The following is a 115,343-nucleotide window of genomic DNA, read 5'->3' as shown; positions in this document are numbered from 1 at the left end:
CTTGGTGATCACACCACGCAAGAAAGTACTTAAACATAGCCTTGTATCGGTTCAAAGTGGCTTGGTTTTGATTAAGTTAGGCAAACAAGAGTATGCCGTTGAACCAGGACAAAGCGTCTGGATTCCATACGACTGCCTAACGTCACTGACCTACTTTCCAAACACTCAGGTTAACCGCGTCGATTTTTCTGTTCGTTTGACGGATTCATTCCCAAGACAAGCGGGTTACATTACGCAAACTAACCTCTCTTCGGCGCTACTAGAAAAGTTAGAACAAACCAAAGCTCGCGCTTCCAATGCCAATAATACGGAACAAGCGTTTAAAGATATGCTTTCTGTATTGAAGCAAGAAGTGTTGTCGTTTAAACCACTACTTTGCGAAAGTGCTCTTTCTCAGCGATTCAATCAATGGAACATTGATGATTCAAACCTGCCACAAGAGCACACTCTGGTGATGGTGATGCGAGAAGCGAAGAAACGCATGCAGTCAGGCCAGAAACGTTCACTTGTGATTGATGACCTGTTCTCAGGTAAAGAAGAAGAGTTCGAACAACTGTGTATGCTTGTTTTTGGTGAAGATCTATAGCTTGGCAGTAAGTGAGTGTTTGTATTTAAACTAGCAAGCCAGATACTAAAAAGCCGCAAAAACTGAGTTTTTGCGGCTTTTTTAATTCTTACTGTTTAGACGTAGTTAGCAATCTATCTGTGTATCTGCCTGTCTAAAATGGCAATTCAACTTGCATCATTAGGTCGGCGTCACGTGAGTCATGCCAACGGTAATCAAATCGCATGCGCGGTTGCCCTTCTACTTTATCACCAAAGCCAATGCTCAATTGAAGGCCATGATTCATCAACCACTCTTCTGTCGACATATCATACTGCTCATCTTCAAGGTCTTCTGGAAACCACATACCCAAACCAACATAGTTTGACTCAATGCTTTGTGTCAGCAATGGCGAGTCTTTACTTTGAAGTACCCAGTCAGACCAATAGTCTGGTGTGCTCTCGGCCTCGTCTTCACTCATACCAGTGATTTCCAGCATGCGCTCACCAAAAGACTCAATGCTCGTAGAAAGATCTAGACAGTTGTCATCTTCATCAGAAGTCAGCATGATTGAATCTAAGCTAAAAAAGTCACATTCAGCATACGCAGGCATACTGCATGCTGCCATGATCAACGTCGCTGGTATCGCGCTCTTTAGCATAGTCCTCTGACCTCTTGATTAGTGAACTTACATTATCTGATACAGTCCACTATCTTGCAACATCTTTGTAACTGACTTTGTACTCAGTTTTGCCACATCGCTTCCACTTATCAGTGCATTACGTATGTCTGTGCTGCGAATTTTCACTTTTTCAGGGCAAGCCATTACAGACCACTGCTCGGTAATCTCATCTGATTTATAGAAAGATGAGAACTTAAAGAAGTTATCTGGGCCAATAACAAACGTCAGTTCAGCGTCACGATGTAACTTTTGAAGTTCACTGAGCACCGCATAAGTCGTCACGCTTTCACCTGGGGTAAATAGGCTCTTTTCGATCAAAGAAAGCTCCACTTGCTCCAGTGAAAGATCGCTAATAAATGCGTTAACTAACTGACATCTCGTATCAAAGTCTAGCATCTCTTTTCCCCAAGCATGGGCAATACTTGGAACGAGTAGAATTTTGTCAAAGTGAGCCAACGAATCAATCACACTTTTGTGCCCTAAGCTCGGTGGATTAAACGCACTACCGAAAATGGCTATTTTTTCCATTATTAATTACTGCCTTCTCTTTCTAAGCTTGTGCAAAGAGGTTTTTAAATCGGATGATTTAGGTATGATAACACTAGATTTTTAATTTGCTTGCAGGAAAGGAATACGAATGGAACAGTTAATTCGTGACGAAATGCGCGTACTACCTTCAATTGACCCTCACTTCGAAGTGACTCGTCGTGTGGACTTTATCAAAACGAAACTTCAGCAGTCAGGCTGCAAGTCTCTGATCCTTGGTATCAGTGGCGGTGTGGATTCGACAACTTGTGGCCGCTTAGCACAAATGGCCGTTGATAGCCTAAATGAAAGCGCTGGTAGCAACGACTACCAATTCATCGCGGTTCGCCTGCCTTACGGTGAACAAAAAGATGAAGACGAAGCGCAACTTGCTCTGTCTTTCATTCAGCCTTCTCAATCTGTTTCTGTAAACATTAAAGCGGGTGTTGATGGGCTTCACGCTGCATCTCACGTTGCTCTAGAAGGCACTGGCCTACTACCAACAGATTCAGCAAAAATCGATTTTGTGAAAGGTAATGTGAAAGCTCGCGCTCGCATGATCGCACAATACGAAATTGCAGGTTACGTTGGCGGCCTTGTAATCGGTACTGACCACTCAGCGGAAAACATTACTGGCTTCTACACCAAACACGGTGACGGTGCATGTGATTTAGCGCCTTTATTTGGCCTGAACAAGCGTCAAGTTCGTGAACTAGCAGCAACACTGGGCGCTCCAGAGCTACTGGTTAAAAAAGTGCCAACCGCTGATCTAGAAGAGCTTGATCCACAAAAAGCTGATGAAGCAGCATTGAACCTTTCTTACGACCAAATCGATGATTTCCTTGAAGGCAAAGAAGTCCCTCAAGACGTGTCTGACCGCTTAGTGGGCATCTACAAAGCAACACAACACAAGCGTCAACCAATCCCAACGATCTACGATTAATTATCTGAATTAGTCTCAGGATCAAAAAGGCCGGATGTTCATTTAACGAACTTCCGGCCTTTTTTATTTCGTGCTTTTCCTTATGACCTACGCGTCGTTAATCCACTACTTCGATATCAGTTTGCGGAACACTGCAACACGCCAGTATCTGACCCATATTACGTTCATGCTCTTGCAATGCTGGTACATCCGGTTGATGAACTTGTCCTGACTCAAGGGTCACTTTACAAGCGCCACAGAAACCAGCACGGCAGCTTGAAGCAATAGACACACCGGCCGACTCAGCTTGCTCTAGCAGGGTTGATTGGTTATTACCTTCAAACAGGTAGCCATTGACACTTAGCTGCAGCTGCTTCACCGCCTCTTCGGTAGACTGAGCAACACCAAACGCTTCTTGATGATAATGCTGAGGATTAAGCCCCATTTGAATCAGCAATTTCTTGGCATTATCCATAAAGCCGTCAGGGCCACACACGAATGCTTGGCGTTTATGAAGCGCTTCAATTTTAGCGACATGAGACACGCTCAAACGACCTGATAGACCATCCCACTTTTTCGTTGGCTGGCTTAACGAATAAATCACGCGCAACCCAGAATGTTCGTGAGCGATCTTATCAATCTCTGCTTGATAAGGGATATCTTCTTCACTGCTGCATTGGTGATAGAACACCACATCATCAATTTGATCATGGTCTGCTAAGTAACGAAGCATCGACAGCATTGGCGTGATGCCGCTACCTGCAGATAAAAGTAGTAAAGGGTGCGTTGGATTTTGTTCTAGATAAAAAGCACCGTCTGGGTTTTGAGCAACAAGAGTGTCACCTACTTGGAAATGGTCATTGAGCCAGTTTGAAATTTGACCATCGTCCACTCGCTTTACAGAAATCGCCAAACGGCCTGCGCGTGATGGGCTAGAAGATAACGTGTAACGACGAGAAACCTTCTCGCCATCAATCACCATCTCAATCGGTAGATGCTGCCCAGGCTGGTAACTTGGTAGTGAGTGGTTCTCTTTCGCTGGTTCTAGCCAAAACGTTGTAAAGTCGCGAGCGATCTCTTCACGTTCAACACAGGTTAAGTGCAGCGACTCCACCCATGTGTCTTCATAATGCTCTTTCTCTTTGGTTTCAAGTACCTCAACCACATCACCCGCTTTCACCAGACCTTCATTTTTCGCCACTAGATTCTGACCAAAGAAAACGCCACCGCGTTCATTAGCTCTGAACGTAGAGAAGGTATTGAGCGGCTCTTTTGTTGATCTAAATTCGCCACTCTCAACATCGACTGTCGTCAGGATACAGCGCTCACAAGGCTTCACCGCTTCGAATTCAACCTCACCAATTCGGATACGCTTCCAGCCGTCTTCGGCAAAGGCTTCTGTATTTGAAACAACAAAGTTAGTGCGGAACTGATCCATTGAATGAACTTCAGGGCTGCGGCGATTAAGCTCATCTAGAGAGGCTTGGCTGATCACCAACATTGGATAGCCGTCAGCGAAACTGACATTCTGACCAAGTTTTTCTCGAACACGATTGGATTGCTCACCACAGAACAACAGTTCTACGCGAACACCAAGCACATCGCTGAACCAATCATCCGCCTCGTCGTTGGTGGTATACGCAGTGAAGCTGTCTTTCCACACCGTTGCAGGCGCTTCTTGCATCTTGAAGTTTGCATATTTCAGACGCAGTGGCTCTTTACCTTCATAAGTAAAAATCAAACCGTCTGGCTGCAAACTTGAAGAGACCTTAACCATCTTCGGGTACTTGCGCGCTGTAACCATTGAGCCGTCAGCCAATGCCAGCATGAAACGTCTGTCGAAGGTAAGGCCCTGTTTTTCGACCCAAGCAGAAGAGAGTGCAATCCCGCCCACTGATTTAACCGGAAACACGTTGATTTGAGATAAGGAAGGAGCTTGCTCTGAAGCCTTTCGATCTATAGGTGACTGCGACATAACGATTCCAATGTTTTGTTGTTTGTCCCAATGCTAACAAATGGTTATAAATAGATAAACTGGCAGCCATTAAACACTTGATACTAAGTCAATATAGGTAAACTGTTAAAGTCACAATATGCTCTAGCAAATCTACAACCCTAGAAACTAATGAGCCCCTCAGTTACCCAACAGCATCTATGTTTTCTGATTTTTAAAACCAACAAAATTCAACTGCAATGCTCAGTGCTCTACTGTTCAATAAACATAATGACCTCAGCACTATATTTACGGAAATGAGCAATATGCTATATGTTTTTTAGACAACTGATTCAGTGAGCCAGGCTTTCCTAAATGGTAACCTTGAAAATAAGCTATGCCCTGTGATTTTGCGAAACGTAGATCTTCATGGTTTTCTATACCTTCTGATAACAATTCAATCTGATACTTTCGAGCTAAAAATCTCAGACGCTCCCAAAAGGTAGAATTATCGCTCCGATTTCTCATCAACGACCGGTCTACTTTCACGATGTTCGGTTTAACTACCTTAATCAGAGCTTCGCCAATGTTATAACCACTGCCATAATCGTCTATCGCAATTTTAATCCCAAGGCCACGACATACTCCGAACTGGGATATCATCCTTTTTTCGTCGATCCCAACGGGGTATTGTTCATTCTCAGTAAGCTCAATCCATAAGGTTATACCTAACTTGTTGCATGCTTGCCAAATTGGGTAAATATCACGTAGAAAAGTGAAACTTAAAACGTGACCAGGCGATATATTAATAGTCAGAAAATCAATCATTTTCTTCTGAGACAATAGTTCTTCAGACACTCTTAACAAGAATTTTTGAGTAAACCATGCAATCTTCTCAGAGTCTAATAGACAGCGGATTGACGATTCAACGTCATGCCCTTTTTCCCAACGTAATAAAACCTCAGCACCGACAGTTCCATTTCCATTAGTTATCGGTTGAAAAACAGGATAAAACAATCCCTGATTTACATCATCAATAAGTGCTTCGGCTTGCAAATTTTCAGACAACATACTCGTATTCATAAACAAACTTCTCCTTGTGATTGATCGATACTACAGATCAATAGTTAGCAAGATTTAGCATGAACAAATCATATGTTGCTTTACATGCCTACTTCTTAACCGTGTAGAGCAAGCTGCATAAGCAGTTAAACGAACTCCTGTGCAGGTACACGATACCGTTTAAAACAAGTAGAGCTCCTTTTTAGAACTGTGAACTATTGGTTCCCTTGAGTCAGATACTTTTAGATATGTTAGGCTTTGTTGCGTAATTCAATGGAACTAAATCAAGAGCCTACGATCTGATCAGCTACGTTCACTCCTTCTCGTAGCTCTATGCCTAAACCTCGTTACAAAACAACCAACTGGAAGAAATACAACCAATCACTTATTAACCGTGGCTCTCTGACCTTTTGGATTGATGAAGAGGCAATAAACGGGTGGGCGCAAAGCAAACAGAGTAAGCGCGGGAGGCCACGTCGGTTCAGCGATTTAGCTATCACGACAGCGCTCATGGTGAAACGAGTTTTTTCTATGCCACTGAGAGCTCTGCAAGGGTTTATCGACTCAATATTTAGGCTTGCCCATGTTCCATTAAGTTGTCCGCATTACACCTGCATCAGTCGTAGAGCAAAGCAAGTTGAGGTCTCATTTAAGACTAAAGCGAGAGGAGCAATACAGCACCTGGCCATTGATGCAACTGGCCTAAAGGTTTATGGCGAAGGTGAATGGAAAGTCAAAAAACACGGGACAGATGGCAAGCGTAGAGTTTGGCGAAAGCTGCATATTGCCGTTGATACAAGCACTCATGAAATTATCGCAGCCGAGCTAAGTTTATCGACGGTTACAGATGGAGAAGTCCTCCCGAACTTACTGAAACAAACACGCCGAAGTATCCTTGAGGTGTCTGGTGATGGAGCTTACGACACGAGATTGTGTCATGCTGCTATTAAGATTAAGGGAGCCATTGCGCTTATTCCCCCAAGAGAAGGGGCAGCCTTCTGGGAGCGTGGTCATCCTCGAAACCTCGCCGTGGGTTGCCAGAAGTTATACGGCTCAAATAAGTATTGGAAAGAGCGGTATGGGTACCACAGACGTTCACTATCAGAAACAGCGATGTATCGAGTAAAACAGTTACTAGGAGGACGATTGAGCTTAAGACATTACAATGCGCAGGTGGGTGAGACTTACGCGATGATAAAAGCGTTGAACAAGCTTACTGGGTTAGGTATGCCTGAAACTTGTCGTATTGACTAAGAAACACACGAAATGGGGTAGCTCTATCTATAAATTTAATTACGCAACAAAGCCGATATGTTACTAAAAAGACGCCACAATCCATCTTGAACAACTATACTTTAATGAAATCAAATTGCACATACACATAGGGATAGTGAATGTTTGGTGATTATTTAAAGGAATTGAGAGTCTCACTTGGTCTTACTCAGAGTGAACTTGCTGTTAGGTTAAACCTTGCAGATGAAGAGTTTCGCTCTGTAGATGTGGTAACGCTAAGCCGCTGGGAAAGAGGAAAAACGAAGCCAACGCTTGCCAAGTGCCTTAGAATCTTGCGTTGTTTACAGATAGACTTGAGCAGCTTCTATGACTTAATACCAAATCCAAACGAAACAAAGCTACTAGACGAGTTTGAACAACTTCGTTTTAATAACAGGGTAATGAAGATTTCATCATTAAGTTATGAAAAGCCACAGGAGCCACAATCAGCTTTAATTACTGAGATGCCACTTCTTTTGAAAGATGATGACAAGATACTATGTAGCCTTAAAACCTTTTACGAAACAGCAATCTATACACCGAAGGGTTTTTTCGACATTAATCTATATGACTACCAACAAAACAAACGAGCTATTTTAAAAAAATTTGTAACAGAAAGCGGGCAGTTGGTAGGTCACTCACTTAGTTTTATATTCGAAAGTGACTATTTTGACAAAGTTACTCATTCAAAAATCATTGATATCGACCTGACAAAATCTGTCAGTTATAAAAATTCGACTAAGTTATCGGTTTGTAATTATAATCGTTACTCTTCTGATATCGAGGTATTTCGATGTATGTTAGTTTCTCAATATATTAACCTAATTCACTATTCAAATGTTCAACGTTATTATTTCTTTAATGTATGGCCTGAAAGCGGACAATTTTTAGAGCGACTTGGATTTGATAAGGTAGCATTTGATATAGAATCTGACACAGAAGGTTTTAAATTAGGCAATCGATCATTTGAACATTGCTTATATGAAATTGATACTGCGACACTTCTTTCTCAACCCGAAATAATAACCCTTATAAAAACAACACAGTGGAATAATAAAAACTTCATAAAAGACAATTAGGCACATCCTGATAATCAACACTTTAAAATGCCTACCATCTTAAATTTCTACACATAATAATATTTCGCCTTATGCAAAAGACTGGAGAAAGCTACTGTGTTTGGCGAATACTTAAAAAAATATCGAATTGCAAATGAACTAACACAAAGTCAAGCCGCTACAAAACTCAACTTACTTGGAGGAGATTTATCGAACATTGATACAGTTACACTTAGTCGATGGGAAAGGGGAACAACTAAACCAACTCTTAGCCGTAGTATTCGTGTTTTACGTGAATTTACCAACGATCTCGAGCCTTACCTATCTGAAGTTAGTCATCTTCAACATCAAGACCTTAATTCTAAAAATAGAGTTGATCAGTTCAATACTCTGATGGAAGAGAAATATCATAGTTTGAATAACTTGATCGCCAGAGCAAATTATCACTCAACATCGATGATCGAACACAATCCTGTTTGTGAATGTCCGATTGGAAATTCTAGTGATAGTGAGATTGTAAATTCTGTGCTTCTTTTTCATGAGCAAACCTCTGATGAATATATGAAGCATGGGCTCAATAAAATCGACCTTTTAAACTATTGTAATGAAAAACGTTTCATTGCCTATAAATATGTTGACAGTATCACTGGAGAACTGTTGGGACATAACTTAGGAGCCATATTTACTCTCGAAGGTATGAACTCCGAAATTGAAATTCTTGGTCAAAAGTCGATTGATGAAATAGATTTAAGAAAAACCGTTCCTAATCATCAACGTCGAAAATTAGCCTATTTTGCTGTCAGTCAGCATTCACTGTACGAGCGACCGTTTCGACTGCAACTAAATAGAGAATTCAGGTTTCTAGCAAAGCACGCCAACATTACCGACTACTACGCAACAGTTGCTATAAACAGCTCAGCAGAAGTACTCGAAAAAATGGGGTTTTCTGTTGTTTCGTACGAGAAAAAATCAACAAGCGGTGTGATTAAAGTTGGCAAACATCATTACTCCAAAGCTTTAATGCACATAAAAACAAGCCAGTTATTTGCTCAACCCGAATTCTTGAACTTACTTACAGGCTGTCAAACCTGCTCAAACCCATGCTCAATTAGCTCTCAGTGTTGCTAAGCGGTCTCTTTCAGCGCACATTAACAGGAGTACCAATCCATCGAAGGTTAATTCTGATGGATGAACTCCTGCTTTTTTCAGCCTTTCAAAACACAACTCTACAGTTCTAACATTCGTATTCGAGATTATCGAACCAATATACTTCATCATCTGCTCACTTAACTTATCGGTATAGCTACATACTAAGTTAATCAATAATTAGGTGGTAAAGCACACGGTCAAAAATTTAAAGCCACAATGCCATGTTCATCAGATTACATGTCCACCTCACGAACAATTACATCATCTACTTCATTGTTTAGTAATGTTACATAACTGCTCTGAGTCATGCCTCTTACAGCTTTCGTGTTTTGCATGCCATCCACATTCGTTAGACTCTTGTCAGAATAAATTGCTCGTATATCTCCACCGACTCGGCCTGAAAATGTAACATCATCGGTACTAATAGAAGCATTCGCTGAGGTTGCAAAAAATAAAAATGAACATAAAACGACCGAAATATTAACAAACGACTTCATAAACACCTCAAATGTAATTGGTTACATATGAGAGTTTAGCTTATTCGCAGGAAAAAAGAAGTCTAATGCCTAGTTGACCCGATGAATGACAACATTAAAATTCATTCCCGATACAAATACACCATGAAAGCAGTATTAGGCAGCGGTGTAGGCATGGTTAAACCTGTGTCGCAAAGGTGCTGAATAAGGAAATAATGAGCTATAAAGATAAGAAAAGAGATGCATTGATAAGGGAATACGAATAAAAAATTATTGATGTGATTTCTTACCATTTCGTTGTACAGCAAACTTTTGCACGTTCCTCTCAGGACGGTAGTCGGTGTACCATAATGCGACTGGCTAGATTCCAGAACTCAATACCCAACCAAACGATACACACCCTATTGCAATAATGACTAAGTTATCACTCTCTAGCCTATTAGGGGGACAAAAATAACGAACACCAATAAAAATCTTCAATATATTTTCGCACAAACATAAAAACGACGAAGATATCGCCGCCGGACTAGAAGATATTATGTAGAGACATGCGGTGTGGTTGAAGAAGTAATTCAAAAAATTTAGCGCATCGAGCTAAACAGCATATTGGAGATGAGAAAAAGTTAGTTAAGAGCTGATGATGTGGAGTTCTATTTTCTAATGGGGTATAAAGCAAAACCGCCTTTTACAAAGCGGCTTTACTGACTAAGATATCAAATCAAGTGTTCTATTCTAGGACCTGACCGGGATGGATTAAGTCCGGATTTTCAATATCATTATTCTCAATGATATCTTCTAAATCAAAGCCGAACTTTCTACGCAGCTCATATAACCAATCCCCCTCTTGCACGACATAAGGCAATGTCGGCTTAACAGCAACTTCAGATATACTGTTAGACATAGTATCGGTGTCACAGTCCATATCCGTTGGGTTAGATGTACAATCAGGAGCTTTTGTAATCTCAAGCGAAGAAGGGCGAGGTTCAACTTGGTCAGGCTCAATCTTACGCTTGCTGTCATTGAAATAATAAGATAATCCAACCACTGCTTCTCGTTGGTTTTGCCCGAAATCATCGTTCAACGTTTGATTTAGTGCGATGGTCGCACCGAAAAACTCATTCAAAGCATACTCGGCAACGTACTCTATTGTTGGATACTTGTCTTCAAGACCAATGCCTATCTTTAAATCCAGTGAGTCTCCTTCATGCACGCTATACAATAGAGAAAGATCTGGAATATATTTAGACTTGTTGTCCAACTGATAATACTTGGCCCCAAGGTTTAATTGAACTCTGTTATATTGATAAAACAGATGGAGCGATTGAGAGTTGTCATACATATCTCCATCAAAATTATAACCATAGTTTGCTCCAACACCTACACGGTGTGAGTCAGATTCTGCAGCAACAACAGAACCACAACCAATGATCAATACAACAAAACTGAAAGTGAAAAATAAGTGGCTCACAGATTTACCTCATAAACTACATTAAACGACCCTTGATAATTTCCCGAGCTAACAGAATTTCCATCAATATCAAAACTAATGTCGTATGCTACGTCGACTCGATTACTCCCATCCCCATCTACTGTCACCACTTCTGAATCAGGGAATGAAGCGGTGTTTAATACTCCGTCTTGAACAATCACTTTATCTGCACTAGCACATCCGATCGCACAAGTGATGGTATAGGGTATTTCTTCTAATGAGTTTTCCGTATTGGTTAACTCATAGTCACCGGAATTAGGGCTAAACGTCATGATCACGCCTTCTGGTAAAGTACCAAACAAACTAACATCATATCTCGTCGTACCAGAGATCCGCTTGGTTACAGTGTCGTAATTAGGGTCAATGATACCGCTACCGAACACAGTCAAAGACTCAAGAATCGCTGCTTGATAATCAATAGTAATGAGCAGTGTCTCAGGGATCCTGGTATAGGTCATCGTTCCCGTTTGACTTGTAAAAAAGTACGTTGGAGAAAGATTGATTGAAGCCGTATAAGTTCCCGTACCGACGGGAGCTGCAAAGATGTCGCTGCTAATATCGGGCAATGAGAAAGCTGGTCGAAGGAACTTGAATGGTTCTACTCGGCTTGCCGATACATAACCGGTTCGCGACACACACAGAGTAGACTCTTGTATTACTTTGGCTGAAGTACCGCTGGTGCTTGAGCTGGCGCATTCGTTAGCAACCCCCGCTCCCACATTTGAACCATGATCCTTCGGTGTAAAATAGTTAGCCGAGCTGCCTAAGTTGTATTCAACCCCTAAGACTTCCAAGCTAGTAGTAAAGCTTTCGCCTGACGTATGATTCACGAAGGTAACCGCATTTACAGATTGGTTATCCATACTTGCAGGGTACCATTCCGCTGTCGTTTGCTCCTGGGCAATCGTCCAAGCAGACGGCGATATGGCTCCACTACCAAAATAACTATTCATTGCAGCGTTATTCCAAACGACAGGCCCATTAGCCGTAATGTTTCCGTAGACTTCAGCGGCATAGCTGGATCCAACTGAATTGAACAGTAAAGCAATAAATAGCAGACTATTTCTTGTTAATCGTAATTTTTTTGTTGTAACTGTAATCATGGGTAGCAACCTTTACGGATAACGAATCGACATCTTTTAGGCCTTCAGCTAACTTAATTGTTTTCTTTCGGCCTGCTAATATTGTGTTAGTTTGTTTGCATTTATTGTTTACTATTCCAGGTTTACAATTATCAAACTGCATGTAGAAAAAAGTGTTACCTTTATTTTCTACATAAACTTCATCACCATTATATTCAATTTTGTATTGAACATTTGCAATCTCAGCTGGAACAATATAATACGGTGCATATCCATAATTTATTCCGACTCTGCTTTTATTTTTTTCGTCGTCTAATACGCTAGGCATGAAAGTCACTTGATAGACTTTATCTTTTTCTAAATTATCGCAGTTAACCTGACACAGATTCTTCACTGATACCCGGCGGCGCTCTCCCGGGTTGAGGATCAACTTACTTGGAAGTAAGGCCAGATCCCATAAAGGTAAGTTATCTTTGGTAAGTTCGATTTTTTCTAATTCACCTCTCGTAACTTTTATTTGGCTTACACTACCTTTTATATACTCTGGTTCTCCTTTGGAACTAGTCAGAGTAAATACACCATTTCCGTCACCACCTGCGATCAATAGCATTTTGTCTATGCTAAATGCGTGACTCAAGGAACTCGTAATTAGTAACATTGAGGCTAATATTGCACGTTTCATAATATTCTCTAGATTAGTTAGATGCATATGGTGTGAGTTCCATATGGACAGCATAATTAATAAGCTCGTTGACAAACACTTTATTTGCCGTCGTTAGTAAATCAGTCGACTTTGCGAAGATATATGAATATTCGCCTAAACGTTTGTTGATGATTGCAACACCTGATTCGCTAAGTTTGTTCTGATAATTCAAAACAACATTACTGTCCTTGTATTGCCCTAAATAATAGTAATAGATACCATCAACTAGCGCGATCTGATAACCTTCAGAGTTTTCTTCAAATGTAGGCATGCAAAAGTTATTACCTAAGTTTAAGTTATTAACTGATGATAATTCAGGGATCACACACTGGTTAGTTTTAGATATAATCTTGTACGGTAGCTTATTCTTAACCTTAAACTGGTAAACACCCTCTACAAGCCTATCTGTCGAAACACAACCGTCTCCTATACACTCCACACCATCAATTGGACTTCCGTTTATATCACTGAAAGTCGAGATAAATGACTTAAGTTCCGAAAGTGATGTGTCTAAACGAATAGTCGTTCCAGGGTAACTCGTTGCTGAGATATATGACTCTCCATTGTTATAAAAGTCAGAAGCTTCAGTATCCAGTTCAAATTCATACTCTTTGTACTCTTTTAATGGATAAACATTTAATGCATCTTCACTGACATATACATTACCCTGTTTCCCATTTTGCTCTGAATTTACAACCGCTAAGAACTTACCGTCAGAAGATAAATTCCCTGTATCATTGTTTGCAATAAAGTAACTCGACGACTTTTCACTCGTAAATTCAATCCCCTCTGACGTAATGATATTACTTGTTCCAATGTAAGCAGATATATTAGCGCTACTATTAGAATTCACATAGACATAAGAGTTGGTATCCATATGCTTATTTTTATAATTTGCAGAAATTGACAAGTCTGCATTATTAGAGTCTTCTTCGCTATCTTGATAATAAAGACCAGCTGAACTTGATACGTTTAGGTTATCTCTATTTACAATACTGCTTGATACTATATCTCTATGTGACAACGTCGAGTTTCCTCTTTCATCAAACCGTGCTTGCGTGCTATGCATATAGTTATTGCTAAGCCCTAAGGGAATCGTCACCGAAGCCATAACACCATAATTAATATCACTAGATTCACTCGCTGATAACTCTAGACTCAACTTAGAGTCAAGTGGTAATGACGAAATCTGAACACCACTTCTTGCAGACCAACTTTCAGAATCGTTGGTGTACCCATTAGTTAAGTCTTTATGTTGATTTCGAGTCAATATACCCGATATATACGACGAAACATTTCTCGATAGATATCTGCTATAGTTCATCGATAGTGACATGTAGCTTGAGTTTCCAAATAGCAAGCGAGATAAGCTCACATCAGAAAGATTACCACCTTCGCTCTCAAAGTTTGTATATGACAAACTCAAATCGTATAGCCCAAAATCCACATTATAAAAGCTAGAACCATCATCAAATAACCCTGTTACCGCTGATAACCTAGATACTTCACCTAATAATAAGTTGCCACCAACATAATTATAGTTGTCGGTAGAAGTAACAAACATTCCCCCACCCAGCGCAAGAAAGTCCGTAACCTGATAATTCAACTTCCCGTTAGTAAAAATAGGACTTTCATAATTATCATAAGCAAAGCTAATCGAATTATTATCAAAGCTCTCTTCTAAACCTGTATTAGTTAATTCCCTTGATAAGAAACCCGCAGTAATATGATAATCAACTTGACCAGAAGCTAGCGCAGACGATGCTGTATTTACAATCAATCTATCTTCGTTATAAAACTCCTCACTGCCATCAAATATTCTAATTGTTGCGGTGTACGTCCCAACAGGTAACTCGTTGTAGTCGAAATAGTCTTGACCAGCATTGACATTACGACTCAGCAATACACGCCCCCGATCATCATTGATTTCTAATCGCCCGGCTCGAGGAACATTTAGGTAGACGCGCCTTGAGTTGGCTGTTGACTTTTTAACAAGCTCTCTCGTTGAACCAACCGACAGCATATAACCAGAAGTTTTGCTGTTATTCTCTAAAAACTGAGTACTATTCCAAGCACGTTCTTGATATTTGTAGCCTACAGAAAAGCGAGTATTGCCTTGAGCATAATTGTAGGACGAATCATCAGAACTGAATCCGTTGACATCGCTATAGTTCAGGTCATTGTGTATATAGCCATACTTACCAAAGCCTATATAGTTTTCATGTTGATAAGAGTATGCTGATGTATGATCCGTTGTATCGCTATAAGAACCTGAGAGGTTAAGGCCATGTGACATGATCACTGCATTATGATCAGTAGTTGTTTTCACAAACTCTTGCTCTAATTCTTCACGCTGCTCTTCTAGGTATTGAGAGTTGACATGAGCAATCAATGAGTGACTATCTGGCACGTAAACAAAATCGTAGAGCTCGGGAAGCAAACCACATTCACTTCTATAACCAACACACCGCTTACTAGATTGAACGCCCGTCACTAAAGATTCAGCGATGGCTTGGCTAACGGCTTCATCAATTCCGAATATCACCTGAAGTTTTTCTACTACTTGTGCTTGTTGAGATGTTTGAATTCTTATCTCATCACCGGCAACCAAGGCTATTAAGTTAAATGATTTATTTTTATCTGCTGACAAGACCAGTTTTAATGTTAATTGCTGCTCCTCAAATAAGTCTTCAAAACCGTCAGGAATATTCGCACTTGCCTTGGCACTATACATTACAACAGACACGAATATAATTAGGCTGTTTAGACCTAACCAAATTCTAAAAAACATCATAATTGTAACTCCACATTAAATGTGATGTTGCCATTACAACTCAATGGCTCATCACTCGGTATTTCTTGGTTTGTGACTAGAGAAAACTCGTTGCTTGCCCTCTCAAATCCAGTGATATCTTCAGTATCAAATGAAAAATTGGGTAAATTATTAACATCAGGGTAATGGACATGGTCGATATAAAGATCGATAAAATCATTTATAATGACAGTCCCATTTTCGTTGGTTTCACAAGATGAGCTAAAATCTGAAACGTTGTAACTGTATTCAAATAAGTCACCAGAGTTAGTTGAAATAGTTGTCGTAACATAGGATAAAAAAAAACCATCATAGAATGATTTAGACTCATCATCATATTGCAATACAATATATTCTTTGGATAACCTAACATTGATTGAGTAATCATATAAATTGGCTCTATTGATCTGTGTACTTACAGGGAATAAATAGCTTTCTGAACCAGAACTGCTACAACTAAAAAAATTCAACAAGCATAATAAGAAACAATTTATATTTATATTCATGGGATAGATTCTCTCAAAAAAATAAGGCACTTAATTGATATAAGTGCCTTATAAATAAATATGTAATTCTTAAGGCATGGTGGCAATCATATCGACGTTCACGATAACTTCTGTACCAGTGATATCATCAGGCACGCTGTGCGCGGTTTGGTTTGCAACATACAACTGAATATCCTCACCCGCAGAAAGTTGTGTCGCAGCCAGAATATCGGCGTTGGTCAGTTCAGTTGTCGTTTTCATATCACCTACAACAATATTCGGTTGAACTTCAGCCATAGCTGCTGGAAGTACAGTCACTTGAGATACTGTCCAGTTTGCTGGCACTTTTGCACCAAGAACCGCACCTGTGTAATCGTGAGCTTCTAGAACAACCGGCTTGGTCGTTTCAAATGTACCGTCTGAGTTTACCTGCAAAGTGCCTACGTATGATGCAGAGTCGGTATTACCACCTGCGCCTGTTACTAGAATGTCACCATTTGGAACAAAACCAGGGACGAAACCACTAAATACCGCCGAACCGGTTGAAGTATCACCTGAAGCTGCAAATGTTGGTGTTGCCGCGATTGCTGACAGTAGCGTAATTAGTGTTAGATTTTTCACTATGTTTTCCTTTTATATATTTATGTAAATACTTCGTTGGCTTCATGCCAAGGAAAGAGTGCTATGATATCCACCTCATAGCATTTGGGGTTAGCAGGTTAATTTTATTTTGTAATCGATATGCCTAGTGGATAATTGACCATACAAAACAATAATCAGAACCAATGCTTTAATTTATTTGGATTAGAAAAATAACGAGTATTTCATTCCTAATTACTAGGGCGTGTTGATCTTTCGAGCTGATTTTTGCAGCGAGTTGCTGGGTATTTATACAAGGCAGAGGCGTCGATGTGTAGCTAGCCTACATGAGAAGCCGATAACGTAGTAGAAATGGCCAGCAAACGCTGCCCGAAGGGTTCGGCTAAAAGCGTTTTACTCTTTGTTGAGGGGGATTTACTTAGAGTGCTAGGCTACTTCCCCCTCGCCGCGATTAAAACGCTTTTATCTCGAACAAAATTTAACCACGAAAGGTCAACACGCCCTAATTTTTAAATTTCAAACGCATAAAAAAACCACCTATATAAATAGGTGGCTTTCCAAATTGATATTCTATTGAATTACGATTCTAGTTTTTGCTGAATGATGAAAACCTTGCTGAACTTACAACAGCATTCGTACCGTCGGTGTCGTTCCCGCTATAGCCTCCAAACCCAATCCAGTAAGAAGAATTTTCATCAATATTTTCCCATGGCATTGGCAAAGTGATAACCGAAGTCGAAGGTTTCTCCCCAATCAGACCATTACTAGTATATACAGAGAAGTTACCATCGCGGCTTTCGAACCACAGTTTGCGTTCTCCCGATAAGTCCGCGTTATACACGGCGATGCTGTTTCCATAACCATCAAAAATTTCAACTCTTGCATTCCATACATTTATGACGATAGAAAATACTTTTGTCGAATTAGGCGCTCCAGGCTGCGTGTGACTTGATCCCCATGATGCCTGTGGAACGTCCCCTCTAACCTGTTGAACATAGAATGAGTATTTCCCTGAGACGATGGTATTAGTTGGTGACTCAACAATAAACTCCCCTATAAACTCTGAACCTTGATACGCCTGGGCAGAATAAAGATTGGTACATTGGACTTGGTTAAACATAACCGGAAGTCCCGCCGCGGTGTGCGGACGTAATGCACTTTGAACATTAGGTTGATGTTTGAGAGCCAATCGAGACCAATTCGAAGGCGTCGCAACATCGAGGGTACCTCTTTCTGGCTCTACAACGCCATAAGCAAGTTCATTGTGAATACTGCTACGAACAAAGCTATTTTCCATCGAGTAATCAAAGTAGGTAACATCAAAATCACCGGATATATCAGACGTAATCACATCTTCTAATACGTCCCCCTTTGTTTCGATCTCTACCTTTACGTTTACCTTTTGAAACGGTGCTAGGTTGCCATCTGGGTCATAAGTGCTTGCACTTAAAATGTAACTCCCATCTACTTGACGGTCAGAAATAACAAGATCCCTGACTGCAAAGTTTTTTACCGCTTCAAAGTCAAGTAATACACACGTTACTAGTCGCCCTTCAAACGGTTCATCTGTTTGCGCTACGTTATCGTTGTTAATAAATAAATTGAATGTCTTCGCTTGATTTTGCGCCACTTTGTCTGCTAACCAAAAATCTTCCTCGGTTGGCCAGCCATGTGATTGATAAGGCTTTCCTACGGTGGAGTACAATGTTCTTAGTTCACGTTCTATAGGTAGCCTTCCACCTATATCTAGACAACGTTGGTAAGCCTCACCATATGTCATTGATATATAACTTTCACCTTTTGGTGATTTTATACCGTTCCCTACGAGTTCCTCATGAAAAGAAACACCTTCTAGCTCAGCAAATGCGAGGGATATAGGTGCAGTAAAGGTAATTGGAGCACTGATATGTGGATCCGTGATAGTTATATCGTCCCAACTTTGAAGAACACTAATATCAGTCTCGACGTTAACTTTGATCGTTGATGATGCATAGCCACCATTTTTGTCCGTCACGGTATAACTTAGGTAGTGGTCACCAAACTGACTGGTTTCAAACGTGAATGAGTTCGAGTCAAAGTTAGATGTAAGCCCCGGCTGAATGATATTCGTCGAGTTGTAACCAAACACATCAATTAGCTGCAGAACGTCCCCATCTGGGTCGCTTATCACACTCGATAAATCGATGATTGTCGGCGTGTTCACTCTAACTAAACTCGGATGCTCGTATTGGTCGGCAACTGGATGGCTGTTTAAGTCCACCGAGACACCAATATCAATGATTCCACCCGCCACACTGCTTGAGTCGTTACTTAAGTAGCTATAGTTAATACGCTCTACGCCAACAAAACTATTACCAGGGGTATAAGTGATCGTGTTATTCGCACTATCAAATGTTGCGCTTGAGCCTGTAATCCCTTGGTCGGGTAACGTCACAGAGTCCAATGTAAAATCGGCCGTATCGATCTCTCCACCCACCTTAGCGAGCTCATACGTAACATTGATAGGTTTACTTGTGTTCACTTGAGTTTGGCTGTGAATTGGAATCAATTGTTCAGTCGTATTACCCACCAATGCACGAGTAGTAGCCGAAGATAATCCATCATTGGTTGACGAATAACGTGTCGCGTTAACCAAGCTTGTTTTCTGGGCAACCTCTCCCCCTCCCACCGAGAAATGATAATCACACGCTTTAGCGCTATCTGCAGTTATACTAAATCCATGACTATCCTGCGACACGACGGTACACTCGGGGTTTTGCGATAACGGCGTCACGCCCATTAGTGCAGTAGCACTACCATCAGAAGCCTCCATATTTTCAGAAAGATCGATGTACAATGACTGCTGGCTTATTCCAGATTCCACCATTTTATCTTGCACGTAGTAGATAACACTACCGTTATTGGGACCGGAAGCCGCTCCAGAATTAGATTCACCACCATTACACCCAGATAGTGTTGTTAATAAAATAATTGATAATAAACTTCTATTCAGCATAACTACGCTCTAAATTGCGATTAGCCTTCTATCATTGGAAAGGCTAAAATTGAAATCTCTAAGTCTTTATATAAAAAGTAATTAGGTTATTTAACTGGCTTGTCCGCGTTATAATTCCGCACGAAAGCTGGCTTCATTAATATAGGTTTCGGCCGCATAATATGAACGTCCGCCAAAACCTATCCAATATTCAGAATTTGGGTCGATCAATCCCCAATCCATTTCAAAATCAAATAGTGATGTTTCAGGTTTTTCTGATACTAATGAGGTATAAAGCTTGAATCGATTTTTTTTCACTTCAAACCAAACATATCGATTTCCCTGTAGATTAATATCGGATACCGTATATTTAGGCGTATTGCTATCAATAAATATACTCAGTTTTTTCTCATATATATCGATAACCACTTCAAAGTTTTTACTGGCTGGGCCACCCGGCCTCCAGATCTCTTGTCCCCAAGTACTAGTCGGCGTATCGCCCACTTGTTGAAGATAAAATGAGTATTTGCCGTCTCCGACACCAACATTTTGGTAGCTGTAATAACGACCGATTAATGTTGACCCGGTATAAGACTGAACGTTGTAAACTGACGTGATTTTTTTACCCTCAAACGTCACGGGCAAACCGAAATTGGCGTCTACAGCAGGTATGCCGCTTCCTTCCGTAATCCTCCGGTTCCATGAACCCGCATCTTTTACACTCAATACAGCAGCTTCACTATCGATACTAATAAGTTGCTCTTTGACAATGTCGTAGACGGACACCACACCAACGTTGTTTTCGAAAGAGAGGTCCGTATAGTCAGCATCAACCCAACCAAACTCATCGGTATCGTAGTACTCTTGCTTGAAGTATCCATTCTTCTCGATGCCCGCAGTCACATAAACATTTTTGGCGTAGTGCGCGGGCTGAAGATCAGGTGTCAGTACTTGAAATCGGTATCGAGTTTTACCGTCTACCACTTGTCGGCTAGTTTCGTCGATGGAATATCGACGCACCTCTGGAGAGTCGTATAGCATACACGTGACCAAATTAGGGTTTGGCCTCAACTCTTGAGATACAGTCACTACATTTGTGGGTGAAATATCAATAGACCAGCCTTGGTCAGCCCCTATGAGGTTTATTCCTTGATCTGTTCTTGAACCAACCCAGTAGCTACCATCCGTTGGCCAATTATTGGATCGAAAAAGCTGAATTGACTGCTCAAGCTCCCCTTGAGTTGGTAGACGCCCACCCATTGATTTACAGACTTCCATTGCCTCATCGAACGAATGAAGGGTTATTTCACTATACGCAGGGCTGTGTACTCCATCTCCAATATGCGTGTCAGAATATGGCAATCTAACGTAGTCAGCTTCGGCTTTAGACATAGGCGCCGTAATGGTTACATCAGTAGTATTAGCGGTGTCGTTGTACGTTATATCTTGCCAATCTCTTACCATTGAAGGCTGAGGTTCAATTGTGACACTGACGACTGCGGAGCTGTAACCACCTTTGCCGTCTGATACAACATAGGTGACATAATGCACACCTGACACCGTTGAACTGAACTCTAATGTCGAGTCGCTTGTGACTGAGACAGTAGCGTCATAACTGATCACATCTTGCAGAGTCACAGCATCTCCATCGGCATCCGAGACAAAACTTGATACATCGATAGCTATTAAAGCTCCGTTCTCTACGAGAGTAGAACCCGTTACTGAGTCTTGAAATTGGAAATTACTGCTCGTTGGTGCATTGTTACTGCTGGTTGAAACAGAGACATCAATGTCACCGGTTAGAATGTTGGTGCCATCGCTGTAGCTGTAAGAAATACGTTCTACACCTAAAAAGCCTGCGCCCGGTGTATAAGTGATCTTATTTGTTGACGGGGAAGCAACCGCGCTTGACCCTGAATCAGCGCCATAAGGCATAGTGACGTCGCTAGACAAGGTATAAACGCCTGTGTCGATGGCACCACCATTTGAAACATCAATGGGAATTGCGATGCCTTCTGAAGTTACGGAAGACAGCGGTGCTAGTATTGTGACAGTTTCACCGACAGCGGCTCTAGCCGTAGCCGTTGACGTTGACGTTGAAGCACTCTCTTCAGTCTCGGCCATAGCCATTGGCGTAATGCTTCTAGTACTCTTTGCCCCCACACTATAGCGATATTCACAGACATTCGCTGAAGTCGCATCTATAGTGAAACCTTTATCGTCTACGGAAATTGGAGCACAAAATCTATCGGAGCTCATTGAAGCAACATGAATAACTGAAACTTCGCTACCATCATTAGAACTTATATTGTTCGAAAGGTCTAAATAGAACGTTTCAGATAAAGGTCCTGTACGTATCGCATCAACTGCTTGATATAACGTTTCGGTATTTGGTGAGGCTGGATCAACCTCTTGATTGCTAGGTGTGTTATTACCTTCCGCTCCACATCCGTATAGCACGCTAACGAAAAGAAATAACAATATGTTATTTGTAGTATGTTTTTTCATGTTTAATATTAGCTTCTGATGAGTACGCCGTTAACATACCGAAATACATAACAACAAAGTTAGCATCAACTGATCACGCAAAGCCCACCATGCCTAGTTGAATCATGCAAAGGAATTATATATTCACCATTAAACACTTGATACTAAGCGAATATCTTGAGATGTTTAAACGACTATCTTCTATACATTAAGACAGCAATGCATTAACACTCTCCAGACCTTCTATACTGTGAATACAGTTAGTGCATTGAACTTTCATTGAATAAAAAGGATTTATCATGAACAAACTCGTCATTATCATTTTATGTGTACTGCTTCCTCCTTTGGGTGTGTTTTTCGCACGAGGTGCAGGCAAAGACCTTTTGATCAACATCATCCTCACTTTCTTCTTCTGGGTCCCGGGCATGATCCACGGGTTGTGGGTAGCGACTCGATAATCCATCTTCAAAAATAAATACCGAATAAAATACGAAGAAAAACAAGCTCCTAACCCTGAAGAGTTAAAAATAGGATGAAATGAAAGTGCTTTTCCACTATCATCCTGTCGCCTAAACGTAAGCGATTGCTTTCACAGATTTCGCCGAGTTTAGGCTCCAACTACATAACACTTCAAATGGTGGGAGCCTTCAATGACACAACTTACGATTACTCGTCCTGACGACTGGCACGTTCATCTACGCGATGGAGAAGTATTAAAAGATACAGTCCGCGATATCAGCCGCTACAATGGTCGAGCGTTAATCATGCCAAACACCATCCCACCGGTAACCGATACCGAAATGGCTCTTGCTTACCGTGAACGCATCATGGCAGAGCAGCCAAGTGAACAGTTCCAGCCTCTAATGGCACTTTACCTAACAGACAACACAACACCTGACGAAATTCGCAAAGCGAAAGAATCTGGCGCTGTTGTAGCGGCGAAGCTATACCCTGCTGGCGCGACGACAAACTCGGATTCAGGCGTAACTTCAGCTCAAAAGATTTACCACGTGTTAGAAGCGATGCAAGAAGTGGGTATGTTGCTGCTTGTACACGGTGAAGTAACGGCTCACGATGTTGATATCTTTGACCGTGAAAAAGAGTTCCTAGACACGGTTCTAGCACCGATTGTTAACGACTTCCCTAACCTCAAGATCGTTCTAGAGCACATCACGACTGCAGATGCAGCGACTTTCGTTAAGAACGCTAACGAGAACGTAGCGGCAACCATCACAGCTCACCACTTGCTTTATAACCGCAACCACATGTTGGTTGGCGGCATTAAGCCACATTTCTACTGCCTACCTATCCTTAAGCGCAACACACACCAGTTAGCACTTATCGAAGCGGCAACAAGCGGTAGCAAGAAGTTCTTCTTGGGTACAGACTCTGCGCCACACGCAAAAGGTGCTAAAGAGTCAGCATGTGGTTGTGCAGGTTCTTACACAGCACACGCTGCGGTTGAACTGTACGCTGAAGTATTCGATTTAGAAGGCAAGATTGAGAACCTAGAAGCGTTCGCGAGCCACAATGGTCCGGATTTCTACGGCATGCCACGTAATGCAGACACCATCACTCTTGTTAAAGAAGAATGGAATGTTGCTGAAACGATGCCTTTCGGTTCAGACATCGTTGTACCAATCCGTGGCGGCGAGACGATTGCTTGGTCTGTAAAATAAGCGCTTGGGCTGTTAAATAAACGCCCTCCATTTAACGAAAAGGGTCACCATAATAATTATGGTGACCCTTTTTTGTTTCGATGAAAGACTGTCTTATTATAAATAATAATGAACGATTACTTACCGCGTATTTTTCCAATCGCAGTCCAAACAGCAACGACAATCAAGCCAGCTAAAACCCCAATCACACCGTTTAATAGCGTCGGTACCACCGCTGTCGCAATCGTATGTCCACTAAAATCCATAATAATCGGTTCAATTAAATGGTGAATCGCAGGAACGTTGTGCACCACAATACCGCCACCAACCAAGAACATCGCAGCTGTACCGACCACAGCAAGCATCTTCATCAGCTTTGGTGCAAAGGCGACTAACCCATTACCCAAACGGGTTTTAATGCCACTACCATTCGATGTTCGCTGCAGATAGAAGCCTAAATCATCCAACTTAACGATCCCTGCTACTAAGCCATAAACACCAATCGTCATCACAACCGCAGTCAAACTCACGACAAGAATCTGAGTGACGATACTTGTACCCGTCACGGTACCCAGAGCTATCACGATGATTTCCGCAGATAATATGAAATCGGTACGAATCGCGCCTGCGACCTTCCTCTTCTCATATTCCTCTATGGATTCACCAGTACTTGTGTCCTCTCCCTTTTCAGCCTCTTGATGAGCATGAGGAACGAGCTTCTCTAAGATTTTCTCTGCCCCTTCAAAACAAAGAAACAGACCACCAATCAAAAGCAAAGGCATGATCAGCCAAGGAATAAAGGCACTGATCAATAATGCGGCTGGCACGAAAATCAGCTTGTTTTTAAATGAGCCTTTTGCAACCGCCCAAACCACTGGGATTTCTCGTTCAGCAGAAACACCGGATACCTGCTGAGCGTTCAGCGCTAAATCATCCCCCAACACACCAGCGGTTTTTTTAGCTGCCACCTTAGACATCAGTGCGACATCATCCAACACGGTTGCAATGTCATCCAGTAGCGTTAATAAGCTTGCTCCAGCCATTTTATGGTCTCTTTTAAGGGATTAAACAATTGGTAAAATGTAACACCATCAATTCACTCATCAAAGTTATGAGTCTGTAAAAAATAAAGTCACAAGTTGTGTTTTCTATTGCTGTCTCTGTTAGACAGGACTAGTCTGTCCTCATCTTTCGCGAACATAAAAGAAGAAGTATAGATGAAAAGTGAATACTCCTACCCAATTGGTAAGCCAGGACAAAAGTGGCAACAAGCAGAACGTGAAGCATGGTTTGCTCAAAGAACAGTTAAGCGTGAATACCAACAAGAAGTTGTGCCAAAGATTAAAGCACTTGCAGACCGTTTTGATATCGAACAATACGGTGCACTGAGCTACGACGAAGCTCGCTTCCCACTTTTCGCAATTAAGAGCAAAAACTGGGATGAGTCAAAGCCAACCATTCTTGTTACAGGTGGCGTTCACGGTTACGAAACCAGTGGTGTACATGGCGCTATCAAATTCGCAGCGACCCAAGCAGAGAAATACGCAGCACACTTCAACATTGTAGTAGCACCTTGTGTAAGCCCTTGGGGTTACGAGGTGATCAACCGTTGGAACCCAAATGCTGTTGATCCAAACCGCTCTTTCTACGACGGTACGCCAGCAGAAGAGTCAGCGAACCTACGTGCGTTAGTCGCTTCTTTACCAGAAGTGTTGGTTCACGTTGATCTACATGAAACGACAGACTCTGATGAAACAGAATTCCGCCCGGCACTTGCTGCTCGTGATGGCATTGAGTACATCGAAGGTATGATTCCAGACGGTTTCTACACGGTTGGCGATACAGAAAACCCTCAGCCAGAATTCCAAGCGGCTGTCATTGCTTCAGTTGAAAAAGTAACCCACATTGCCCCAGCAGATGCAGACGGTAAGATCATCGGCTCAGAGGTGACACAGCACGGTGTTATTAACTACCCAATGAAAGCGCTAGGCCTGTGTGGCGGCGTAACTAACTGCAAGTACGGGACAACGACAGAAGTTTACCCAGACAGCGACAAGGTAACGGATGAAGAGTGTAACGATGCGCAAGTCGCAGCTGTCGTTGGTGCTCTAGATTACGTGATTCAACACGAGCTAAATGTGTAAGCTAATAGCTAGTAGCTAGTACACTAGAGCTAAGCCCTAAAACTAAAAAGAGCCACAAGTGACGATTCGCTTGTGGCTCTTTTTTTGTCTCTTTCTCTTACCTGTCATTTCTTCTCAGGCATAAAAAAGCTCCCTTACACACGATGCAAGAGAGCTTTGAAATAACGCTTCCTCTGGAATAAGTCGTTAATTACCTAAAGACTTACTCAGCGGCTTAGTGACTTTATTTTGCTGTTTCACTAACGCTTGTTTGTCCTTTATCTACTTCAGTCAGTAGACCTTTCAACAAGCTGAAACAACCAATCAGAAGAATGATCGTAAACGGCAGTGCAGCAATGATCGTGATCGATTGCAGAGCTTGGATAGATTGAGTACCACCAATCCACAACATCACCATCGCGATTGCACCTGAGATAACCGCCCAAACCACTTTCTGTTTCACTGGCACTTCAAGCTTACCACCCGCCGTCATGCCATCGATAACGATAGAGCCTGAGTCTAGCGTTGTAACGAAGAACACAATGATCAGTGCGACTGCGAGAACTGACAGAATGCTACCGAACGAGTATGCATCTAGCATGTAGAACAAGCTTAGAGATACGTCTGTAATGCCTTGGTCGAGGCCAAGTTGTCCCACATGGTTAATTACTTGCTCAATAGCCACGCCACCGAAGATCGACATCCAAGCCGACGTTACCAATGTTGGGATAATCAATACGCAAAGTAGGAACTCACGAACCGTTCGGCCCTTAGAAATACGCGCTACGAACATACCGAAGAATGGTGCATACGCAACCCACCATGCCCAGTAGAACACAGTCCAGCCATGCAGCCATGTTGTGTCTTCACGACCCGAACTTTGGCTTAAAGCTACGATGTTTTTCACATAGCCCGTTGCCGCAGTCGCCACAGAATCAAGCACTGTCGTAAAGTTCAATACAGCGATAAGACCAAGGAATACGAACGCAATAACCATGTTCAGGTTACTTAGGAACTTAACGCCACCGTCCATACCACGAAGAACAGAGATGATCGCTAAACCCATAATCAGAACAATAATAGATTGCTGAAGGAAGATGTTGTTTTCCCAGCCGAACACGTGGCTGATACCACTTGCTGCTTGTGTGCCACCTAGGCCTAATGAAGTCGCAAGGCCAAACAGAGTAACCAGTACGGTTAGTACGTCGATCACATCACCTGTTTTACCCCAAACTCGTTCACCCAGTATTGGGTAAAACACAGAACGCATTGATAATGGTAAGCCTTTGTTGTAAACAAAGTACGCCAAGCAAAGCGCCGTCATGCCATAGATAGCCCACGCATGAAAGCCCCAGTGGAATACGGTTGCACCTAGTGCCAGTTCACGGCCTGCTTCTGTAAAAGGTTCCGCATCTAATGGTGTGCCGAACCAGTTAGTGAAGAATGCGGTTGGCTCAGCAACACCCCAGAAAATAAGCCCGATACCCATACCGGCTGCGAATAACATCGCAATCCAAGATGACATCGAATAGTCCGCCGTCGCGTCTTCACCACCTAGGCGAATCTTACCCAACGGAGAAAATGCTAGAACAACAGCAAACGCTAGCATGATGTTAGCTCCCCACATAAACAGGAAGTCAAACTTTGATAAAACAGCACCCTTAATAGAATCAATAGCAGCTTTAGCGTCTGCTGGAGGAAGAGCAAGAAGAGTGATGATGAAGAGAAGAGATAAGCCTACTGAGGCTATGAAGACGGTGTTGTGGACATCCATGCCCCATTTACTGACGTTATCTTGACCAACTTGATAGTCAGTAGAATCGATACTGTATTTTTTTGATTTAAAACTCATAAATTATGATGTTCACATATCCGAATCAACGAATATAAGGACGCTCTCCATATCCAATTACTACTTGATTGGCTCGCCGCACCACCTAAATAAAAGGCGATAAAAATCACAATGGTTGGTGATAAATGGACTTACTGGCTCAATCCCAAGGCGCGCATTATAGCACAGGTCGAAGCATTTTGACTGAGTTTTAGCTCAATAGTTACCCAAACCACCGTTGATAGTGATAGTTAACCCAATAAAAACAGAATAAAATAAACAGATAAAAACCTTAAAATACAATACATTAAATTAAAATGACGCACCGTAAAATCTCATACAAACTTTTTACAGATAATATTAACAACAGCCTGATTTATTTATAGCTCTAATAAAAAAGCCCCGCTATAGGGGCGGGGAAATTACCAAAGGTAAAAGAGAAATCAGTATTCAAATGTCAGTGCTATGTCTTGCTACGCTTCTCGCCACAGAACTGCACATTTCAAAGGCAGTACATTAAATCGCGAAGCAAAAGCCTAGGTTGTAATCTTCGCCATTCTTTTCAGTGAACTCTTTATCTTCACTCGATGCGCTTGGTCGGCCGCTCTCATCACCCTTCACTAAGCTAACCCAGTGGCGAATACCAGAAGAGAGGTTCGCCTCAGTTTGGCCAAACATGGTGCATGTCTCTAATTGAATGTCTTCGATGTTCACCAACTCTAAATTACCAGTTCCTTTGCGAGCACCTATCGTCACTTCAACATGAGTTCCGCTCTCGTCTCGGAATAGAATTGACGATGGTTTAGATTTATCACCCGCATAAGCGACAAAGTGCTTCGCTCTTTTCAGGCCGGTGTGCTCGCCGTTTTCGAAGTAAACCTGAACATGTCGATAATCAATCTCGTAGCTCACTGCGTCTTCGTGTGAACCAGCCTCAAGAGGAAATAGAGTATCAAGCAACTGTTTCGCCATTTTTTGTTTTTCGAGCTGCTTGTCTGCTTTCACCATTTCTACGGCAAAGACAGCTTCAGCAATAAATGTTGAATGGTTTCTGTGAAGTTCTGTTCTGTCTAGTGTCAGCATATTCATAGTCTTTCCCTCTTACGGCTTTGAATTTCATGTAGGTCAAAAATCCTGATTGACCCTTTTCAAAATTGTTCTTTACTGTGTTGCTTCCATGTATTTCATACTACTTGTATTTTAGAAACAATTTCACAACAAAAATTTCACAGTGTTAATTTTACTAAATTGCTTTTTTACACAAACCGGCATTTTGAGCCCCCAGCCCTTTATCTAACTGGGTTGAGGGCTCAGTAGAAACACTTTTACGTGTTGTTTGAATTTGTGTAATAACCAACACCAACCAGCTTATTGTCGATCACTCGATAGTAAGTGTGCTTGGTTTCCACTTTGCTCGACAGCGGGTTTAACCATTGATAGGTATAAACGCCTCGGCCATTTTCTTTCGCTAGGTTTAACATCTCAGTGAGAATTGGCTTATCGTCAGGGCTTAGGATTTCGTTGTGCGAACGCCCAACAAGCTCAGGGGATACACCGTGCGCGAGCAGCTTTCCAGAGCTCATATCCATCACGAACACATACAAGTCCCCCTCAACAAAGCTGCCTTCGGTATCATTGAACTCGGCGAGACTGTCCTGCTCTGATTCCACTATCGCGGCCATCGCTCTCGCCAATAATCGCTTAGCTTCTGTTGCACTAGAGCGTTCTGGGTAATACCCCACGGCAACAATCACATCGCCCACTCGTTCAAAGAAGGTGGTCTTAGGCTCCCCCATACGGTCAGTCGGATTTGTCCAATGGTACTGAACTTCGCCAAAACCGTTATGCACAGCCTTAGTGATCATTTCTCGGAAAAAAGAATTGCCATAAACATCTTGAGTGTCCAAAACGCTATCGCCCACCAACACCATTGAAGAACCGCCACTGGCAAGGAATTGGCCATCAATACCAAGAGCAAACACATAAAGCTCACCGTCTGTATATTCAGGGTCGCTCATGAAGTCACTCACACTCTCATCGCCATCCTTTTGCACATGTATCACCGCCTTCGCAAGCAGGGTTTTGGCTCTTCTTTCCGCGTCACTGACAACATGTGGTTCTGAAATGTCGAGCACATTGACTAGCTCGTTTTCTTTCACTGTTTCTGAATGTTCGGCACGCAACCCAATGCCATTGATCACTGCAAATACGGCACAACCAATAAGGATAATTCTTGATATATTCATAGTGATCTCTCCTAATAGCCCACTAAGGACGGTAGCCAAAGCGTTATTTGCGGGAAGAAAGCGATAACGAACACGCCAATAACGGATGCAAGCACAAAGGGATGGATCTTAGCGGTGATCTGTTCGACCGTGGCTCCGCCTATCCCCGAGGCAACAAAGATATTTTCACCGAGCGGCGGCGTAGCAAATCCTATCGATAACGTACACACCACCACGATTCCTACGTGCGTTGGATCCGCGCCGAGCATGTACATGATTGGCAACAAGACCGGCACGATGATCATGATCGCGGCCAAGGTTTCCATGAACATGCCAACGAAAAGCAGTAACACAATAGTCAATGCCCACACCATGTACATGTTGTCAGTGAACCCTAACAGTGACTCCGCCACCACAACCGGAATTTTTTGTTCGATTAACAAGCGACCAAAAACCGTTGCCGCGAATAGAATCAGCAACACACGTCCGGTGATCCATGTCGTTGTCGACAATGATTTAATCGTGCTTTTGAACGATAACTCTCGGTGAATAAACACCCCGACAAACAGTGAATAGAAGATAGCCACAACCGCTGACTCTGTTGGTGTGAACATACCGCTATAGATACCTCCGAGAATCAGAAATGGAGCCAGTATCGACCATATACCACGGCGTAAAGCGTGTCTTACTTCGCCAAATGACCAATTCTCAGACAGCCCTTTATAGCCTTCTCGCTTGGCAATGAAGTAGTTAGTGACAACGAGTGTAGATGCCATGATGAAGCCAGGAACAACGCCTGCAACAAACAATTTAGGAATAGATAAAGAAGCAAATTGCCCGTGTTGAGCGATGGCTTCAGGCGGTGCCATTAATCCCATTGCTGAGATGCCGAAAATAACTAACGGGATCGATGGCGGAATAATGATCCCCAAGCCCCCTGATGCTGCCGTTACTGCCGATGCGTAACTCTTATCGTAATCTCGCTTAACCATTGCAGGCACCATTAGCATGCCTACCGCGGCGGTGGTTGCAGGGCCTGAACCTGAGATAGCACCAAAAAACAAACACGCCATCACGGTTGCAGCGCCAAGGCCGCCCGTCACGGGTCCGGCTAAGCTCTCTGCAATATCCACCAGGCGTTTGGAGATACCTGCCGCCTCCATTAATGCGCCAGCAAGAACAAAGGCCGGCAGCGCCATTAACGGGAAGTTACCCACCGAAGTAAACGCGATTTGTACTAAAGCGATGGGATTTTTGTCGAGCAACATATAGGCCGCCATTGAAGCGCCGGCCAGTGATACTGTGATTGGTGCACCCAGAATTAACAGGGTTAAGAAGCCACCAAATAAAATTAGAGTTAAATAGGATTCCATTATTACATCTCTCTATTACGGCTATTCTCTGTGACGACTACTGTGATGATTTTTGTGCCGTCATTTTGCGCAGTTCTTTGACTTCAGGATCTTCGTTCTTAGCGCCCTTAAATAAGCGCTCGTAGTTGTTCCAGATAATGCGCAGCATCATTAGAGAAAATGCGATCGGCAAAATCATATAGAAGTATTTCATTGGGATGCCTGTCGTCTGAGACTTCCAGAACAAATTCATTTTGTTGAACACGAAATCGTAGCTGAGATAAACAAAGTAGCCGTTAAACAGCAGCCATAAGAAGTCAGCGATGGTTTCACAGACGGTCTGAACAATCGGGGGGAAGAACTTGAAGTGAAAACTGACTCGGTTATGGGCTGACATTTTTGCCGCAACAACCGCCCCTAAATAGGCAAACCAAACAAACATGTAAGTAGCGACTTCATCACCCCAAGGTATGGAGTAATCGAAAAGCTGACGAGTAAGGATTTGTGTGAACAGCAATAGGACAAAGCTTGCTAGCAACAGACAACATGTATATTCCTCAATGTTGTTAAGGTGCTTTTTTATTGTTTTAGCGACTGACATATAACCTCCAATGTTGATTTCCACATGACAACCAGTCGCTCGCGGTACTAAAAAGATCAGGTACTGGACAGATCAACGAGTAAAGCCATGTAAATGCCCTATCTAACCGTTCTATCGCGAGGTGATTAAGTCGCGAAGAACAGCAGATAGGGCGAATCTAATCGTTACTTTCTACCTAGTAACTCAAGAACGTCGTCTAGCTTGTCTTTACCTCCAATGCTTGAATAGAACTTAGGCCAAACTGACTTAGTCACCTTGCTGATCCACTCTTGCTCATTGTCTGCTGGGTCAGTGAATACCATGCCTTTTGCTTGTAGTTCTTCACGGATCTTGTTTTCAGTATTTTCTAAGTAAGTGAAGCTGTGCTCTGTCGCTTCCTGACCTGCTTCAAGAATGATCTTTTGCATTTCAGGCGTCTGTTGTTGGAAGACAGTTTCACTGACGATTAGCGGTTCAAGTGAGAAGATGTAACGCAGATTTGTTACGTACTTTTGTACTTCATTGAACTTCATCGCATGAACAGTGATGTATGGGTTGTCTTGACCATCAACCACGCCTTGTTGTAGGCCAGTAAAGGTCTCAGACCATGCCATTGGTGTTGGGTTTACGCCCCATGCTTGGTACGAAGCAATCATAATTTCGTTACGCGGAACACGAATCACTAGTCCTTTTAGATCCGCTGGTGAAGCCACTGATTTTTTAGAGTTTGTCAGAACCCTAAAGCCAGAATAAGCCCAACCTACTATACGAACGCCTGCATCACGAATGGTGTTATCGACAAGATCTTGGCCCACTTGGCCTTGAGTTAGTAGCACCGCTTCTTCTGCACTTTGAATGACGTAAGGCATGGTCAATAGACCAACCGTTGGGGAGAAAGGTGTTACGTTATTGATCGCCAATACAGAGAAGTCGAGTAAGCCGATTGCCGCGTCGTTGACGGTGTCTTGCTCATTACCCAATTGACCATTCGGGAATAGGTCGATTTTGACTTTGCCGTCTGTTTTTTGCTCCATCAATTCAGAAAATGATGTCGCTAATTCCCATTGAGTACCACCAGCAGCATCGCCGATAGCCATTTTAAAATTTGCTGCTGCCGCGGCATGAGATAGCATCGCTGTTGCTACAATTGTGACGCCAGCAATAATTTTATTTTTAATAAATTTCATAGTCTTAACCTTTCATATCATACAGACTTCCTGCCTGTACTTTGCTCACAAGGTGACCTGGTACAACTTTCCTGGTCGTAGTTCTATTTCCCTATTTTGGAAACAATGTTCGAGTAATTAAAGCACTTCATCCTTTAACGAATACCACTGATAAAGGAACTGTTGCCCTACTCTTCGAAATGGTGCAAACATCTCAGATTCCACCACTTCCCTCACGTTGGGGAACGGAAGTTTTGATTCAAATATTGGCAAGTCAAGATTATGACCTTCACCTGCGATCCACTGAGCGAGGCGCTTGCCTGCTTGAGCGGAGTACATCACACCATTGCCGCCATACCCTAGTGCGTAGAATATGGATTGCTTTGGATTCGGCTGATAGATTCTTGGCATCATGTCGTGGCTAACATCCACCCACCCCCACCATGAATAATCGATTTTGATCTGATCGAGAGAAGGGAATTTTCGGGTTAAATCCGCTCTCAACATGTCTTCGTATTTCTTTTCAGGTGCATTCTTGCCACTGATGGCACTGCGTGTACCGATCTGCACTCGGTTATCGGGTAACAAACGGTAGTAATGACGCAAAATTCTGGTGTCAGTAATCACCTGATTGGTTTTGAAGTTACACGCGGCGATTTCGTCTTGAGTTAACGGACGTGTCACCATCGAGTTAGAAAGTACGGGTAATAGGCGATTCTTAAGCTCTGAATGCAAACTTTGGCTGGTATACCCACCAGTACAAACACCGACAGAACGAGCCTTAACCACACCACCTGGTGTTTTTAGGTAATGCACACCATTACGTGTTTCCCAACCCATCACAGGGCTTGCTGGGTGAACTTTTACACCGAGTGCTCTCGCCTTTCTTAGATAACCAAACGCCAGTTTCCCTGCATGGATGCCAATACCTTCTGGCTCATGCATTGCGCCTGCCGCTTCTTGATCACCAACGTAATCACGTTTTACGGTTTCCGCATCTAAGATCTGCGCATCGTAATCGAACGTGTCACGCAGCAACTTGGCTTCTTTCTCTAGGGTTGCCATCACTTTTGGACGGTGAGCGACGTATAAGTGGCCGCCCGGTTGTGGGTCACAATCAATGTCTTTGATTAGAGACTTAAACGTGTTCATGCCATCGATGCATTCGCGGTGCATTTTTAGCGCGGTTTCCAGTCCCCAGCGTTCAATCCACTGGGAACGCTTCAAACGTCCTGACGCACACTGTGCCTGACCACCATTTCGGGTGCTGCAGCCCCAACTCAAACGGTTGGCTTCAATCACTGTCGCTTTAATACCGTACATTTCAGCAAGGTGTATCGCAGTGCTTAGGCCTGTGTAGCCTGAACCGATAATAGCCACATCGACATCCATGTCTGACGTGATTGGGCCATCATCTTCAGGTGGTACGCCTGCGGTATCTACCCAATAAGTCGGGGCGTATTCCTTACCGTGACCTGGGCTCTTGTCTTTAAGTGGATCGTATTTTGGATCGTATTTATCTTTTGCTTGGGTGCTTTCTTTTGCTTGGGTGCTTGTCACCTTTGGCGGCACATCGGCTGCCGGTTGTTCCATTACTAAACTCATAATTCGACTCTCCTAGTCATAACACGTGGACTGATTTTGGTTTCGTGTCTAGCTCTTGGGAGTGTTGTTAGGAGTCAAAAGAGGTCGTGTTTTACGGAAGGCATTTTTTACGCTGATTTTTCCATCTTTCAGGGTAAACACATCAACCATACGAGCTTCGATGACGGTGCCATCAGGGTTAGTCGCAGAGAACGTTGATTCGCTTACCGCGCGGTCGCCACACACAAAGTGGACCGGGTCGCTCCAAGCCGCATCTGGAAAGTTCTGCCAAACCAATTCAAAGCTATTGCGAACGGCGTCGTACCCTTCGATAGTGTTTCCAAGTTCGCCTTCTCCTGCCACGGTGTGGAAGACACAGTCTTCGGTCATAAACGACATTAGCGCTTCAATATCATGGTTATTCCATGCATCACTAAAAGACTGTAAAAAGGCGGTGTCGACTTGGTTTTCCAGCACGAATGTCGCTGCATTGGTTTGCATATTCATATTCCAGAATCCTTTATGTTTTCGTTATTGGTTTAAATTTCAGTAGCTTTGCGCCACTTTTTTATTAGAGTGTTTAAACTAGATCTGTGAAAATTTAACAACTTGATAACAAGATTCGCCACTCTAACTTCGAGTTACTTTATAAACAATCTTTAAGCTCACAGATTTCATCTTTTTATAAATTAATTGGTGTTCTAATTTTATTTATCTCGTCATCACTAGATTTATATGAGCTCTAAATAAAATCAGTAGAAATATTAGACTTTAGTCGAAATCAAAATCTTGATGATACTTTCGGCCATACTGCTCAAGCTGGCGATCATGAGTATTAACTTGTAATTCGATATTACCCTCACCTTTATTCATTGCTTGATTGCTATCTACATGGGCTTCATTTTTCAAATCAGCCTGTTTCTCTTCAATATATTCTGTCGGTTCATTTAAAACATTCATGGAGATTAATTCCTTTATCAGGTTTACTTTCGCTGACGGAAGAATATGAACGGATACTAGACCGTTTGAATATTCTTTCTCATCGTACAAAGGGTGAATGGAATACCACTTGTCCTTTCGTTGCTCTTGCTGATCACAATCAGCCACATTGAATATCTGAGTTCTATTCAGGTCACATGGTGAGTTAAAAACACTAACCTTATGATAATCAATAGCTTTAATAATATTGAGACAGTCTTTGCTTTGGCTATAACACACAGACCACAACGCATTGACCAGGTTATCTGTCCACTCAAGTAAACGGGTTGGAAACCCCTGTTTCTTGGCTAAACACATCAATAACCAATCATTTATCTCGTGTGCATTCAACGAATGCCCGCCATAAACTCTCACGGTCGAAAGAAGCTCTTGTTCGACACGGCGAATATTCTTTCGATTTGAGCGACCTAAGCTTGGCATCAGGTTATTATTTTCATAATCACACACGTTATAAATCAAACCACGATGCTCACTACACTCTGTAATAAGTGAATCGATTATTTTATACAGCTCTTCGAGTGAGCTTATATAATGTTTATTTTTCACAACATGCATACTACGATTCACTTAATTTAAATCCGGTAAAATCCAAATATCAACAACCCTATCAATCGATGATAAAAATCAACCAATAATAACGATTGACCAATAGTCAACGAGTGTCGTTATTTTATTTTTTCTAAAATGATAATAAGTATATATATTCATAAACAAGTATCAGTATTAGAACCATTCACTAAGTAGCTATGAGTTAATGGTCGATTAATAATAACGAGTAACAAAATTCATATAGCTATAACCACTTATTTTCCTAATGAACATTTAATTAGTGTTCTAATGTTTAACTGGAAATTATTGAACTAAGCGTTTACGTTCTTCACCTAAGTCCTTTGCCAATACCCGTTGGTATTGCCCGACCACATTCTCGATAGCACTTTCTCTAACACTCTCGAGATTTCTGTGGCCGGACAAACTTCCTATGACTTATACGTAGTCTTTATACTTATCTAGGAAACGAACCGGCGTTGATAGTGCATCTCGGCGGAACGGGTCGCCCAGTTCCTGAGTACACATGATTTCAATGATGGTTGTTTTGCCTTCGTTCATTTGCATGTCGATGGCTTTTTGCAGAGTTGGACCTACATCTTCTAGCTTATCAACCGTGATACCTTCAGCGCCCATAGCTCTTGCGATTTCTGCAAAGCTTTGGTTTTCAAGTTCACCAGCAACAAAGCGTCGGTTGTAGAAGTCGACTTGGTTCTTCTTCTCAGCACCCCATTGACGGTTGTGGAATACCACGGCTGTCACTGGAATGTTATGGCGAACACATGTCATGGTTTCCATCAAGCTCATGCCCCACGCACCGTCGCCTGCATAAGAGATAGCGGGGCGATGAGGTGCCGCTGCTTTCGCACCAATGATGGTCGGGAACGCATAACCACAGTTACCGAAACTCATTGCAGCAAAGAAACTACGTGGTTTTTCAAAGCGTAAATAGCTGTTTGCCACAGAGTTGATGTTACCGATGTCCGTCGAGACCATTACGTCTTCAGGCATCGCTTTTTCTAGCTCACGCAATACTTGGCGTGGGTGTAGATATTCGCCACCAGAGAACGGAGTCTCGTGTGAGTTTTCTTCAATCATATCTAAGCTGAACGAGTCACGTTCGTGTGTCCACTCATCAAGCTCTTTTTCCCACAGTGCTTTCTCTGTTGCCACTGTATCTTGACGAGCACCTTTGTTGTCATCACACAACAGTGCGCGGCCTTCCAATCTTTCAGATAGAGCAACCGCAGCGGCTTTCGCATCGCCACAGATACCAACCGAAATCTTCTTAACCAAGCCAAGCATCTTGTTGTCGGCATCAATCTGAATGATTTTCGCGTTCTTCGGCCAGTAATCCATGCCATGTTGAGGCAAGGTACCGAACGGACCAAGACGTGTACCTAAAGCGATAACCACATCCGCTTGAGCCATCAACTTCATTGCTGCTTTCGAACCTTGGTAGCCTAGAGGGCCACACCATAATGGGTGACTAGCAGGGAAAGAGTCATTGTGTAGGTAGCTGTTTACTACTGGTGCGCCTAGTCGCTCTGCCAGTGCCGCACACTCTTGAACTGCGTCAGCCATTACCACGCCGCCACCAGAAATGATGACTGGGAATTTCGCTTCAGCAATCAGGTCTGCTGCTTCATTCAGAGACTTCTCACCACCCGGGCCACGGTCTAAACGCGCGGGTTTAGGGATCTCGGTTTGAGTTTCGCCGTAGAAATAGTCACGTGGAATATTCAGTTGAGTCGGACCCATTTCGCTCATTGCGCGGTCAAAGCATCGGCCTGTGTATTCCGCCATACGGTCTGGGTGCGTTACGTGTCCTTGATACTTAGTAAACTCTTGGAACATTGGAAGCTGGTTACACTCTTGGAAACCACCTAAGCCCATTGTTTTGGTGCCTGTCTCTGGCGTCACAATGACGACCGGGCTGTGTGCCCAGAATGCAGCTGCAATCGCAGTCACACAGTTACTAATACCTGGGCCATTCTGCCCGATAACCACGCCATGGCGACCAGATACACGAGAATAACCATCTGCCATGTGAGCAGCACCTTGCTCGTGTACCACTGGGACCAATCGAATGCCAGCAGGAGCAAAGATATCCATTGCGTCCATAAATGCTGACCCCATGATGCCGAACATGTCGGTAACATCATTAGCAACCATAGTTTCAACGAACGCTTCTGATGGTGTCATTGTTACTGTGCCGGAAACAACCGTACGTTTTTCTTGCTCGCTCATTCTTCCACTCTCCTTGAGTTAACCAAAATTTCATTTTTCGGAATGAATTGTCTCTTTTTCGAATTCATTTTCACCTTAGTAGTAGATTTTTTGCGCGTCAACTTTTTATATTAAATTGGAACAATTCATTCTAATTAATAAAACTGGATCACATTATTGATAGTTTTTCGTACAAAAAGTGCCGTTAACTTAGAGTGAGCTGTTAATAATCGATGACATATCGCCCATCGCGGCAGTCATGGAAGCTATTAAGAGGGAAGAAAAATGAATGATGCGGAATTGATACCAACACAACCAATAAGTGTGAGAGAGTGTTTTGGCATCGACAGCAACCTAACCGTATTGGCGTTTGAACATGCGGGAGAGTATGTACCCAAGGTCGATCCTAACTACTGTTTTGATCCTGAAGTAACGCTAACGATATTGGCGGGGTTCGCCTCCAATCGACGCACGCTGATACAAGGTACACACGGGACGGGCAAGTCTTCTCACATTGAACAAATCGCCGCGAGATTAAACTGGCCATGCTTGAGGATCAACCTAGACGGACACTTAAGTCGCTTGGATTTCATAGGAAAGGACAGCATCGTCATTAAAGATGGAATGCAGGTGACAGAGTTTAAAGAAGGCATTCTTCCGCAAAGCATCCAGCAACCCATTGCTCTGGTATTAGACGAATACGATGCAGGACGACCAGATGTGATGTTTGTGATCCAACAACTCCTAGAACAAGACGGCAAATACACCTCTTTAGAACAAAACCGAGTGATCACGCCTCACCCTTCTTTCCGCTTGTTTGCTACCTGCAACACGCTTGGCTTAGGTAACTTCTCCGGTTTGTATTCTGGCACTCAAGTGCTTAACCACAGTCAGTTAGATAGATGGAACATCATCGCAACGCTCAACTATTTAGATCCACAACATGAAACTAAGATCGTGTTATCCAAGCTTCCAGAGCTGAATAATGAAAGTGGCCGACAACTGGTTGAGAAGATGATTGCGACCGCAGGATTAACGCGTAACGGGTTTCGGGCTGGTGATCTTTCTACGGTGATGTCTCCGCGAACGGTGCTCACTTGGGCCGAAAACATCCAAATATTCGATGATGTAGCGACGGCATTTAGATTGTCATTTTTGAACCGCTGTGAAGACGAAGAGAAAGAACTGGTTAGCGAATACTATTTCCGTTGCTTTGGTGAAGATTTAGAAACGCCTACTCAAAAATATTCACACTCGGAGTCGTAAACCATGGCCAATGTTTCTTCTCAGCAGAAAAAGATCCTCGACCTTGGCGTGTCTGTCGCCAGAGCGATCAGCGGTGAGTTGAGTCTAAATTATCGGGGAGAGCGACTCTATAAAGGCAATAGCCCCTGTTATTACCAGTCTGCACATACTAACGATCTCACCTTTGTTTCTCGTCATGAGTTGAAAAACAGCAAGCTTTCGATGCAAGGTAAGATCGATTCATCGGCATTACGAATCTTGCTTTCAGATGCTGCTCTTCATTACTCATTGCGACCGAAAAACGAAGTCGAACGTCTGTTATATGATTTCTGCGAACAGGTACGAATTGAATCGCAAGTTCCATCTTATCTAAAAGGTGTTACCACCAGTATTCAGTTCAACTTTGCGTATTGGAGCGACCAATATCATCAGAATGGCTTTACTGAATCACGAATTGGTATGTTGCTGTTCACACTGATGCAAGTCATCCACACCCGCTTAACCGGTGTCCCAGTTTCGGAACCGATTGCTGAAACCATTGAATCGACTCGCGCCGGCATCGTGCCTACCTTTGGTCACAGCTTTAAACGCTTAAAGCAACATAGAGCCGACCAACAACAGTTTGCACACTGCGCCAACGAGCTTGCAACCCTTGCACAAGAATTAATTATCCAAGAACAAGAAAGTGATAACTCGCCCACGCCTACGGTGGAAGAAGACATTAAGTTCCTTGCTCAGCTTGCCTTGATTGTTGATGGTGACATTCAAGATGAAGACGTCGATACCGACATCACAGGCAGTAGCAAGGTATTCGAACTCTCGGGTGCCAATTATCAGGTCTTTAATTCAGAATTTGATCAAGTCATCGCGGCAGACAAACTCGTCAGGCGCGCTCTATTACTCGAACTGAGGCAGAAACTCACCGATGACATCATGGCGAGACAAGTCAACACTCGCCGTTTAGCCGCTATGCTCACTCGCTTTGTTGCCACGCCACAAACGAACCGACGTCAGGATCATTTAGAAGAAGGTATTGTTAACGCCACTACCATCACCAAGCTCATCACTTCGCCATTGGATCGCACTGTCTTTTATCAACCTGATATCGGCGCATCTCATCAATGTGCCATCACGTTTTTGATGGACTGCTCAGGTTCAATGCAGAAACACAGTCACAAGCTAAGCCTACTGATGGATACAATTCTCAAATCCGTTGGACTGGCCAACATTCCATTTGAGATTATTGGCTTCACTACCAATAACTGGAACGGTGGCAAAGTCTATCGACAGTGGCTTAAACAAGGCAAACCGAAACACCCAGGCCGCTTAAACGAAGTTCGACATATTGTGTTTAAAGATTTTGATACCCATTGGAGACGCTCTCGCCTTGGCATTGCCAGCCTTCGTAAAGCAGACATCTTTAAAGAAGGGATTGATGGCGAAGCGGTGCAGTTCGCTAGTCAGCTGTTGCAACAGCACAGTGCGAAAAGAAAGGTTTTAATCGTGTTCTCAGACGGCTGTCCGATGGATACCGCCACCAGCACCGCCAACGATCAGTTCTATTTGGATAACCATCTCAAACAAGTGATTGAGCGTGAATCAAACAAAAACCATATCGAGATTCATGGTGTTGGAATGGGTGTCGATTTAAGCCCTTACTACCGCAGTAACATCACTTTAGATGTGCAAGAGAGCTGCCTATTTGGTTTATCTAGGAACATCTTCGAGATGCTAAAGCGTTAAAGTTTTTGTTTGGAGATGTACGCATTGACCAATGACGTTTCGGGGAGTTGTGAAGTATCGGCTAGCAGGCCGCTAGCCTTTTATCGGAAGGTTCTTAAGAGGTAGCAAGCAGCTAAGAGGTAACTAGGAAATAGCGAACAACTAAAAGACAGCAAGCAACTAAGAAATAGCAAGTAACGACCATGCAGAGACAGCCATCAAGTACCCACCAATCAACATCAACACAATAAACACCAGTTTTCTCAGTTGATCATTGGACAACGGTGGTGGGAAACGTCGAGCAAACATAGTGACAAGCGTCACCAGAGGAACAGCGATAGCAGATAACCACAGTATGCTCGCTTCCATGTCGCCTGCCGCGTAGACATTGACGGTACGGGACATTGACGTACAAGCGAACACCATCAGCAGTGTGCTTCGCACCAGATCGAGCGTAAAAGGTTGTCGATAGAGGTGATAAACAATCGGTGGACCCGCCATGCCAAACAACCCACCCGCTAACCCGGAGCTAAAACCAGATAACAAAAACGACACGGTTGCCGAACGTTCCTTTCTGGTTTTAGGTTTGAACATAAAACTCAAACCTGCGAATAACACCATCGCACCCAATAGTCCTCGGAGAATATTCGTGGCCGAATCGCTCAACTCGTCTAGCAAGAACACCCCCATCGATACGCCGGGGATAATACCGATGACTAACACCACCAGAATCTTGAGCTCCCCAAGTAAAGGCTTACCCATCAACGCGACCAAGCAATTGAACAAGGTCACAATACTGACCACAGCGGCTATAACGGGTAAGGTAACCAAATTAAGGCTGACCGTTAAACCAATCACGATGATACCGAGGCCAAAACCCGTGACAGTTTGGAAGTAGGTACCCACCGCAATAGTGGCAAGAATGGCGAGTAAAACAGGTAACTCCATTAGCAGTCCTAATTAGGTTGTTTGGGGTTTGATTTGAATATGAATATCAGCTTCAGAAGCTAGATTTTAGTATCTAAAATCAAAGATCGATTCTTCTCTTTTTTCAGAATCAGCCGCCGCGTCAGTCGTTGAATTTGGTATTTTCCCTTGCTGCGCTTGTACGGCAGTCACCGCAATTACATTGAAGATATCTTCCGCGCTACACCCTCTGGATAAATCATTGGCAGGTTGATTCAATCCTTGCAGTAACGGGCCAATCGCGACTGCGCCACCTAACCTTTCTGCGAGCTTATAGCCTATGTTCCCCGCTTCTAAATTGGGGAAAATCAATACATTAGATTGGCCTTTCACTTCTGAATCGGGCAGCTTTTTCGCGGCAATTTCAGTGACAATCGCGGCATCGAGTTGAACGTCCTGATCGACAGCTATTCCGGGACAACGTTGTTTCACTAACTGAGCGGCATTACGAACCTTATCGACTGATTCGTGTTTCGCACTGCCGTTGGTAGAGAACGACAGCATTGCCACTTTAGGTTCTTCCATCAACAGCGTTTGAGCACTGTTTGATGCCGCTACGGCAATCGATGCCAGTTCGGTTTCATTGGGGTTAATCACCAAACCACAGTCACTGAAAATCATGCCACCTTTAAGATTATGGAAAGGCTCGCACAACATCATCAGAAAGAAGCTAGACACCAATTCACTGTCTGGTGCTGGCCCAATAATCTGCAGCGCCGCTCGAACTACATCAGACGTGGTGTAAACCGCGCCATTGACTGTACCGTCAACCAGCCCTTCTCGTACCATCAAGTTGGCAAAAATCAGTGGGTCTTTGGCCTTATCCAATGCATCTTCATAAGTCATGCCTTTGGCTTTTCTTAGCTCATAGAGCCGTTCAGCCAACACAGCTTTGAGTGCTGATGTTTGTGGTGAAACAATGTGAATGCCGGCGAGATTAATGTGGTTCAACTGCGACGCTTCGATAATCGCCTTTTCATCACCTACTAGCGTGATATAAGCAAGCTGTTTATCTATCGCTAATCGTGCCGCTTTCAGTACACGAGGGTCTTCCGCTTCGCTCAAAATCACACGCTTACGATCTAAGTGCGCCTTATCAATAATCCGTTCAATTGCTTTCATTTTAAAATTCCATTTATTGAGATAAATTGTTCCATAATTTATACTTATATTATTGAAATAATAAAAAAGGTCAAATTTTATTCAGATAATTGAAGAATATTAATTTGGTATGTACACTCTTACACATAGACATATCGCAAGGATGAATCACTGTATGCAAACAGAAACACCACAAGTTCAAGGAGATACGCCCACTCTGCGACTTTTTGCACTATTAGAGGTGATAGCGCAAAAAGACGAGTTTATTTCCCTTCAAGGGCTCGTCGAAGAAACAGGACTACCGAAACCCACCCTGCATCGTATGCTGCAACAATTAGAATCCGCAGGCATCATTCAAAGAGACGGTGATGAAAAGCATTACAGCTCTGGCATTCGACTCAGAAAGCTGGCTGAAAACCTACTGTTCAACAGCACCATGCACAGTGCAAGACGCACGATTCTCGAAAACCTTCGAGCGGAAGTTGGCGAAAGCTGCAACCTAACCGCACTATCGAGCGGTGAGATCATCTACCTTGACCGTGCAGAAACCGAAGCACCACTTCGCTTCCACCTGCAACCCGGCTCTCGCGTTCCTGTTCACTGCTCAGCGACAGGCAAACTGTTTTTGGCGCACATGTCGAAATCACAGCGCAGAAGACTGATCGAAAACGTGCCGCTGACTCAGTACACAGTTAAAACCATCACCGACTACTCAGTGTTAGAGCAAGACATCGAAGAAGCGAAGATCCAAGGCTTTGCAATCGATGACGAAGAGTTTCTACCGGGTTTGGTGTGTATTGCTGTACTCATTCCATCGCCAACCGGCCAATCTAATCTAGGTTTAGCAATCCAAGCACCAGTGATTCGAGTAAAGCCAGATGAAGCGATTAAGTTCCTACCTGCTCTACAAAAAGCCGCGAAAGCACTGGCGAAGATAGAAGCAGACAACTGGGCGCAAGAATAGCCTTGGTAGGCTAAAGCGAATCATCAGCACTGCCATAGACATCAACTCAATAACAGCACCAACACGTGTTAAGTAATCATCAAGAAGGAATCACATGCTAGAAATTAATAACCAGCGCTTACTCTCTTTTATGGTGACAGAAGCGAATAACGCGGTTGCCGTGAGCAATCCAGCAACAGGTGAGCTTATTGGGCATGCGCCTATCTCATCTGAGGCGGAATTGGACAGTGCTATCGAACGAGCTCATATTGCGCAGAAAGAGTGGGCGAAAATTCCGGCTAAATCTCGCGCTGCAATACTAAAAGCTTGGCATCTACTGATCCTCGAAAACAAGGATGACCTTGCTCATTTAATGACGATAGAACAAGGCAAGCCATTGGCAGAAGCTGCAGGCGAAGTCGTTTACGGTGCAAGCTTTATTGAATGGTTCGCCGAAGAAGCCAAGCGCACTTATGGTGACTCGATTCCAAGCACTGCTGGGGACAAGCGTTTAGTGACGATCAAGCAGCCAATTGGCGTAGCATGTGCCATCACACCGTGGAATTTCCCGATTGCGATGATCACTCGTAAGGCCGCACCAGCCCTAGCGGCTGGGTGTAGTTTTCTTGTGAAGCCTTCTGACGAAACGCCACTTTCTGCGTTTGCTGTTGTTGAGCTGGCTTACCAAGCAGGTGTCCCTAAAGATCTGCTTCAAGTGGTATTGGGTGACAGCCCAGAACAGATTGGTGAGTTATTCACATCACACCCATTAATCAAGAAGATCTCTTTTACTGGTTCTACTCGCGTCGGCAGTATCTTGATGGCTCAAGCCGCAAAAGGTATCAAACGCACCTCGATGGAACTTGGCGGTAATGCTCCGTTTATCGTGTTTGACGATGCCGATATCGATGCTGCGGTTCAAGGCGCGATGGCTTCGAAATTCCGTAATGCAGGTCAAACCTGTGTTTGTGCTAACCGATTCTATATACACAGCAAAGTGCACGATGAGTTTGTGGCTAAATTCAACCAAGCGGTACAGCAACTCAAAATTGGCAACGGCTTAGACGCAGGCGTCAACATTGGCCCTGTGATCAGTGAAAGAGCGAAACAGAACATCCAAGGTTTGATTGACCGCGCAATTGAACAAGGTGCACAGCCTGTCACTCCAACTCAAGAGCTTGCGGGCTTGTTCATTCAACCTGTCATTCTTAAAGACGTGAAGCACGATATGGACATCGTTCAACAAGAGCTCTTTGGCCCTGTCGCTCCGGTTATGAAGTTCGACAGCGATGAAGAGCTGATCGAAATGGCAAACGACACCATTTATGGTTTGGCGTCTTATTTCTACAGCCAGAATATCCACCGAGTGTGGAAGGTAGCAGAAGCACTTGAGTACGGTATGGTTGGTATTAACGACGGCATCATCTCAACTGAGGTTGCACCTTTCGGTGGGGTTAAACAGTCAGGTATTGGCCGTGAAGGCGCTAAAGAAGGCATCGATGAGTACATAGATATTAAGTATCTATGTTTCGGTGGCAACTAAGCTTTGATGGGAAGTAAGTTTTGGTAATGACTGAGCTTCGATGCTAATTCGGTTTCATTAAGGGATAAGCTAACTACTCTCCACTTCCAATCTCAGCTCCCACATCTAACCAAAAACCAAAAAAAAGCCGCGCTATAAAGCGCGGCACCTTGGGCTCGGTTAAAGGGGGTTTCTTTTTTTAGTATTTTTCTTTCTCTGTTTTTATTATTAGACCACTTTGCTATTTCAGTCATTTAGGCTTTTTGTGCTTTCGCTTATCTGCGATTTAGCACTTTCCGACTCAAGTACTCTGCGCTTTCAACTTTAAACGCATCGCGTGTAACACTGGCTCGGTATAACCACTAGGCTGAGCACAGCCTTCAAATACCAACTGACACGCTGCGGAAAACGCAATGCTGTTTTCGAAATCAGGCGCCATGTTTTGGTAGCTTGGATCCCCAGCATTTTGCTCATCAACCACGGCTGCCATGCGCTTCATGGTTTTCATTACCTGGGCTTCCTCGCAAATACCGTGACGTAACCAGTTAGCAATGTGTTGGCTTGAAATACGCAGCGTTGCGCGGTCTTCCATTAATCCTACATCGTTGATATCAGGCACCTTCGAACAACCTACACCTTGGTCAATCCAACGAACTACGTAACCAAGAATACCTTGCGTATTGTTATCCAATTCATTTTGGATATCTTTAGCAGTCAGCTTTTGATTACCTAGTAACGGGATAGTCAGAATATCGTCAACGTTCGCTCTCACACGCTCACGAAGCTCTTTCTGACGGCTTGGTACACTCACCTTGTGATAGTGCAGCGCATGCAAAGTCGCGGCGGTTGGAGAAGGAACCCAAGCAGTATTAGCACCCGCTTGTGGATGTCCGATTTTCGCATCCATCATCTTCGCCATGTTGTCTGGCTCTGGCCACATACCTTTACCAATCTGGGCTTTACCTTGCAGGCCACAAGCTAAGCCAAGATCAACGTTTTGATCTTCGTATGCGCCAATCCAAGTCATGGTTTTCAGCTGTGTTTTAGGCGCAAATGGGCCCGCTTCCATGCTGGTGTGAATCTCATCACCGGTACGGTCTAGGAAACCTGTGTTGATAAACACAACACGATCTTTAGCTGCACGAATACATTCTTTAAGGTTAACCGAAGTACGACGCTCTTCGTCCATGATGCCGACTTTGATCGTGAATCGATCTAGCCCTAATGCATCTTCAATGCGGCCAAACAATTCATTAGTAAACGCTACTTCTTCAGGGCCATGCATCTTAGGTTTTACGATGTTGATGCTGTTCGCGGTCGAGTTTTGGTAAGGGCTATTACCCTTTAAATCATGCATCGCGATGAGCGAGGTAACCATGCCATCCATGATACCTTCAGGCACTTCATTACCTTCAGCATCAATAATCGCAGGGTTAGTCATTAGGTGGCCCACATTGCGTATGAACAACATGCTGCGACCTTTAAGTGAGATTTCACCACCCGTCACACTGGTGTATTGCCGATCGGGGTTAAGATTACGAACAATGGTTTTACCGTTTTTCTCTAGCGACTCTTGAAGGTCACCCTTCATTAAACCTAACCAGTTTCGGTAAGCCAATGCTTTGTCTTCACCGTCAACCGCAGCAACCGAATCTTCGCAATCCATAATCGTGGTCAGTGCCGATTCCACCAGTACATCTTTAATACCCGCCACATCGACGCTGCCAATCGGCGCACTCGGGTCGATTTGAATTTCGATATGAAGGTTATTGTGTTTAAGAAGAATGCACGAAGGTGAACTTGCGTCACCTTGATAGCCAATGAACTGGTTGCTATCTATGAGAGTGACTTCTTCACCGTTATCGAGTGTCGCTATCAGCTTATTGCCGACGCTAGCGTTACTGATGCTGTATTTGGTGACGTCTTTATGAGATACACCGTTTAATGGCGCTGCGTCATCAAGGAACTCACGAGCATAAGTCACAACTTTAGCGCCACGAGCAGGGTTAAAGCTTCCACCCTTTTCCGCGCCATCACTTTCACTGATCACGTCCGTTCCGTAGAGCGCATCATATAGGCTGCCCCAACGCGCATTGGCTGCGTTAAGTGCAAAACGTGCGTTCATGATTGGCACCACAAGCTGCGGCCCTGCTTGTGTTGCGATCTCAGGTTCTACGCTCGCTGTCGTCACTTGAAAGTCATCACCTTCAGGAACCAAATAACCGATCTGCTGTAAGAACTGTTTGTACTCCACAGGATCTAGCGTTTGCCCAGCACGCTCTTGGTGCCAAACGTCAATTTGATGTTGAAGATCTTCACGCTTGATAAGTAATGCGCGATTTTTTGGAGCCAAATCTTCAAGAATGGTTGCAAATGATTGCCAAAAGTCTTCAGCGACAATGCCTGTTCCAGGAATCACCTGCTCATTAATTAATTGGTAGAGGGTGCTATCAATGTTCAAGCTTCCCTGTTGAATACGACTGCTCATAAAATCTCTCTCAAACTAATTGATGGCTACTCAATAAATTCTCGTGACTAGCTCAAATTTACTTTACTTATTTAAACTTACTTAACGGACATGAATTTAGCTAATTTATGACGGTTATATTGAATATTCATATAAAAAATACCCTACAAACTGTGTTATTCCGTCACTCCACTCTCGATTTCGTTAGCGACACTTTTAATCAAACGACGCATCCACTGATGGTCTGGATTGGTTTGTAACAATGGACTCCACGCCATCTTCACCTCAAAGGGTTCAATCGCAAATGGCGCAGGCTTGATCAACAATCTAGGGTTATTGCGCTGCAGTTGAGCTGCTTTGGTAGGAATAGTCAGGATCAGGTTCTTCTGTTGTGCGAAGAGAATCGCCGACAAGTAGTGTCGCGTAAACACCGTGATGTTACGGGTTTTACCAATGCGCATTAATGCCTCATCTATCCAACCGAGCTTTTGTGCTTCGCTTGGGTTGATCCCCACTCCCGTTCCCATACCCGTCTTACTTACCCAAATATGTTGCGCCTTTAAATAAGACAAAATATCGAAATTGTCGGCTATCGGGTTGTCACAACTAAATAGACAAGAAAACCCGTCGTGCCAAAGGCTCATCTGGTGAAAAGACTGAGGAATATCGTCAAATCGGTTGATAATTATATCAACGGTACCTTGCTCTACATCCTGATAACTCACGTCACTTGGCGTCATGATATCCAGTCGTATTTTCGGTGCGATCTCACTTAGCCTTTTCAGAAGAGGTTGAATAATGGTCGACTCTGCATAGTCACTCGCCATGATACGAAACACGCGTTCACTGTCTTCTGCATTAAACTCTGTGGTCGGCTGCAGTGTCTTCTCTACATTCGCCAAGATGTTTCGAATCAGTGGCTGCAACTTATGCGCGCGCTCGGTCGGTATCATCCCTTCACTTGTTCTTACTAATAGCGGATCTTCAAACAGGTCACGCAATCGGCGAAGGCCATTACTCATCGCTGGCTGAGTAATACCCAATTGATTTGCTGCTCGTGTAACGTTTCTTTCACGTAGCAACATGTCTAAATACACAAGTAAATTAAGGTCTATACGAGCAATATTCATAAGAAAAATACCGAATATAATAACTATAAATTAACAAAATTATCACATACATGATTATTATTTGTCCATGGTTAGATTTAATCCAAATCAAATGACCTCGCCAAATTGGCCAACATGTCCACGTGAAACTAAGGAATAGTTATGTCGCAAATTACACAAGATATCGAAATGATTGAAGTTGCAAAAAGCGCTGCTGGTGCTCCATGGGATGCAATTAACCCTGAATCTGCTGCTCGTATGCGAGCTCAAAACAAATTCAAAACAGGTCTAGATATCGCGCAATACACGGCAGATATCATGCGTGCGGATATGGAGGCTTACGATAAAGACAGCTCTCAATACACTCAGTCTTTAGGTTGCTGGCATGGTTTTATCGGTCAACAAAAGCTGATTTCTATTAAGAAGCACTTTGATGGCAAGACAGATCGCCGCTACCTATACCTTTCTGGTTGGATGGTTGCTGCACTTCGCTCAGACTTTGGTCCACTTCCAGACCAATCAATGCATGAAAAAACATCGGTTGCAGGCCTAGTAGAAGAACTATACACATTCCTGCGCCAAGCTGATGCACGTGAACTGGGTGGTTTATTCCGTGAGCTAGACGCTGCACGTGAAGCGGGCGATGTTAACCAACAAGACCTTATCCAAGACAAAATCGACAATCACGTAACACACGTGGTGCCAATCATTGCAGATATCGATGCAGGTTTCGGTAACGCAGAAGCGACCTACCTAATGGCTAAGCAGATGATTGAAGCGGGCGCATGTTGTCTACAAATTGAAAACCAAGTTGCCGATGAGAAGCAATGCGGTCACCAAGACGGCAAAGTAACGGTTCCACATGCTGACTTCCACGCAAAACTTCGCGCACTTCGTTACGCCTTCCTTGAACTAGGCATCGACAACGGCATCATTGTTGCTCGTACCGATTCACAAGGCGCAGGTTTAACAAAAGAAATCGCAGTAGTGAAAGAGCCGGGCGACCAAGGTGACATCTACAACTCATACCTAGATGTTGAAGAGATTGATGTGGCTGATATGGCTGAAGGCGATGTTTGCTTCAACCGTGACGGCAAGCTAGTTCGACCTAAGCGTCTACCTTCAGGTTTATACCAATTCCGCCAAGGTACTGGTGAAGATCGTTGTGTATTTGACTGTATCGAAGCTATCAATGCAGGTGCTGACCTACTTTGGATTGAGACTGAGAAGCCACACATCGGTCAAATCAAAGAGATGATGGACGGCGTACGTGAAGTACACCCTAATGCGAAACTGGTTTACAACAACTCTCCATCATTCAACTGGACGCTAAACTTCCGTCAGCAAGCTTACGATGCGATGGTAGCAGAAGGTAAAGATGTTTCGGCTTACGACCGTGCAAGCCTAATGAGCGCGGAATACGATGAAACTGAACTGTCTGCAAGCGCTGACGAGAAGATCCGTACATTCCAAGCAGACGCATCACGTGAAGCGGGTATTTTCCACCACTTGATTACGCTACCGACTTACCACACTGCTGCGCTGTCTACTGACAACCTAGCGAAAGAGTACTTCGGCGACCAAGGCATGTTGGGTTATGTTGCGAATGTTCAACGTAAAGAAATCCGCCAAGGCATCGCATGTGTTAAACACCAAAACATGTCTGGTTCAGATATGGGTGATGACCACAAAGAGTACTTTGCTGGTGAGAACGCACTAAAAGCTGCAGGTGAAGCGAATACATCGAACCAATTTGATTAATCGCTAACGCTAAAGCCTCCCCCGTCCTTCTCTCTTACTTAGGTAAGATCCGGGGGAAGGCTTTGAGATAAAGCTTGTACTGCCAGCTTTATCTCAAAGCCTCAGATTTGTGTTCCACACCACGGTTAACCGAACAACTTCTGTTTAAGCTAACTGTATACATATTTGTTCAGATTCCTATTTGTTGAGATTCTTTTTTTTGAGAGTGCCTATGACTTCAATACCTACACACCTACAAGATGCAAAAACACTGTTATCAGAGAATGGTTTCGCGACGGGTGATACTTGGTATCACGGCACATCTTCCGCTTTATTGGCTTCTATTCAAGGCCAAGGCCTAAAACGCTCTGGTGACAAAGCGCTCAACGAAGCAGCTTCAAAAACCATGGCGACCATTGGTAACAACTACACCGAATCAGTTGAACCAGTGTTTCTGACCCAGAGCAAAGAACTGGCGTACTACTGGGCTCAACAAACCGTTCGTGAGCGAGGCGTTCGCTTCGAAGGTGAAGAACAACCTATCGTATTAGCGGTAAACCTATCGGAAAAGCAACGTGCTAAAGTAAGACCGGACGTAGGCGCAATGAGCCTGTTAATGATGAGTGTGGGCGAGCAATTCATGGCTCACATGGCTAAGGTTTATCAAGAGAACAACATCGCAGGCCCTGATATTGAGCTTCGCACTGCTGATCGTATGGATTACTTGAACAAGCTGGGAATGGCTTATATTGATGAAGACATCAGCCGAGCTTGTGTTCAGGAATTAGCTGAGCCCGAGCTGGCCGACTGAAATCGTTCAATAAATCAATCTTCTTAGAAACAAAAATGGCTCCCAATACGGAGCCATTTTTATTTGCTATCAGCCTATCCCACAAGATACAAGCACATCTAGATTATGAGCACAGAAGACCTTTCTGTGCAGGTTGCGTCATTTCGATGTCACCTTGTAGAGAACGGTAAACGATGGTGTTCCACACTTCACCATTATCCATTTCAAACTCAATAGCGTAATTCAAACCCGCGACAACCTGAGTTCGAACACTCAAGATCTGTTTGAGCTCAGCTGAAGTGTTCATTTGACCAAGAACTGCGTTTAAAGCTTGCTTAGCTTCTGGTGTAATCTCACTTTGCGACCAACCACCCGTCAGGTTCTTAGTGCTACAGATCGGATTCGTAGTCTCTTGTGCTTGTTCTGGAACCGAAGATTTCTGACTGCACCCTGCTAACGCAGCGACACTAAATATGGTTACCAATAGTACTTTCTTCATAATTTATCTCTACCTCTATCACTCGCGATAGGTTACTCGCAATGATGTTTCATATGCAGACAAGCTTAAACCTCGAATGTCATCACTTCATCAGAGATTATGGTGTAACTACTCTATAAACACAGAAGATTGTCAGAAAAACAAAGCCAGACACTGATGCCCGGCTTTTATCCGTCTACTTTATTGATATTTAACCATTTAGTTTGGTGACGTTGTCGTTAATGCAGTTGAGGGCAATACCTATTTTTTAATGCCAATTACCTAACGCTTGTTCTGTTAGTGAAAATACACCAACATCTCGACATCATCCCCTTGCTGCTCTGCACTCAGTAAGAAGTGTATATAGCCTTCTTCTGTTACAGGAATTTGCAGGTACTCATTGCTACCATGGTAATCAGACGCATAGTCATGCTGCCCTGCTGTTGGCCAGTATGAATGACTAGCGAACAGATCAACGTTACCCGCATTCGACTGTTCATTTTCCGCATTGTCTCTCTTATCGTTGAGCCACACTCGCACTTCTTGTACACCTTCTGGTACATAGACAGCGGCATAACGTTGTTGGTGAACGGTAAGCACTTGAGCCTGACCGGACTCCAATACCACAGGCGTTAAATCATCTTGCTGTTGAGTTGGAGGCGTTGGCGTTTCTGTGACTACCGATGCCGTTAGCGACACCTCATTAAAATCGGTACGCCCCGTAACACTCATGTAGTAACGACCCGACTTGATGTAACCCGAAGGTTCTTGTTCAAACGTCACCACTTCATTGCTTCCATTACCGTATTGGCTGAATTCAAAATCGTAGTAATGTGCAGGTTTGTTGTAGCTCATGTAGAGGTCAGCATCACCTTGAGTTTGCCCCTCAATAGACGCTTCAAAATGCGTCGTGTTCTCTGGAATATCAACATAGAACAACTGCTCACTATACGCCTCGCCACTCAACAACACACTTTGGTTTGCTGCAAGCACTATGGCTTGGTCTGTTGGTTGCGTAGGATCTGTCGGTTCAGTGGGATCAGTTGGTTCTGTAGGCTCTGTGGGTACACTTGAAACCGAGTCTAACCAACGCTCAAACTCACCATTGTATTGCTGCCCTAGCACTTTTACTTGTTGTGCCCATTCGGAAAATTGGCCAGTGCGAGACAATGCCAATAAACCTTGCACCTCTTGAGGATGCTCTTCCAGCATGAAGCGTACCGCCAAGTATCCCCAGCGATATATACGATTGGAGTCATGGGAGTAAGTGGTCGCAAGCACATCCGACAGACTCATCTTCCCGCTGCTAATCAAGTTTATCGCCGCATCGTAGCCTTGTTTGTAATGCATAAATTCGGCAAAGCCTTCTAACCACCACACCACATAACCATGTGCTAGGTTGTCGTTGAATGAGCCGTATTGGTTAAAGCGTGCATCAAGATAGTGAGTGTATTCATGCTCTAAATTGAGAATAGAAAGCTCATCACCATTGGCGTAGCGATAAGCCACGAAACGCGCCACATTACCGACTTCTGCTGGATTACCCTCTAAATACTGCCCGCCATTGTCTGTGGTATTGCCAAACAAGAACGATGAATAATCAATGTAACTGCCTTTGCTGCCAAACACCGCGACTTCTACTCGCTCGTTGTTATCATCAGCGACAGGTTGTTGACCCGTATTCACGACTTGGTGGAAGTCGGCCTCTTTGGCAGCCAACACATCACACGCCTCCATCGCTTGTGACTCCGTAAGATCTTGAGAGCGAATAATCGCAGGTCCTTGGCACTCATAGCGATTAGGAAGTACACGTGTTGCCAAGTCGTGTTTCGCTTGCTCTAGGTCTAACCCATTCAAGCCTTCTGGTGCGAAGTAACTCATCATTTCAACGGCCGCTAGCCATAGCTTATCGTGCTCGCTGCCCAGTGGATTTTGCGCCATTATTTGCTGCATAACCCGCATCGCTTTGTCTTTGGTCGCTTGATCCGGACTGGCTAACAAACGGCCTGTTTCACGCACGGCGTTATAAACCAGAAAGCTCGCATCCGTATCCAATGCCCACGTGTTATCACGTGCAAAAGTCGCCAGCGTATCAATGTGTTGGGTGTGATTTGCCATGTAATCGTAGAAGTCATCTCGAACGGCATGCCCTGCCATTGCTCGAAACAGATTATTAAGACCATCGACCCATTGTGAATCCAGCGCGGTTTCACGGTTAAAGTGATTAAATGCCGCAAGTTGCGCATCCATGGTCAGTGGAAGTTGCTTAACATTATCGACCATCAGCGTCAGGCTTTTCATTGCCCCAACTTGCTCATGGCCTTGATCGAATGCACTAGGGTTCGCCAGAAAAGCATTAATAGATTGAGCGAAGCGCTGGCTTAACGCCTCGGAAAAGTCCTGCGCTCGCGCGTTATAGCGAACGTAATAAGCGGCGCGGACAAATTCGCCAAGGTTTTCAAGTTTACGAGCCTGTTCAGCATTACCTCGGTAGCGAGCGATTTCTAAATTCAATGCTACTTGAATACGGCTTAGGCTCGCTTCGCTATAGATATTGCTTAACGAACTCTCTTGAGCAGAGAACCAAGCGCTATAGCAACTGTTATCTGCAGATGAGACAGCGAGAGCAAGGTCAGACGCCTGCTGAAGATCAAGCACCTCACACTGACTTTGAGCAAAGGAGAAGCTGGAAACACTGGCCAGCATGCAAGCGAGAGCCAAACGGTGACGTGGAAATAAACGGTTATGAGACATACAAAACTCATTAGTTAATTATATATTTCGGCTCGCCGTTATATTCCTTACGATTAACAAGGTGAATTCAGTTGCGTATGATTTATGAGCTTGGTTCAAAAAATAGATATTTTACGTTAATTTATAAATTCAAAGGATTATGCTCAATTGATACTGGTCAGACTCGGATCAAGGTTAGGCTCTAAGTGGTTGAGAATATTCTAATTTAGCAACTTATAAACTAGTAAATGTTCTGTTGTTAAGGGGTTGTGCAAGTAGTAAACTTGCGTTCTATTATGCAACTTGTTTTAAAAAAACAATAGACACAATTAGAGTTACTCAATCTCAACAAGGTAGCTTTATATCAAATAACTTAATAACAATTCGTGTTTGGTTAACGAGTGCAAATCTAATAAAAATAATTATATAAACCTAGGCTAGGTTAAACATGAAATTAACGTCGTCTTTAGTCTCACTGTTGGCTAGCAGTCTGGCTATCGAAAAGAAACAACACGCGCTTATCGAGCTCGTCATCAGCACTTATCAGCCACAACAGCGCACTGAGCTTTTTCAAAACGTGACTGAATATCGTAGAAGCCAGTTAGCATTGCTTTTCCCAGAACATCACAACAAAAGCTACTCTGTATTGTTTGAGGTGATGGACTACCGCGATCTGATTCTGCGCTATCCAAATACACTATCTGCAGAGATTGCTCTTCTAGAGCAGGCCGTAGGTCAGTGCTATATGCATTGGCTAGATTTCTGGTGTGAGTGTGAAATTGCTGCGATCAAAGTAAAATCTCCATTAAATTCAAGCTCCATTTCTCATGTCGACCTCCCTATCAATGACAGTGCTTATTACGGTGCGGTCATCGAACAGATAGAGCATGAGCCACTTTTGGTACAGACACCGAGTCACCCACAAGGAATGCCAATCTGCGATGCCATTGCTTTAAGCAACCTTGAGGTTTTCATCAAGGGTGAAAAATGGTTTGAGATGCTGCCTTTATTACACCTTTCTCAGGCAGGTAAGCATTTTATTCTGCTCAAACATCCAGTCGATGAAGCCTTTCCGACACTGGTTTCCTCTGCGCTGATTCAAGACTGGTCTAAGAAGGACACTTGGCTAAGTTACGCACCGCCGTTCAGCAATGAGCAATGGCAATACTGCTTACCAAATCATGGTTACGATTCACTTTCAGGGTTACAGCTATTCACCCCACCGATATTGTCAAAATGTGATTCTCTGCCAAAATTCGATAATCAGTTTCAGTTACAACTATCCGAATCTCGAGCCATATGTGAAGTTCTGCGCTTAACCGTCAGTGGAAATACCCAACAAAAACTCTACTTCCTCTATCTCGCTCAAAAAGAGCTGATGAGCGTCTTACATCAAGTTGGCTACAAAATTGGTTTCACCATCATTGAACAACCTTTCATGCTTCAGTTTTATCAAACCATTGATTCCAATGCATACTTCCATGCTGGGTATTGCGAAATGAACGATGACGGCACCACCATTTACCGTGGCTTTTGGAATTTCGAATTGATGGTAAAAGCGTTCAATAATGTCGATTTTCGGAGCTACAAACGCGCAGTGCGAGAGAGTAGAAAGTCATTAGAAAAGTTGCGCTCGGCAGGAAAAACTAGCTCGGCAAAAAAGGATGAACATGTTTGATTTCGGCCTTGAGGCGATCATCTATGCAAAAGCAATCACCCTGCTTGCAACCGTGGCTGTGGTTGTCATGTGGTTGTTCTATTACTGCTATCGCCTGAAACAGAAGAACGAAGTGATCGCAGGGACACACCATGCCCCTTACATCGCGTATTCGATCTGCATTGTTGCGTGGATCAGCAGTAACGCTTATTTCCATACCGACTTATTACCGGAACTTGGAGCCTCGGCCGCCGTGTTCGCCGCAAAGTTTGCCAACCTCGCTTCTTTCTTTGCGTTTGCCTTTGCCTATTACTTCTCGTGTAAGCTCGCCGCTGAACAACGTAATGGTAAGGTTCATGTGTGGCAACAAGCCATTTTCGTCACCCTGACCGTCTACTCCTTCTTTATCAATTTAAGTCCGGGGTTAACCGTTGAACACGTCACCATTGCAGGCCCAAGCCAGTTCGTGATTGAGTTTGGCCCGCATACGCCGTACTTCTTCATTGGAATGATTAGCTTTGTTATCCTGACACTGCTCAACCTGATGGCCATGCGCACCAACAGCAGCAAGCTGACCTTAGCTAAAACCAACTACATGATCGCAGGCATTTTAGTCTTCATGCTGTCTACTGCGACAATCCACCTAGGCATGACCTACTTCTTACGTGATTTCTCGCTCACTTGGTTGCCACCAGCTTTGTCGATAAGTGAAATGTTGTTCGTTGGCTATGCCCTACTGACCTCGCGCTTCTTCAGCGTGAAATACCTTGCGTACATGAGCCTAAATGCGCTGTTGGTCTGTGCTATTTTGGTGATCCCTTTTGGCGCGATATTTATCCCGCTGACAGATGACAGTCAATGGCTCGTTGCTATCCCAATCTGTGCGATTATCGGCATCACTTGGCATGTTCTCTACAAACGCGTAAGCCACTACGCCTCCTTCTTTGTCTACGGAAACAAGAAAACGCCAGTACAACAGATCCTCTCACTAGAAGACGATTTCAAGCTGTCGATTGATGATGCCATGCGTCGATTAGGCAGCCTATTGCAGATTCCCGAAGACAAGTTGCGTCTGGTGAACAGCAACTACAACGAAACCTTCTACGAAGATTATCTGTCTACCAACAAGTCCGTTTTAGTGTTCGATGAACTGTCTCAGGAGCTTGATTACACCGCACCAGCCAAGCGCTCGATAAAAGCCCTGTATGACAAGATGAGCTCAAACGACACCGCTTTGGTGATGCCTTTATTTGGTCAGGGGAAATCGGTCACACACTTATTGGTCTCGTCACACAAGAGCAACGATAAGATGTTCTCTAACGAAGAGATCTCTGCACTGCAAACCTTGTTAACTCGTGTGCAAAGTACCATCGAAGCGGATAGACGCATTCGCCAAAGCCGAGCTCTGGCTAACTCCATTGCCCATGAGATGCGTAATCCGCTTGCTCAAGTGCAACTGCATTTCGAAGTACTCAAACAGCACATCGATAATCGAGCGCCAGCGAAACAGATCCTACTTGATATCGAGAACGGACAAGCTGCGATCCAACGTGGTCGACAACTGATTGATATCATCTTGCGTGAGGTCAGCGATAGCTCCCCTGAGCATGGCCCCGTCACCATGACCTCAATTCACAAAGCCGTAGATCAGGCAGTGAGTCATTATGGTTTTGAGAACGAAAAGATCATTGAACGAATTCGGCTACCACAACACGCTGATTTTGTAGCAAAGCTGAATGAAACCTTATTCAACTTCGTCATTTTCAACTTGATACGCAATGCAATTTATTACTTTGATTCTTACCCAGAAAGCCAAATTGAGATCAGTACCAACACAGGACCTTATGAGAACGTTCTGATATTCCGAGATACTGGCCCAGGCATTGACGAAGCCATTGCACATAAGATTTTTGATGACTTCTTCTCTTACCAAAAAAGCGGTGGTAGCGGCCTAGGGCTCGGTTATTGCCAACGTGTAATGCGTTCATTTGGCGGCCGAGTTGAGTGCCACTCTAAACTTGGGGAGTTTACTGAGTTCCACCTGTACTTCCCGGTGGTGCCCAATGCACCCAAAGCAGACGCACTTCGTACGCCTTACTTCAATGATTGGAAAAGCAATCAAACCACAACTGGAAACAAATCCAACGTAGAAGTTAAGCCAGATAACCAAGCGGAAACGCAAAGTTCAGAGCCAACAAGTACGCTAGCCCCAGAGAACCATTTGGCTCCAACCGTGCTTATCGTCGATGACAAAGAGGTACAACGCACGCTTGTTCAGATGTACCTGAGTCGACTTGGCGTAAATAGCTTACAAGCTAAAAACGGCGAGAATGCGGTTGAACTGTTTAGAACTCATCAAGTTGATTTGATCTTGATGGATGTACAGATGCCAGTCATGAACGGCTTTGACGCAAGCCAGATCATCAAGGCACGCTCACCCAATACGCCAATCATTGCTCTATCTGGCGAATCGGGGCAACGCGAACTCGACATGATCAGCAAGTTAATGGATGGTCGCCTAGAAAAGCCAACTTCATTGGATGCGCTGCAACATGTACTCGACAACTGGTTGAAGCAAGGCAAGACATCCAACGCTTCAAAGCAAACAGAAAACGAGTAGCGAGTCACTCACTTGCTGTTAGCTGTTAGCTGTTAGCTGTTAGCCATTGATAAAGAAAGGAACGCAAAAAGTCCCCTCAAGAACCTACTTGAGGGGACTTTTAACTTAGGCATGTACTGCTATAACGACTTAGCTAACGACTCAAAAGCTTCTAATCTCACCTTTGACTCTTCACGCGCTGCATTCGAAGCGCTCTCTGCTGAAGAGAAAGTTGCGATGACGACATTCTTGTCTTGGTTGATATACAAGAACTGACCAAACACCCCACGATATGTCGCAATGTTTTTGTCTGAGTCATGTACCCAAAGGAAATTTTTGTAACCCTCTAAGTGTGCATCAAAGACTTGAGCCTCAGTATCTTTGTAGACACTGTTCATCATGTGTCGATTTTCTTCTGGCGCAATGTTGAAGCTGTCTTTGACCCACTTTTCAGAGAAGACTTGTTGGCCGTTGTATTCGCCATTGTTGACCATCGCTAGCCCAACACGCGCAAAGTCTCTTAGCGTAGTATTGAAACCGCCAGTTGCGACTGGGTTGTAGTTCATGTCCGTCATGAAGAAGGCATCATGCTCTGTGCCGAGTTTGTTCCAGATGTTGTCAGCAATAAATTGATCAAGCGTTTGACCGGAAACGCGCGCGACAACCCAGCCAATAACATCAACGTTCGGGCTGTGGTATTCAAACTTATCGTTCACCTTTAAATTTTCATTCTGTTCAAACATCGCAGAGAAACTCAGCAAGTCACGAGGCTTATCTGTCTTTGTTGGGTCCAATGCCAGCAAGTCATAGGCTGGAATAAACCCTAATCGGCGGAAATATTCGAAATGCACATCACCCGGAGCCATGTTTACATAGTCTTCGCTGTAATCAATCGCAGAGGTCATGTTCAGTAAAGTTCGTAAAGTCTGCTCACCAAAGTGTGTGCCTTTAAGCTCTTCAATGTATGTGCTGACCTTTTTCTCCACATCGACCTTGCCTTGTTCAACCAACAAACCTAAAGCTTGTCCAACCAAAGATTTGGTACTTGAAGCCCACAGGTGGTGATCTCTTGCTGTGAAGTCACCAAAGTACTCCTCATGAAGTATCTTTCCATCTTGAATAATAATGTAGCCATCGGTGTGATCATTAATCATCGCATCACGAAAAGTCAGCTCTTCTCCGGCATAAATAAATTTGTGTTGAGCGACTTCCGCATTCAATGCTTGTGGGATATCGTTGATTGCACCATCTCGAGACACCATAACCGTTGGATGGATTCCCATGTTCTGGAAAGCCCATTTATTAAATGGCGCATGCGTCCAGTTCTCCAGTGTGACTTGCTCATTCGCTTTTGCTGGCACTGTAGACATAGGCTTGATATCCGCCATCGCGGTTGTCGAAAATAAGCCTGCAGTGACCAATGAAATAATCGACTTTCTCATCTGAAATCTCCGTTAACAATCTTATGTGTACGGATGTAGAGTACTTTGCTAAGTTCAAACATATAAATCCAAAATGTACGTCCAAACAGTACAAAGGTGATCAAATGATGATTTCGAATGAACAGGTGGCATGCTTCACCAGTGTCTATGAACTTCAAAGCTACAGTGCTGCCAGTAAAAGATTGAATAAAGCTCGCTCTACGGTGCGAGAGAGAATCAACTCGCTAGAAGATTTGATGGGAATGGAGCTGTTTTCTATCGAAGGAAAAAAGGCGGTCGCAACGGACATTGCTCATCGTCTGTATCCAAGAGCACGGTTACTGGCGAGACAGTCGTTAGAGTTCGAAAACATAGCCTTATCTGCGTACAAAGGTGAACTCAACAACATTACCGTTTATCACGATAGCTTGATCCCTTGTCAGCTGTTGCTTAGCATTGAGTCTGAGATCAAGTCTCTTCACCCTCACATGCTTATCAACTGGCTACAAAAAGATAGAAACCACTGTTTACAGCAGATAGAAGACGGAGATGCCCTGTTTGCCATTATGCCTGAGATGGGCAACTTACACCCGAGCGCGGGGATCGGTAATATCAACCTTGGATCTTTTCAGCTGAGCCTGTTCACGTCCGTTCACTCTAGTATTCCAAACCGAACGATTTCGATTGCTGAACTGGCCACCTTTCGTCAATTGATCACTGAGAATGACATTGCCAACGAACTCAGGCATACCAAGATCAGTAGCGAGTTTGAAGTGGTCACATCACAAAGCCTTCTCATTGAAAAGTTAAAGCAAGACGGATGGTGTGTGTGCCCTCGGGAGAACCTAGCCCAATACATGAAAAGTGGTGAGGTACGTCAGATCGAGCTCCAAGAAGCGCCAAATATGATTCAGCAAGATTGTATTATGTTTTACAACTTATCGTCTAAAGCGTCTGAGCAAGAATCTCAAATCATCGAAGTGGCCGCTAAAGTGATTAAAAATCTGGTACTTCATAAAGATCCGTCATTCTGATGAAAGGAAGAAGAGAATGACGATCAAGAGCCAGGGTACGTGAGAAGCATAAAACCTGGCTCACAGAGCAAAAAATAGAAGAGGAGCTTAAACGCTCCTCTTTTTGTTTTCTATCTTCATCTAGCAGCTATATAACTCTTGATAAACTTAATCTAAAACTGAACGAACATAATCTGCAATGTCTGGGTTTTGGCAATGATCGAAGAAGCATTGTTGGAAACGCTCGCTGCCAACCGCTGTTTTCACGAGATCTTGGTCGATTGCTCTTAGCGAATCAATAAAGTTGTCTTTTACCACCGCCGCTTTCACTTCATTCAAAATGGCTGCATTACGCTGTTGTGGTTCTGCTCGTTCTAACGGGTAACCTTGGCCACGCTCACCAGTGAAAGCCTTTTCGAATATGTAACGAATATTCAGCTCACCAGCCCAGCCAAAGCCTTTAGCAAAAGCAAGAGCGATAGCATTGCCGTTGTTGATTTGGTTAAACAAAAAAGCATCTGATGGCTCTAGGCAGTAACCACAGACCACACCCGGATGCAGGTTCAGTGACATCAAAGCCCCTTGTCCTGTACCGCAACCAGTCACAACAAAGTCCACAGCCTTTGAGTTGATCAGAATGCTCGCCATGATACCGAGGTGGATATACGTTAAGTGGTGATCGTTCTCGTCTGTCATACCTAAGTTGAAAACATCGTGACCAATGCCACCCGCCACTGACTCTAGCTCAGCTGCAACCATGGCATTTTTACCTGCCTGACTGTTTTCCATCATTAAAGCGATTTTCATTTATCTTCTCCTGCAAGATTGCTGCAAACTCAAAATTTAGAATAAAAAACCAATTAGCGTGCTAACCAACCACCGTCAACAGCGATGGTGTAGCCGTTAATGTAATCCGATGCTGATGATGCTAAAAACACACAAGGACCTGCGATATCTTGCGGTTTACCCCAGCGTTCAGCAGGAATACGCTCAAGGATCGCTTGATTACGCACAGCATCTTCGCGCAGAGCTTGAGTATTGTTCGTTTCCATATAACCGGGAGCTATCGCATTCACGTTGATATTGTCTCGCGCCCATTCGTTCGCCATCGCACGTGTCACTCCCATCACTGCACTTTTTGAAGCCGTATAAGAAGGAACTCGAATGCCACCTTGGAATGAGAGCATCGATGCAATGTTAATGATCTTTCCGCCAGTACCTTGAGCCTTAAACTGCTTTGCAACGGCCTGAGACATAAAGAACACGGTCTTGGTGTTCACGTTCATTACGTCATCCCAATCTTGCTCTGAGAACTCAATAGCATCTTGGCGGCGAATAATTCCTGCATTGTTCACGAGGATGTCGACTTGGCCAAACTCAGCCAAAGTGCGCTCTATAATCCGTGGAATACACGCTTGTTCGAGAAGATCAGCACTGACGTTTAGGAACGTATGACCTGCTGCACTCATTTTCTCAATAGTCTCTTCAGGCTCTGTACGGTTAACACCGACAACTTTACAACCGGCTTCCGCTAGGCCTAATGCAATACCTTGCCCAAGCCCAGTGTTACAGCCCGTCACTATCGCTACTTTCTCTTCCAGACTGAATGACTCTAAGATCATGCTTGCTTCCTCAATTACATTGGATTCATTGCGTATCACTACCACCATTAATTAAATCATACAATAAGATGTAAATACGAGGGCGACATTGTAGAAGTTCGATCTTGAACCAAAATCAGTCTTACAGGTTGAAACGAGCACAACAAAATAAATGGATAGGATGGTGATTTGAAGAAGAGTGAATCTGTAACCGATTAGGAATAGAGAGCCAGAAGATTATCTAAATCACTTAATTCTGGATTATGGCAACAATTCCATGATTTATAAGGTAAAACGGTTTATACATAATAATGTGTTATCTAAATTACTGAAATTATCATGACGCTCAAAGAGATCCTTAAAATTCCCAATGTCCGCTACTTCTTAATGTTTAGAAGCAGCTACTTTGCGCGTTTTTACTACCCTATATTCACCCTACTTTATTTAGATTATGGGCTAACCCTTTCTCAATTCGCGATGCTCAACGTAGTGTGGGCGGCCACCATTGTGCTTGCTGAAGTACCGTCGGGTGCATTCGCCGATACCTTAGGCCGCAAGAAACTGGTGGTGCTGTCTTCGATTGTGATGTTCGTTGAGATCGCAATGATCGCCTTAGTGCCAACCGGAAACCCCGACTTGGTGTTCATAGTCTTTCTTATTAACCGGATTCTCAGTGGCTTAGCGATGGCACTGGCCAGCGGTGCTGACGAGGCATTGGCATACGACACTTTAAAGGAACGAGGCAATGAAGAGTTGTGGCCTCGAGTGCTGCAAATCCAGCTTCGTGTCGCCTCAACGGTCGGTATCTTTGTCACACTAATTGGTGCGGCGATGTACGACGTGAATTTTATGACGAACATCTTTCATTTCCTTGGACTAGCCGAACCAGAAAGCACTAAAGATCTGATGCGTATTCCTGTGTTCGCCACCCTATTTGTAGCGATGATCGCTATCTATGCCGCGATTAATATGCGCGAAGAGAAAAAGCTGATGCCAAGCGACCAAACCAAATTGGCAACCACCATCTCAAGTCTTAAATTGACGATCGATGCAGGTAAATGGGTATTCGCTACGCCTTACGTGCTGTTCATCTTGCTCTACTACAGCCTATTCGAACACACCTCACGCATGTTCCTAACCATGAACAGCCAATACTATCTGGCGATTGATATTCCAATTATCTACTTTGGTTTTATTGGTGCGGGTATAAGTTTGCTTAAGATTATATTGGCAGGACAAAGCCGAAGATTAGCAGAGAGCATTGAGCCTAAAACCTTCATAGTGGTTATGGGATTGGCCAGCATGGCGACTTATTACTGGATCAGTTTAGGTTGGTCGATTTACGGGGTCATTCCGGCACTAGTATTAATCTTTATCATCATGACGATGAACATTTTCATCAGCTACCACCTGAATAAAAAGACCGAATCGCACAACAGAGCCACCGTTCTTAGTTTCAAAGGTTTGATGTTTAACCTCGGATACGGGCTGATCGGGGTCTTGTACGCTTACTACTATAAGTTGGTGTCTCAGGGCTACACCGAACAAGAAATAGAGCAGAACCTTGCCTTCTTGGCCTCACTGTCTTCGTTTTTCTATTACTTCGCCTTCCTGTTCATTTCGATCAGTGCGCTGTTCTATTTCAAAAACAAGAAACAGCCGATCTTCTGAAGAAAGCATCGAACTGTTGAAGAGATCTCTACTGCCGAATAGAGAATAAAGGTGAGTCTCTGGCTATATACGGATCATGACGCTTCTTATCATGTGATTTTTTGTTAGTATCACCATCAAATTACATAACACATGGAAGCGTCATGTCTTTTAGTTGGATCGCCTTTACCCTGCTTGCTGCCTTCAGCCAATCTTGGCGCAATGCCTTTCAAAGCAAATTAAGTGGCACCATGAGCGTGGCTGGCGTAACGTTAGCGCGATTTATTTGGGCTGGCCCAATCGCCCTTATTTACCTCTACGCCCTCTATCAATGGCAGCCAGTCTCCGCACCGGATTTTTCGGGTGAGTTTGTTTTCTACATTATTGCAGCAGCCATTATGCAGATCCTCGCGACCGGCTTAATGGTGATGTTATTTAAGCTCGAGAACTATGCGATAGGAGCAGGCTTAGCCAAGTGTGAAGCCCCCGTATCTGCTGTGCTATCCGTATTGTTTTTTGGTACTGCTTTGACACTAACAGGTTGGCTCGGCGTACTTATTGGTACTTTAGGCGTGCTAATCATGAGTAGCGCTTCTGGCTGGCGAAGCTTGTCCCCGAGAGTGTTCTTATTAGGTATGGCTTGTAGCACCGCCTTTGCTTTAACGTCTCTTTGGGTACGGGAAGCAAGTTTGAGCATAGGGTTGCCCTTCCCTCATAGCGCTGCTTGGGTGCTGTTCCTCGTCATTTCCCTTCAAACAGTGATTATCTGTACGTATCTCTTTTTCAGAGAACGCGACACGCTGCGCCTGATATTCAAGAAGTCGAAACTGGTCGTCATGACAAGCCTAGCGAGTGTTATCGGTTCTCTGGGTTGGTTTAGCGCAATGTCACTTCAAGCCGTTCCGTACGTAAAGACGCTTGGGCAAGTCGAAGTGATCTTCATGGTGTTGATATCCTACTTCTGGTTAGGGCAAAGCATCGCACGCAAAGACATTGTTGCACTCATCTTACTTTCTATCGCAGCGGTCTTGGTGATGTGGCAGTGATTTGAACGTCGGCATACTTGGAGGTTGGCTCAAAGAGAACAAAAAATCATACCCAAGTGACATATTCATCCACCGTATAAATATTACGGTGGCGTAAAATGATAAGAACGGCCTCCACAAAATTTTTATAGTGCACGTATCAGCTATTAATCATTACCCAATAGGATACAGCCTAATGAAAACCCTTACTCAAATCGCACTAGCAACGATCTTTTTTACAACCTCAATGATGACATTCGCAGAACCCGCGACAACAAACCAAGCCCAACTAGAAGCGTCAACCACAACAGTGAAGCATGAAGGAATGACTGTGACGCTAACAGATAAGCATTTTACGCCTGCAGAAGAAACTGAAGCCACTGCTTCACAAACTTTAACGCAAAGCCAAAAAACAGACTCAGCGCCACAGCCAACAATATAATGGCTTTATCAAAATAGTGGCGGGGCAAGCTAACACACAAAGACCTGTCATCATCAGGCAGTGACGAGCTCGTTAATATGGCTAGGACAAATTGAAGTCATATTACGACCGTTTTTTTTTGCTTGATACAACGCTTTGTCGGCTCGACTAATAAACCCATTCCAATTCTCATGTGGGTGAAGCTGAGCGACACCGAAACTCGACGTCAGGAACATCTCATTTCCTTGCACGGCTGAGATCTCTAAAATAGACAGTCGCAGCTTACAAGCAATAGCCTGTGCTTGTAGGAAATTAACATTGGGCAATAAAATCATTATCTCGTCTCCACCAAAACGGAACGCGCTGGCTGTTGGCGATGTTTTTATCGCACTTTGAACCATTGCAGCAAAAGACTTGATCACGAGATCACCCACAATGTGTCCGTGTTGGTCATTGATCGACTTAAAGTTATCAATATCCATCATAATGGCACTGACAGGTGCAGTCCCCGCCTGCTTCATGACGACTGGAACCATTTCATCTAAAGCTCTGCGGTTTCCAAGTGCCGTTAAAGGGTCGCTGTAAGACAGGTCATGAATAGACCTAAGCAACCTTGCATTAATCAACCAGAGCATTGTGAAGCTCATCGACACGATAAGAACAATACTCATTAAAAAGGCAAGTTGATGAATGAGTGCGGCTGCCATGAAATCCTGAAGCTCAGCTGAAAATAGCGTCACCAGTACTCGGAAAACCATAAACCCACCATATATCAAAAATGATAAGGCCATCATTCGAGTTGCTAGGGTCAAGTCATCACGTTGACCCTTTAACACCACAAAGGCAGTGCAAAGAGTAACAAAGGCCAAATATAAACTAATGAGAATAATTCGAGCCTTGATGGAAGGTTCATAGTACGTGAAGTGAATAAAACCTAGCAGAAGAGCCAACATCATCAGACTGCTGAGGTAGGTGCATTTTAGGGAATATTCTCGAAACAGGCACAAGCTATATAAAGCGAGATGAAAGCCAAGCGCAATGACCATGTTGGCGCCAATAACAGTGATCCAATCAGGGAGTTCCCCTCTTAGGCTCAACATCAACGGCCCACTTCCGATAACAAATATTGAAATGGAAAAAATTGAAAGCCCTTTAATGGACTCTTGAGTAAATTGGAACAGCAACAAGCCAATGCAGTAAATGAAAGAGAACAAAATAATAATAAAATTAAGTGTTCTCATATCCAGCGAAAAACCATCCATGATTTTCTATCTTCCATACGCAACCAAATTTCAACATGGTCAATAATCATGCAAACCACAAAAACATTCACCATATGAATCTTTTCATTTTATAAAAAAAGGGGGTAGATCACATATGCGGAGATTTTTATCGCATGAGTCCATGAAATGGATTGGCATGTAACACTCGCCCTCAATATTGCTTCATAACATCACCGAATCTACAGGCTTCTCCACTCGTTACTTGGTTGAATGACAACTGTCTGGCATTATGCGCCCAAGAAATCTCTAGGGGCTGTTGACCTTAGTTATTACACAGCAAAGAATGAACGAAGGTAGTCAGTGGTAGAAAACAGCCAACAATTAAGTGACCGTTACGACGAACATGGTTACTTTGTTATCAGAAATTATTTCGACGAAGCTCAGATCGCATCGCTTAGAGCAGTCGTGCTGAAATTCCATGAATCATGGAAAGCAGACAACGAAGAGTTCTATCAAGAAGAGGCCTTTAACTCGTCTTTAATTACGGGAAGCGAGTATTTGCCTGCCGACGATCGAAGCGTGCTTTTCGACTTCATCAGCTCGAAACAAGTGATGGACGTGGTTGATGCCGTGATTCCGAACAAACCGGCATTCATGAATACACAGCTGTTCTTCAACCCTGTAAACCCGCAGCAAAAAGACTTCTGGCATCGTGACTGTCAATACGACTACGACATTGATGACCAGATGAAAGTCATCATGGAAACCCAGGTATTGCATCTGCGAGTGCCCCTTTTTGATGAGCCAGGTATGGAACTTATCCCTGGTACACATAAGCGCTGGGACAACGAAGAAGAGTACAATGTTCGCCAAGAAGAAAACGGCAAAGTGAGCAGCGATGACATATCTGGCGGTAAGCAGATACCGTTAGCCGCCGGTGACTTATTGGTATTTTCAGCGGATATGATCCACCGAGGCCGATATGGCTTGGATCGTTTGGCTTTGGATATTTTGATCTTTGATTCGGCGGCAGACTATGTCGACTACGTTGATGACGACTGTTTACCAACACCAGCTATGTTGAGCAATATTACCGACCCAAGATTGTTTATGAACACGCTACACTTAAAATCAATGCAGTACTCATAACCCATAAAGGTATCCGAACTATGACTGACACTAAGCAAAATACCCGAATTAGCCAGTTCCGTTTCGGTCAGCCAAAAGAATCTCTCAAGTTAGAACATGTCGCTTTAGGGGCACTAGACAAAGATAAAGTTCGCGTACACATTGAAGCGACCAACATCAACCCTAGCGATCTGTTGTCGATTTATGGTGTGGGCCAATACAAACATAGCCATCAGCCGCCGAGAGTACCGGGATTTGAAGCGGTAGGAAGGGTTGTAGAGTCTAGCAATGCTGAGTTTTCAGTGAATCAGCGCGTGCTTGTGGCAACCAGTGGAACATGGCAGAACTATGTCGATGTATCACCAGATGATCTGTTCCAAATTCCTCAACATTTAGACAATGGCTACGCCTGTCAGTTGTACATTAATGCGCTAACTGCATGGGTGCTAACGACAGAAATAGCTAAGCTGACCCACGAAGATGTGTTGATCATCAACGCGGGCAGTTCAGCCATCGGTAAGATCTTCTCCCAGTTATCAGCATCACTCGGCTTCAAAATCATTGTTGTTACATCACAGCCGGAACAATACCTAGCCACTTCCAGTTGGGTGTTAGATACGGACGATGATTTAGTTTCTCAAATTAAGGCGTTAGGCTTGCCTATGCCAACCGTTGCCTTTGATGCGATTGGCGGTTCACCCGGAACCGACCTTATTCACACCCTTGGCAACAACGGGCGCTTTATCAACTATGGGACGCTGTCTCTGGATTTTTACGAACCACGCTTCTTTGAGTACGCGAAAAGCCAAGACATCGATTTCAGCACCTTCTTCTTGCGTTATTGGGAGGAAGCGGAAGGTAAAGATGTTCGTCGTGATAAGTTCACGACCATGCTAGATCACTTCATCACAAACGGCATTCAGCTCGACGTTGACCGCTATCTGCCATTCGATGAAGTGCAAACCGCGATTGATCTCATTGAATCGAAAACCACACGCTTAGAGGGCAAGATCATATTACTGCCACAGTAAGTGAAAGTTGGACGATATACCTTGTTTATCTCAACAGGCAAGACGTTCAACAGCTTACAAATGTGCTTATTAATACACCAACGCTTAGAAAATTTGATCACAAAATTCGGAGTATTAAAAAAATAGCGAAGAGTTGTAGTGAGTTTCACCGTAACTTAAGTGGTTGCTAGATGGTTATGGGCCACATTTATTTGAAACATCAGTAAGTTATATCACTATAAATATGACACTGATCACCCATAAGGTAACCTCGATTCTATATGGTAGCGTCATACTTAAAACCACGACGTGAATATACTTATGAAAAGACACATACTATCAAGCGCCATCCTACTCTCTTTAGCCTTCCCTACTTTTGCCGCTGATGGTGACATACACGACGTTACGATACTGGGTACTTCAGATATTCACGGTCATTTTATGGCATGGGACTATGCATCAGATAAGCTCAATACTCGTGGCAGCTTGAGTCAAATAGCGACAAAAGTGAGTGATATCCGCAAAGAGCAATCGAACATTATCCTTGTCGACGCTGGCGACACCATCCAAGGCAACTTCGTAGAAACCTTCAAAGACGAGCCTGTTGATCCAATGATGCTTGGCTTTAATCACATGAAATACGATGTGTGGGTTTTAGGGAATCATGAATTCGACTTCGGCCTCAAAACGCTCAACAGAGCCCTTACTCAATTTAAAGGGCAATCTTTGGGCGGCAACATCAAGAATAAAAATGGCAACCCATTCCTTCCGGGTTACACCATTCTAGAGCGCGGTGGCATTAAGATTGGCGTGATCGGAATGGATACCCCAATGACGGAGGTCTTTGCGCAAGGTACAAACCGTTTAGAAGGCGTCACTTTCACTAATCCAACCTTGGAAGTGAAGAAAATCGTCAAAGAAATTGATGATAAAGTGGATGCCATCGTATTGGTTGCCCATATGGGGATTGAGAACGAGAATGACATTGCTGACACCGGTGTCACCGACATTGCCAACGCAAACCCAGAGCTCGATGCCATCGTCGCTGGTCACATGCACACTCGTATCGATAAGGCCGTTGTGAATGGCGTTATCATTACTGAGCCCGACAAATATGGCCGCGCCCTATCTCGTATTGATCTTCAATTTGAAGAGCGCGATAGTAAATTTACTCTCGTCAACAAAGATAGCTTCACCTACAAAATTAAAGGTATCTACTCTGATGAGAATATGGACGAGTTATACCAGCCTTATCACAAACAACTCCGAGAAATGGCGAATAGACCGGTCGCTCAACTTACTGGCGTTGATTTAGTCCCAGAAAACGAAATCCGCGGTATCCCTCAAGTCCACGTTCAAGACACAGGCATCAGTGCGCTATACCAAGAAGCGAGCTTCTTCTATGCACCCAAAGCTAATGTCATCGCACTTCAAATAGACAACGACAATGCAGAGCTCGATGTTGGCCCAATAAAAGCCAAAGACATCGCGTATAACTACCAATACGCAGGTGGCGAAATCACTGTCTACCAGATGACAGGCAAAGAGTTAAGAACCTACATGGAATGGTCTGCGGGCTACTTCAATTCAGTACAACCCGGCGATGTAACCTACAGCTTTAACCCCGAGCGCAGAGCATCAAAATACTCGACCAATGACTTCTTCGCAGGCGTGACTTATACCATCGACCTTACTCAACCTGCAGGTACACGCATCACCAACCTCGCGTTTACAGATGGCACTCCAGTTACAGATGAAACAGAAATCCGTATTGGTATGAATAGCTATCGAATGGGTCATCTAACCAAGAAAGGCGGCGTGCTAGAAGGAGATTCGTTCCCTGTACTCTTTGATACAGAAGCAGAATATGGAGAAGAAGCAGGCACGATCCGTAACATGACCATCAAGTATCTTAAAGAAGAAAAGAACGGCAAGTATGAAGGTAAAACTCAGCAGCGATGGGCACTTTCGGGGTTAGAGAACCGCTACAATGAACAGCGAGAGATCGTAAAGTCATTGATTAATGATGAAACCATATCAATCCCCACCAGTGACGATGGCCGCTACACAAACATCGCTTCTATCAACGTAAAAGAACTGATGTTCAAATCTGACGAAGCCAAACAAGCAGCCATAACCACACGCGAAAAGAAACTGGCACAGGCGACTGAGCAAGAGAGTAAGCAAATCAAACACGAAATCACTCTGATTGAAGCGCTCAATTAACCCCTGCTCTCAAACCAATAACGACTTAACGACGCTTAGCGCGTGGTTAGGTCGTTGCCGTCCTACAACACCACACCTTTACTAAGTACACGGTTGATACTGGATAAATGATCCGCAAAGGCTAACTCATAGTTGGACATAAGTGAGCCACAGCTTTCACTTCTATTAGCATTCAACGGATTATCTGAAGTATTGCAAACCCTCGCATTGATTGTCAGAGTGGAAATATAATTGACGTTTTACTTCTCTGGTTATGTTGAGTCTTGTAACGGTTTCCATTCTGCAGTTTACAGGTGAGAAAAACCAGCATATAAGGGTGCTTGGGTTCACATCAACTTGCGCAGTTGAAAAGAAGATCTTGCGTATCTCTTTTCAGCCTATTGTGCTAAATAGTGATTTTAGGGTGTGATGGAAGTAGTAGATATTTAGTTCAACGTTGTTATCAGTAAATGGTGACTGGAATTCAAGAAATTGGTTTTCTAGTTAATGAACCTAACGGAAGGCTTTAGTAGTACCATTGCCCTAATCAGAACGTTGGGAAATGGTACTTTTAGTCGCTTAGATCAATCAGATACCACAGCTGTTACAGGTAACCCTTTAATAGCGCGCATCGCGTTCATCGCTGCGTTTTTGCGCTGCTCTAGTTGGGACTCAATAGAGTGATAGGCAGCGTGTGGATTAATTAGTAATCTACCAGCTAACCATGCTTCATTGTTTTTCCATGCGTCAATTAACTTGCCACTTTTGGGAGGCTCTTGTGGAAGTACATCTAAGGCGACAGAGCTTAGATCTTGAAATTTTAATGCAGAGTAAAAAATATCTATATCAGATACTAACCCTCCTCTTGCTGTATTGACCAGGGAAGCGCCACTTTTCATTCTATTTATAAATTGTGAGTCAACTATTCCTTGTGTAGATTCATCTAGTGGACAATGAAGACTCACAATATCACTTGTCTCTAAAAGCTCTTCAAGAGACGAACATTTAGATGTACCAAAGACTTTTTCTGTGCCTTCTGAAATGTACGGGTCATAAAATTGGGTTTGATAGCCTAGAGCCTTGCATTTGCTCAACGTGAGACTACCTATTCGCCCCATCCCAATGACACCGACAGTTTGTGAGGATGTTCGTTTTATTTCAGGGATAACATTTTCTTGCCATCCTGAAGAATAATGCGGTGCAACAGCGTTGTATCTGGTCAGCATGCGAGTAGTGTTTAAGATCATTGCTACGGCGGTATCCGCGACTTCTTCAGTACAGTAGTCAGGATTATTACACACTGTAATACCTCTTGACCGACAGGCACTCAAGTCGATTTTATCAAAACCTACACCGTAACGGATGATGACTTTAAGATTTGGAAAATCATTAAGGAAACTTTCATCAACTATCTGATGCCATACCAACAATACTTCCACATCTTTTTCAATAGATGATGCAAGGTGGTCACCTAAAATCTCTTTTTCAATCGTAGGATCTGTGATCCTGTCTGTAATGAATACCTTAGTCATTTATCAGTTCCTTTGTTTGCTTATTTTTGTATTGCCAAGTTTTGTATGCCCACACGCTGAATACCGCCATTAAGGCTAGAAACATTCGAATTGCGAATATCACCGTCACATCTGAACCAAACATTAAAAATATTAATGTTTCCTCAATTAGACCGTGAGCGAGCATCAAGAATGTAAGTAAGTAAACTTTGTGCTCACTCTTCACTGAGTTAAAGTCTTTCAATAGAATACCCGCTCCGTAAGTCACTCCAAGTAGTCCGCCCACAATGAGACTAGACATATATGTGTGCTTTTGAAGATATGCGTTGTAGGTTTTCGACCTTTTTATTAGTTCGAATATGCATATCAAAGCTGAAACAAGCACACATATTTTTATGCACAGAATCGCCGAATTAGTGACCGCATTTTTAATTAGATCAGTAAACCCATCGTATTGAACAGTCTTCAGCTCTTGATTGAAAATACCACCAGCAAGCGTTTCAGGTGTGATTAATGAAGCAAACCAAGCTCCTACTATCCCTAAAACTAAACGTGATATCCAATGCACATTTATGGGAAAACCTACCTTTTTTAGAACCGCAGACTCCATCGGTATTGAATGGCATATGGCTATAAATGTGCCTACGATAGTCCATTCGTAAGGAGTGAGTGAGAGCCCCGCAGCAACAGCTATTCCTGCATATATATTCAAAAAGAAGCTGGCGGCAAAGGCGATTGCAACTTCATGCCTAAGATTTAGCAACTGCGTTATTGGCTCGAATATGAAGCTCGTATACTCGATGACTCCATAGAACTGTAAAATTTCACTTAGTATTGAAAATGGTATGACAAGTTTTGCAATCACTAGAGACACCATTAGCGATTGTTGTAAAGCATTTTTCATAGTCACCCCTATTACACAAAGTTATAGTCAATTATCAGCATATCTCTAAGACCTCGTTCGAGTAGTGAATCACAGGAGATTGGAGACACATCATGTTTTACTCGGTTGTCATCGACGATGATGGTATCGAATGAATTGTTTAGTAGCTTGTGTATCAAAGGACTTTTCTCTTCAGGGGTATAAATACCTGAAATACCACCGTTAATGTTTTTTCGTTGTATCAGGTGTTGGGAAACGAAATGGTGCCCATCCCTATGAATCCCTTCAGGTATAGGTAGACCTAGTTGATTGCCATCAGCAATAACCCTGAACAGGTGTGTGTTGATTACTAATTTTTTTCCTTCAAATTTGTTTATAGGGATAAAGTCTAAACAGTAGTTAATAAGGCTTTTTAAAAAGTCGCTCGAAGAAAAGTCATCACAAACATCCTCAAATGTTCTGTTATTGCCACCATTTAACGGGTTTATGTCTTTTGTTTGGTAGAAATAATTTAGAGAGCTTTTTTTGAGAGCTTTTTTTGAGAGCTTTGGTGTTTAAGCAATACTCAAAGCTGCCAAACCTCCTCTGTCTGTATGTACCACCATCTCCCATGTAAGTATCCAATGGTAAGTCGTCCCAATATTTTGATACCTGGGTGTCTTTCACTTCGGTGGGGACATGATTACTTTCTATGATCATGTATCCATTTGATACTAAATCGTTTGTTCTTATCTCTTGTTGCATGAGTATTTGCCTAGCCTTGGGTTGAGTTTTAAATGATTGTTTCTTTTTTAATTATTATGTTTTCGTCTTTGAGCAGCGTTACAATAAGGTGATCACCTTTGTGTAGGAGACCGACACCTGATGGTGTACCTGTCATAAAAATGTCGCCAGCATCAACGCCGAATTCTTGGTGAGAGTCTTCAATTATTTGTGAAACAGGGAATAACATTTGGTTAATGTGCCCTGCTTGTCTGACTTCATTATTAATGGTTAAAGTAAATTGAATATTGAGGTGGTCAAAGTCACTAACAGAGCTTTTGCAATCGACAAAGTTTGTGAGTGGGCAGGCTCCTCTAAATGATTTAGAACGCTCCCAGGGATGCCCTTTTGACTTAAGGTGGCTTTGCAATTTCCGTCTAGTTAAATCAAGTCCTAAGCCTATACCTGATATCGCGTTATCACTATTTATCTCATCAATTTGGATTACTAGCTCAAGTTCATAGCTGATTTCTTCATAGCGAGAAAGAGTTCTACCGATATCTTCAAATCTGGATATACATGATGTGGGCTTAATAAATAAGATTGGGTTTTCTGGTATTGGATTATTAAGCTCTTTAGCATGCTCTCGATAGTTTCTTCCAACACAAATTATTTTACTCATTATTCCCTCTGACTCATAAATTCAGGTTAATTAATATGTCGCAAGCGTGCTGCTTTTTAATTAGCTCACCTCTAACTCATTGACTTGTTTATTATCTATGAGTAGTTTGGCTAGAACAATACGAATAATTGCAAAGGATTTTTGCACTGTGGACACAAATCGCCTTTTACCATTATTGTCTGAAATGGCAATTTTTGTGAATGTTGTAGAGTTAGGTAGTTTTTCTAAGACCGCTGTTAAACTTGGAGTTTCCCCCTCATCTATCAGCAGATCTATAGCTCGACTCGAGGACGCCCTTGAAATTAAATTGTTGAATCGTTCAACACGACAAATGAAGTTGAGCACGGACGGCGACGAAGTGTTTCGTATGTGCTCCAAAATGCTAGACAATGCTAAAGAGGCTGTGTCAGCAGCGCAGGCGCGTTCATCAGAGTATAGTGGCAGCTTAAAAGTAGCTGCTCCCAAAGCATTATCAAAGCAAGTTCTGACACCAATTATTCTGGTGTTTATGAAAAAGTATCCAAATATTCAATTGCAACTTATCATTGCTGAAGAATACATTGATCCTATACATGAAGAAATTGATGTTGTAATTCATATCACCAGCTCTCCAGTTGAAGGTTTGGTGGCGACGACACTAGGGAGCAGGAACAATGTTCTATGCGCTAGTCCTGATTATATAGAAAGGTATGGCTCGCCTCAGTCACCGACAGATATACAGAATCATAATTGCATATGCTTAACTGAAAAACTATCCGATCGCATATGGCACTTTTCTAAAGGTTCTTGTTCAGAGTCCATTCAGGTTGATGGTAGCTTTGCGGTAAACCACAGTGAAATTAGGCGTGAGGCAGTTTTAGAAGGGATGGGGATTTCCATTTTTCCTGATTTTTCGGTGCAAGAGTATATTGATACTGGTGCAATTGTTCCAATCTTAGGTGAATGGCACGTTGGGGCCAGTAAGCAACAATTTGTGGTAGCTCAATATCTTCAGTCTAAGTTTGTTCCCAAGCAGCTGAAGGTGTTTGTTAGTTTCTTGAAAGAAAGAATGGAATCTTTTCAATAGAGGTAAAGGAAGATACAAAGACTTGCACAATTATTCTGCTGTCTTAACATTGGATAAGAAAAAGTAGGTCAAACCACCTCATTGTGATTTATGAGGTTAAACATCGCTGGCAAGGAAAGGGGCAAAAACAAGCTAGCAAAACAACACCAACCCACCCCGCTTTCATAAATAAAACGTTTAATAATTTGAGCCATGATTTATTGCACTTAAACGTGGCCACGAACCATTTGACGAAAAATTCAATGCCTCCTCGGTGACTCTAAGCTCCCACCACCAACTGTATTCTCCCCAACACTGATCTATTCCCCTCTTTTCGAAGTACAAGTTATTAATAATTCGATATAAATCGCTCTAATGTTTGAAATTGTTGTCTACAGTTTTATAGAGCTTGTCGCTTCGGTAATTGCCACAAGCAACGACACCTTTTGATGGTAAGTTTTGGTTATAAGGAAAGGAAATGGAAAGCCCAATTGTCACACTCACACATGCCAGCAAAAGCTTTGTTGATGGCAAAGATACCCATCACGTATTGGAAGGTGTCGACTTCGCTTTGGCGACAGGGGCAAGCGTGGCTTTGACAGGGGCGAGTGGCAGTGGAAAGAGTACTCTGCTGAACATCATTGCGGGGTTTGAACCTCTTTCCGGTGGCGAACTATCTGGTGGAGAATTGTGGCTCGATGGCGAGAACACATTCGATTGGAAAGATCCACAATGGAGCCGATTTCGTCATCAAAAATTGGGCGTTATCTTTCAGCAGTTCAACTTGTTAACCCCACTCAACGTAAAACAGAACATCGCCTTCCCTCTCCATTTAAATCAACAAAAATGGGGCGACTGGTGCGATTACTTAGTTGATGCATTGGGCATCAGTGAACTACTCGAAAGACACGTATCCGCACTCTCTGGCGGTCAGCAACAACGAGTCGCTATTGCGCGTGCGCTAGCCCATAAACCCAAACTATTGCTTGCCGACGAACCCACAGGCAACCTCGACCACAAAGCAGGGTTAGAGGTTATGAAGCTGCTGAGTGAAATCACTACACAAGGTAACACTGCCGTGCTGTTGGTTACGCACAGCCCAGAATGCGCCAGCTTTATGCAGACAAAATTGGTGTTAGATGATGGTTGTTTAAAGAACGTAGATCTAAAACTGAATCAACACCAATCTTGTGAGCAATCCAATGAAGCAAGTTAAGTTCGCTCAAACTTGGCTTCCACACACCAAGCTCACCCTGAACCTATTCACGGCGCACTATCGCCAATCGCCCTTGCAAGCCGCAGCGATTCTGATCGGCATTGTGCTAGCGGTCACCTTGTTTGTCGCAGTGCAAGCCATCAACCTCAATGCCAAGCGCAGTTATGCAGAATCGACCGAGCAACTTAGCGCTCAAGCGCAGAACCTTATCATTCCACCAGCAGGGCAAAACTATTTGCCGGAATCGCTCTACTTCAGATTAAGACAAAGTGGATTAAGCGCAGCGCTGCCCGTGATTGAAGGGCGAGTGAGAGACGAACAAGGTCGTCGTTGGTCGGTACAAGGCAGTGAGTTGATCGCCGCCCTCACTTCAAGAAATCGTCACGCTCGCGTCGACGAGAAAAGCAATACTCAAACCAAAGAGCCAAACATTTCCCTGTTCGACAATGCCTTACCTTTGCCGCAACTCTTAGCGGGTGAACCCATTGTGATGATGAGCCAGTCGCAACACCAGAACTTGGGAGGAGTAGACACTCTCACTTTGGATGAAGTGCTCACCAAAGTCGTGGTATTGCCAGATGAATGGCAGCTCGGTAGCCGAATGTTGATGGATATTGGGTTCGCTCAGCAACTGCTTAACAAGCAAGGGCAACTGAGCTACATCGCTATTTTTGACACTAAGAGCGACACGAACAGCAATACTCAGGATAAATGGCAAAGCCTTATCGGCAAACAGGGGCAATGGATTTCCAACAACCAAAGCACGGATCTCGGTTCAATTACCGATAGCTTTCACCTCAACCTCACCGCCATGAGTTTGTTGGCGTTTTTGGTTGGCCTGTTCATCGCTTACAATGGCGTGAAGTACAGTTTGCTGAAACGTAATCGGCTGTTGGTGCAAATTCAACAAGCTGGGATTGCGCCAAGCATCGTATTTTCAGCTCTGCTAGTCGAGCTGGTTCTTTTAGTCACAATGGGCGCGTCGCTTGGTTTCATTCTCGGCATTCAACTCAGCCATTGGCTACACCCAACCGTCGCGATAACGCTTGAGCAACTTTATGGTGCAACACTGCTTCCCGGCACATGGCAGTGGCAATGGTTAGTGCAGGCACTGCTACTCACGCTGGCCGCAACGCTTGTCGCGTGTTGGCAACACTTTAAACAGCGGGTGCGACAACCCCTCTCTTCCCATGGCGGTTTCTATCAAGCGCCAGAAGCGTCTAACGAAAATCAGCTGTTTGTTATCGGGTCAGTATTAACCATTGTCGCGTTAGCAGGGTTATGGCTGAGCGAACACCATCGCTTCACCATGGCATGGCTCGGTGTGTTAGTGGTGTCGATTCCCTTGTATCTCCCCAAAACGCTCAGCGTGCTAGCGAATTGGAGCGAAAAACGTACCCAATCGGGGTTAATACAATATCTGTTCGCTGAGCTGCGTGAACTTATCTCCCCTCTCTCCCTTGCCATGATGGCGTTGCTTCTCGCTGTCACCGCCAATATCGGAATGAATACCTTAGTCGGCAGCTTTGAATCCACGTTAAAGCAATGGCTTGAACAGCGCTTACATGCCGATATTTACGTTAGCCCTGCCCAAGGTGAAATCGCGAATGTGGAACGTGCGTTAGAGCAGTTTGAAAATGTTGAAACCGTTTATAAGCAATATTATGTCGACGATAACTTGCAGGGCTTACCTACTTTGCTCGGCACCAAAGACAAAGACACACTTGAGCAAACCATGGTATTCCAATCCCACCTTGATGATTTCTGGACGCGCTTTTACCAAGGTGAATTCGTGGCGATCAGCGAACCTACGGCGGTGAAGCTCGGCTTGTCCCTTGGAAGCCAACTCAAGCTCGACGCGATCCAAGACAAAACACTCATCGTCGGGGCGATTTTCCATGATTACGGCTCACCGAATGGCGAAGTGTTGCTTGCACCTAATTTATGGCTCGAAAGCGGATTTACTGACTTACCCACCAGCTTGGGAATCAAAGTTTCTGGCGACCCACAAGTGGTATACAAGCAACTTCGCCAACAACTCAATTTACACCCAAGCCAGCTTTACGATCAGGCACAGATCAAATCGATCGCTTTAGATATCTTCTCACAAACTTTTGCCATCACCCGAGCGCTTAATGGAGTCACCTTAATGGTCGCAGTGATTGGCTTGTTCTGTGCGTGCTTTATGTTGCTTGATGCGCGTAAAGCCGCTATTGCAAGGTTGTATGCACTAGGTGTGAGCCGCAAGAAGCTGATGGCGATGGTGATCGGGCAAATTGTCGTGTTGGTTACTTTTACTCTGGTTATCGCCTTACCACTCGGCGCTATGGTCGGTTATGTGTTGACGGACATCGTTACCCTGCGCGCCTTTGGTTGGAGTTTAAATTATGTATGGAATTGGAGTGATGCACTCAGCATCGCAGCCATCACCATTTTAGTGGCTGTGTTTGCGACCTTGATTCCACTGTGGCGTTTGGTCAGTAAACCCGTGGTATCCAGTTTGCAAAGTGAGGTGTTGTGATGAATCGATCAATGAGAGTTTTCGCTCTCACACTTGGCATCTTGCTCCTTTTAGGATGCGAGGAGTCCACGCAACCATCAGCTCAAAATATGGGTTCGATACTTGGCGCAGAAACACAAACCGAGAATGAAACACAAAAAGAGACTGAGCAATTCACACCAGTAGTAAAAGGCGTGGAGATCACCTTCCCTGCCGACCATCAAGCACACCCTGATTTTCGTCATGAATGGTGGTATTTAACCGCAAACTTGATTGATGAGAATGGTAATGCTCTGGGCGTACAATGGACACAATTCCGCTTCGCGGCTGCACCACAGAAAAGTGGTAATGGCACTAAGGAAACTACGTGGCAAAGCCAGCAGATCTACATGGCGCACAGTGCAGTCACGAACAAAGACAAACACTACGCCGATGAAAAGTGGTCACGTAACCAAGTAGAACTGGCAGGAGTAAGCGCTTCACCATTTCGTGTCTATCTTGATGACTGGCAATGGACGTCGACGACCGATGACCTGTTCCCAGCTACATTGGTCGCTAACTCGGGTCAATTTGGCTACTCGCTTAAGTTAACCAGCAACGCGCCTTATCAAAAGCAAGGCGAACAAGGCTACAGCACTAAAAGTAGCGATGGCAAAGTGGCTTCCTATTACTACAGCCAACCATTCATTGATGTATCGGGCCAGGTAACCATTGATGGAGTCACTCATCAGGTTTCTGGCAAAGGCTGGATAGACAGAGAGTGGAGTTCGCAATTCTTACTCGACTCACAGCAAGGCTGGGATTGGTTTGCATTAAGGCTCAATGATGAAACCAGCTTAGTCGTGTTCCAACTACGAAATTCAACAACAGGCGAAGCCAGTTATGCTCACGCAAGGTTAATGCAACAAGATGGTTCTGGCATTGCGATTTCACAGCAAGACATCAGCCTAACCGCCATCAAGCAAACAGAAATCGACGGGCGCGGCTATCCAACAGAGTGGCAGGTTTCAATTCCAAGCCAGCAAATAGAACTGACAGTCTCGGCGCTGAACCCCAAAGCCAAAATGCCTCTATCGGTTCCCTATTGGGAAGGGCCTATTGTGATTGAAGGAACACACTCAGGTACGGGTTACATGGAGTTGACAGGGTATTAATCAAAAAAGCAGCGTAAAGAGCTATCCACCTTTATGCTGCTTCATCACTCTATTCAAAGTAAACAAATGAAAGAGATTAAATCGCCAATAGATACGACTTAACAGACGCAAGACGTAAAGTTGCCCCACCAATAATGTCTATAAAACCGAGTATAGGGTAAGGCTTAGACGCACTGATCCATGCTGAGCCTGTCGCGCCAATCGGTATTTTTTTCATCGTTTCTTCATCAATTTCTAAAATAACGGTTCGACCAATTGCTGGAGAGCCCCTTTGAATGTGTGCCGAAACTCGCTGCTCTTGTGGGAGTAAATTTCCTTGAGCCTCACAGGTTGCTTTTACTTTGCTGTGAACTCGAGAGCGGAAAATTTGCCCCGGAAATGTATCAATAAAGAACTCACTAAACTGACCTTTTTCGATATTGGCAAACGCTTGATCAGGGATACGCATTTCGACAAATTTCTTCGATGTATCCCACACATGCAGAGAACCAACTCGAGATCCATCAGCAATAAAAACATGGGTGATCATGCCATCAAACGGAGCTCGAACCGTAAGGCGGTCAAGGTCAAACATCAAGCTTTGTTTCTTAGCGAGCAAGCCATCTTTCTTGGCGTGCAACACGTTCAACTCAGCCATAAAAAACTCAACGTTGTCTTGAGTTTCTTCTAACTCTTTAAGGCTAACATGCTGCTCTAAGTTCTGGTTACGCGATAGGTTTCGCTTAGCTTGGGCCACTTTCACTTCTTGAGCTTCAATGGTTCTATCAATTTCAATCAGACCAGAATCAACCTCAGAAATCGACGCAGAGATCAGATCATCTTTGAGAGTGTAAAGCACTTCGCCCTTTTTCACATCGCGATTATGGTCAACGTATATTTTGTCGATATGTTGGCCAAGCGCTGGAGAGAGCACTGCATGAGGTGCTTTAACAGTGGTTGAATTGGTCAAATCAATCGGCGAATAGAAACGATGGCCGACAAACAAACTCACCAGTAACAGCAAGCCAATCACAACAGACACAAAGTAATTCTTTGGGGTTCGTTTGAGTACATTAAATTTGAATAACAACCAAACCACTAATATGTAGGGGAGCATGATCTCTTTCATTACGAAGCGCCTCTAATCCACTGTTGTAATTTATCCCAGTCCGTCACAATCGCGAGCACCGCAATAATCCAGAGCGGTTTGTAAAACATGCCCAATATGCACAGCCAAAAAATCAACTTGGCCTGAGCCAAACCACGCTCTTTAGCAAGATGTTTGGGAATAGAATGGACATACCATAGCTTGCTCAATGTCCATACAAGGATGCCCAACGTGACTGCCACAATGAACCACATGAACAATGTCGATTCTAGAATGTTGTAGACCGAAGGATACGCATCGTAAACTAAGGTAGTTGGATGAATCTTCATACGATTTCCTAAATTATCATCCCGCCTCTAAGGCAAAGCCATTGGGACTATTCCAATCACTTAAGCACTTGTGTACTTATATACTTACGCACTTAAGTACTGAGCCCGGAATGAACGAAAAAAGCCGCCTATCAATACCCATTGTCATCGGTATCAATAGACGGCATACACTTTATTGTTCTAGGTACTTAACACGAACTTCTTTGATTTTGCCGTCAAATTTGAACGGCATCTCATCATAATAAGCTTGTGATACTGGCGAGCCTAAATCAGAGCCAATATCAAACCCATCATTGAATGAGAAGAACGAAGGCGCTGTTTTTGGAACCACACCAGAGGCGAACGTTTCACCATTCACCTTGATGGTGATATCGAAAGGCGTAAACGGCCCCGGCTTAGTCGCTTTAGATTCAACTTCTATCGTCACTTCACCTTCTGGTAACACTTTCTCAGATTGGATATGTGTGTGTTCCATCAAAAACAGGTTGTACTCATAGTTAAGCTTTCCTTCTTTCACGTACACCGTCATACCACCTGAGAATGCACCGACCGCGAGAGCACACCATTCGTATCAGGAGTAACCACCGCATCAAACTCGACGAGCGTAGAACGGTTGCCGACTTTTGGTGCTGCAATTTCAGGGATTCTGGTGATTTCATCAGGATACGTCCATTGCGTATATTTACTCTCTGGCGCATCTTGCGGGCTGTGTGCTGCAGTAGACCATAATGACCCACCAATCGGGAATGCTTTGTTATCCTGCGCTTCTTGCTTGAAAATCGCCTTCATTTCTTCCAGTTTTTCAGGGTACTTATCAGCCAGATCAACCGCTTGAGACCAGTCCTCATCAATGTGGTATAGCTCCCATTTATCCGTCTCAGGACTCCACTCTCTAAAACCTTCGGGCATACCTTGAACCCAAGGAGCTCTTGGCCCAAACGCACTCGCAAACCAACCATCATGATAGATACCGCGACTGCCTAAGATCTCAAAGTATTGGGTTTTCTTCTGCCCTTTCACATCCGCATCGTCAAACGAATAAGTCATGCTTTTACCATCGATTTCATCTTGAACATGACCGTTGACCACTTTAGGTGGTGTAATGTCTAAGATGTCGTAGATAGTAGGCGCGATGTCGTTAACGTGATGGAATTGCGAGTGTGGCGTCGCATCGGGTTCAATTTTCGCTGGCCAACGCACCGCAAGAGGTTGACGTGTTCCACCAAAATGAGCCGCAACTAACTTGGTTGATTTATAAGGGGAGCTGCCTGCCCAAGCCCATGCCGCATGCGCCATGTTCTCGAATTTAGGACCGCCTAGCTCATCAATTGAACCGACCTTGTTCATCGCTTCAATTTGTTGCTTTGTCGTGGTTGGAATGGCGTTTTGAGCGAGCAATTCAGCAAGCGTGCCGTTTTGCCCTTCCGATGACGCGCCATTGTCACCCCACAAGTAGAAGAAGACAGTGTTGTCTTTGTAGCCAAGCTCATCGATTTCATCGACCAAACGACCAACCTGAGCGTCGGTATGCTCAATGAAGCCGGCGTACACTTCCATTAAACGTGCTTGGAATGCTTTTTCATCTTCAGGTACATCGTCCCACGCAGGCATACTTTCTGGCCTTGGTGTTAGCTGCGCGTTTTCAGGAATCCAACCCATTTTCTTGGCTTTTTCGTATACGTCTTTTCTGTATTCATCCCAACCAGCGTCGAATTTGCCCTTGTACTTATCAGCCCATTCTTTAGTTACATGGTGAGGGCCGTGTGCCGCACCACTAGACCAATACATCATGAAAGGTTTGTCAGGCTGCAGAGACTTGTGCTGACGCATCCACTTTATCGCTTGATCCGCAAGATCTTCACTCATGTGATAGCCTTCGCGGTGGATTTTTTCTGGATCAACAAACGTGGTGTTTTCCACCATAGTCGGTTCATATTGAGATGCACCAGCACCAACAAACCCATAGAAATATTCAAAACCATAACCCGTAGGCCAATTATCAAAAGGCCCCGCAGCTGTGGAATCTAACGGGTGAGTGTTGTGCCATTTACCAAAAGCAGAGGTTGAATAACCGTAGTTTTTAAGTACTTCAGGAAAGGTCGCACTGGTTTTCGGGATCACCCCTGCATAACCATCCCAATCGTTAGCGTATTCCGCAATAACACCCGCGCCAACACGGTGATGGTTTCGACCAGTAAGCAATGAAGCTCGTGTAGGCGAACACATCGCTGTCGAGTGGAAACGGTTGTAGGAAATACCTTCACCAGAGATTTCATCTAATGTAGGCGTATCGATTGGACCGCCGTAAGTCGACGTTTGGCCAGGACCTACATCATCGATCATCACGATGACGATATTAGGAGCATCTTCAGGTAAATGGTTGGAAATAGGACGCTTGTTATGAGTAGATTCAGCAAGAGTATGTTTGGCCACCGAGGTCGATGGCTGACTAGGAAACGGTAAGACCTCTTGTGCGACAAAACCCGCAGCAAAACAAGACATCATGATGGCACTAAGCTTTTTCATTCGGACACCTTTGAGAACAGGAATTAACTCCGGTCTACCTGTTGTGCTAAAGACATCCGTATACCGTCATTTAGCGAAGCAAAATAGATCAGAGATGTAAAACTCAATGGCGAGGGGTCAAAGAAAATAGCCTCAGCACCAATGTAGTTTTTCAGTGCTAAGGTTATTCAAAAGGGGGATATGCAGGTAGAGCGTGGCGTTTATATCAGCAATAAGTGGGGTTTATAGTACTAATCCGCGCATCCTAGGTGTGCTCGAATAGTTTCTCTAACTTTTATGTGGTTTTCTGTTTTTTGATAGCGTCGATGGTAAGCCAGACAGTATTCCAATGGCTTATGCTCTATCGGGTTTTCCAGTACTTGAAAATTTAAACGCTCTTGCCAATTGAGTGCAAGATGTCGAGGTACGATCGCAACTCTATCGCTGATGGTGACATCAAGCAGCATCGCTGAAATTGAATGGGTCTTGCATTGGATATTCCTACTTTTTGGACTCTCCAAGCGGATATGTTCGAATCCATCCATTCCTTTCCATTGGGTAGCTAATGCGACATGCCCCTCTTCATAGAATTGATTCCGTGAAATATGACCATGAATTCTTGGATGGTCACGACGGCACACAATAACGGTCGATTCGCTGAATAACGGCTCAGTGACAATGGAGTGGTCTTTGACCATAAATATGCCCACGGCTAAATCGACAGATAACGATTTAAGTTGGTGCAGCAGTATTTCCTGATCTAATGGAGTATGTTCTATCATCATTGACGGTAGAACGGGCAAATCCAATGCCAGCGCCTCGTTCACATAAACCGAATAAGTAAAACGCTCACTCAAGGCATTTTGTATTTCATCAAACCCAACGCGAAATCGAGCGGCTAAACGAATGGCCATCGCGGTCGGTTTCATCGTCCGCCCCTCTCGATAAAACAGGGGCTCACCAATCTCTTGTTCCATTCGCTTTATAGATGCACTCACCGCTGGTTGCGTGATACCTATGGTTTCAGAGGCTTTGGTATAAGAGTGATACTGGTAAACTTCTAAGAATACTTTTATCAAATTCAGATCAAAATCCATGGTTTACCTTCTTACTCCGCAGCAATGTTTGTATTTTATACCACTTCCACAGGAACAGGGTTGATTACGACCAATGGTCACCGAGCTTTTGCTTACAACTGCTGTCAGCTTCGGCTTTGTTGCGTAATTAAATTTATAGATAGAGCTACCCCATTTCGTGTGTTTCTTAGTCAATACGACAAGTTTCAGGCATACCTAACCCAGTAAGCTTGTTCAACGCTTTTATCATCGCGTAAGTCTCACCCACCTGCGCATTGTAATGTCTTAAGCTCAATCGTCCTCCTAGTAACTGTTTAACTCGATACATCGCTGTTTCTGATAGTGAACGTCTGTGGTACCCATACCGCTCTTTCCAATACTTATTTGAGCCGTATAACTTCTGGCAACCCACGGCGAGGTTTCGAGGATGACCACGCTCCCAGAAGGCTGCCCCTTCTCTTGGGGGAATAAGCGCAATGGCTCCCTTAATCTTAATAGCAGCATGACACAATCTCGTGTCGTAAGCTCCATCACCAGACACCTCAAGGATACTTCGGCGTGTTTGTTTCAGTAAGTTCGGGAGGACTTCTCCATCTGTAACCGTCGATAAACTTAGCTCGGCTGCGATAATTTCATGAGTGCTTGTATCAACGGCAATATGCAGCTTTCGCCAAACTCTACGCTTGCCATCTGTCCCGTGTTTTTTGACTTTCCATTCACCTTCGCCATAAACCTTTAGGCCAGTTGCATCAATGGCCAGGTGCTGTATTGCTCCTCTCGCTTTAGTCTTAAATGAGACCTCAACTTGCTTTGCTCTACGACTGATGCAGGTGTAATGCGGACAACTTAATGGAACATGGGCAAGCCTAAATATTGAGTCGATAAACCCTTGCAGAGCTCTCAGTGGCATAGAAAAAACTCGTTTCACCATGAGCGCTGTCGTGATAGCTAAATCGCTGAACCGACGTGGCCTCCCGCGCTTACTCTGTTTGCTTTGCGCCCACCCGTTTATTGCCTCTTCATCAATCCAAAAGGTCAGAGAGCCACGGTTAATAAGTGATTGGTTGTATTTCTTCCAGTTGGTTGTTTTGTAACGAGGTTTAGGCATAGAGCTACGAGAAGGAGTGAACGTAGCTGATCAGATCGTAGGCTCTTGATTTAGTTCCATTGAATTACGCAACAAAGCCCCTACTTGCCGATATTTACTGGCTTGACGACATAGCAGTAGAAAGCGATTACATTAACAAACCAATGATCGCAACGTTGTCGACCCTGTTAGGTAACAGGTGCGTTGCTTTGACTACGTTATAGTTATGTCGGGGTTTCTCGTCATGTTAGCCATGCGAGATTAGCTCGGGTTACAACAAACGGTTCTTATACTGCTCTGGCGTTTGGTTCGCATAACGTTTGAACATGGTAATAAATGGACTCGCTTGGTTATAACCCAATGTTAGAGCGACCTCTTTTACCGATTGGCCATTCCTCAACAAGTCCATTGAGTAGAGGTAGCGCACTCGCAGTCGCCACTCCGTAAAGCTCATTCCGAGCTCCGTCTGGCAATGACGAGAAAGGGTTCTTTCCGTGGTGTGGACACGTTCAGCCCAATCTTTCAGTGTCACTTCATCGGTTGGGTTTTCTTCAACAGAAGCCAGTATAGGCGCTAGGTACTTATTATCAGTTGAAGGCAAGAAGTGGTGTTCAACTTCACGCTGTGCAAGTTGGTCGAGTAGTACCTGAACAAGCCTTTGATCTTGTTCTGTTTCCGCAACATTGATCCCACGATCGCGAAAATCATCAATAATCGAAGACACAATCGGCGTGATCTTTATAAGGCTGGTTTTATCTGGAAGGTGTTGCGTTAGCTCAGGGGCGATATTTAGCGAGCAGTAGTCCAAAGGCTTACGGTTATAACTGCAATGCGTCACCCCGGCCGGTACCCAAATCGCCAAATGTGGTGGCGCTAGAAATCGGGTGCCTTCCGCTTCCATTTCTAATATACCGCCACTGATCAATTGAACCTGTCCCCATGAGTGGCTATGAACTCGGGTCTCAGTGTTCGAAAGAAACGCTTCAAAATTCATAAATACGTTGGATGGTGCCTTATCAATTGATAAGGATGGGTGAAGGTTTCTTGAGTGTTTTTTCAAACTTGTCTTCCTATCGCGCCTTATGTCTTTCTAAAGATACTTGTAAGTATAACGACCTGTCAAACTAGCCGCATCAACTCATTTGCGACGGAATTCACATGCATTATCTCTTACCATTTTTTACAGTCTGTATCTGGGGCGCCAACGCAATCGTCAACAAGCTTGCTGCAAGTACCATAGAACCGAGCGCGATGAGTTTTTACCGCTGGTTTTTTGCGATGTTAATTCTCACCCCTTTCTGTATTCGCTCAGTTATCAAACAATGGTCGGTCATTAAACCTAACTTGTCTAAGTTGGCTTTCCTTGGCTTTTTGGGCATGGTGTTAAACCAATCCCTAGGCTATTACGCGGGCTTAACCACAACCGCTTCTAACATGGCGTTGATCACCTCATTAGTGCCCTTGATCAGTGTGTTCCTTAGCGTTCCTCTGTTGCACAAGTCGATTTCTAGTTTGAGTATTGTGGGTGGTGTATTGTCACTGTCAGGCTTAGCACTGATGTTAGGCAAAGGCGATCCTCTGTTCTTCATCCATCAAGAATTGACCCAAGGCGATGGCTATATGCTGATTGCAGCCTTTGTTTATGCTTCTTACTGTGTGTTGTTGAAACGCTGGAAAATGCCAATCAGTAACTGGGTTGTGATTTACATTCAGGGGCTGTTTGCCGTCGCAATGCTAGCGCCACTTTGGCTTACCAGCGAACAGCTTTTACCACCGCAACAAGCGATCCCATTGATAGCTTACGCTGCAGTTGCCGCTTCCATTTTAGCACCTTGGATGTGGGTGAAAGCGATTGATACCATTGGTGCGGACTCAAGTGCGATGTTCATGAATTTGATGCCAGTTATCGCAATTGTATTAGCTTCCACTTGGCTTGGCGAAGAGATTAACCAGTTCCACATCATTGGTGGTGTGATGGTGATTTCCGGTGTCATCCTTGCTCAAATCAAAAGAAAACCAAGGCTTGAGGCACCTCTCCCTCAACAAGGCTAAACGCATTACCCAACGCTCACATTAGGGTAAATATTCAAACTCACTTTTCACACAGCAAATGAGAGTGGCTACTGTAATCCCGATTACGATGAGCTCTTACAGCAAGCGAGCAAAACGGAAGATCAGTCTAAACGCTTTACTTTATATCAGCATGCTGAGTCGTTACTCAACGATTCTGCAGCAGTTATGCCTCTGTATCATTACAATCACACACGATTAGTGCGAAATACACTAAAAGGCTTCCCAAACAATAATCCGAAAGGAAATATCTACGCGAAGGATCTATACTTTTTAAAACAGTAAAATTGAGCTGATAAGAAAACAATAACCACTACCACTTTAGTGGTAACTGAGATACAGTCACTTTAACTAAACCAAATCAACAGCGGTTAGTTGGCTAACACAAAAAAGGTACCGACATGAGTACCACACGGCTTAGAAACACCTAGCATTGCGCTAGGTGTTTTTTTTTGCAATCGACCTATCTAGTGACTTAATCAGTATTTCTATTCTCTTGCTTGATATCACTTCATCCATGTTTGCCATTCGCCTCATACGCCTTTAAGCACCAATATTCATCAACTGATCATCTGTTTGAAAAAAATAGTCTTAACCGTGAGATTATCCGCTTTAACTTATGTCATCTTAAGTATATTGTTACTAGCAAGTAACAAGCATGTTATGCAGCAAAATAATAATGAAGGAAGATAGATGAGCAGTAGCAATAGCCGACAAGATGGTAAACGAGACGTTACTCTGCGTTTTTTAGCTGAACCCGGGGATGTGAACTTTGGTGGTAAAGTTCATGGTGGTGCAGCAATGAAGTGGATCGATTTAGCAGCCTACGCTTGTTCTGCAGGTTGGAGCGGTAAATACTGTATAACAGCCTATGCAGGCGGAATTCGATTCGTTGCCCCAATTCATGTAGGCAACCTTGTGGAGGTAAGTGCAAAGGTCATCTACACAGGTTCATCTTCAATGCATATCGCTATCGACGTGCAAGCAAGCGACCCTAAAGAGCTCAATAACCGCCTAACAACTCACTGTATCGTTATTATGGTCGCTGTCGATGAGAATGGTAATCCGACTAAAGTGCCAGAGTGGATACCAGAGACGCCAGAAGACATAGAATTACGAGATTCGGCTATTCGCTTAATGAACATGCGAAAACAGATTGGTGAAGAGATGGAAGCTCACGTGAAGTACCTGAAATAAGAGCCACCAGCAGCCCTCTCCCCCTACAAAACCTTATTACAATGCCAAGCGCCTGCTTGGCATTGAACTATTTGATACCTTCGCGCTCTACACAGCCAAAGCCACTGCACACCAAATATAGACGATAAGAGCGTGATATCCAGCCAAAGGTTGAAATGAATCGGCACTTGTTCACTGATTTATTTTGACTGTAATAAAGTCGTCATTTTGCTCTGATTAAATACCGCCAATCATAATAGATGCATTTGAATTTCTGGGAGCCACTCTTGAGCGTCATACGCCCCACTCTTAGCGAGTCTACACTGAACAATTTAAAGGCTGTTGAGTACCAATGGGTTAGAACTTTGTACGTCGAAGGCTACGACAGCAATGAAATCAACCACTATATCCAAACGTGTTTCGGTGGAGATCCGACATTTGCCGATCTATTTCGTCGCGTGGCACTCGATCAAGAAAGTATCTATGTGTTGTTGCAACACTTAGGCTGTGCTCCCTCGAGCAAAGAGTTCTGATTTCTAACTCCCGCCAAAAACCAGATATATAAATAAAACCACTTTCATAACCCTCACAAATACCACTTAAAGACTCTGTAACTGCCTCTCGCTTCCCTACACATTTTCAGTGCAATTTCAGGTTTTGTTGCATACAAATCATTGAAGTATCACGCATTGGAATATTAGCAACATATCAATAGTACAACGACCACTTATACTGAGTGTCTGATTTGTGAGACTCGTTCATTTCTACAAGTAACCAAAATGAAGTGGTCGGTATTTAGGAGAGAAGTAACTCGAAACTTTGGGTTTTAAAGTAGATATGAGCGCGATAGTTGACGAGTAACGCTGAGACAAAAAACAAACAGTAGCAGGCATAAAAAAACCCAAGTAAATACCTGGGTTAGAGTTACAAAAACCACTAATCATTAATAGCGTAAGGAACCTGATTAGTAGCCAGCTATGCGTAACCTGAGGGTTATTTTTATTACTGATCGGCGGCCAAACCAAATGATGTAATAAAAATGCCAATATAGAGCGACCTAACGGTCGCTCTTTTTCTTTCTTATAGAGTACAGCTTATCCTTTTACACCACCTGCCGTCAAACCGCCAACTAACCAACGTTGAGCAAGTAAGAACACGATAGTAATCGGAAGTGCTGATAGTACAGCCGCTGCCGCAAAGTCACCCCATAGGTAGTTCTGAGGATATAGGTACTGCTGCATACCTACTGCTAGTGTGTAAGAGTTCACATCTGTAAGTAGGATAGACGCTACTGGTACCTCACCCACCGTCGCGATGAAAGATAGGATAAACACAACCGCTAGGATTGGCACAGACAGCGGTAGTAGAACCAGTCTGAATGCTTGCCAAGGCGTTGCACCATCAAGGGCAGCTGCCTCTTCCAGAGAGTTATCAATCGTTTCAAAGTAACCTTTAATCGTCCATACGTGCAATGCAATACCACCTAGGTAAGAGAAGATTAGACCACCGTGTGTGTTCAAGCCTAAGAACGGAATGTATTGACCAAGTTTGTCAAACAGCGCGTAGATTGCTACTAGAGCCAATACTGCTGGGAACATTTGGAAAATCATCATCGCTTTCAGGATAGTTTCTTTACCTTTGAAGCGCATACGAGCAAATGCGTAAGCCGATGTCGTTGACAGTGCCACGATTAAAATCGATGTAACACCTGCCACTTTAATCGAGTTCCATAACCAAGTCAGTACTGGGAACGGAGGTGACGTTACCGATCCATCTGCGTTCGTCACTGACATACCTAATGCTAGCTTCCAGTGTTCCAATGATGGGTTATCTGGAATCAAACTACCGGTTGCGAAGTTACCTTCACGGAACGAGATCGCGATGATCATCAGTAGTGGGAAGATAATCATTGCCAAGAAGCACCACAACACTGCATGCGTTGCCCACACTCGGTATTTAAGGCCTTTACCTTGTACCATAGCCATTGTCGTGCTCCTTAATCTTGAGACAGTTTAGTGAAACGAAGGTTTAGTAACGCTAGTGCACCAACCAATAGGAAGATAAGCGTTGCGATAGCACTTGCTAGACCGAAGTCTTGACCGCCGCCACCTTCGAATGCAATTCGGTACGTGTAGCTTACAAGCAAGTCTGTGTAACCCGCTGGCTCAGAAGTACCAATCATGTTCGGGCCACCGTTCGTCAATAGTTGAATCATTACGAAGTTGTTGAAGTTAAAGGCAAACGCTGCAATCAATAGCGGTGTAAGCGGTTTAATCATCAACGGGAACGTAATTCGCTTGAAGTTATCAAGGAAGTTCGCACCATCGATTGCTGACGCTTCGTATAAATCATCAGGAATCGCTTTAAGCAGACCCATACATAGAATCATCATGTAAGGGAAACCTAGCCATGTGTTAACCATCAACACCATGGTTTTCGCTAAGATAGGGTCTGAGAACCAGTTAGGGCTTAAGCCGAAGATATTCTCGAGCACCATGTTGATCTCACCAAAGCTTTGGTTGAATAGACCCTTAAAGATAAGAATCGAGATGAACGCGGGTACGGCGTAAGGCAGAATCAGTAGAACACGATAAATAGAACGACCTTTCAACTCTTCCCATTGCACGATGTTAGCCAGTACAAGGCCGATAACTAGCGTGAACGCTACAGTACATACCGAGAAGATAACCGTCCAAATAAAGATGCTGATAAATGGTTCTTTAATGCCGTCATCTTTCCATACACGCTCAAAGTTATGCGTACCAATGCTAACCACGAAACCTGGAGAGATGGTATTACCCGTAAACTCACCATTTGCATCAACACGCTGGTAGAAACCCACATCCATATTTGGCTTGAGAACTTCACCCGTTTCATTGTTGATTAACGTTTCTTCATCGTCTTGTAGCGTGTAAAGCGGAGCAACAGAAGCAAACTTACGTAAGCCACTCATGCGGATGTCACCACCGTCAGGTAGATTGAAATCAACACCACTGATTGCTGCTCGGTTTTGGATGATCGCTTTGATCTTCTCTTTTTCACCTTGCGCAGACTCGATAACAGATAGGTCCATCTCTGTTTCTGTCATATTGTCTAGAGAAAATACGTCAGTCGCTAACAGTTGATCGCCATCTTTTACAACGATCTGGTGACCGTCATCTGTCTTGTACAAAGTAAATGGGTAGCTCTCACCGCTTTGGAAAGAACGGTCTAAAAGAACGGTTTGAGTACGCTCTAGAGAAAGTTGGTTTTTCGCGCTGTAGTTAGTAAACGCAAGCCCTACGGTGTATGCCAATGGGAAAAGAATGAACAAGATCATTCCGGCAATACCTGGGTAAATATAACGGTGGGCGTAAGTTTTTTTACTACCAAAAATGTAAAGTGCCAAAGCCGTTAAGATCACTGTAAGCAGCGCAAAAGCGAGCTCACCGCGAGAATACATTAGAATTGTAGCGTAGCCGTTTATTAAGCCAACGCTACCAAGCAACCCCCATTTGATGAAGACGCTTTTACTGCCTGGAAGGCTTGATGGTGCTGGGATAGCATCTGTACCTTGAACTGACTGCATAGAGGAACCTGCTAGCGATATAGATAAAAAATAGAAAAGTAAGGAGAGGTTACCCCCTCCTTAAAAGGTAGTGCCTGGGTGTTACTTAACCATACGACCTTCAGCAGCTTTTAGTGCTTGGTCTACTGATTGACGGCCGTCAACTACGTTGCCGATCGCTTCTTCCATGCTGTACCAGAATGTTGTGAACTGAGGGATGTTAGGCATGATTTCACCGTTCATCGCGTTGTCCATTGTTGCTGCAATACGAGTATCGCTGTCTAGTTGACGTTGGAAAGAGTTAAGAGCAACAGCACCTAGTGGCTTGTCGTCGTTCAGGCTCTTCATACCTTCATCAGTTAGTAGGTAGTTTTCCATAAACTCAACAGCTAGGTCGCGGTTTGGAGACGCAGTGCTGATACCACCCGCCCATACACCAACGAAAGGCTTAGACGCTTTACCGTTGAACTTAGGTAAAGTTGTTACGCCGTAATCTACGCCAGCTTTCTTGATGTTTTCCCAACCCCAAGGGCCGTTGATTGTCATTGCAACGTTACCCGCAACAAATTCAGACTCAGCAACTGAGTAATCCATGTCTGCAGAGATAACTTTGTCTTGTACCATCTTCTCGATGAAACCTAGAGACTTCTGAACACCATCAGTCGCTACGCCCGCATCTTTAATGTCGTAACCTTCTGCAGTCTGTTTGAATGCGTAACCGCCGTCAGCTGCAAGTAGAGGCCATGTGAAGTAAGCGCCGCCACGTAGAGGCCACATGATTGCTTTCTTGCCGTCTTTTTTAAGTTCAGCATCAAGTGATGGGATTTCTTCCCAAGACTTAGGTGGGTTAGGAACAAGCGCTTTGTTATAAATTAGAGAAACTGACTCAACAGCAACAGGGTATGCGATTGTTTTACCTTCGTATGAAACAGCGTCCCATGCGAAGTCTACGATACCTTCTTTAGTTTCTTTAGAAGGTTTGATATCAACAAGAAGTCCCGCTTCTGCATAGCCGCCAAAACGGTCATGTGCGTAGAAGATCATGTCTGGGCCATCGCCAGCTGCAGCTACTTGAGGGAATTTCTCTTCTAGCTTGTCAGGGAAAGCGACGGTTACTTTAACACCAGTATCTTCTTCGAAGCGTTTACCTACTTCAGCCATGCCTTCATAAGCTTTGTCACCACCTACCCAGATTGTTAGTTGTCCTTCTTCGATAGCAGCATTTGCACCAAAAGAACCCAGAGCAACTATTGTACCTAGAGCTACAGCGCTTAGAGCGTTTTTCATGTGAATATCCTTTTTATATTTATACGTAGGGCACATCTACCAAGACGAGCCAGTTTTCGGAGGTTATGATCTGAGAAAACAGACCCTAGCTCATCATCCTAGCCACTACGCCCTAGCTATTATGGCTTAAATTCGTGATCGCCATCCGGTCAGATTAGAGACTGAAATCACAAAACGCATAGTCATCGTGATCCACATCACCGTTACATGGTGGATTTATTTGAACTGGATCGCCAATTATTAATAACCCCATTTATCTACTCCTCCCCTCCTACTCCCCCTAGTTAATTTTCCATTAGGAGGATGTACCCTTACGCCATTTCACCGAAACTGCATTCATCCAAGAGTGGATAGTAAGAACCCTTTACCGGCAAGTGTTATGCGTTGACGCATTATTCATTTAGTTGGCTTCACTGCCCGCTGGTGTCTTATATTAGCATCGAGCTAAATCTGTGATTGAATCACGGGGGAGGTTTAGCTGGATGTGGGGGAAATGGGCATCAGTTTGGCTATGACGGGTGGGCTTGGTTAAAGAAGCCAAGTCTCACCCACTTTTTTTCTTACTCACTCAATACTTACCAATTCCTACAGTTACTGCTTACCCAAAAATTTCTTATAATGATAAGCAGTAAAACTTAAAATTTGATCGATCGAGGACAAGCTAGATGGCGAGTGTCACGTTAAAAAACGTTTATAAATCATATGGTGATGTACAGATTTCTAAGGACGTAACCTTAGACATCAACGAAGGTGAATTCGTAGTATTCGTTGGACCATCAGGTTGTGGCAAATCGACGCTATTACGTTGTATCGCAGGTCTAGAAGACATTACGTCTGGTGATTTGTACATTGGCGACAAGCGCATGAATGACGTTGAACCGTCAAAGCGTGGCGTAGGTATGGTATTCCAATCATACGCGCTTTACCCTCACCTTAACCTATACGACAACATGTCTTTCGGTCTTAAGCTAGCAAACGCAAATAAAGCTGAAATCGACAAGCGTGTTGAACATGCTGCAGAAATTCTTCAGCTTGGTCACCTTCTTGAGCGTCAACCTAAAGCACTTTCTGGTGGTCAACGTCAACGTGTTGCGATTGGTCGTACTCTGGTTTCTCAACCAAACGTATTCCTACTTGATGAGCCTCTATCAAACCTAGATGCTGCACTACGTGTTCAAATGCGTTCGCAAATCACCAAGCTACAGCGTCAACTGGGTTGTACCATGATCTACGTTACCCACGACCAAGTGGAAGCGATGACAATGGCGGATAAAATCGTTGTTCTGGATGGTGGTTATGTATCTCAAGTCGGTAAGCCGCTTGACCTTTACCACTACCCTCAAAACCGTTTCGTTGCTGGCTTTATTGGCTCACCGAAGATGAACTTCATGTCGGTACACATTGAACAAGCTGAAGCAGAACGCGTACAAGTTCAACTTTCTAACGGCATGACTTTCTGGATCCCAGTTGATGGTACGACTGTTAATGCTGGTGACCGTATGTCTCTGGGTATTCGCCCTGAACACTTGATGTCTGCTGAATCAGGTGACGCGACGATTGAAGCTGACGTGATGATGGTAGAGAAACTAGGTAACGAAACTCAGGTTTACCTAAACCTTGAAAGTGCCGATGCTGATGTTATCTATCGCCAGCCAGACACGTTAAAAATCGAATCAGGTGATAAGTTGGCGATTGGTATTCCAGCGCACCGTTGTCACCTGTTCCACAGCGATGGCCGCGCATGTCGTCGTTTGTACAAAGAATACGGCACAGACTAATCGCTTAGGATATAACTTGCCCATATCGAATCCCTCTTACTCAGTAAGGGGGATTTTTTTATGTGTTGGAAACAATTTTACTTACATTGAATCGTTCGTGAATCAGCCATTTTTCTTGAGCTAGCGGCAATAAAAAAGGTCTAGCAACTGCTAGACCTTTATCTGTTAGTTAGGCTATAAACCCAACCGCTAATATCACTTCTTTCAGACATGAAACCTGTCTAAATCGACTTAGTGAATTGGCGTATCATTCTGTTTGTTGAACTGGCCAAAATGCTTCTCTAACACTTCAGGTGTCAGTTTGCCTTCCGCTTCTAGTCGCTTGAACTCAGCAACAATTGCTTTTTGCTCTTCAAGTGATGGCAGTTTCACCTCAGGCTCATCGCCCATCTCTTGAGTCATCTGCTCTAGTTCTTTTTCAAAATCGCTCATGATACTTACCTAAATATTAAACCTAACCAGATTTTACTCATTTACGCCCTATGATGCTAGGGCGATTGAGTGCAAAGCCCGAAACCAGATCAAGCGAACGTCAGTTAGAAGAAAACAAGCCCGTAAATAAAAAGAGCTGAATTCACGATTAAATGAATCCAGCTCTTAGTTTATGTATCTTTCTAAGCCATGCTACAGCTTAAAGGGATTAAAGCTTAAACGAACCAACCATCTTATCTAGACGAGAAGAAAGGTCTCGAAGCTCTTGGCTCGCCTCAGCAAGTTGCTCAGCCGTGCCCGTTGTCACTTCGTTGATTGCGTTGATCTCTTCAATGTTCTGGTTGATTGTATGAACTACTGTTGATTGCTCTTCCGTTGCCGTTGCCACTTGAGTGTTACGGTCTGTGATATCAACGATACGGTCTGAAATGCCACTCAGCACGTCTACCGCTTCATCCGACGCCGATACACCTTCAAGGGTTATCACTTTACCCGCACTCATTGCGGTTACTGCATCTTTCGCATCGCTTTGCAGTTGGTTGATCATCTTCTGAATCTCTTCCGTTGAATCTGCAGTACGGCTTGCTAGGTTACGTACTTCATCAGCTACTACGGCAAAACCACGACCTTGCTCACCAGCACGTGCTGCTTCAATTGCGGCGTTCAGTGCAAGCAAGTTAGTTTGCTCTGAAATATCACGAATAACACCCAGAATAGAACCAATGTCTTGAGTTGTAGAAGCAAGTTGCTCTACTACCTGACCCGTGCTTTCGATATCTTGAGCCAAACGGCTGATCGCGTCTTTTGCTTTGTTCACCACAGAACGGCCTACTTCCGTATTGCCTGACGCTTGAGTTGCCGTTTCTGCTGCTGTTGCCGCGTTCGATGCAATCTCACTGATGGTCATACCCATTTGGTTAATAGCAGCTACGACTTGAAGGGTTTGATCACGCTGTTCTTGGCTATTGTCGTGGGTGATGTGGGCTTTATTAGAAACACTCTCTGCAGCCACTTGAAGCGCTTGGCTTGTCGAACACACCTCTTTCATCGACTCGTGAATCTTTTCAATGAATCCGTTGAAACCTTTTGAAAGCTGTGCAATTTCATCGTTGCCTTTCACTTCGATACGCTGTGCAAGGTCACCGTCGCCTTCACCTAAGTCGCCGAAACGCTTAGCCAAAAGCTTGATCGGTTGAGTAATGCTGTTCGCCAGAACTACGCCCATTAGGATAAACACTAATGCCACAATCGCAGTCATGATCAGCATCTTTTGCGCTGTCGCATCTAGCTCTGAAAACACTTCATCAGTCGGAACGACACCAATAACAAACCAGTCCATTGAAGACACATACAAGCTCGCCACGAACAGCTCTTTGCCTTGGCTTTCAGTGGTAATCAGGTTAAAGCCCGACTTGTTCAGTAGTTGGCTTGCTTGAGGACCGTAAAGTTGTTGAAGTGAAGAGTCACTGCGAGAACGCTCGCGATGAATTTGAACATCACCTTGGCTATCGGTTAAGAAGACAAAACCGGTATTTTCAATCTTGAAACCGTTCAGCAGATTAACCATGTCATCCATCGACTTTGATAGACCAGACATCGCCAAACCAGAAGGCTGCTGATAGTTAGCAAACATCTTCACTTCGCCATTGGCTTCTTGGAACATACTCACCATGGTCGGCTGTCCAGATTGCGTAAAGCCAAAGAACCAACCATCTTGCTGTTGGTTTAACTGACGTAGGAAACCATTTTGGTTCCAGTAATACGCCGTTTGACGGTTCGCCACTGAGGCATCATTCAACTGATACTGGTTACGAACATTGTTCAGTTGTTTCACCAGCTTGTTTTCTAATGCCGGATCGCGATCGGTCGATTCGATAGCATCAGAAATAAATTCATTTGAAGCAATTTGCTCCGCCGCTAGCAATAGCTGAGATACTTCTCGGTCAATTTCACCATTGATTCGCTCTAGCATTCCTGGAAGTTCAATATCGATCAATCGATGACTTAATACATCTCTTGCTTGTTGTTGTGCCATTGCGCCGACAATCACTGTCGATGCAAGAACCGCAAAAGTAATTCCAAGTACAACTTTTTGCTTGATACTCAGAGAGTTAGTTTTAAACATATTTGGACCTTTAAAAAGAATCGCTCGTTATTGGTATACCCTGAACAGGACTTTTTTAGTGCACTCCAACAAGCAATGCACAATCTGAGTGATGTATCGGCCACAACCAATAAAACTTGAGACTTTTCTCTCAAAAAAATGCAAATGTGATGTAACAATTAGAAATATCCACCTTGAGCATGAATTAACTAAGCAAATACCGCATTGTCGAGAGTCGATTTTAGTTCTCAGCCCGTAGACCCAACCGAACTCAAACCACTCCCCACCTCTCAGCTTTTGTATATAAAAACCAATTGATATGGTAATAATCACAACCTAACAATGTTTTTAGCTAACCACTTGTAAATATTTCCAATTTTGAAAAAATAAATTACGCAAATGTACTGGAACTTTTTCCTCGAAATCAGTGACCAATACTCAAAATAAAAATCAAATGGATACCCAGAGAGTCCAAAATGCACAAAACAAATTTCGAAGTCCTTCAAAACTATCTAGAGTCTCAAATCATTGGTCAAAAAGAGCTCGTTAAGCAACTGATGATCGCCCTTTTAGCAGATGGTCATATCCTCGTTGAAGGGCCTCCCGGCTTAGCAAAAACTCGCGCAGTAAAATCATTGGCTGATTGTGTTGAGGGTGACTTCCATCGTATTCAATTCACTCCCGATCTGTTGCCCGCTGATTTGACGGGTACCGACATCTTCCGTCCTGAGACTGGGGAGTTCACTTTCCAATCAGGCCCGATTTTCAACTCATTGATTCTAGCGGATGAGATCAACCGTGCTCCGGCGAAAGTTCAAGCGGCAATGCTGGAAGCGATGGCAGAGAAACAAGTTACTGTCGGTCGAAAAACCTATACGCTGCCTGAGCTATTTTTGGTAATGGCAACACAGAACCCAATTGAGCAAGAAGGAACTTACCCGCTGCCGGAAGCTCAGTTAGACCGTTTCTTACTTCACCTAGAAGTTGAATACCCAGATATGGAAAGCGAACTGGAGATCTTACGGCTCAACCGTGGTGAGGCTCAAGGCAACGAATCAACTCAGCCACAACAGATATCTCAGCAAACGATCTTTGAAGCGCGCCAAGAAGTGCTCAACATTCACATGGCAGACACCATTGAGCAGTACATCATCAGACTGGTTATGGCGACTCGCCAACCTAAGCAATACAGTGACCAACTTGATCAATGGTTGGACATGGGTGTCAGCCCGCGTGCAACCATTGCGTTAGACCGTTGTGCCCGCGCTCACGCTTGGCTTGCAGGACGAGATTACGTCACTCCACAAGACGTTCAAGCGATGGCATTCCCTGTGTTACGCCACCGTCTTCTGCGCAGCTACCACGCACAAGCTGAAGGTGTCACCGCAAACCAAGTGATCGCACACCTTATTTCATTGGTTGGCAGCGCATAGGGATACGCGCATGAATAATCAACTACCCAACCATAGTGACGGTGTCACGTTGAATCTAGATGAGCTGCTGCAATACAAAGCGCAGTCTGTTCGCTGGTTGCCTCCAGCCAAGAGCCTTTGGTCTCAGCTTAACGGTCAACACGAGAGCAACCGCAAAGGTCGCGGAATGAATTTCTCTGAAGTTCGTCAATATCAAGCGGGAGATGACATTCGCAGCATTGATTGGCGTGTAACAGCCAGAACGGGCAAAGCGCATACCAAGCTGTTCTCTGAAGAACGAGAGCAGCCTGTCATTTTATTCTTGGATCTATCAAGCAGTATGATTTTCGGCTCAACCTTGTTGCTGAAATCGGTTCAACTTGCACACTTTGCTAGCCAACTGTGCTGGCTCACTGTGGCTCAAAAAGACCGAATTGGCGCGGTGATCGATACTGGCAAAGAGGTCATTGAGATTAAGCCAAGTGCAAGCAACCATGCTCCACTGCGTATTTTGCAAAAAGTCATAGAAATCAATAATGCAGCGCTGACTCATCACGACAATCATAATGACACGACCTTAGAGCATGGGCTGAAATCTCTGCACCAGCTTTGCCCTAAAGGAAGCGATATTATTATGCTCAGTGACTTTGTGCGTTACCAAGAAAGTGACTACTCACTTATCAGTCAAATTCGAAGGCACAATCGAGTACGTCTGGTGCATTTCTACGATCCGCTAGAGCAAGGTGAAACCGCCTATAAAGGTTCCAAACAGGTCACCGATGGCAGCAAAACTCAATGGTTTAATTTCTCTTCTAATAAAGAAAAGCAAAAGCTTAACCATGCTTTTTCGCTTAAGAAACAGCAGCTGCAACAGATGGGTTTGTCTCTCGCTATACCCTATAGCTCGCTGTCGAGTGCGCAGTCACTCATGAGCCAGATATCAGGAGCTCAGTCATGAAACAGCCCTTAGATTTAAGTCCGGTTATTGCGCCAGACGCACCGACTTGGTGGCCTTTGGCGTGGGGCTGGTGGGTAGTGATTATCACAGCCATTACCCTGATTGCCTTGGCGTTTTTCATTCTGAAACGTAGAAAAAACAATCAACAGACGAAGCAAGAAGCGCTGTCTTACTTTAGTAATAGTCAGTCTTCAAATCGCTTGTCTCCGAGCGAAGCACAACGCATCCTTCGTCAGGCAGCATTGAGCTACTTCCCACGAGAAAAAGTGGCAGGTCTAGCAGGCGATGATTGGTTGAAGTTCTTAGACGCACAATTGAAAAAGCCGTTGTTTGTAGCAAAACAATCCCAGTGGCAACAAGCGCTCTATCAAGATGTAGCCCTAATGAACGACGAACAGAAAAAGGCTCAACAGCAATTGATTAATGACTGCGAAATATGGCTTCGTAAAGCCCTTCCTCCTAAGCGAGGTCGTTATGAGTGATTTTCTAAGCACTATGTTTCTAAGCAGGGACTTGCTAAACATCGAGTTCGTTTGGTGGTGGATGTTCTTCATCGCGCCACTGCCGTTGCTCGCTTACTTTTTCTCACCAAAGTCAGAATCAAGCAATGCCCTAAGGCTTCCATTTTTGCCCGAAGACAGTAATACCAAAACACCGAGCAGTCGCTTACCAAAGGCGTTGTCCGTGATTATCTGGCTTCTGCTGGTTACGGCGAGCGCACGCCCTGTATGGTATGGCGAACCGGTGGAGTTTCAACCGAAGCATCGTGATTTGATGTTGGTTGTCGACCTCTCCTACTCGATGAGCCAAGAAGACATGCAGTTCAATGGCGAATACATCGACCGCTTGTCGGCTGTGAAACGCGTATTGAGTGACTTTATTGAGCGCCGTAAAGGCGACCGAGTCGGATTGGTGCTATTTGCCGATCACGCCTACTTGCAGACTCCGCTTACGCTAGATAGAGATACGCTTTCACAACAACTCAATCAAGCGGTGTTAAAGCTTATCGGTACTCAAACCGCGATTGGTGATGGTATTGGCCTTGCCACCAAAACCTTTGTCGACAGTGACGCCCCTCAGCGTGTAATGATTCTACTCAGCGACGGCAGTAATACGGCCGGGGTATTAGACCCGCTAGAAGCCGCGGATATTGCAAAGAAATACGACGCGACGATTTACACCGTGGGTGTAGGTGCAGGCGAGATGATGGTCAAAGAGTTCTTCATGACGCGTAAGGTCAATACTGCTCAAGACTTGGACGAACGCACACTAATGGAAATTGCCAAACGCACTGGCGGTCAGTACTTCCGAGCACGTGACAGCAAAGAGTTAGCGACGATTTACGACACCATCAACCAGTTAGAACCCGTGACGAACGCCACTAAGATCTGGCGACCGCAACAAGAGTGGTTTGTATGGCCACTGTCGGCGGTAATGTTCTTCGCATTTATGCTGTTAGCCATTAGGAGAAACAATGTCTAACTTTACTTTTATCTACCCATATTGGTTCTTGGCGCTTGCCGTGCTGCCCGCTATTTGGTGGCTGAGCAAGAGACAATCCAAACAAGGATTACTCGCGTCACACATCGCTCGATACTTGGCGCCAGAATCGAGTAAGCCATCGAAAAATCGCAGTACTTACTTCGGTATTTGGTGGCTGGTCGGCGTTATTGCATTAGCTGGACCAAGCTTCGAGAAAAACGAACAGCCGAGCTTTGAAAAAACGCAGGCACGAGTTGTGATCATGGATATGTCGATGTCTATGTATGCCACCGATATTAAGCCAAATCGCTTAACTCAAGCGCGATACAAGGCTCTGGATCTGCTTTCATTGTGGCAGGAAGGGCTAACAGGCATGGTGGCGTATGCTGGAGATGCTTACACCATTAGCCCGCTAACGTCAGACATCAACACCATCAAGAACCTAGTGCCTAACCTATCGCCAGATATCATGCCTTATCAAGGCGGTGATGCCGCATCAGCCGTTAAGCTTGCGATTGATATGATGACTCGCGCTCATATCTACCGAGGCGATCTAGTTCTGATTGCTGACGATATTGATGCTCAAGAGAAGAAAGAGATCGACTCGCTACTCTCTGGCAACGATTGGACATTGTCGATTCTAGCTGTAGGGAGTGAAAGCGGTGCGCCAATCTCGTTACCTACGGGGTCGATGCTGCAAAGCGACTCAGGACAAACCGTGGTGGCAAAAACCAACTTGAAGAACATGCGCGAGCTTACACGCAGCTATGGTGGCACGTTCACTGAAGTTCAATTTGATAACTCAGATGTTGAACACATCGCGAGCTACCTCGACCGCGTTGCAACAACATCGGAAGTAACCAAGACCAACAACTCACTCAACACCAGAGTGAACAACGGCTTCTGGTTACTGCCTTTGCTATTACTTCCCGCACTTGGATTATTCAGGAAAGGGGTTATTTGGTGTGCCTTAGCTGGAGTTATCTCTTTTAGCCAACCAAATACTGCGTTTGCGAACCCGTGGAAAACCGATGATCAAGTAGGCTATCGGCTGTATCAGGACGAGGACTTCCAACAAGCTGCTGAACAGTTCACCCAACAAGAGTGGAAAGGCATTGCTCAATACAAAGCCGGTGATTTCGAAGCCGCAGAGCAGACGCTGCAAGACCTTTCTGGTGAAGATGCTCGCTACAACCTTGCTAACGCCCAAGCCCAACAAGGTAAGTACGACCAAGCGATACAAGAGTATCAACGTATTCTTGAAAGCAACCCTGAGCATGCTTATGCCAAGAAGAACTTAGAGGTCGTCGAACAAGCCCAGAAGAAGCAACAGCAACAGCAACAGCAACAGCAACAGCAACAGCAACAGCAACAGCAACAGCAAGGCGATTCTGAATCCAAAGACCAGAAAGACCAAAACCAGCAAGGTCAGCAAGGTCAGCAAGGTCAGCAAGGTCAGCAAGGTCAGCAAGGTCAGCAAGGTCAGCAAGGTCAGCAAGGTCAGCAAGGTCAGCAAGGTCAGCAAGGTCAGCAAAATGATTCTTCGCAAAGCTCTCAGGATCAACAACAAAGTTCCAGTGGCAAGTCGCAAGATCAAAGCAGTAACCAAGATCAACGCGGTAGCCAAGACCAAAACTCATCTCAAGGCCAACCTGAAAATCACTCTGACTCTGAAAAGTCTAAACAAGACGACAAGCAAGCCGGTCAACAAAGTAAGAGTGATCAGCCGAAACAGAGTGACCAAGAAGGCGCTACACCTCAAAGTGCTAGCGCACGACAAGCTTCAAAAGAAGATAGTGAGCAAAGTGGTCAGCAAGCTGTAGCACAAACCTCAGATCAACCTCTGTCGAGCGACCCTGACATGCGAAAACTTGAGCAAGTAGAAAGCGCCCGTGACCCGAGCCAACTGCTTAAAGCGCAAATGATTTTACAAGCACGACAAAAAAGTGCTCCTAACAACCAGAACAAAAAGTGGTAACCATGCGATTTCTAAACAAGCCATTTTTATCCGTACTCCTAACATTGTTGTTGGGAGCTTTCTCGTCCTTCTCAGTATTGGCTGCAAACGCCGTGGCGAGTGTTTCACATAACAGTGTCACCAAAGATGAAGTGTTCCTTCTTAGAGTCGCAACCGATGAAAAGGTCTCCTCTGATGCTCTAGATCTAACAGCGCTCCAACAGGATTTCTATGTCGGCACACCAAGCTTTGGCACGTCGATGCGAATCGTCAATGGTAGCCGTTCGGTGTCAAGTGAATGGAACATCAGCCTTGCACCTCTTCGTTTGGGCAAGGTTCAGATTCCTAGCTTCGATATTGAAGGCGCGAAAACTAAGCCAATCACCATCAATGTTGCCGTTAATGAAGCTGCACCCACTCAACATGATATGGCTGAGTTCCAGCTTAATCTGAGTAAAGACTCGCTATATCCACAAGAAGTCGCTGAACTTGATGTAAAACTCATCATTAAAGCTGACCCAAGAAGGCTGCAAGATCCTAAAATAGCGCCACCGAGCTCACAGGGCTTAGACGTGGAACCTATTGGTGAATCAAAGCAATTTCAAGATGTCCTTAATGGACAAGAAGTGACGGTCGTTCAACAGTCTTTCCGCATCTCGTCACAAAAGGCCGGACAGTTTAAGCTGAACGGACCGAAGCTGACTGGAGCTGTTGTCTATTCGACCAACAACTCAAGCACAACACGATTGTTTCAACTCGACACTCCCGTTGAAACCCTAGATGTAACCGTCAAAGAGGTGCCAAAAGGCTACCAAGGTGAGTGGTTACCAACATCGAACTTCAAGTTGATTCAAAAATGGTCTGATAGCCAAGGTAACGAGCTAACCAGTAACAATGGTTTAGAAAGCGACAAGCAAACCATTGAAATGGAAGCGGGTGATTCGTTAACTCGTACCATTACTATGACGGCTAGCAACCTAACCCAGCACCAACTGCCGAAGCTGAATATCACCTACCCTAAATCGGTTCGTGTATATGAAGAAAAGCCGCAATTTGGCACAACGCAGTCAGGCGATGCTGTGGTGGTTTACAAGCAGGTATTGATCCCGAAAGAAGCTGGAAATATCTCGCTTCCGAAGGTCTCTCAAGCTTGGTTCAACACCGATTCACAATCGAAGCAAACCAGTAAAGCATTTGGACTAGAGTTAGCGGTAAAAGCAAGTGACCGTGCGACGTCTAGCACACCACCAGTTACAGCACCACCAGCTCAACAAGTGAACCCAACGGTTGTGACTGTTGATAACCCAGGATTCTGGCCTTATCTCACCGCTCTGTTTGCTGTTTTATGGTTGGTTAGCTCAGCAATGGCTTTCTACTTCTGGTCACGCCGTGGTGTAACGACAAAACCAACACACACTGTTGAACGTCAATCAGATACAGCAGAAGCGCTTATTGAAGCTCTTAAAACGAAAGATGGTGTGAAGACCAGAACCTTGTTTGAGCAATGGAAAGCTGAAAACCCAGACTTGAGTGATGAGACGTTAGCAGCCGTTGAAGCCGAGCTAAGTAAGCTAAACCAAAGCCTTTATGGTGAAGCTAGCTCGACAAACCCGTCATGGGATCCTTCTGAGGCAATCAAAGCAGTTAAAAAGCCAAAGCGAGTCTCTAGCAAAACGCGTAAAAGCTCACTAGAAACGCTTTAATTAATTAGAAAAGTCTAATTTGGTAGAAAAAAAGAAGCCGTGATGACCACCTTGTGAGCATCACGGCTTTGTTCGTTTTTACGATAAGAAGAAATAATACCGAACTAGGAAATTGAAACTGCGACCTTTTTTCGTTTCAAGGCTGAGACGATTCTATTTCGCCCCGAGTCCTTGGCTTGATACAGGGCTTTATCTGCCTTGCCGTAAAGCAGGTCAAAATCAAATTGGTGCTGGTCAGAAGTTATCGATGCATATCCAACCGATGCAGTTAAGTATGGGCTAGTGCTACTTTCGCAGTGTAGGATCTTCGCCTCTTCAATACATTTTCTAATCGACTCGGCACGCTGCTTCGTTTCAGAGTGATGAGTGCCGATCATCAACAACATAAACTCTTCTCCGCCAATACGACAGAAGGTTTCCTTATCACTATGAACATGAGCATTAAGTATCTTGCCGATGGTGCGCAGAGCTGCGTCCCCTTCAGTATGACCATAGACGCTGTTGTACAAACCAAAATGATCCAAGTCGACGAGGATCAACCCAAATGTAATTTCATGCTGAGTAGCAAAGGTACCTTGATCGTCGCAGTTCAAATCTTCTAAGACTTGCGACAACATACGACGATTTCCAAGGCGTGTCAGAGGGTCTAGTTTAGAAATGATATCCAGTTGCTCATTGGCTAGTTCTAGCTCTTGGGTGCGCTTACTAACTTCCTGCTCCAGAGTTTCATTGAGCTTCTTCAACTCCTCTTGAGCCATGGTTCTTTGCAGCACCTCAGCAAGGCTTGAAGCAAAGATACGGATTACTTCACGAAGCTGTGAGGTTAATGGGCTACGAGTTAACAAGTTATCAGCAGCGATAAACGCAATCGGCTCACCCGTGTTTGTAGTGAGCATGGTCATTGCCGTCCAACCGACGCCAACAATATTAAAATCGTGATAAATAGGGACTGATTCTTCAAACGCAACTTGGTTAGGACAAGCACGAGCGGCGGCTACAATGTCACGCTCCACCAACTCTGAGCGATAATAAGATTCATCGACAATGTCGCCTTTTATGTCAGTGCCCCACGTGCCTTGCATGTAACTGCAATTTTTATCTGTTAGAAAAACGGCCAGTCGGTCGATGCCTAAATGCTGAATCGCAAAGCTCACCGCCGATTTACACACTTCACTGACGCTATCGCAGCGAGACAACTCCACCATGCTTGAGTGCAACATACGGATGTTCTGTTCTTGCCGTTTGCGGATGTAGATTTGAGAAAGCAGAGAACCAAAGGATTCAAGCATCTGCTTTTGGTAATTGGTAATTGGTGAACGGTGAATGTAGTTATCCATTGCAATCCAACCGACGGGTTTATCACCTTCACGTAAGATCAACATTCCATTCCAGCCCTGCCCTACTACTTTTCCTTCGGTGTAGAGAGGTGCCTGTTCGATAATAACCAAGTTGGTGTGATTGTCTGACAACGCTTCAATGTATTCCGCTTCGAGTTGATGCAAGTCGTACTGGGTATGATGTTCGCTGTTGGTTTTACCGGCCTCATCAGTACCATAAGTGCCGCTAAAACAGCGCTTTTTCATATCGAGTAACATGAAGATCGCACGGTCAAAGCCTAGGCGATCGCGTACGGCTTCTACTGATGCTTTATAGAGTGCATCTAAAGTTTCGGGATTAGAAAGCTCTAACGCCACCTGATGAACCAACTTCATATTCTCTACAAACAGTTCACGAAGCTTAATCTCATCAAGATATTGAGCTTCACGTGTGTCTCTGTGCTTGATCTCCAGTGCCGCGTTCTTCTCAGCACGAATACACTGCCAGCGAGCGGCTGCAAGTTGAAGAACATCTAGATCTTGGTCGAAGGTTTGATTGATCTTTTCGGCATCGCAATTTTGAACAATTAAATAAGTTCTAAAGGCAGGCGCATTGTCGAGCATCATGATGAACGACTCCCCACCGAGCACTTTTATGTGATCCCAGTTACAAGTATTAATTGCCATAGGTAAAACACCGTCTGCGGTATCAAACTGTGAAACCCAAGGCCAAAATGTAGAGGGGTAATTCTCAAGAGGGGTTAATTCACCGTAACAAAACAACGGCAACGAATCGCTTTCCGGTATCGGCTCAGCAAATATCCCAACCCCTTTAGGATCAAGCACCTTAGCCAAGTAGTCGAAAAGAGACTCTGCCAACAAACGGTGATCGCGCGTAGCAGATATTTGTTTTGCAAAGGCTTTAACAGGCACAGCTTCCGTCCATTGGTTATTGAGAATACAGCAAAAATACAGAAGCCTTGATATGCAATCAATGTAACTAAAAATGAGATGTTAAGCGGGTCGCAATTTCACTTTTTACATTATCACAAGCATGAGAAGGACTACAAAAATGGGATTTCCTGCCCAAAATTTCATCGACATTGGGACTTTTTTAAATGCATAAAAAAGCCCCACCTAAAGTGGGGCAAAACTTCCATCGCTTATAGTTATAGTGATAATTCTGTCGATCTATTCGATTATCTAACCTGCGTATCAGTTAGCGTGCTGGTTTTGCTAAAAGGCCAAACACAGCACTTGAATAATCAATTAACCAAAGTCACCGTTTACGTAACCTTTAGTACGATCATCTTTTGGCTCACTGAAGATAACGCTAGTTTCGTTATGCTCTACAAGCTCTCCCATTAGGAAGAAAGCAGTACGGTCTGAAATACGACGTGCTTGCTGCATTGAGTGCGTTACGATAACGATAGTGAAGTCTTTCTTCAGATCTTCCATCAATTCTTCAATCTTGTGCGTCGCGATTGGGTCAAGAGCCGATGTCGGTTCATCCATCAGGATTACATCCGGTTCCATTGCAATGGTGCGAGCGATACATAGACGTTGTTGCTGACCACCAGACAAGCCAAATGCGTGTGCTTTAAGACGATCTTTTACTTCGTCCCAAAGTGCCGCACTGCGCAGTGAGCTTTCTACTACTTCATCAATGTGCTTCTTGTCTTTGATACCTTGAGCACGTAAGCCGTAAGCCACGTTCTCGTAGATGCTCATTGGGAATGGGTTTGGCTTTTGGAATACCATGCCTACGCGGATACGCAGGTCAGCCACATCAATATTGCCGTAGATGTTTGTGCCATCCATATCCAGCTTTCCTTTGATAGTAACGCCTTCAATTAGGTCATTCATGCGGTTCAAACAACGTAGTAGCGTTGACTTACCACAACCAGATGGGCCAATCAGTGCTGTAACCTGACGAGTTGGAATTGGCAGGTTGATAGATTTAAGCGCTTGGTTGTCGCCGTAAAACAGATCTAGGTTCTCAATATCAAATTTGTTCATTTTCGTAATCTCTAAGTTCTTAAATTCGTGTCTAGCTTGATGCTTTCTTTATCACGGGGCTCTCTTTATTGATGAGCCAGCTAATGGGCTTAGTAAGTTGCCGTGTTGAAGCGTCTCGCAATCAGTTTTGTAACCATGTTGATCAAGAGAACCAGTACGATTAGGACTGTCGCCGTGCCGTAGGCTTGGTTCCACTCATCGATAGTAAATAGCTCTGTTGTCAGCTTATATAGGTGAACCGTTAGTGTACGGCCAGAATCGAATACCGACTCAGGAACACGTGCCACCATACCTGCTGTTAAAAATACAGGTGCTGATTCGCCAATTACACGACCAATACTAAGAATGACCGAAGTTAAGATACCTGGCATTGCGCTTGGTAAGATCAAACGCCAGATAGTGTAGATTTTTGAAGCGCCAAGGCCATATGAGCCTTCACGGTAAGTTTGTGGCACTGCCATCAATGCTTCTTCTGTAGTACGAATGATTACAGGAAGAATCAGGATACTTAGCGTTAGTGCACCCGACAGAATCGAGAAGCCAAGACCAAGAATCGAAACAAAGAAGGTCATACCGAACAGACCAAAGATGATCGATGGAATACCAGCTAGCGACTCAGTACAGAATCGAATCACTTTCACCAATCGGCTACCTACTTTCGCATATTCAGTTAGGTATATCGCCGTCATGATGCCTAGTGGCGCGGCTACCGCAATCGATGCAATTACCATGTAGATCGTGGCAATGATCATTGGGAAAATACCACGTTCTTGACCAGTACGAGTGTAATCGTCAGTGATGAAGTTCCAATCTACGTATTGCAGACCGTTCGATAGGATGTACCAAATAATCCAGAATAAGAAACCAACGGTTACAGCTGCAGCTGCCCAGATAAAACCTTTTAGGATGTTATCTTTGGTTTGACGTGCTTGTTTTAGTTTTACGCGATCCATATTACTTATCCTCGCCTACTTCGCTTTTTCACGGTTAAGATAAAGTAGAGCACCATTTAACATCATGATGAACACTAGAAGTACAACACCTGTTGCGTACAGTGCGTTAGCGTGAACGCCACTTGCGTAAGACATTTCAATTGCAATGTTTGCTGTTAGCGTACGTGCAGAGTCCAAAATGCCTTCTGGCATTGCTGGCGCGTTACCCATAACCATGATGATAGCCATCGTTTCGCCAAGTGCGCGACCGATACCCAAAATCACACCAGTCATAATGCCTGAACGTGCAGCAGGAACGAGTAGCTTAAAAATCGTGTAGATTTTCGAAGCACCCAGTGCAAGTGAACCTTCTTTGTATGTACGAGGTACAGCACGAATCGAAGTTTCAGAAACCGTTATAACGGTAGGAAGAATCATGATACCCAGAACAATGATACCCGCCAGGATAGTGTTACCTGCTGGTACTTGGAAAATGTTCTGAATCATTGGAACGATAATTACTAGACCGAAGAAGCCGTAAACTACCGACGGGATACCCGCTAGAAGCTCAACTGCTGGACGAATAATATCTGCAAGACGCTTGGGAGCAATCTCAGCAATAAAAATAGCGGTTAATACACCTACCGGTACACCAACAACTACAGCTCCAAGTGTCGAAACAATCGATGCAACAATCATAGTTGCAACACCGAATAGAGCTGGAGGTAACCAGTCAACACCCAGAACGATGCCAGAAACACCGGCCTCTTGGAATGCAGGGATACTCTCTGCAACGATAAAGTAAGCGATAACGGCTAGTGATACGATGCCGATTACAGCACTCGATAAGAACAAGCCGTGGAAGATTCTTTCTCTCCAGTCGATGCGCTTCTTAGCACGTAGACTTGGCTTGTTGATTTGAGTCGCTTCAGTATTCATAAGCTTTTCACTATTTGCGATGGTCATATATAAAATCTCAAACTTTGTGGCTCAATAAGAGCTCGAAATAAACAAAGTTGAAAGAAAAGGCTCAGCCTAAAGCAGGCTGAGCAATAATTAAGATTGAGTCAGTTAAGATTAGTTAACTGTGATGTAGCCTTTCTTACCAGCGATAGCTTGAGCTTCATCTGCAACCATCCAATCTAGGAATTGTTGAGTTTCAGCTGTTGGAGCGCCGGCTTTGTAAAGAACTAGGAATGGACGAGCAACTTTGTAAGAACCGTTCTTAACGTTGTCAACAGTCGCAGCAGCGCCGTCGATAGTTAGAGCTTGAACAGATTCGTCAACTGTACCTAGAGAGATAAAGCCGATAGCGTATGGGTTGCTTGCTACAGAAACTTTAAGTGCGCCGTTACCGTTTGCAACTTGTGCACGTTGAGAGATAGCCGATACTTTCTTATCGCCAATCTTCTTCTTAAGCTTCATGATGTCTTCGAATGCGCCACGTGTACCAGATGCAGTATCACGAGTGATTGCTACGATTGGCTTGTCAGCACCGCCAACATCTTTCCAGTTAGTGATGTCGCCTTTGTAGATTGAAGTGATTTGCTCAGCAGTAAGAGCAGATACTTCGTTGTTCGGGTTAACAACAACTGCGATACCGTCACGAGCGATAACTAGCTCTTTCAGGTCAGATGTTTTCTCTTCTTCTTTTAGGTCACGAGAAGAGATACCAAGGTCAGCACTTCCATTTTTTGCTGCTTTGATGCCTGCAGAAGAACCCGGTGCTTGAATTTCGATGAACACTGGTTCGCCTTTATTCATGTAGGTTTCTGCAAAAACTTCAACCAGTGGAGAAGCACTGTTAGAGCCAACTACAGAGATAGTTTCTTTAGCTGAAGCTGTATTCACTGTTAGAGCGCCTAGTAGTGCGATTGCACCGATAACTGTCTTTTTCATCACAAATTTCCTTTAGTGGCGTTATTGCCGTAATGTTGTTTTGCTTGAACGAGGCCTACTTTAGAATCCGAATGTGACAGTTGTGTTTCACTTAATTGAAGCCTATATGACAACTACAAATTAATGGCTAATTTCTCTCCTACTCGACTAATTGATAGTCGCGCGCCCATCAGATGCAGTTATTGAATGCAGGTCTCACCATCGTTTTAGCTCCAAAAAACTAGATTCCCTCTCTATTTATATCCAACACTAACCAATATATTTCTCTATTTATCAATCAAGTGGCCCTAAGACGATGGATAAAAAGATGCACCTTTATCGCCATTTCGAACAATAAACAACCATCCATATCAAATACCTATCGCATATAACGAAATCAAAGCCTTTATTGATTGAATTGTCAGTCTCATTAGTTAGAATCGCCAATTAATTCTAATAATAATAATTCTCATCTATTTATTTTATTCAAAAAAGGACATTACATGCGCCAACTTCTCAGTGGCTTATCAATCAAAATACAAATTCTTATACCCGTACTATTTTCCGTCGTTTTACTTTTAGCCGGTGTCATTATCGGTGGTGAAAAGCTAGAAAGTGCATTCAAAGATGTGTCAGTAGCAACCGACCAATTAATCATACATAAAGAAGAACTCAGCGAAATCGTCGACAACAGCTATGGCATGCGTATCAAAGCGATTTACAGTCTATTCAATGCTGATGACGTAAAAACACTGGTTGAAACACTAAACCAAAAACGTGATCAGAATACTCGCCTACTGAATTCATTAAACACAGTGCCAGGCATGCAAGATGAAGTAGCGGCGATGAACAAAGCGATGAATCACTATGTCGACTTTTCTCGCACCACCATGCTTCCTCTATTAAGAGCGAAACACGGCGATACATCACTCTCTTCAGATTTTGAAAACCGCTACCAGATCGCAATCGACCAATACCGACACGCGGGTAATGACATGGTGCAAGCGATCAACACGCTTTCTAAAAAGTTGAATCTGCTTGCGACTCAAGAAGTCGACATCAATGGTCAGCAACACACCAGCACACTCGATACCGCAACCATTGCGCTTCTAGTGATCCTATCTGTAGCTCTAATTATCAGTTGGACGCTGGCTGGCATCATTGTTAAGCCGATCAGCAATATTCAAGCAACCATGCG

The 115,343-nt window shown here is 44.0% G+C and carries 91 protein-coding genes and 4 pseudogenes (2 of these 95 cut by a window edge); 39 read left to right on the top strand and 56 right to left on the bottom strand.

Going from position 1 to position 115,343, the window contains the following annotated elements:
• On the top strand, positions 1–586 hold the 3' portion of the coding sequence (locus tag AC3CH3_RS20495; RefSeq protein ID WP_017064307.1) for a hypothetical protein. The gene continues 41 nt to the left of window position 1, outside the view; 586 of the gene's 627 nt are visible here — the last part of the coding sequence; its start codon lies beyond the left edge, outside the window; the stop codon is at positions 584–586.
• Between the two features lie 133 nt (positions 587–719).
• Here AC3CH3_RS20495 and AC3CH3_RS20490 read toward each other — a convergent pair whose 3' ends face one another.
• On the bottom strand, positions 720–1,205 hold the full coding sequence (locus AC3CH3_RS20490) for a hypothetical protein (RefSeq protein ID WP_019825688.1): 486 nt from the start codon (positions 1,203–1,205) through the stop codon (positions 720–722).
• Positions 1,206–1,232: 27 nt separating this feature from the next.
• Positions 1,233–1,754, bottom strand: a complete 522-nt coding sequence (locus AC3CH3_RS20485) for a nicotinate-nicotinamide nucleotide adenylyltransferase (protein ID WP_019825690.1) — start codon at positions 1,752–1,754, stop codon at positions 1,233–1,235.
• Positions 1,755–1,863: 109 nt separating this feature from the next.
• Between AC3CH3_RS20485 and nadE the strand changes: the two genes are divergently transcribed.
• Positions 1,864–2,694: an NAD(+) synthase gene (gene nadE / locus AC3CH3_RS20480; protein WP_265973945.1), complete on the top strand. Its 831-nt coding sequence runs from the start codon at positions 1,864–1,866 to the stop codon at positions 2,692–2,694.
• 97 nt (positions 2,695–2,791) lie between these two features.
• On the opposite strand, the gene AC3CH3_RS20475 is transcribed toward nadE, so the two are convergent.
• On the bottom strand, positions 2,792–4,648 hold the full coding sequence (locus AC3CH3_RS20475; protein WP_488538270.1) for an MOSC N-terminal beta barrel domain-containing protein: 1,857 nt from the start codon (positions 4,646–4,648) through the stop codon (positions 2,792–2,794).
• A gap of 267 nt (positions 4,649–4,915) precedes the next feature.
• On the bottom strand, positions 4,916–5,689 hold the full coding sequence (locus tag AC3CH3_RS20470; RefSeq protein ID WP_488538269.1) for an EAL domain-containing protein: 774 nt from the start codon (positions 5,687–5,689) through the stop codon (positions 4,916–4,918).
• A gap of 312 nt (positions 5,690–6,001) precedes the next feature.
• Here AC3CH3_RS20470 and AC3CH3_RS20465 point away from each other — a divergent pair, with 312 nt between their 5' ends.
• The 3 genes from AC3CH3_RS20465 (at position 6,002) to AC3CH3_RS20455 (ending at position 9,126) form a co-directional block, all read left to right on the top strand.
• Positions 6,002–6,922: an IS5 family transposase gene (locus AC3CH3_RS20465; protein WP_488538121.1), complete on the top strand. Its 921-nt coding sequence runs from the start codon at positions 6,002–6,004 to the stop codon at positions 6,920–6,922.
• A gap of 140 nt (positions 6,923–7,062) precedes the next feature.
• Positions 7,063–8,019, top strand: coding sequence for a helix-turn-helix domain-containing protein (locus tag AC3CH3_RS20460; RefSeq protein ID WP_488538268.1), 957 nt, complete (start codon positions 7,063–7,065; stop codon positions 8,017–8,019).
• A gap of 96 nt (positions 8,020–8,115) precedes the next feature.
• A complete protein-coding gene (locus tag AC3CH3_RS20455; RefSeq protein WP_488538267.1) occupies positions 8,116–9,126 on the top strand; it encodes a helix-turn-helix domain-containing protein in 1,011 nt (336 codons plus the stop codon).
• A gap of 254 nt (positions 9,127–9,380) precedes the next feature.
• On the opposite strand, the gene AC3CH3_RS20450 is transcribed toward AC3CH3_RS20455, so the two are convergent.
• From AC3CH3_RS20450 to AC3CH3_RS20410, 9 genes are all read right to left on the bottom strand, one after another.
• A complete protein-coding gene (locus AC3CH3_RS20450) occupies positions 9,381–9,644 on the bottom strand; it encodes a hypothetical protein (protein ID WP_488538266.1) in 264 nt (87 codons plus the stop codon).
• 706 nt (positions 9,645–10,350) lie between these two features.
• Positions 10,351–11,091 carry a LysM peptidoglycan-binding domain-containing protein gene (locus AC3CH3_RS20445; RefSeq protein ID WP_488538265.1) on the bottom strand — a complete coding sequence of 247 codons (741 nt, stop codon included), beginning with the start codon at positions 11,089–11,091 and terminating at the stop codon, positions 10,351–10,353.
• A complete protein-coding gene (locus AC3CH3_RS20440; protein ID WP_488538264.1) occupies positions 11,088–12,215 on the bottom strand; it encodes a hypothetical protein in 1,128 nt (375 codons plus the stop codon). Before AC3CH3_RS20440 ends, AC3CH3_RS20445 begins: the two co-directional genes overlap by 4 nt.
• Positions 12,172–12,876, bottom strand: a complete 705-nt coding sequence (locus AC3CH3_RS20435; protein WP_488538263.1) for a hypothetical protein — start codon at positions 12,874–12,876, stop codon at positions 12,172–12,174. Before AC3CH3_RS20435 ends, AC3CH3_RS20440 begins: the two co-directional genes overlap by 44 nt.
• A gap of 13 nt (positions 12,877–12,889) precedes the next feature.
• Positions 12,890–15,691: a CS1-pili formation C-terminal domain-containing protein gene (locus tag AC3CH3_RS20430; RefSeq protein ID WP_488538262.1), complete on the bottom strand. Its 2,802-nt coding sequence runs from the start codon at positions 15,689–15,691 to the stop codon at positions 12,890–12,892.
• Positions 15,688–16,215: a hypothetical protein gene (locus AC3CH3_RS20425; protein WP_488538261.1), complete on the bottom strand. Its 528-nt coding sequence runs from the start codon at positions 16,213–16,215 to the stop codon at positions 15,688–15,690. The genes AC3CH3_RS20430 and AC3CH3_RS20425 overlap by 4 nt, the downstream gene beginning before the upstream one ends.
• Positions 16,216–16,284: 69 nt before the next feature.
• Positions 16,285–16,815, bottom strand: coding sequence for a hypothetical protein (locus tag AC3CH3_RS20420; RefSeq protein ID WP_488538260.1), 531 nt, complete (start codon positions 16,813–16,815; stop codon positions 16,285–16,287).
• A gap of 565 nt (positions 16,816–17,380) precedes the next feature.
• A complete protein-coding gene (locus AC3CH3_RS20415) occupies positions 17,381–19,789 on the bottom strand; it encodes an adhesion domain-containing protein (protein WP_488538259.1) in 2,409 nt (802 codons plus the stop codon).
• Between the two features lie 108 nt (positions 19,790–19,897).
• Entirely contained in the window at positions 19,898–22,276 is a 2,379-nt protein-coding gene (locus AC3CH3_RS20410; RefSeq protein WP_488538258.1) for an Ig-like domain-containing protein, read from the bottom strand.
• Between the two features lie 278 nt (positions 22,277–22,554).
• Between AC3CH3_RS20410 and AC3CH3_RS20405 the strand changes: the two genes are divergently transcribed.
• Both AC3CH3_RS20405 and pyrC read left to right on the top strand, forming a co-directional pair.
• Complete coding sequence (locus tag AC3CH3_RS20405; protein ID WP_102423260.1) at positions 22,555–22,713, top strand: YqaE/Pmp3 family membrane protein; 159 nt, start codon at positions 22,555–22,557, stop codon at positions 22,711–22,713.
• A gap of 192 nt (positions 22,714–22,905) precedes the next feature.
• The gene (pyrC, locus tag AC3CH3_RS20400) at positions 22,906–23,934 is read left to right on the top strand and encodes a dihydroorotase (protein ID WP_009845762.1); all 1,029 of its coding nucleotides are present in this window, start codon (positions 22,906–22,908) and stop codon (positions 23,932–23,934) included.
• A gap of 116 nt (positions 23,935–24,050) precedes the next feature.
• Here the strand turns inward: pyrC and AC3CH3_RS20395 are convergent, their stop codons facing one another.
• On the bottom strand, positions 24,051–24,956 hold the full coding sequence (locus AC3CH3_RS20395) for a DUF808 domain-containing protein (RefSeq protein ID WP_488538257.1): 906 nt from the start codon (positions 24,954–24,956) through the stop codon (positions 24,051–24,053).
• A gap of 174 nt (positions 24,957–25,130) precedes the next feature.
• Between AC3CH3_RS20395 and AC3CH3_RS20390 the strand changes: the two genes are divergently transcribed.
• Entirely contained in the window at positions 25,131–26,057 is a 927-nt protein-coding gene (locus AC3CH3_RS20390) for a M14 family metallopeptidase (RefSeq protein WP_488538256.1), read from the top strand.
• A gap of 223 nt (positions 26,058–26,280) precedes the next feature.
• Here AC3CH3_RS20390 and AC3CH3_RS20385 read toward each other — a convergent pair whose 3' ends face one another.
• The 10 genes from AC3CH3_RS20385 to xsc all read right to left on the bottom strand — a co-directional run bounded on the left by AC3CH3_RS20385 (position 26,281) and on the right by xsc (position 38,569).
• The gene (locus tag AC3CH3_RS20385; protein ID WP_488538255.1) at positions 26,281–27,888 is read right to left on the bottom strand and encodes a BCCT family transporter; all 1,608 of its coding nucleotides are present in this window, start codon (positions 27,886–27,888) and stop codon (positions 26,281–26,283) included.
• Positions 27,889–28,383: 495 nt separating this feature from the next.
• A complete protein-coding gene (locus AC3CH3_RS20380; RefSeq protein ID WP_488538254.1) occupies positions 28,384–28,956 on the bottom strand; it encodes an aldolase/citrate lyase/malate synthase family protein in 573 nt (190 codons plus the stop codon).
• A gap of 236 nt (positions 28,957–29,192) precedes the next feature.
• On the bottom strand, positions 29,193–30,113 hold the full coding sequence (locus AC3CH3_RS20375) for a cache domain-containing protein (RefSeq protein ID WP_488538253.1): 921 nt from the start codon (positions 30,111–30,113) through the stop codon (positions 29,193–29,195).
• 11 nt (positions 30,114–30,124) lie between these two features.
• The gene (locus tag AC3CH3_RS20370) at positions 30,125–31,465 is read right to left on the bottom strand and encodes a TRAP transporter large permease (protein WP_017109008.1); all 1,341 of its coding nucleotides are present in this window, start codon (positions 31,463–31,465) and stop codon (positions 30,125–30,127) included.
• 37 nt (positions 31,466–31,502) lie between these two features.
• A complete protein-coding gene (locus AC3CH3_RS20365; RefSeq protein WP_009845769.1) occupies positions 31,503–32,045 on the bottom strand; it encodes a TRAP transporter small permease in 543 nt (180 codons plus the stop codon).
• Between the two features lie 164 nt (positions 32,046–32,209).
• Positions 32,210–33,211, bottom strand: coding sequence for a TRAP transporter substrate-binding protein (locus AC3CH3_RS20360; RefSeq protein ID WP_286299249.1), 1,002 nt, complete (start codon positions 33,209–33,211; stop codon positions 32,210–32,212).
• A 117-nt stretch (positions 33,212–33,328) separates the two neighbouring features.
• Positions 33,329–34,795 carry an NAD(P)/FAD-dependent oxidoreductase gene (locus AC3CH3_RS20355; protein WP_488538252.1) on the bottom strand — a complete coding sequence of 489 codons (1,467 nt, stop codon included), beginning with the start codon at positions 34,793–34,795 and terminating at the stop codon, positions 33,329–33,331.
• 48 nt (positions 34,796–34,843) lie between these two features.
• Positions 34,844–35,281 (bottom strand): nuclear transport factor 2 family protein, encoded by a 438-nt coding sequence (locus AC3CH3_RS20350; RefSeq protein ID WP_017074738.1) that lies wholly within the window; start codon positions 35,279–35,281, stop codon positions 34,844–34,846.
• Between the two features lie 264 nt (positions 35,282–35,545).
• On the bottom strand, positions 35,546–36,328 hold the full coding sequence (locus tag AC3CH3_RS20345; RefSeq protein WP_488538251.1) for an FRG domain-containing protein: 783 nt from the start codon (positions 36,326–36,328) through the stop codon (positions 35,546–35,548).
• A 429-nt stretch (positions 36,329–36,757) separates the two neighbouring features.
• Complete coding sequence (xsc, locus tag AC3CH3_RS20340; protein ID WP_004731917.1) at positions 36,758–38,569, bottom strand: sulfoacetaldehyde acetyltransferase; 1,812 nt, start codon at positions 38,567–38,569, stop codon at positions 36,758–36,760.
• Between the two features lie 264 nt (positions 38,570–38,833).
• Here xsc and AC3CH3_RS20335 point away from each other — a divergent pair, with 264 nt between their 5' ends.
• Positions 38,834–39,814 (top strand): AAA family ATPase, encoded by a 981-nt coding sequence (locus AC3CH3_RS20335; RefSeq protein ID WP_488538250.1) that lies wholly within the window; start codon positions 38,834–38,836, stop codon positions 39,812–39,814.
• A gap of 3 nt (positions 39,815–39,817) precedes the next feature.
• The gene (locus AC3CH3_RS20330; RefSeq protein ID WP_488538249.1) at positions 39,818–41,536 is read left to right on the top strand and encodes a cobaltochelatase CobT-related protein; all 1,719 of its coding nucleotides are present in this window, start codon (positions 39,818–39,820) and stop codon (positions 41,534–41,536) included.
• Between the two features lie 159 nt (positions 41,537–41,695).
• Here the strand turns inward: AC3CH3_RS20330 and AC3CH3_RS20325 are convergent, their stop codons facing one another.
• A complete protein-coding gene (locus AC3CH3_RS20325; protein ID WP_488538248.1) occupies positions 41,696–42,463 on the bottom strand; it encodes a TSUP family transporter in 768 nt (255 codons plus the stop codon).
• Between the two features lie 66 nt (positions 42,464–42,529).
• On the bottom strand, positions 42,530–43,603 hold the full coding sequence (pta, locus tag AC3CH3_RS20320; RefSeq protein WP_488538247.1) for a phosphate acetyltransferase: 1,074 nt from the start codon (positions 43,601–43,603) through the stop codon (positions 42,530–42,532).
• 154 nt (positions 43,604–43,757) lie between these two features.
• Between pta and AC3CH3_RS20315 the strand changes: the two genes are divergently transcribed.
• A complete protein-coding gene (locus tag AC3CH3_RS20315) occupies positions 43,758–44,546 on the top strand; it encodes an IclR family transcriptional regulator (RefSeq protein ID WP_061038008.1) in 789 nt (262 codons plus the stop codon).
• 94 nt (positions 44,547–44,640) lie between these two features.
• Entirely contained in the window at positions 44,641–46,068 is a 1,428-nt protein-coding gene (locus tag AC3CH3_RS20310; protein WP_488538246.1) for an NAD-dependent succinate-semialdehyde dehydrogenase, read from the top strand.
• A 280-nt stretch (positions 46,069–46,348) separates the two neighbouring features.
• On the opposite strand, the gene AC3CH3_RS20305 is transcribed toward AC3CH3_RS20310, so the two are convergent.
• Positions 46,349–48,535, bottom strand: coding sequence for a malate synthase G (locus AC3CH3_RS20305; protein ID WP_488538245.1), 2,187 nt, complete (start codon positions 48,533–48,535; stop codon positions 46,349–46,351).
• Between the two features lie 155 nt (positions 48,536–48,690).
• Positions 48,691–49,644, bottom strand: a complete 954-nt coding sequence (locus tag AC3CH3_RS20300; protein WP_012600244.1) for a LysR family transcriptional regulator — start codon at positions 49,642–49,644, stop codon at positions 48,691–48,693.
• Positions 49,645–49,785: 141 nt separating this feature from the next.
• On the opposite strand from AC3CH3_RS20300, the gene AC3CH3_RS20295 reads away from it, so the two are divergent.
• Positions 49,786–51,384, top strand: a complete 1,599-nt coding sequence (locus tag AC3CH3_RS20295; protein ID WP_488538244.1) for an isocitrate lyase — start codon at positions 49,786–49,788, stop codon at positions 51,382–51,384.
• A 211-nt stretch (positions 51,385–51,595) separates the two neighbouring features.
• A complete protein-coding gene (locus AC3CH3_RS20290) occupies positions 51,596–52,174 on the top strand; it encodes a hypothetical protein (protein ID WP_029405644.1) in 579 nt (192 codons plus the stop codon).
• Positions 52,175–52,277: 103 nt separating this feature from the next.
• On the opposite strand, the gene AC3CH3_RS20285 is transcribed toward AC3CH3_RS20290, so the two are convergent.
• A complete protein-coding gene (locus AC3CH3_RS20285; RefSeq protein WP_488538243.1) occupies positions 52,278–52,652 on the bottom strand; it encodes a cystatin domain-containing protein in 375 nt (124 codons plus the stop codon).
• Between the two features lie 276 nt (positions 52,653–52,928).
• On the bottom strand, positions 52,929–55,385 hold the full coding sequence (locus AC3CH3_RS20280) for a M9 family metallopeptidase (RefSeq protein ID WP_488538242.1): 2,457 nt from the start codon (positions 55,383–55,385) through the stop codon (positions 52,929–52,931).
• A gap of 427 nt (positions 55,386–55,812) precedes the next feature.
• Between AC3CH3_RS20280 and AC3CH3_RS20275 the strand changes: the two genes are divergently transcribed.
• On the top strand, positions 55,813–57,042 hold the full coding sequence (locus tag AC3CH3_RS20275) for an acyl-homoserine-lactone synthase (protein ID WP_488538241.1): 1,230 nt from the start codon (positions 55,813–55,815) through the stop codon (positions 57,040–57,042).
• Positions 57,035–59,641: a quorum-sensing autoinducer 1 sensor kinase/phosphatase LuxN gene (gene luxN, locus AC3CH3_RS20270; RefSeq protein ID WP_488538240.1), complete on the top strand. Its 2,607-nt coding sequence runs from the start codon at positions 57,035–57,037 to the stop codon at positions 59,639–59,641. Before AC3CH3_RS20275 ends, luxN begins: the two co-directional genes overlap by 8 nt.
• 119 nt (positions 59,642–59,760) lie before the next feature.
• Here the strand turns inward: luxN and AC3CH3_RS20265 are convergent, their stop codons facing one another.
• Positions 59,761–61,062, bottom strand: a complete 1,302-nt coding sequence (locus AC3CH3_RS20265) for a serine hydrolase domain-containing protein (RefSeq protein WP_488538239.1) — start codon at positions 61,060–61,062, stop codon at positions 59,761–59,763.
• 104 nt (positions 61,063–61,166) lie between these two features.
• Here AC3CH3_RS20265 and AC3CH3_RS20260 point away from each other — a divergent pair, with 104 nt between their 5' ends.
• Positions 61,167–62,075 (top strand): LysR family transcriptional regulator, encoded by a 909-nt coding sequence (locus tag AC3CH3_RS20260; RefSeq protein ID WP_488538238.1) that lies wholly within the window; start codon positions 61,167–61,169, stop codon positions 62,073–62,075.
• A 147-nt stretch (positions 62,076–62,222) separates the two neighbouring features.
• Here the strand turns inward: AC3CH3_RS20260 and AC3CH3_RS20255 are convergent, their stop codons facing one another.
• Both AC3CH3_RS20255 and kduD read right to left on the bottom strand, forming a co-directional pair.
• Positions 62,223–62,861 (bottom strand): RpiB/LacA/LacB family sugar-phosphate isomerase, encoded by a 639-nt coding sequence (locus AC3CH3_RS20255; protein WP_019825123.1) that lies wholly within the window; start codon positions 62,859–62,861, stop codon positions 62,223–62,225.
• 53 nt (positions 62,862–62,914) lie between these two features.
• Positions 62,915–63,676 carry a 2-dehydro-3-deoxy-D-gluconate 5-dehydrogenase KduD gene (gene kduD, locus AC3CH3_RS20250; protein WP_019825122.1) on the bottom strand — a complete coding sequence of 254 codons (762 nt, stop codon included), beginning with the start codon at positions 63,674–63,676 and terminating at the stop codon, positions 62,915–62,917.
• Positions 63,677–63,994: 318 nt separating this feature from the next.
• On the opposite strand from kduD, the gene AC3CH3_RS20245 reads away from it, so the two are divergent.
• The 3 genes from AC3CH3_RS20245 to AC3CH3_RS20235 all read left to right on the top strand — a co-directional run bounded on the left by AC3CH3_RS20245 (position 63,995) and on the right by AC3CH3_RS20235 (position 66,772).
• Entirely contained in the window at positions 63,995–65,326 is a 1,332-nt protein-coding gene (locus AC3CH3_RS20245) for an MFS transporter (protein WP_488518946.1), read from the top strand.
• Between the two features lie 143 nt (positions 65,327–65,469).
• Positions 65,470–66,351: a multidrug transporter gene (locus AC3CH3_RS20240; protein ID WP_488538237.1), complete on the top strand. Its 882-nt coding sequence runs from the start codon at positions 65,470–65,472 to the stop codon at positions 66,349–66,351.
• Positions 66,352–66,526: 175 nt separating this feature from the next.
• Entirely contained in the window at positions 66,527–66,772 is a 246-nt protein-coding gene (locus AC3CH3_RS20235; RefSeq protein WP_019825116.1) for a hypothetical protein, read from the top strand.
• Between the two features lie 53 nt (positions 66,773–66,825).
• Here AC3CH3_RS20235 and AC3CH3_RS20230 read toward each other — a convergent pair whose 3' ends face one another.
• Complete coding sequence (locus tag AC3CH3_RS20230) at positions 66,826–68,013, bottom strand: GGDEF domain-containing protein (protein WP_488538236.1); 1,188 nt, start codon at positions 68,011–68,013, stop codon at positions 66,826–66,828.
• A gap of 321 nt (positions 68,014–68,334) precedes the next feature.
• Here AC3CH3_RS20230 and AC3CH3_RS20225 point away from each other — a divergent pair, with 321 nt between their 5' ends.
• The 3 genes from AC3CH3_RS20225 (at position 68,335) to AC3CH3_RS20215 (ending at position 72,338) form a co-directional block, all read left to right on the top strand.
• Positions 68,335–69,123, top strand: a complete 789-nt coding sequence (locus AC3CH3_RS20225) for a phytanoyl-CoA dioxygenase family protein (RefSeq protein ID WP_019825112.1) — start codon at positions 68,335–68,337, stop codon at positions 69,121–69,123.
• Positions 69,124–69,143: 20 nt separating this feature from the next.
• Positions 69,144–70,133, top strand: coding sequence for a zinc-dependent alcohol dehydrogenase family protein (locus AC3CH3_RS20220; protein WP_019825110.1), 990 nt, complete (start codon positions 69,144–69,146; stop codon positions 70,131–70,133).
• Between the two features lie 300 nt (positions 70,134–70,433).
• Positions 70,434–72,338: a bifunctional metallophosphatase/5'-nucleotidase gene (locus tag AC3CH3_RS20215; protein ID WP_488538235.1), complete on the top strand. Its 1,905-nt coding sequence runs from the start codon at positions 70,434–70,436 to the stop codon at positions 72,336–72,338.
• A gap of 563 nt (positions 72,339–72,901) precedes the next feature.
• Here the strand turns inward: AC3CH3_RS20215 and AC3CH3_RS20210 are convergent.
• The 5 genes and pseudogenes from AC3CH3_RS20210 to AC3CH3_RS20190 form a co-directional block, all read right to left on the bottom strand.
• On the bottom strand, positions 72,902–73,849 hold the full coding sequence (locus tag AC3CH3_RS20210; RefSeq protein ID WP_122055728.1) for a C-terminal binding protein: 948 nt from the start codon (positions 73,847–73,849) through the stop codon (positions 72,902–72,904).
• Positions 73,842–74,732, bottom strand: coding sequence for a hypothetical protein (locus tag AC3CH3_RS20205; protein WP_265677689.1), 891 nt, complete (start codon positions 74,730–74,732; stop codon positions 73,842–73,844). The genes AC3CH3_RS20210 and AC3CH3_RS20205 overlap by 8 nt, the downstream gene beginning before the upstream one ends.
• Positions 74,733–74,743: 11 nt before the next feature.
• Positions 74,744–75,235 (bottom strand): annotated as a pseudogene (locus AC3CH3_RS20200) (2OG-Fe dioxygenase family protein); the annotation flags it as partial.
• Positions 75,174–75,410 (bottom strand): 2OG-Fe dioxygenase family protein, encoded by a 237-nt coding sequence (locus tag AC3CH3_RS20195; protein ID WP_488539079.1) that lies wholly within the window; start codon positions 75,408–75,410, stop codon positions 75,174–75,176. The gene AC3CH3_RS20195 and the pseudogene AC3CH3_RS20200, both read right to left, overlap by 62 nt.
• A 73-nt stretch (positions 75,411–75,483) precedes the next feature.
• On the bottom strand, positions 75,484–76,095 hold the full coding sequence (locus AC3CH3_RS20190) for a fumarylacetoacetate hydrolase family protein (protein WP_488538234.1): 612 nt from the start codon (positions 76,093–76,095) through the stop codon (positions 75,484–75,486).
• 148 nt (positions 76,096–76,243) lie between these two features.
• Between AC3CH3_RS20190 and AC3CH3_RS20185 the strand changes: the two genes are divergently transcribed.
• The 4 genes from AC3CH3_RS20185 (at position 76,244) to AC3CH3_RS20170 (ending at position 82,010) form a co-directional block, all read left to right on the top strand.
• Positions 76,244–77,161 (top strand): LysR family transcriptional regulator, encoded by a 918-nt coding sequence (locus AC3CH3_RS20185; protein ID WP_122055732.1) that lies wholly within the window; start codon positions 76,244–76,246, stop codon positions 77,159–77,161.
• 457 nt (positions 77,162–77,618) lie between these two features.
• A complete protein-coding gene (locus AC3CH3_RS20180; RefSeq protein ID WP_488538233.1) occupies positions 77,619–78,356 on the top strand; it encodes an ABC transporter ATP-binding protein in 738 nt (245 codons plus the stop codon).
• Positions 78,343–80,877 (top strand): ABC transporter permease, encoded by a 2,535-nt coding sequence (locus AC3CH3_RS20175; RefSeq protein ID WP_488538232.1) that lies wholly within the window; start codon positions 78,343–78,345, stop codon positions 80,875–80,877. Before AC3CH3_RS20180 ends, AC3CH3_RS20175 begins: the two co-directional genes overlap by 14 nt.
• On the top strand, positions 80,877–82,010 hold the full coding sequence (locus tag AC3CH3_RS20170) for a lipocalin-like domain-containing protein (protein WP_488538231.1): 1,134 nt from the start codon (positions 80,877–80,879) through the stop codon (positions 82,008–82,010). Before AC3CH3_RS20175 ends, AC3CH3_RS20170 begins: the two co-directional genes overlap by 1 nt.
• Positions 82,011–82,086: 76 nt before the next feature.
• On the opposite strand, the gene AC3CH3_RS20165 is transcribed toward AC3CH3_RS20170, so the two are convergent.
• The 7 genes and pseudogenes from AC3CH3_RS20165 to AC3CH3_RS20135 all read right to left on the bottom strand — a co-directional run bounded on the left by AC3CH3_RS20165 (position 82,087) and on the right by AC3CH3_RS20135 (position 89,154).
• Positions 82,087–83,118, bottom strand: a complete 1,032-nt coding sequence (locus AC3CH3_RS20165; protein WP_488538230.1) for an HlyD family secretion protein — start codon at positions 83,116–83,118, stop codon at positions 82,087–82,089.
• Positions 83,118–83,426, bottom strand: coding sequence for a hypothetical protein (locus AC3CH3_RS20160; RefSeq protein WP_016785541.1), 309 nt, complete (start codon positions 83,424–83,426; stop codon positions 83,118–83,120). Before AC3CH3_RS20160 ends, AC3CH3_RS20165 begins: the two co-directional genes overlap by 1 nt.
• A 172-nt stretch (positions 83,427–83,598) precedes the next feature.
• Positions 83,599–85,952 (bottom strand): annotated as a pseudogene (locus AC3CH3_RS20155) (arylsulfatase).
• Between the two features lie 230 nt (positions 85,953–86,182).
• Positions 86,183–87,028, bottom strand: a complete 846-nt coding sequence (locus AC3CH3_RS20150; RefSeq protein WP_019822917.1) for a LysR family transcriptional regulator — start codon at positions 87,026–87,028, stop codon at positions 86,183–86,185.
• A 3-nt stretch (positions 87,029–87,031) separates the two neighbouring features.
• Positions 87,032–87,139, bottom strand: a pseudogene (locus AC3CH3_RS20145) (SEC-C metal-binding domain-containing protein); the annotation flags it as partial.
• Between the two features lie 55 nt (positions 87,140–87,194).
• Positions 87,195–88,115, bottom strand: a complete 921-nt coding sequence (locus tag AC3CH3_RS20140; RefSeq protein ID WP_488538121.1) for an IS5 family transposase — start codon at positions 88,113–88,115, stop codon at positions 87,195–87,197.
• A gap of 250 nt (positions 88,116–88,365) precedes the next feature.
• Entirely contained in the window at positions 88,366–89,154 is a 789-nt protein-coding gene (locus AC3CH3_RS20135; RefSeq protein WP_054545835.1) for an AraC family transcriptional regulator, read from the bottom strand.
• A gap of 98 nt (positions 89,155–89,252) precedes the next feature.
• Here AC3CH3_RS20135 and AC3CH3_RS20130 point away from each other — a divergent pair, with 98 nt between their 5' ends.
• From AC3CH3_RS20130 to AC3CH3_RS20115, 4 genes and pseudogenes are all read left to right on the top strand, one after another.
• A complete protein-coding gene (locus AC3CH3_RS20130; RefSeq protein ID WP_488538229.1) occupies positions 89,253–90,146 on the top strand; it encodes a DMT family transporter in 894 nt (297 codons plus the stop codon).
• 48 nt (positions 90,147–90,194) lie between these two features.
• Positions 90,195–90,449, top strand: a pseudogene (locus AC3CH3_RS20125) (peptide ABC transporter substrate-binding protein); the annotation flags it as partial.
• Positions 90,450–90,857: 408 nt separating this feature from the next.
• On the top strand, positions 90,858–91,361 hold the full coding sequence (locus AC3CH3_RS20120; RefSeq protein WP_019822926.1) for an acyl-CoA thioesterase: 504 nt from the start codon (positions 90,858–90,860) through the stop codon (positions 91,359–91,361).
• A 239-nt stretch (positions 91,362–91,600) separates the two neighbouring features.
• Positions 91,601–91,873, top strand: coding sequence for a hypothetical protein (locus AC3CH3_RS20115; protein WP_050650972.1), 273 nt, complete (start codon positions 91,601–91,603; stop codon positions 91,871–91,873).
• A gap of 561 nt (positions 91,874–92,434) precedes the next feature.
• Here AC3CH3_RS20115 and malG read toward each other — a convergent pair.
• The 3 genes from malG to malE all read right to left on the bottom strand — a co-directional run bounded on the left by malG (position 92,435) and on the right by malE (position 96,174).
• Positions 92,435–93,325, bottom strand: a complete 891-nt coding sequence (gene malG, locus AC3CH3_RS20110; protein WP_019822930.1) for a maltose ABC transporter permease MalG — start codon at positions 93,323–93,325, stop codon at positions 92,435–92,437.
• A gap of 11 nt (positions 93,326–93,336) precedes the next feature.
• Entirely contained in the window at positions 93,337–94,908 is a 1,572-nt protein-coding gene (gene malF / locus AC3CH3_RS20105; protein ID WP_050620445.1) for a maltose ABC transporter permease MalF, read from the bottom strand.
• Positions 94,909–94,989: 81 nt separating this feature from the next.
• Entirely contained in the window at positions 94,990–96,174 is a 1,185-nt protein-coding gene (gene malE / locus AC3CH3_RS20100) for a maltose/maltodextrin ABC transporter substrate-binding protein MalE (protein ID WP_488538228.1), read from the bottom strand.
• Positions 96,175–96,839: 665 nt separating this feature from the next.
• On the opposite strand from malE, the gene malK reads away from it, so the two are divergent.
• Positions 96,840–97,952: a maltose/maltodextrin ABC transporter ATP-binding protein MalK gene (malK, locus tag AC3CH3_RS20095; protein WP_019822935.1), complete on the top strand. Its 1,113-nt coding sequence runs from the start codon at positions 96,840–96,842 to the stop codon at positions 97,950–97,952.
• Between the two features lie 231 nt (positions 97,953–98,183).
• Here malK and AC3CH3_RS20090 read toward each other — a convergent pair whose 3' ends face one another.
• On the bottom strand, positions 98,184–98,384 hold the full coding sequence (locus AC3CH3_RS20090; protein WP_010431457.1) for a restriction endonuclease subunit S domain-containing protein: 201 nt from the start codon (positions 98,382–98,384) through the stop codon (positions 98,184–98,186).
• Positions 98,385–98,592: 208 nt separating this feature from the next.
• Positions 98,593–100,509 carry a methyl-accepting chemotaxis protein gene (locus AC3CH3_RS20085; protein ID WP_019822939.1) on the bottom strand — a complete coding sequence of 639 codons (1,917 nt, stop codon included), beginning with the start codon at positions 100,507–100,509 and terminating at the stop codon, positions 98,593–98,595.
• Positions 100,510–100,964: 455 nt separating this feature from the next.
• On the opposite strand from AC3CH3_RS20085, the gene AC3CH3_RS20080 reads away from it, so the two are divergent.
• From AC3CH3_RS20080 to AC3CH3_RS20055, 6 genes are read left to right on the top strand one after another with little or no spacing between them, the layout of a single operon-like run.
• On the top strand, positions 100,965–101,921 hold the full coding sequence (locus AC3CH3_RS20080; RefSeq protein WP_488538227.1) for an AAA family ATPase: 957 nt from the start codon (positions 100,965–100,967) through the stop codon (positions 101,919–101,921).
• Positions 101,922–101,931: 10 nt separating this feature from the next.
• Entirely contained in the window at positions 101,932–102,858 is a 927-nt protein-coding gene (locus AC3CH3_RS20075) for a DUF58 domain-containing protein (RefSeq protein ID WP_136978420.1), read from the top strand.
• Positions 102,855–103,340, top strand: a complete 486-nt coding sequence (locus AC3CH3_RS20070; protein WP_019822945.1) for a DUF4381 domain-containing protein — start codon at positions 102,855–102,857, stop codon at positions 103,338–103,340. The genes AC3CH3_RS20075 and AC3CH3_RS20070 overlap by 4 nt, the downstream gene beginning before the upstream one ends.
• Positions 103,333–104,340, top strand: coding sequence for a vWA domain-containing protein (locus AC3CH3_RS20065; RefSeq protein ID WP_488538226.1), 1,008 nt, complete (start codon positions 103,333–103,335; stop codon positions 104,338–104,340). Before AC3CH3_RS20070 ends, AC3CH3_RS20065 begins: the two co-directional genes overlap by 8 nt.
• Positions 104,333–106,318, top strand: a complete 1,986-nt coding sequence (locus AC3CH3_RS20060; RefSeq protein ID WP_488538225.1) for a vWA domain-containing protein — start codon at positions 104,333–104,335, stop codon at positions 106,316–106,318. The genes AC3CH3_RS20065 and AC3CH3_RS20060 overlap by 8 nt, the downstream gene beginning before the upstream one ends.
• 2 nt (positions 106,319–106,320) lie before the next feature.
• Positions 106,321–108,000 (top strand): BatD family protein, encoded by a 1,680-nt coding sequence (locus tag AC3CH3_RS20055; protein ID WP_488538224.1) that lies wholly within the window; start codon positions 106,321–106,323, stop codon positions 107,998–108,000.
• 104 nt (positions 108,001–108,104) lie between these two features.
• Here AC3CH3_RS20055 and AC3CH3_RS20050 read toward each other — a convergent pair whose 3' ends face one another.
• The 5 genes from AC3CH3_RS20050 to AC3CH3_RS20030 all read right to left on the bottom strand — a co-directional run bounded on the left by AC3CH3_RS20050 (position 108,105) and on the right by AC3CH3_RS20030 (position 114,166).
• Positions 108,105–110,249 (bottom strand): sensor domain-containing diguanylate cyclase, encoded by a 2,145-nt coding sequence (locus AC3CH3_RS20050; protein ID WP_488538223.1) that lies wholly within the window; start codon positions 110,247–110,249, stop codon positions 108,105–108,107.
• Between the two features lie 336 nt (positions 110,250–110,585).
• On the bottom strand, positions 110,586–111,335 hold the full coding sequence (gene pstB / locus AC3CH3_RS20045) for a phosphate ABC transporter ATP-binding protein PstB (RefSeq protein ID WP_004732036.1): 750 nt from the start codon (positions 111,333–111,335) through the stop codon (positions 110,586–110,588).
• Positions 111,336–111,424: 89 nt separating this feature from the next.
• On the bottom strand, positions 111,425–112,288 hold the full coding sequence (gene pstA, locus AC3CH3_RS20040; protein WP_488538222.1) for a phosphate ABC transporter permease PstA: 864 nt from the start codon (positions 112,286–112,288) through the stop codon (positions 111,425–111,427).
• A 15-nt stretch (positions 112,289–112,303) separates the two neighbouring features.
• Positions 112,304–113,233 carry a phosphate ABC transporter permease subunit PstC gene (gene pstC / locus AC3CH3_RS20035; RefSeq protein ID WP_019822958.1) on the bottom strand — a complete coding sequence of 310 codons (930 nt, stop codon included), beginning with the start codon at positions 113,231–113,233 and terminating at the stop codon, positions 112,304–112,306.
• A 111-nt stretch (positions 113,234–113,344) separates the two neighbouring features.
• On the bottom strand, positions 113,345–114,166 hold the full coding sequence (locus AC3CH3_RS20030; protein ID WP_488538221.1) for a phosphate ABC transporter substrate-binding protein: 822 nt from the start codon (positions 114,164–114,166) through the stop codon (positions 113,345–113,347).
• A gap of 482 nt (positions 114,167–114,648) precedes the next feature.
• On the opposite strand from AC3CH3_RS20030, the gene AC3CH3_RS20025 reads away from it, so the two are divergent.
• On the top strand, positions 114,649–115,343 hold the 5' end (the start) of the coding sequence (locus AC3CH3_RS20025; RefSeq protein ID WP_488538220.1) for a methyl-accepting chemotaxis protein. Its footprint extends 949 nt past the window's final position; 695 of the gene's 1,644 nt are visible here — the first part of the coding sequence; its start codon is at positions 114,649–114,651; its stop codon lies beyond the right edge, outside the window.

The sequence above is a fragment of the Vibrio sp. QJM3NY_35 genome, from assembly GCF_057785915.1.
The sequence above is the reverse complement of the archived record's forward strand: the minus strand, read 5'-3'. Positions and strand labels throughout refer to the sequence as shown.

Coding starts and splice junctions, on each gene's coding strand:
- AC3CH3_RS20315 (WP_061038008.1), top strand. CDS start 43,758: ATGCAAACAGAAACACCACAAGTTCAAGGAGATACGCCCACTCTGCGA.
- AC3CH3_RS20335 (WP_488538250.1), top strand. CDS start 38,834: ATGAATGATGCGGAATTGATACCAACACAACCAATAAGTGTGAGAGAG.
- AC3CH3_RS20090 (WP_010431457.1), bottom strand. CDS start 98,384: ATGAGCGATTTTGAAAAAGAACTAGAGCAGATGACTCAAGAGATGGGC.
- malF (WP_050620445.1), bottom strand. CDS start 94,908: ATGCAGTCAGTTCAAGGTACAGATGCTATCCCAGCACCATCAAGCCTT.
- AC3CH3_RS20395 (WP_488538257.1), bottom strand. CDS start 24,956: ATGGCTGGAGCAAGCTTATTAACGCTACTGGATGACATTGCAACCGTG.
- AC3CH3_RS20165 (WP_488538230.1), bottom strand. CDS start 83,118: ATGAAAGAGATCATGCTCCCCTACATATTAGTGGTTTGGTTGTTATTC.
- AC3CH3_RS20330 (WP_488538249.1), top strand. CDS start 39,818: ATGGCCAATGTTTCTTCTCAGCAGAAAAAGATCCTCGACCTTGGCGTG.
- AC3CH3_RS20305 (WP_488538245.1), bottom strand. CDS start 48,535: ATGAGCAGTCGTATTCAACAGGGAAGCTTGAACATTGATAGCACCCTC.
- AC3CH3_RS20440 (WP_488538264.1), bottom strand. CDS start 12,215: ATGATTACAGTTACAACAAAAAAATTACGATTAACAAGAAATAGTCTG.
- AC3CH3_RS20450 (WP_488538266.1), bottom strand. CDS start 9,644: ATGAAGTCGTTTGTTAATATTTCGGTCGTTTTATGTTCATTTTTATTT.
- AC3CH3_RS20275 (WP_488538241.1), top strand. CDS start 55,813: ATGAAATTAACGTCGTCTTTAGTCTCACTGTTGGCTAGCAGTCTGGCT.
- AC3CH3_RS20300 (WP_012600244.1), bottom strand. CDS start 49,644: ATGAATATTGCTCGTATAGACCTTAATTTACTTGTGTATTTAGACATG.
- AC3CH3_RS20325 (WP_488538248.1), bottom strand. CDS start 42,463: ATGGAGTTACCTGTTTTACTCGCCATTCTTGCCACTATTGCGGTGGGT.
- AC3CH3_RS20280 (WP_488538242.1), bottom strand. CDS start 55,385: ATGTCTCATAACCGTTTATTTCCACGTCACCGTTTGGCTCTCGCTTGC.
- malG (WP_019822930.1), bottom strand. CDS start 93,325: ATGGCTATGGTACAAGGTAAAGGCCTTAAATACCGAGTGTGGGCAACG.
- AC3CH3_RS20205 (WP_265677689.1), bottom strand. CDS start 74,732: ATGAAAAATGCTTTACAACAATCGCTAATGGTGTCTCTAGTGATTGCA.
- AC3CH3_RS20220 (WP_019825110.1), top strand. CDS start 69,144: ATGACTGACACTAAGCAAAATACCCGAATTAGCCAGTTCCGTTTCGGT.
- AC3CH3_RS20140 (WP_488538121.1), bottom strand. CDS start 88,115: ATGCCTAAACCTCGTTACAAAACAACCAACTGGAAGAAATACAACCAA.
- AC3CH3_RS20265 (WP_488538239.1), bottom strand. CDS start 61,062: ATGAGAAAGTCGATTATTTCATTGGTCACTGCAGGCTTATTTTCGACA.
- pyrC (WP_009845762.1), top strand. CDS start 22,906: ATGACACAACTTACGATTACTCGTCCTGACGACTGGCACGTTCATCTA.
- AC3CH3_RS20120 (WP_019822926.1), top strand. CDS start 90,858: ATGAGCAGTAGCAATAGCCGACAAGATGGTAAACGAGACGTTACTCTG.
- AC3CH3_RS20055 (WP_488538224.1), top strand. CDS start 106,321: ATGCGATTTCTAAACAAGCCATTTTTATCCGTACTCCTAACATTGTTG.
- AC3CH3_RS20255 (WP_019825123.1), bottom strand. CDS start 62,861: ATGAAAATCGCTTTAATGATGGAAAACAGTCAGGCAGGTAAAAATGCC.
- AC3CH3_RS20375 (WP_488538253.1), bottom strand. CDS start 30,113: ATGAATATATCAAGAATTATCCTTATTGGTTGTGCCGTATTTGCAGTG.
- AC3CH3_RS20345 (WP_488538251.1), bottom strand. CDS start 36,328: ATGCATGTTGTGAAAAATAAACATTATATAAGCTCACTCGAAGAGCTG.
- AC3CH3_RS20160 (WP_016785541.1), bottom strand. CDS start 83,426: ATGAAGATTCATCCAACTACCTTAGTTTACGATGCGTATCCTTCGGTC.
- AC3CH3_RS20195 (WP_488539079.1), bottom strand. CDS start 75,410: ATGATCATAGAAAGTAATCATGTCCCCACCGAAGTGAAAGACACCCAG.
- AC3CH3_RS20405 (WP_102423260.1), top strand. CDS start 22,555: ATGAACAAACTCGTCATTATCATTTTATGTGTACTGCTTCCTCCTTTG.
- AC3CH3_RS20210 (WP_122055728.1), bottom strand. CDS start 73,849: ATGACTAAGGTATTCATTACAGACAGGATCACAGATCCTACGATTGAA.
- pta (WP_488538247.1), bottom strand. CDS start 43,603: ATGAAAGCAATTGAACGGATTATTGATAAGGCGCACTTAGATCGTAAG.
- AC3CH3_RS20235 (WP_019825116.1), top strand. CDS start 66,527: ATGAAAACCCTTACTCAAATCGCACTAGCAACGATCTTTTTTACAACC.
- pstA (WP_488538222.1), bottom strand. CDS start 112,288: ATGGATCGCGTAAAACTAAAACAAGCACGTCAAACCAAAGATAACATC.
- AC3CH3_RS20060 (WP_488538225.1), top strand. CDS start 104,333: ATGTCTAACTTTACTTTTATCTACCCATATTGGTTCTTGGCGCTTGCC.
- AC3CH3_RS20350 (WP_017074738.1), bottom strand. CDS start 35,281: ATGAATATGCAAACCAATGCAGCGACATTCGTGCTGGAAAACCAAGTC.
- AC3CH3_RS20170 (WP_488538231.1), top strand. CDS start 80,877: ATGAATCGATCAATGAGAGTTTTCGCTCTCACACTTGGCATCTTGCTC.
- AC3CH3_RS20415 (WP_488538259.1), bottom strand. CDS start 19,789: ATGCTGAATAGAAGTTTATTATCAATTATTTTATTAACAACACTATCT.
- AC3CH3_RS20085 (WP_019822939.1), bottom strand. CDS start 100,509: ATGTTTAAAACTAACTCTCTGAGTATCAAGCAAAAAGTTGTACTTGGA.
- AC3CH3_RS20475 (WP_488538270.1), bottom strand. CDS start 4,648: ATGTCGCAGTCACCTATAGATCGAAAGGCTTCAGAGCAAGCTCCTTCC.
- AC3CH3_RS20290 (WP_029405644.1), top strand. CDS start 51,596: ATGACTTCAATACCTACACACCTACAAGATGCAAAAACACTGTTATCA.
- malK (WP_019822935.1), top strand. CDS start 96,840: ATGGCGAGTGTCACGTTAAAAAACGTTTATAAATCATATGGTGATGTA.
- AC3CH3_RS20215 (WP_488538235.1), top strand. CDS start 70,434: ATGAAAAGACACATACTATCAAGCGCCATCCTACTCTCTTTAGCCTTC.
- AC3CH3_RS20070 (WP_019822945.1), top strand. CDS start 102,855: ATGAAACAGCCCTTAGATTTAAGTCCGGTTATTGCGCCAGACGCACCG.
- AC3CH3_RS20485 (WP_019825690.1), bottom strand. CDS start 1,754: ATGGAAAAAATAGCCATTTTCGGTAGTGCGTTTAATCCACCGAGCTTA.
- AC3CH3_RS20490 (WP_019825688.1), bottom strand. CDS start 1,205: ATGCTAAAGAGCGCGATACCAGCGACGTTGATCATGGCAGCATGCAGT.
- AC3CH3_RS20285 (WP_488538243.1), bottom strand. CDS start 52,652: ATGAAGAAAGTACTATTGGTAACCATATTTAGTGTCGCTGCGTTAGCA.
- luxN (WP_488538240.1), top strand. CDS start 57,035: ATGTTTGATTTCGGCCTTGAGGCGATCATCTATGCAAAAGCAATCACC.
- AC3CH3_RS20175 (WP_488538232.1), top strand. CDS start 78,343: ATGAAGCAAGTTAAGTTCGCTCAAACTTGGCTTCCACACACCAAGCTC.
- kduD (WP_019825122.1), bottom strand. CDS start 63,676: ATGATCTTAGAGTCATTCAGTCTGGAAGAGAAAGTAGCGATAGTGACG.
- AC3CH3_RS20410 (WP_488538258.1), bottom strand. CDS start 22,276: ATGAAAAAACATACTACAAATAACATATTGTTATTTCTTTTCGTTAGC.
- malE (WP_488538228.1), bottom strand. CDS start 96,174: ATGAAAAACGCTCTAAGCGCTGTAGCTCTAGGTACAATAGTTGCTCTG.
- AC3CH3_RS20310 (WP_488538246.1), top strand. CDS start 44,641: ATGCTAGAAATTAATAACCAGCGCTTACTCTCTTTTATGGTGACAGAA.
- AC3CH3_RS20240 (WP_488538237.1), top strand. CDS start 65,470: ATGTCTTTTAGTTGGATCGCCTTTACCCTGCTTGCTGCCTTCAGCCAA.
- AC3CH3_RS20030 (WP_488538221.1), bottom strand. CDS start 114,166: ATGAAAAAGACAGTTATCGGTGCAATCGCACTACTAGGCGCTCTAACA.
- AC3CH3_RS20245 (WP_488518946.1), top strand. CDS start 63,995: ATGACGCTCAAAGAGATCCTTAAAATTCCCAATGTCCGCTACTTCTTA.
- AC3CH3_RS20390 (WP_488538256.1), top strand. CDS start 25,131: ATGAAAAGTGAATACTCCTACCCAATTGGTAAGCCAGGACAAAAGTGG.
- AC3CH3_RS20425 (WP_488538261.1), bottom strand. CDS start 16,215: ATGAATATAAATATAAATTGTTTCTTATTATGCTTGTTGAATTTTTTT.
- AC3CH3_RS20355 (WP_488538252.1), bottom strand. CDS start 34,795: ATGAGTTTAGTAATGGAACAACCGGCAGCCGATGTGCCGCCAAAGGTG.
- AC3CH3_RS20075 (WP_136978420.1), top strand. CDS start 101,932: ATGAATAATCAACTACCCAACCATAGTGACGGTGTCACGTTGAATCTA.
- AC3CH3_RS20150 (WP_019822917.1), bottom strand. CDS start 87,028: ATGGATTTTGATCTGAATTTGATAAAAGTATTCTTAGAAGTTTACCAG.
- pstB (WP_004732036.1), bottom strand. CDS start 111,335: ATGAACAAATTTGATATTGAGAACCTAGATCTGTTTTACGGCGACAAC.
- AC3CH3_RS20370 (WP_017109008.1), bottom strand. CDS start 31,465: ATGGAATCCTATTTAACTCTAATTTTATTTGGTGGCTTCTTAACCCTG.
- AC3CH3_RS20260 (WP_488538238.1), top strand. CDS start 61,167: ATGATGATTTCGAATGAACAGGTGGCATGCTTCACCAGTGTCTATGAA.
- AC3CH3_RS20365 (WP_009845769.1), bottom strand. CDS start 32,045: ATGTCAGTCGCTAAAACAATAAAAAAGCACCTTAACAACATTGAGGAA.
- AC3CH3_RS20130 (WP_488538229.1), top strand. CDS start 89,253: ATGCATTATCTCTTACCATTTTTTACAGTCTGTATCTGGGGCGCCAAC.
- AC3CH3_RS20115 (WP_050650972.1), top strand. CDS start 91,601: ATGCATTTGAATTTCTGGGAGCCACTCTTGAGCGTCATACGCCCCACT.
- AC3CH3_RS20295 (WP_488538244.1), top strand. CDS start 49,786: ATGTCGCAAATTACACAAGATATCGAAATGATTGAAGTTGCAAAAAGC.
- AC3CH3_RS20380 (WP_488538254.1), bottom strand. CDS start 28,956: ATGAATATGCTGACACTAGACAGAACAGAACTTCACAGAAACCATTCA.
- xsc (WP_004731917.1), bottom strand. CDS start 38,569: ATGAGCGAGCAAGAAAAACGTACGGTTGTTTCCGGCACAGTAACAATG.
- AC3CH3_RS20065 (WP_488538226.1), top strand. CDS start 103,333: ATGAGTGATTTTCTAAGCACTATGTTTCTAAGCAGGGACTTGCTAAAC.
- AC3CH3_RS20190 (WP_488538234.1), bottom strand. CDS start 76,095: ATGAGTAAAATAATTTGTGTTGGAAGAAACTATCGAGAGCATGCTAAA.
- AC3CH3_RS20435 (WP_488538263.1), bottom strand. CDS start 12,876: ATGAAACGTGCAATATTAGCCTCAATGTTACTAATTACGAGTTCCTTG.
- AC3CH3_RS20470 (WP_488538269.1), bottom strand. CDS start 5,689: ATGAATACGAGTATGTTGTCTGAAAATTTGCAAGCCGAAGCACTTATT.
- AC3CH3_RS20360 (WP_286299249.1), bottom strand. CDS start 33,211: ATGAAATTTATTAAAAATAAAATTATTGCTGGCGTCACAATTGTAGCA.
- nadE (WP_265973945.1), top strand. CDS start 1,864: ATGGAACAGTTAATTCGTGACGAAATGCGCGTACTACCTTCAATTGAC.
- AC3CH3_RS20180 (WP_488538233.1), top strand. CDS start 77,619: ATGGAAAGCCCAATTGTCACACTCACACATGCCAGCAAAAGCTTTGTT.
- AC3CH3_RS20080 (WP_488538227.1), top strand. CDS start 100,965: ATGCACAAAACAAATTTCGAAGTCCTTCAAAACTATCTAGAGTCTCAA.
- AC3CH3_RS20430 (WP_488538262.1), bottom strand. CDS start 15,691: ATGATGTTTTTTAGAATTTGGTTAGGTCTAAACAGCCTAATTATATTC.
- AC3CH3_RS20230 (WP_488538236.1), bottom strand. CDS start 68,013: ATGGATGGTTTTTCGCTGGATATGAGAACACTTAATTTTATTATTATT.
- AC3CH3_RS20460 (WP_488538268.1), top strand. CDS start 7,063: ATGTTTGGTGATTATTTAAAGGAATTGAGAGTCTCACTTGGTCTTACT.
- AC3CH3_RS20385 (WP_488538255.1), bottom strand. CDS start 27,888: ATGAGTTTTAAATCAAAAAAATACAGTATCGATTCTACTGACTATCAA.
- AC3CH3_RS20465 (WP_488538121.1), top strand. CDS start 6,002: ATGCCTAAACCTCGTTACAAAACAACCAACTGGAAGAAATACAACCAA.
- pstC (WP_019822958.1), bottom strand. CDS start 113,233: ATGACCATCGCAAATAGTGAAAAGCTTATGAATACTGAAGCGACTCAA.